This window comes from Cyclobacteriaceae bacterium (assembly GCA_025808415.1).
GTDB lineage: Bacteria > Bacteroidota > Bacteroidia > Cytophagales > Cyclobacteriaceae > UBA2336.
This window is the reverse complement of sequence record CP075525.1, coordinates 3,226,386-3,341,728: the sequence shown is the minus strand read 5'-3', so window position 1 is coordinate 3,341,728 and position 115,343 is coordinate 3,226,386. Positions and strand designations below refer to the sequence as shown.

Annotated in this window: 97 protein-coding genes and 3 tRNA genes (1 of these 100 only partly in view); 68 read left to right on the top strand and 32 right to left on the bottom strand. The window is 44.0% G+C overall.

Annotated elements, in window-relative coordinates; translation table 11 throughout:
• Positions 1–66 precede the first annotated feature (66 nt).
• From KIT51_14810 to KIT51_14775, 8 genes are all read left to right on the top strand, one after another.
• Positions 67–741: an ABC transporter ATP-binding protein gene (locus tag KIT51_14810; protein UYN86124.1), complete on the top strand. Its 675-nt coding sequence runs from the start codon at positions 67–69 to the stop codon at positions 739–741.
• 22 nt (positions 742–763) lie between these two features.
• Positions 764–2,086 (top strand): TolC family protein, encoded by a 1,323-nt coding sequence (locus tag KIT51_14805; GenBank protein ID UYN86123.1) that lies wholly within the window; start codon positions 764–766, stop codon positions 2,084–2,086.
• Between the two features lie 354 nt (positions 2,087–2,440).
• Positions 2,441–4,240 carry a 30S ribosomal protein S1 gene (gene rpsA, locus KIT51_14800; GenBank protein UYN88602.1) on the top strand — a complete coding sequence of 600 codons (1,800 nt, stop codon included), beginning with the start codon at positions 2,441–2,443 and terminating at the stop codon, positions 4,238–4,240.
• 44 nt (positions 4,241–4,284) lie between these two features.
• Positions 4,285–4,355, top strand: a tRNA-Cys gene (locus KIT51_14795).
• 76 nt (positions 4,356–4,431) lie between these two features.
• A complete protein-coding gene (locus KIT51_14790; protein UYN86122.1) occupies positions 4,432–4,629 on the top strand; it encodes a hypothetical protein in 198 nt (65 codons plus the stop codon).
• A 117-nt stretch (positions 4,630–4,746) separates the two neighbouring features.
• A complete protein-coding gene (locus KIT51_14785; GenBank protein ID UYN86121.1) occupies positions 4,747–5,235 on the top strand; it encodes a damage-inducible protein DinB in 489 nt (162 codons plus the stop codon).
• A 116-nt stretch (positions 5,236–5,351) separates the two neighbouring features.
• Positions 5,352–5,762: a hypothetical protein gene (locus KIT51_14780; GenBank protein UYN86120.1), complete on the top strand. Its 411-nt coding sequence runs from the start codon at positions 5,352–5,354 to the stop codon at positions 5,760–5,762.
• Positions 5,763–5,772: 10 nt separating this feature from the next.
• Entirely contained in the window at positions 5,773–6,060 is a 288-nt protein-coding gene (locus tag KIT51_14775; GenBank protein ID UYN86119.1) for a DUF1330 domain-containing protein, read from the top strand.
• Between the two features lie 2 nt (positions 6,061–6,062).
• Here KIT51_14775 and KIT51_14770 read toward each other — a convergent pair whose 3' ends face one another.
• Positions 6,063–6,569, bottom strand: a complete 507-nt coding sequence (locus KIT51_14770; protein ID UYN86118.1) for a TIGR00725 family protein — start codon at positions 6,567–6,569, stop codon at positions 6,063–6,065.
• Positions 6,570–6,619: 50 nt separating this feature from the next.
• The gene (locus tag KIT51_14765; protein ID UYN86117.1) at positions 6,620–7,012 is read right to left on the bottom strand and encodes a DUF2007 domain-containing protein; all 393 of its coding nucleotides are present in this window, start codon (positions 7,010–7,012) and stop codon (positions 6,620–6,622) included.
• Between the two features lie 35 nt (positions 7,013–7,047).
• Between KIT51_14765 and KIT51_14760 the strand changes: the two genes are divergently transcribed.
• The 8 genes from KIT51_14760 (at position 7,048) to KIT51_14725 (ending at position 14,313) form a co-directional block, all read left to right on the top strand.
• On the top strand, positions 7,048–9,879 hold the full coding sequence (locus KIT51_14760; GenBank protein ID UYN86116.1) for a VWA domain-containing protein: 2,832 nt from the start codon (positions 7,048–7,050) through the stop codon (positions 9,877–9,879).
• 130 nt (positions 9,880–10,009) lie between these two features.
• Complete coding sequence (locus tag KIT51_14755) at positions 10,010–10,522, top strand: RNA polymerase sigma factor (protein ID UYN86115.1); 513 nt, start codon at positions 10,010–10,012, stop codon at positions 10,520–10,522.
• Entirely contained in the window at positions 10,512–11,027 is a 516-nt protein-coding gene (locus KIT51_14750; protein UYN86114.1) for a hypothetical protein, read from the top strand. The genes KIT51_14755 and KIT51_14750 overlap by 11 nt, the downstream gene beginning before the upstream one ends.
• Before the next feature lie 21 nt (positions 11,028–11,048).
• Complete coding sequence (locus KIT51_14745; protein ID UYN86113.1) at positions 11,049–11,588, top strand: DUF4252 domain-containing protein; 540 nt, start codon at positions 11,049–11,051, stop codon at positions 11,586–11,588.
• 76 nt (positions 11,589–11,664) lie between these two features.
• Positions 11,665–12,210 (top strand): DUF4252 domain-containing protein, encoded by a 546-nt coding sequence (locus KIT51_14740; protein ID UYN86112.1) that lies wholly within the window; start codon positions 11,665–11,667, stop codon positions 12,208–12,210.
• 30 nt (positions 12,211–12,240) lie between these two features.
• Positions 12,241–13,134, top strand: coding sequence for an ABC transporter ATP-binding protein (locus KIT51_14735; GenBank protein ID UYN86111.1), 894 nt, complete (start codon positions 12,241–12,243; stop codon positions 13,132–13,134).
• An 11-nt stretch (positions 13,135–13,145) separates the two neighbouring features.
• Positions 13,146–13,949: an ABC transporter permease subunit gene (locus tag KIT51_14730; protein UYN86110.1), complete on the top strand. Its 804-nt coding sequence runs from the start codon at positions 13,146–13,148 to the stop codon at positions 13,947–13,949.
• A gap of 106 nt (positions 13,950–14,055) precedes the next feature.
• Positions 14,056–14,313 carry a SemiSWEET family sugar transporter gene (locus tag KIT51_14725; protein UYN86109.1) on the top strand — a complete coding sequence of 86 codons (258 nt, stop codon included), beginning with the start codon at positions 14,056–14,058 and terminating at the stop codon, positions 14,311–14,313.
• Here the strand turns inward: KIT51_14725 and KIT51_14720 are convergent.
• From KIT51_14720 to KIT51_14695, 6 genes are all read right to left on the bottom strand, one after another.
• Entirely contained in the window at positions 14,310–14,963 is a 654-nt protein-coding gene (locus tag KIT51_14720; protein UYN86108.1) for a cation transporter, read from the bottom strand. The two genes, KIT51_14725 and KIT51_14720, sit on opposite strands and share 4 nt — an antisense overlap.
• A gap of 30 nt (positions 14,964–14,993) precedes the next feature.
• Positions 14,994–16,250 carry a beta-lactamase family protein gene (locus KIT51_14715; GenBank protein UYN86107.1) on the bottom strand — a complete coding sequence of 419 codons (1,257 nt, stop codon included), beginning with the start codon at positions 16,248–16,250 and terminating at the stop codon, positions 14,994–14,996.
• A gap of 14 nt (positions 16,251–16,264) precedes the next feature.
• Entirely contained in the window at positions 16,265–16,837 is a 573-nt protein-coding gene (locus tag KIT51_14710) for a helix-turn-helix domain-containing protein (protein UYN86106.1), read from the bottom strand.
• A 2-nt stretch (positions 16,838–16,839) separates the two neighbouring features.
• Entirely contained in the window at positions 16,840–17,745 is a 906-nt protein-coding gene (locus KIT51_14705) for an aminotransferase class IV (protein ID UYN86105.1), read from the bottom strand.
• 84 nt (positions 17,746–17,829) lie between these two features.
• Positions 17,830–18,543, bottom strand: a complete 714-nt coding sequence (locus tag KIT51_14700; GenBank protein ID UYN86104.1) for a sulfotransferase family protein — start codon at positions 18,541–18,543, stop codon at positions 17,830–17,832.
• Between the two features lie 161 nt (positions 18,544–18,704).
• Entirely contained in the window at positions 18,705–19,070 is a 366-nt protein-coding gene (locus KIT51_14695; protein UYN86103.1) for a hypothetical protein, read from the bottom strand.
• A 204-nt stretch (positions 19,071–19,274) separates the two neighbouring features.
• Here KIT51_14695 and KIT51_14690 point away from each other — a divergent pair, with 204 nt between their 5' ends.
• Positions 19,275–19,613 (top strand): single-stranded DNA-binding protein, encoded by a 339-nt coding sequence (locus KIT51_14690; GenBank protein UYN86102.1) that lies wholly within the window; start codon positions 19,275–19,277, stop codon positions 19,611–19,613.
• Between the two features lie 225 nt (positions 19,614–19,838).
• On the opposite strand, the gene KIT51_14685 is transcribed toward KIT51_14690, so the two are convergent.
• Positions 19,839–20,378 carry a biopolymer transporter ExbD gene (locus KIT51_14685; protein UYN86101.1) on the bottom strand — a complete coding sequence of 180 codons (540 nt, stop codon included), beginning with the start codon at positions 20,376–20,378 and terminating at the stop codon, positions 19,839–19,841.
• Positions 20,379–20,498: 120 nt separating this feature from the next.
• On the opposite strand from KIT51_14685, the gene KIT51_14680 reads away from it, so the two are divergent.
• The 5 genes from KIT51_14680 to KIT51_14660 are packed head-to-tail and all read left to right on the top strand — an operon-like array spanning position 20,499 to position 25,881.
• Positions 20,499–22,502: a BatA domain-containing protein gene (locus KIT51_14680; GenBank protein ID UYN86100.1), complete on the top strand. Its 2,004-nt coding sequence runs from the start codon at positions 20,499–20,501 to the stop codon at positions 22,500–22,502.
• A 6-nt stretch (positions 22,503–22,508) separates the two neighbouring features.
• Entirely contained in the window at positions 22,509–23,774 is a 1,266-nt protein-coding gene (pyrC, locus tag KIT51_14675) for a dihydroorotase (GenBank protein ID UYN86099.1), read from the top strand.
• Entirely contained in the window at positions 23,771–24,307 is a 537-nt protein-coding gene (locus KIT51_14670; GenBank protein ID UYN86098.1) for a DUF4199 domain-containing protein, read from the top strand. The genes pyrC and KIT51_14670 overlap by 4 nt, the downstream gene beginning before the upstream one ends.
• Positions 24,308–24,309: 2 nt before the next feature.
• Positions 24,310–24,867 carry a DUF4199 domain-containing protein gene (locus KIT51_14665; GenBank protein UYN86097.1) on the top strand — a complete coding sequence of 186 codons (558 nt, stop codon included), beginning with the start codon at positions 24,310–24,312 and terminating at the stop codon, positions 24,865–24,867.
• Positions 24,868–25,881 (top strand): glycosyltransferase family 2 protein, encoded by a 1,014-nt coding sequence (locus tag KIT51_14660; protein UYN86096.1) that lies wholly within the window; start codon positions 24,868–24,870, stop codon positions 25,879–25,881.
• Between the two features lie 9 nt (positions 25,882–25,890).
• Here the strand turns inward: KIT51_14660 and KIT51_14655 are convergent, their stop codons facing one another.
• Positions 25,891–26,415, bottom strand: a complete 525-nt coding sequence (locus KIT51_14655) for a DUF4833 domain-containing protein (protein UYN86095.1) — start codon at positions 26,413–26,415, stop codon at positions 25,891–25,893.
• A gap of 283 nt (positions 26,416–26,698) precedes the next feature.
• Here KIT51_14655 and KIT51_14650 point away from each other — a divergent pair, with 283 nt between their 5' ends.
• The 11 genes from KIT51_14650 (at position 26,699) to KIT51_14600 (ending at position 39,410) form a co-directional block, all read left to right on the top strand.
• A complete protein-coding gene (locus tag KIT51_14650) occupies positions 26,699–27,097 on the top strand; it encodes a VOC family protein (GenBank protein ID UYN86094.1) in 399 nt (132 codons plus the stop codon).
• Between the two features lie 7 nt (positions 27,098–27,104).
• On the top strand, positions 27,105–27,911 hold the full coding sequence (locus KIT51_14645) for an alpha/beta fold hydrolase (protein ID UYN86093.1): 807 nt from the start codon (positions 27,105–27,107) through the stop codon (positions 27,909–27,911).
• A gap of 63 nt (positions 27,912–27,974) precedes the next feature.
• Positions 27,975–28,778, top strand: a complete 804-nt coding sequence (locus tag KIT51_14640) for an alpha/beta fold hydrolase (GenBank protein ID UYN86092.1) — start codon at positions 27,975–27,977, stop codon at positions 28,776–28,778.
• Positions 28,779–28,785: 7 nt separating this feature from the next.
• Positions 28,786–30,588 (top strand): long-chain fatty acid--CoA ligase, encoded by a 1,803-nt coding sequence (locus KIT51_14635; GenBank protein ID UYN86091.1) that lies wholly within the window; start codon positions 28,786–28,788, stop codon positions 30,586–30,588.
• 111 nt (positions 30,589–30,699) lie between these two features.
• Entirely contained in the window at positions 30,700–31,176 is a 477-nt protein-coding gene (locus tag KIT51_14630; protein ID UYN86090.1) for a hypothetical protein, read from the top strand.
• The gene (locus tag KIT51_14625) at positions 31,173–31,418 is read left to right on the top strand and encodes a hypothetical protein (GenBank protein UYN86089.1); all 246 of its coding nucleotides are present in this window, start codon (positions 31,173–31,175) and stop codon (positions 31,416–31,418) included. Before KIT51_14630 ends, KIT51_14625 begins: the two co-directional genes overlap by 4 nt.
• A 7-nt stretch (positions 31,419–31,425) precedes the next feature.
• Entirely contained in the window at positions 31,426–31,575 is a 150-nt protein-coding gene (locus tag KIT51_14620) for a hypothetical protein (GenBank protein ID UYN86088.1), read from the top strand.
• 68 nt (positions 31,576–31,643) lie between these two features.
• A complete protein-coding gene (locus KIT51_14615; GenBank protein UYN86087.1) occupies positions 31,644–32,312 on the top strand; it encodes a response regulator transcription factor in 669 nt (222 codons plus the stop codon).
• On the top strand, positions 32,309–33,685 hold the full coding sequence (locus KIT51_14610; protein ID UYN86086.1) for a HAMP domain-containing histidine kinase: 1,377 nt from the start codon (positions 32,309–32,311) through the stop codon (positions 33,683–33,685). Before KIT51_14615 ends, KIT51_14610 begins: the two co-directional genes overlap by 4 nt.
• A gap of 214 nt (positions 33,686–33,899) precedes the next feature.
• Positions 33,900–38,225 (top strand): CusA/CzcA family heavy metal efflux RND transporter, encoded by a 4,326-nt coding sequence (locus KIT51_14605; GenBank protein ID UYN86085.1) that lies wholly within the window; start codon positions 33,900–33,902, stop codon positions 38,223–38,225.
• 3 nt (positions 38,226–38,228) lie between these two features.
• Complete coding sequence (locus KIT51_14600; GenBank protein UYN86084.1) at positions 38,229–39,410, top strand: efflux RND transporter periplasmic adaptor subunit; 1,182 nt, start codon at positions 38,229–38,231, stop codon at positions 39,408–39,410.
• 128 nt (positions 39,411–39,538) lie between these two features.
• Here the strand turns inward: KIT51_14600 and KIT51_14595 are convergent, their stop codons facing one another.
• The 3 genes from KIT51_14595 to KIT51_14585 are packed head-to-tail and all read right to left on the bottom strand — an operon-like array spanning position 39,539 to position 44,568.
• A complete protein-coding gene (locus KIT51_14595) occupies positions 39,539–40,438 on the bottom strand; it encodes a WYL domain-containing protein (GenBank protein UYN86083.1) in 900 nt (299 codons plus the stop codon).
• 9 nt (positions 40,439–40,447) lie between these two features.
• A complete protein-coding gene (locus KIT51_14590) occupies positions 40,448–42,379 on the bottom strand; it encodes a tetratricopeptide repeat-containing sensor histidine kinase (GenBank protein ID UYN86082.1) in 1,932 nt (643 codons plus the stop codon).
• The gene (locus tag KIT51_14585) at positions 42,379–44,568 is read right to left on the bottom strand and encodes a patatin-like phospholipase family protein (protein ID UYN88601.1); all 2,190 of its coding nucleotides are present in this window, start codon (positions 44,566–44,568) and stop codon (positions 42,379–42,381) included. The genes KIT51_14590 and KIT51_14585 overlap by 1 nt, the downstream gene beginning before the upstream one ends.
• Before the next feature lie 195 nt (positions 44,569–44,763).
• Between KIT51_14585 and KIT51_14580 the strand changes: the two genes are divergently transcribed.
• The 3 genes from KIT51_14580 to KIT51_14570 all read left to right on the top strand — a co-directional run bounded on the left by KIT51_14580 (position 44,764) and on the right by KIT51_14570 (position 51,499).
• Positions 44,764–48,027, top strand: a complete 3,264-nt coding sequence (locus tag KIT51_14580; GenBank protein ID UYN86081.1) for a UvrD-helicase domain-containing protein — start codon at positions 44,764–44,766, stop codon at positions 48,025–48,027.
• Positions 48,028–48,036: 9 nt separating this feature from the next.
• Positions 48,037–50,850, top strand: a complete 2,814-nt coding sequence (locus KIT51_14575) for a PD-(D/E)XK nuclease family protein (GenBank protein ID UYN86080.1) — start codon at positions 48,037–48,039, stop codon at positions 50,848–50,850.
• Between the two features lie 67 nt (positions 50,851–50,917).
• Positions 50,918–51,499: a hypothetical protein gene (locus tag KIT51_14570; protein UYN86079.1), complete on the top strand. Its 582-nt coding sequence runs from the start codon at positions 50,918–50,920 to the stop codon at positions 51,497–51,499.
• A 56-nt stretch (positions 51,500–51,555) separates the two neighbouring features.
• On the opposite strand, the gene KIT51_14565 is transcribed toward KIT51_14570, so the two are convergent.
• The 5 genes from KIT51_14565 to KIT51_14545 form a co-directional block, all read right to left on the bottom strand.
• The gene (locus KIT51_14565; GenBank protein ID UYN86078.1) at positions 51,556–52,089 is read right to left on the bottom strand and encodes a hypothetical protein; all 534 of its coding nucleotides are present in this window, start codon (positions 52,087–52,089) and stop codon (positions 51,556–51,558) included.
• 172 nt (positions 52,090–52,261) lie between these two features.
• Positions 52,262–52,588 (bottom strand): rhodanese-like domain-containing protein, encoded by a 327-nt coding sequence (locus KIT51_14560; protein ID UYN86077.1) that lies wholly within the window; start codon positions 52,586–52,588, stop codon positions 52,262–52,264.
• Between the two features lie 119 nt (positions 52,589–52,707).
• Complete coding sequence (locus tag KIT51_14555) at positions 52,708–53,286, bottom strand: DUF3365 domain-containing protein (protein UYN86076.1); 579 nt, start codon at positions 53,284–53,286, stop codon at positions 52,708–52,710.
• Positions 53,283–53,489: a hypothetical protein gene (locus tag KIT51_14550; protein ID UYN86075.1), complete on the bottom strand. Its 207-nt coding sequence runs from the start codon at positions 53,487–53,489 to the stop codon at positions 53,283–53,285. Before KIT51_14550 ends, KIT51_14555 begins: the two co-directional genes overlap by 4 nt.
• The gene (locus tag KIT51_14545) at positions 53,461–53,679 is read right to left on the bottom strand and encodes a hypothetical protein (protein UYN86074.1); all 219 of its coding nucleotides are present in this window, start codon (positions 53,677–53,679) and stop codon (positions 53,461–53,463) included. Before KIT51_14545 ends, KIT51_14550 begins: the two co-directional genes overlap by 29 nt.
• Before the next feature lie 296 nt (positions 53,680–53,975).
• Here KIT51_14545 and KIT51_14540 point away from each other — a divergent pair, with 296 nt between their 5' ends.
• From KIT51_14540 to KIT51_14525, 4 genes are read left to right on the top strand one after another with little or no spacing between them, the layout of a single operon-like run.
• The gene (locus tag KIT51_14540; protein UYN86073.1) at positions 53,976–55,667 is read left to right on the top strand and encodes an HYR domain-containing protein; all 1,692 of its coding nucleotides are present in this window, start codon (positions 53,976–53,978) and stop codon (positions 55,665–55,667) included.
• Between the two features lie 44 nt (positions 55,668–55,711).
• Positions 55,712–56,596: a type IX secretion system membrane protein PorP/SprF gene (locus KIT51_14535; GenBank protein UYN86072.1), complete on the top strand. Its 885-nt coding sequence runs from the start codon at positions 55,712–55,714 to the stop codon at positions 56,594–56,596.
• Positions 56,593–58,212 carry a tetratricopeptide repeat protein gene (locus KIT51_14530; protein ID UYN86071.1) on the top strand — a complete coding sequence of 540 codons (1,620 nt, stop codon included), beginning with the start codon at positions 56,593–56,595 and terminating at the stop codon, positions 58,210–58,212. The genes KIT51_14535 and KIT51_14530 overlap by 4 nt, the downstream gene beginning before the upstream one ends.
• Before the next feature lie 36 nt (positions 58,213–58,248).
• Positions 58,249–60,252, top strand: coding sequence for a hypothetical protein (locus tag KIT51_14525; protein ID UYN86070.1), 2,004 nt, complete (start codon positions 58,249–58,251; stop codon positions 60,250–60,252).
• Between the two features lie 39 nt (positions 60,253–60,291).
• On the opposite strand, the gene KIT51_14520 is transcribed toward KIT51_14525, so the two are convergent.
• From KIT51_14520 to KIT51_14510, 3 genes are all read right to left on the bottom strand, one after another.
• Positions 60,292–61,764, bottom strand: a complete 1,473-nt coding sequence (locus KIT51_14520) for a carboxypeptidase (GenBank protein UYN86069.1) — start codon at positions 61,762–61,764, stop codon at positions 60,292–60,294.
• Between the two features lie 153 nt (positions 61,765–61,917).
• Positions 61,918–62,460, bottom strand: a complete 543-nt coding sequence (locus KIT51_14515) for a YceI family protein (GenBank protein UYN86068.1) — start codon at positions 62,458–62,460, stop codon at positions 61,918–61,920.
• 124 nt (positions 62,461–62,584) lie between these two features.
• Complete coding sequence (locus tag KIT51_14510; GenBank protein UYN86067.1) at positions 62,585–63,166, bottom strand: Crp/Fnr family transcriptional regulator; 582 nt, start codon at positions 63,164–63,166, stop codon at positions 62,585–62,587.
• Between the two features lie 47 nt (positions 63,167–63,213).
• Between KIT51_14510 and KIT51_14505 the strand changes: the two genes are divergently transcribed.
• The 3 genes from KIT51_14505 to KIT51_14495 all read left to right on the top strand — a co-directional run bounded on the left by KIT51_14505 (position 63,214) and on the right by KIT51_14495 (position 65,781).
• Positions 63,214–63,699: a YkgJ family cysteine cluster protein gene (locus KIT51_14505; protein ID UYN86066.1), complete on the top strand. Its 486-nt coding sequence runs from the start codon at positions 63,214–63,216 to the stop codon at positions 63,697–63,699.
• Positions 63,700–63,787: 88 nt separating this feature from the next.
• Entirely contained in the window at positions 63,788–64,918 is a 1,131-nt protein-coding gene (locus KIT51_14500) for a P1 family peptidase (protein UYN86065.1), read from the top strand.
• Positions 64,918–65,781: an aminotransferase class IV family protein gene (locus tag KIT51_14495; GenBank protein ID UYN86064.1), complete on the top strand. Its 864-nt coding sequence runs from the start codon at positions 64,918–64,920 to the stop codon at positions 65,779–65,781. The genes KIT51_14500 and KIT51_14495 overlap by 1 nt, the downstream gene beginning before the upstream one ends.
• Here KIT51_14495 and KIT51_14490 read toward each other — a convergent pair.
• The 4 genes from KIT51_14490 to dnaE all read right to left on the bottom strand — a co-directional run bounded on the left by KIT51_14490 (position 65,778) and on the right by dnaE (position 73,558).
• Positions 65,778–67,166 carry a T9SS type A sorting domain-containing protein gene (locus tag KIT51_14490; GenBank protein ID UYN86063.1) on the bottom strand — a complete coding sequence of 463 codons (1,389 nt, stop codon included), beginning with the start codon at positions 67,164–67,166 and terminating at the stop codon, positions 65,778–65,780. The genes KIT51_14495 and KIT51_14490 overlap by 4 nt on opposite strands.
• Positions 67,167–67,231: 65 nt before the next feature.
• Entirely contained in the window at positions 67,232–68,770 is a 1,539-nt protein-coding gene (locus KIT51_14485) for a hypothetical protein (protein UYN86062.1), read from the bottom strand.
• A gap of 140 nt (positions 68,771–68,910) precedes the next feature.
• Positions 68,911–69,231, bottom strand: a complete 321-nt coding sequence (gene trxA / locus KIT51_14480) for a thioredoxin (protein ID UYN86061.1) — start codon at positions 69,229–69,231, stop codon at positions 68,911–68,913.
• A 22-nt stretch (positions 69,232–69,253) separates the two neighbouring features.
• The gene (dnaE, locus tag KIT51_14475) at positions 69,254–73,558 is read right to left on the bottom strand and encodes a DNA polymerase III subunit alpha (protein UYN86060.1); all 4,305 of its coding nucleotides are present in this window, start codon (positions 73,556–73,558) and stop codon (positions 69,254–69,256) included.
• Positions 73,559–73,983: 425 nt separating this feature from the next.
• Between dnaE and KIT51_14470 the strand changes: the two genes are divergently transcribed.
• From KIT51_14470 to KIT51_14460, 3 genes are read left to right on the top strand one after another with little or no spacing between them, the layout of a single operon-like run.
• Entirely contained in the window at positions 73,984–74,664 is a 681-nt protein-coding gene (locus KIT51_14470; GenBank protein ID UYN86059.1) for a succinate dehydrogenase cytochrome b subunit, read from the top strand.
• A gap of 19 nt (positions 74,665–74,683) precedes the next feature.
• Positions 74,684–76,606 carry a fumarate reductase/succinate dehydrogenase flavoprotein subunit gene (locus KIT51_14465; protein UYN86058.1) on the top strand — a complete coding sequence of 641 codons (1,923 nt, stop codon included), beginning with the start codon at positions 74,684–74,686 and terminating at the stop codon, positions 76,604–76,606.
• Positions 76,607–76,610: 4 nt separating this feature from the next.
• Positions 76,611–77,378, top strand: a complete 768-nt coding sequence (locus KIT51_14460; GenBank protein UYN86057.1) for a succinate dehydrogenase/fumarate reductase iron-sulfur subunit — start codon at positions 76,611–76,613, stop codon at positions 77,376–77,378.
• A gap of 54 nt (positions 77,379–77,432) precedes the next feature.
• Here the strand turns inward: KIT51_14460 and KIT51_14455 are convergent, their stop codons facing one another.
• Positions 77,433–77,936, bottom strand: coding sequence for a hypothetical protein (locus KIT51_14455; GenBank protein UYN86056.1), 504 nt, complete (start codon positions 77,934–77,936; stop codon positions 77,433–77,435).
• A gap of 136 nt (positions 77,937–78,072) precedes the next feature.
• Between KIT51_14455 and KIT51_14450 the strand changes: the two genes are divergently transcribed.
• The 4 genes from KIT51_14450 to KIT51_14435 all read left to right on the top strand — a co-directional run bounded on the left by KIT51_14450 (position 78,073) and on the right by KIT51_14435 (position 81,439).
• On the top strand, positions 78,073–79,434 hold the full coding sequence (locus KIT51_14450; GenBank protein UYN86055.1) for an LPP20 family lipoprotein: 1,362 nt from the start codon (positions 78,073–78,075) through the stop codon (positions 79,432–79,434).
• A gap of 67 nt (positions 79,435–79,501) precedes the next feature.
• A complete protein-coding gene (locus tag KIT51_14445) occupies positions 79,502–80,068 on the top strand; it encodes an LPP20 family lipoprotein (GenBank protein UYN86054.1) in 567 nt (188 codons plus the stop codon).
• 56 nt (positions 80,069–80,124) lie between these two features.
• Complete coding sequence (locus tag KIT51_14440; protein UYN86053.1) at positions 80,125–80,529, top strand: DUF3052 family protein; 405 nt, start codon at positions 80,125–80,127, stop codon at positions 80,527–80,529.
• An 85-nt stretch (positions 80,530–80,614) separates the two neighbouring features.
• A complete protein-coding gene (locus tag KIT51_14435) occupies positions 80,615–81,439 on the top strand; it encodes a universal stress protein (protein ID UYN86052.1) in 825 nt (274 codons plus the stop codon).
• Between the two features lie 90 nt (positions 81,440–81,529).
• Here KIT51_14435 and asnS read toward each other — a convergent pair whose 3' ends face one another.
• Entirely contained in the window at positions 81,530–82,984 is a 1,455-nt protein-coding gene (gene asnS / locus KIT51_14430) for an asparagine--tRNA ligase (protein UYN86051.1), read from the bottom strand.
• A gap of 165 nt (positions 82,985–83,149) precedes the next feature.
• Between asnS and rpoN the strand changes: the two genes are divergently transcribed.
• The 3 genes from rpoN to KIT51_14415 are packed head-to-tail and all read left to right on the top strand — an operon-like array spanning position 83,150 to position 86,029.
• Entirely contained in the window at positions 83,150–84,604 is a 1,455-nt protein-coding gene (gene rpoN / locus KIT51_14425) for an RNA polymerase factor sigma-54 (protein UYN86050.1), read from the top strand.
• A gap of 2 nt (positions 84,605–84,606) precedes the next feature.
• Positions 84,607–85,227, top strand: a complete 621-nt coding sequence (locus KIT51_14420; GenBank protein ID UYN86049.1) for a hypothetical protein — start codon at positions 84,607–84,609, stop codon at positions 85,225–85,227.
• A gap of 10 nt (positions 85,228–85,237) precedes the next feature.
• Positions 85,238–86,029, top strand: coding sequence for an enoyl-CoA hydratase/isomerase family protein (locus KIT51_14415; GenBank protein ID UYN86048.1), 792 nt, complete (start codon positions 85,238–85,240; stop codon positions 86,027–86,029).
• 3 nt (positions 86,030–86,032) lie between these two features.
• Here KIT51_14415 and KIT51_14410 read toward each other — a convergent pair whose 3' ends face one another.
• Positions 86,033–86,755, bottom strand: coding sequence for a hypothetical protein (locus tag KIT51_14410; protein UYN86047.1), 723 nt, complete (start codon positions 86,753–86,755; stop codon positions 86,033–86,035).
• A gap of 118 nt (positions 86,756–86,873) precedes the next feature.
• Here KIT51_14410 and KIT51_14405 point away from each other — a divergent pair.
• Positions 86,874–86,947 (top strand) — tRNA-Arg (locus KIT51_14405).
• A gap of 109 nt (positions 86,948–87,056) precedes the next feature.
• Here KIT51_14405 and KIT51_14400 read toward each other — a convergent pair.
• Positions 87,057–87,130 (bottom strand) — tRNA-Asn (locus KIT51_14400).
• Positions 87,131–87,284: 154 nt separating this feature from the next.
• On the opposite strand from KIT51_14400, the gene KIT51_14395 reads away from it, so the two are divergent.
• The 8 genes from KIT51_14395 (at position 87,285) to KIT51_14360 (ending at position 101,643) form a co-directional block, all read left to right on the top strand.
• Entirely contained in the window at positions 87,285–89,198 is a 1,914-nt protein-coding gene (locus tag KIT51_14395; protein ID UYN86046.1) for a transposase, read from the top strand.
• 276 nt (positions 89,199–89,474) lie between these two features.
• Positions 89,475–92,453, top strand: coding sequence for a TonB-dependent receptor (locus KIT51_14390; protein ID UYN86045.1), 2,979 nt, complete (start codon positions 89,475–89,477; stop codon positions 92,451–92,453).
• A 10-nt stretch (positions 92,454–92,463) separates the two neighbouring features.
• A complete protein-coding gene (locus KIT51_14385; GenBank protein ID UYN86044.1) occupies positions 92,464–93,951 on the top strand; it encodes a RagB/SusD family nutrient uptake outer membrane protein in 1,488 nt (495 codons plus the stop codon).
• Between the two features lie 41 nt (positions 93,952–93,992).
• Positions 93,993–95,240 (top strand): Ig-like domain-containing protein, encoded by a 1,248-nt coding sequence (locus tag KIT51_14380; protein UYN86043.1) that lies wholly within the window; start codon positions 93,993–93,995, stop codon positions 95,238–95,240.
• 155 nt (positions 95,241–95,395) lie between these two features.
• Entirely contained in the window at positions 95,396–97,294 is a 1,899-nt protein-coding gene (locus KIT51_14375) for an Ig-like domain-containing protein (GenBank protein UYN86042.1), read from the top strand.
• Positions 97,295–97,339: 45 nt separating this feature from the next.
• Positions 97,340–98,668 (top strand): beta-glucosidase, encoded by a 1,329-nt coding sequence (locus KIT51_14370; GenBank protein ID UYN86041.1) that lies wholly within the window; start codon positions 97,340–97,342, stop codon positions 98,666–98,668.
• 11 nt (positions 98,669–98,679) lie between these two features.
• A complete protein-coding gene (bglX, locus tag KIT51_14365; protein UYN86040.1) occupies positions 98,680–100,965 on the top strand; it encodes a beta-glucosidase BglX in 2,286 nt (761 codons plus the stop codon).
• Positions 100,966–100,968: 3 nt separating this feature from the next.
• Complete coding sequence (locus KIT51_14360) at positions 100,969–101,643, top strand: hypothetical protein (GenBank protein UYN86039.1); 675 nt, start codon at positions 100,969–100,971, stop codon at positions 101,641–101,643.
• A gap of 68 nt (positions 101,644–101,711) precedes the next feature.
• Here KIT51_14360 and KIT51_14355 read toward each other — a convergent pair whose 3' ends face one another.
• Complete coding sequence (locus KIT51_14355) at positions 101,712–103,394, bottom strand: sodium/sugar symporter (GenBank protein ID UYN86038.1); 1,683 nt, start codon at positions 103,392–103,394, stop codon at positions 101,712–101,714.
• 289 nt (positions 103,395–103,683) lie between these two features.
• Here KIT51_14355 and KIT51_14350 point away from each other — a divergent pair, with 289 nt between their 5' ends.
• Together KIT51_14350 and KIT51_14345 are read left to right on the top strand one after the other, a co-directional pair.
• Positions 103,684–104,124 carry an Hsp20/alpha crystallin family protein gene (locus KIT51_14350; GenBank protein UYN86037.1) on the top strand — a complete coding sequence of 147 codons (441 nt, stop codon included), beginning with the start codon at positions 103,684–103,686 and terminating at the stop codon, positions 104,122–104,124.
• A gap of 167 nt (positions 104,125–104,291) precedes the next feature.
• Positions 104,292–105,728 carry a trypsin-like peptidase domain-containing protein gene (locus KIT51_14345; GenBank protein ID UYN86036.1) on the top strand — a complete coding sequence of 479 codons (1,437 nt, stop codon included), beginning with the start codon at positions 104,292–104,294 and terminating at the stop codon, positions 105,726–105,728.
• A 7-nt stretch (positions 105,729–105,735) separates the two neighbouring features.
• Here KIT51_14345 and KIT51_14340 read toward each other — a convergent pair whose 3' ends face one another.
• Positions 105,736–108,027 carry a helix-turn-helix domain-containing protein gene (locus KIT51_14340; GenBank protein UYN86035.1) on the bottom strand — a complete coding sequence of 764 codons (2,292 nt, stop codon included), beginning with the start codon at positions 108,025–108,027 and terminating at the stop codon, positions 105,736–105,738.
• A 123-nt stretch (positions 108,028–108,150) separates the two neighbouring features.
• On the opposite strand from KIT51_14340, the gene KIT51_14335 reads away from it, so the two are divergent.
• Both KIT51_14335 and KIT51_14330 read left to right on the top strand, forming a co-directional pair.
• A complete protein-coding gene (locus KIT51_14335; protein ID UYN86034.1) occupies positions 108,151–109,692 on the top strand; it encodes an aldehyde dehydrogenase family protein in 1,542 nt (513 codons plus the stop codon).
• Positions 109,693–109,764: 72 nt separating this feature from the next.
• Positions 109,765–110,172: a response regulator gene (locus KIT51_14330; GenBank protein UYN86033.1), complete on the top strand. Its 408-nt coding sequence runs from the start codon at positions 109,765–109,767 to the stop codon at positions 110,170–110,172.
• A 1-nt stretch (position 110,173) separates the two neighbouring features.
• On the opposite strand, the gene KIT51_14325 is transcribed toward KIT51_14330, so the two are convergent.
• Complete coding sequence (locus KIT51_14325) at positions 110,174–111,619, bottom strand: hypothetical protein (GenBank protein ID UYN86032.1); 1,446 nt, start codon at positions 111,617–111,619, stop codon at positions 110,174–110,176.
• Between the two features lie 140 nt (positions 111,620–111,759).
• Here KIT51_14325 and KIT51_14320 point away from each other — a divergent pair, with 140 nt between their 5' ends.
• Positions 111,760–114,369 (top strand): WG repeat-containing protein, encoded by a 2,610-nt coding sequence (locus tag KIT51_14320; GenBank protein UYN86031.1) that lies wholly within the window; start codon positions 111,760–111,762, stop codon positions 114,367–114,369.
• Positions 114,370–114,439: 70 nt separating this feature from the next.
• Positions 114,440–115,343, top strand: partial view of an alkaline phosphatase family protein gene (locus tag KIT51_14315; protein ID UYN86030.1) — the 5' portion only. Its footprint extends 743 nt past the window's final position; the window shows 904 of its 1,647 coding nt (coding positions 1–904); the start codon lies at positions 114,440–114,442; the stop codon falls past the right edge of the window.

The following is a 115,343-nucleotide window of genomic DNA, read 5'->3' as shown; positions in this document are numbered from 1 at the left end:
TGCGTCTAAGGCTTAAAACTGCCCTTGGCACCATAATTGGCCATTGGGCGCTAACCATCCTGATACATGATAAAACTACGCGACATCGACAAGTTTATTGACTCCCGATTCCAACGCATGTTCATTCTGAAAGGCGTTAACCTGGATGTTGAACAGGGGGAATTTTTGACCATTATGGGACCCAGCGGGGCGGGTAAATCTACTTTAATGAACATTATCGGTATGCTTGATGAGCCTTCTTCCGGTGAATATTACTTCTTCGATCAGCCCGTTCATAAACTAAAAGAAAAGCAGAAGTCGGAGATGCATAAAAACCATATCGGGTTCATCTTTCAGGCCTATCATCTTATTGATGAACTAACGGTGTATGAAAATATTGAAACGCCTTTGCTCTATAAGGGCGTTAACAGCAGCCAACGTAAAAGCATGGTAGCCGAAATGCTTGACCGCTTTAACATGGTGGCAAAAAAAGATTTATTCCCCGAGCAGCTTTCAGGCGGCCAGCAACAATTGGTGGGTATTGCCCGCGCCATTGTTGGCCAACCTAAAATGCTGTTGGCCGATGAACCAACGGGTAACCTTCATTCCGACCAGGGCAAACAGATTATGGACATTTTTCAAAAGTTAAATGAAGAAGGCATGACCATCATCCAGGTAACGCATTCAGAAGAGAATGCCAAACGGAGTAAACGTATTGTAAACGTGGTGGATGGGGCCGTGGTATCAGACAAGAAGAATTAGGATTGAAATAATGGATAAACACATGAAGTTTTTATTACTAACAGCATTTGCATTAACGACAAGCGCAGCTTTCGCACAACAAACATTAACCTACCAGGAAGCTGTAACCATAGCCTTGAAAAAAAATGTTGACTTTAAAGTTCAGCAAAACGAGGTAGAACGTGCCCAGGTGCAGCGCACACAATCGGTAATGGATATGGCGCCCTCGCTTCGTTTCTCAGCCGACTTTTTTGATAGGCGAGGAAGGCAGCAAATCCAAAACCCGGAAACAAACCAGGTTGAATTTTTGGATGTGGTTTCTGAAAATATAGATGCACGGATTAGCGCCAACCTACCCTTGTTTAATGGCCTTAATCGCATCCAAACATTCAGGGCTGCGCAAAGCAACGTAAATGCACAGGAATATGCCCAGGAGCGAACCCGCCAGACTACCATTTTCAACGTGGCACAGCAGTACCTGCAGGTGTTGTTGAGTGAAGAACTATATCGAATCGCGCAAGACAACCATCGAAACCAAACGGAAAACCTCAAACGCATTAAGGAACAGGTAGCATTAGGGGTACTTGCCGGTGTTGATGAGTATAATCAACTGGCTGAAGTAAAACGCCTGGAGTCGCTGATGATACGCGCCTGGAGTAACTATGAAAGTGATAAACTTATTCTTGCACAAACCCTGCAGCTTGAGCCCGGCCTGGATTTTACCCTGGTCAATCCGGGTATGGATATCGGATCAATTTTAAATCTCTCGGTCGATCTGGACGAACTTTATCAAACGGCCATGGCCAGCCGTCCGGACTATAATCAGCAGAAAGAAATTGTGCTACAGCGTACCCGCGCTTTAAGTGCTTTGAGGGGAACGTACACGCCCTCCATATCTGCATTTTACACGTACGGTTCATTTTATAATTCACGCATACCGTTTACACTTAATGATCAGTTGCGTACCGTTAATCCTTACCATTTTTACGGGTTTTCGTTAAATGTGCCCATTCTAAACGGCTTTTCAACCCGTTCCCGGGTTCAATCCGCTAAAATCGACCGGAACAACAGTATGATGCAGGAAAGCAACCTCAAAACGGTAATTTACAGGGATGTGAAAACTGCTTACCAGAATTTTGAGGCTGCCAAAGCCCAATACCTGGCCGCACAGGTGCAACACGAAGCCGCCAATGAAGCCTATAACCTGGAAAAAGAACGCTACGAGCTTGGACTAACGGCTTTTGTTGAGTTTAGCAATGCAAGCAATGCCCTTATTCAGGCCCAGGCGGCCAAAGCCCAGGCCGAATACACCCTGATGTTCCAGGAAACCATACTGAACTACCAGATCGGCCAGCTTAAAACTTGATGGGGCCAAATAGGCCGAAATCATATAATTTTTTACCTTTGCAGCCCTGCTAAGTAAGCAGGGCTTTTTCGTTGAAAATCAGCGAAGAAGCAATGTAAAACAAAGGTTGCAGATGGCTTGCCCGGCCGTTGCAATGTAAACAGGGCAAACACCATACTTATGGCAAAGGAAAAAGCAAAACTGGCTGCTGACGAGAAAGAAGAAATCAAGGCGGTTAAGAAGAAAGTTGTTGAAGACAACACCCCGGTGGAAATTGATGAAATAGACCCACTGGCAGAAGTAAAAGCGCTTGAAAAGGAAGAAATCGAATCAGAAGCTATCCCGGTGGTGGAACTTCGCAAAGCTGTTAAGGCTATGGCCGTTCCGGGCGAGTTCGATTGGGATGCCTACCAAACCAAAGGCTTTGGCGAAGGCTATTCGTTAAGCGAGCGCGATCAAATGGAAAAACTTTATGCGGGCACCGTAACAACGGTTGACAGCGGAGAAGTTGTGATGGGAACCGTAGTGGGAATAAACGACCGCGATGTAATCCTGAACATCGGTTTCAAGTCGGATGGCCTGGTGCCGTTGGCTGAATTCAAAGACATGCCCAATTTAAAAATTGGCGACCAGGTTGAAATCTTCATTGAAGAGCGTGAAAACCTGATGGGTCAGTTAATCCTCAGCCGCAGAAAAGCAAAACTTGTGAAAGGTTGGGAGCGCATTCAAAAAGCATTGGATGATGATGCTGTGATTGAAGGCTTTGTTAAGCGCAGGACCAAGGGCGGTCTTATTGTAGATGTTTACGGTATTGAGGCTTTCTTGCCCGGTTCGCAAATTGATGTTAAGCCAATCCGCGATTTCGATATTTATGTGAACAAGTCGATGGAGGTGAAAGTTGTAAAAATCAACTACACTAACGACAACGTGGTGGTATCACACAAGGTACTTATCGAGAAAGACCTTGAAGAACAAAAGGTAGCCATCCTCAGCAACCTGGAAAAAGGCCAGGTGTTGGAAGGTACCATCAAGAACATGACCAACTTCGGTGTATTCATCGATTTGGGTGGTGTTGATGGATTGTTGCACATCACCGATATATCATGGGGCAGGATTAACCACCCTGAAGAAGTATTGAAGCTTGACCAGGTAGTTAAAGTGGTAGTACTTGAGTTTGATGGTGAGAAGAAACGCATCAGCCTGGGTATGAAACAACTTACCGAGCATCCATGGGCATCGTTGCCGGCCGACATTAACGTTGGCTCGAAGGTGAAAGGCAAGATCGTAAACGTAGCTGATTACGGAGCCTTCCTTGAATTGCAACCCGGTGTTGAAGGTCTTATCCACGTAAGTGAGATGAGTTGGTCGCAGCATTTGCGCAACCCGCAGGATTTCATGAAGGTTGGCGATGAGATTGAAGCCGTAGTGTTGACGATCGACCGCGAAGAACGCAAGATGTCATTGGGCATTAAACAACTTACCGAAGACCCATGGACACGCCAGGATGTGCTTACAAAGTATGCCATCGGTACCCGTCATGAAGGAATTGTGCGTAACCTCACTAACTTCGGTTTATTTATTGAACTGGAAGAAGGCATTGATGGATTAGTGCACGTATCGGATTTAAGCTGGACCAAGAAGATTAAGCACCCCTCGGAGTTTGTGAAGGTTGGTGATAAATTGCAGGTAGTGGTGTTGGAGCTTGATGCCGCAAACCGCAGGCTGGCCCTGAGCCATAAACACCTGGAAGAAAATCCTTGGGATACCTTTGAAACCGTATTTACGGTAGGTTCTGTACATAAGTGCACCGTTATTAGCAAAAACGATAAAGGTGCTGTGTTGGAATTGCCTTATGGTATTGAAGGTTTCTGCTCAACTAAAAACCTGATAAAAGAAGATGAAAGCAAGATTGAAGTAGGCGAGTCACTTGACTTCAAAGTGCTGGAGTTTTCGAAAGAGGACCGCAGAATAAACTTATCGCATAGGGCTACCTTCTCCAACGAAGAAGAGAAACCTGCTGCCAAGAAGAAAGCTACTCCGGCCTCAAAGGGCAAAACCATTGATAAGATCAACCAGGAAGTTGAAAAGTCAACCTTGGGCGACCTGGAAGCATTAAGTGCATTGAAAGATAAAATGAATGCACCCAGGGTTGGTGGTGAATCTAAAGCAGAATAAGTAATATTGGGCATTAGTCACGCAACGTGACTAATGCCTTCATTGGTCTCGTGGCCGAGTGGCTAGGCTGAGCTCTGCAAAAGCTCCTACAGCGGTTCGAATCCGCTCGAGACCTCAAACCCTTTCCGGTAATCGGGAAGGGTTTTGTATTTATAACCATCAGGTTGACTATCTTTCCTTAATCTTACGCCATGACCGAACGCGAACTGATAAAGCTGGAAGCTACCATCCGAAACAAGATGGAGGAGGTAAAAAAACAACGCCTAAGCCTGAAAGACTCAGGCCTTGGCGGATTGATGAACACCCTGAAGAAAGTGGATGAGGCATTATATGAGAAGATAATGCCGGAATACAAAGCGATGGTGAAGGAGTTTAATATTTTTAAGTAGTGGCTAATCCATATAGCTCTCTTGTAAAGTTAGAATAAAATTATCGATTGTTTCTGCTGACACAGGGTTGTCATACGGGTAGTTGAGATTTGGTTTATAAACCAAACATAACTATCCATGGAACCGACAATCAAACAACACACACCGGTAATTACAGCGGCCCAATTGCTCGAACACTGGCAAGGGCACCGCAGCCTTACGCGCAGGGTAATTGAGGCTTTTCCTGAAAAGGAATTATTCACTTATTCCATTGGCGGTATGCGAACCTGTGCCGCATTGGTAGAGGAACTGCTGGCCATTGCGGTGCCAGGGTTGCGTCAAATTGCAGAGGGCACAACAGAAGAATTAAAAGAACATTTAACCCATAATAACAGTAAAGTGAAATTGCTGGAATTTTGGGATGAGGCCACCCCCGAGATAAACCGTTTATGGAGTGAAATTCCACTTTACAAATTTCAACAAAACATACTTACGTTCGGTCAGTACGAAGGAACAGTATGGTCCTCTATCTTTTATTTTATCGATAATGAGATCCACCACCGTGCACAGGCATATGTGTACTTGCGAAGCTTAGGCATCGAGCCTCCTCACTTTTGGGAGCGATAGACCTGGATCCAAAAAGCCCGGCTTAACTATAACCGGTTAGGCTGGGCCGAACCTTACTTTAAGGCTGCGGGGGATGCCTTTTGCTTGTTTGTGCTTTCATGGTAAACAGTATTTTTGTGCTTACTTTTTTCATGGAGCGCATCAGGACATTACTAATACAGGGGAAGGAAATTGTTGCCATTGATTATTCAAACCTGAAGGAAGCAGACATGATTGCCCTGGCAATTGATGCCAAGAAATACTTAATGAAAACGGAAGGCCCCAAGTTTATTATCAACTCGTACAGCAAAACATTTATTACCCCGGCTTATGTAAGGCACATGGAGAAGGATTATGATGAAGTAAAAAATTATATTAACAGGAATGCCCTTGTTGGGCTAAACACACCGAAAATGATGATCCTGAAAGGTTTCAATCTTTTGTTGGGTACGGACTTTCGGACGTTTGCAACGGAGCGCGAAGCAATTGAATATTTGATTGGTGCGCCTGTTGTTGAAGAATTAAAACCAATTTTTGTTTCAACCTAACCCCAAGCCTATGCCCGCATATATTATCGTTGATGTGGATATAACAGATCCGGTTCGCTACGAGGATTACAAGAAATTAACCCCTGGCCTTGTGGGTGCCTATGGAGGCAAATTTATTGTTCGTGGAGGTGCGACAGAGACCCTTGAAGGTGAATGGCAGCCAGGCCGTGTGGTAGTTATTGAATTTCCCAGTGTGGAAAAAGCCAGGGCTTTTTATATTTCCGATGCGTATACAGCCGCCAGGAAAATTCGTATGGAGGCATCAACCGGTAAGATGATTTTAGTTGAGGGTATTTAGCCTCAGCTAATCTGGTTCAAGTCAACGTAGTCCTTTATAAGCCTGATGGCCTCTTGTATAGCATTGACTGAAACCACGCGATAGGTTCCAATTTTTTTGAAAAACATGGTTGACAGTTCGTCCTGCGCCAGCAATATTACTTTTTTGTTGGCACGCAACGCCAATGAAACCTCCGAGGCAGTCCCGGCCGCCATGCCCAACACAACCAGCACATGGCTGCTTAATACATTAATGTTGTTGCGGGCACTGCCCATACCGGTTACAATTTTTATTTGGGCATAACGCGAAGCACCGGTAGTTGATTCTCCGGGCAATATGCCTATGGTAAGTCCTTTGTTGTCGGCTGCACCTTTTAATACGGCATTCATCACACCAAATTCACGCCCACCCGTAAGTACTGCCCACCCTTGTTTGGCAATGGCGGCACCTAAATCGTAGGCTAATTCATTTTCCTCGGGCGTTGCGTTTTCACCCGGCCCTAATACGCCAATAATAACTTTCGAAAACATGGAGGAAAGATACGCGAGTAAAATAGGATAACAAGCGTTAGGGTTGGTACCTAAAATTCATGCTCACAGTCAAGGCAATGCCCCACTTTTTTGGGTGGGAAAAGAACTACCAGAAGTGTGAGTAACAGAGAAGTTATGCGCCAGGATAATTTCTTGGAATAACCATATTCGATGCGCGTGGATTGACAACGTGGGCATCGGGTTGTCTCTTCATCGGCCAACATCACCGTTTCAGCCAGTACCTGCCTCACCTGTTCTTCATCTTTCTGAAAAATATGTAAGCGCACGCTAAACCTTGGGTTTTGGATGGGGTATAAGCTGGCCAGGTTTTCTTCTGTTAAAAAACAGGGAATACCGTAAGCATCCAGTTTTGTTTTTGCCAGACTGGCCTCCAAACTGTTTTCAAAACTGCCAAACACAATAATATTATCGCGGTCACTCATCGTTCAGTTAATATACTGAATTATCCAATCCGAACATGGGGAAGATTTTTTACCTTCATTATATGAAAGCCGGAAGTTTATTGCCTGTTGTTCTTTTTATGGCCTTGGGGGCTGTTGCGCAATCCCTTAGCGAGGCGCAACAAAAAGCAATCAATAATTACATTACCATGGTTAACCAATTGTCCAATGAATTGGCAGGCCTAGGGCCATCGCTAGCTGCTTCGTATCGGTCCATGCTGGAATTCCGAAACAAGCCTCGCCCGGTATCGCCATACAGTTGCCGGATGGACGAAAAGAAATATTACTTTGAAGAAGCACAACGCACAGCCTTAGCTTTGGGGGCTGCCGGGGCAAACTTTAAAGCAAAAGCAGAAGCGGCACGATTGGCCTGGCTTAAGGTTGATGAAACCTGTAAAGCCATTGAGGTTTATTTCAGGTTAAAAGATTACGAATCCGACAACTTTAAACGTTTTGAAGAATTAGTTGGGCTTATTGATGCGCAGGTGCAAGAATACGCGCACCGGGTGGGTGAGTTACAACTCGAAACCGAAAAGCTTTATGCCCGGTTACAACCGCACAATGCCGCTAATCCGTATCACAAAGCCAGCAAACTCATGCGCGACCAATTGGTGTTTGAACATGAATTGTTGGATGCACTTATTTTCAATGTAAACGAACAGGTGCATACAGGTTGGCCCGTAGAAAAAGCACAAAAACACATACTGGATGATTCCCGTAGGGTTGACGAATTGAAAAAAGGTGTTACGGGTATTCAATACCCCGCATCCTCTATGTACACATCATTCGTGGAGGGGATAGAATCCCTTCAAAGTACGAAACGTAACGGTGTTGATGGATACACTTATGAAAAGCAACAGTCGGATGAGCATAGCAATGGGTTATACAAAAACCTCATCAATTACTATAACCATGTAGGTGTATCGTTCTATGAAAACTTTGTAAAACAATCTGTTTCCGCAGGCTTTCGTGGTATATACTACCTGAATTTTGTTCCGGTGTTCAGTGTGCGCTCTACCGTAAAGGAAATCAACCTGGAGGTAAAACCATTTGTCGATAGGCAAACACCTCCATTTACTGTAACGCCTGTATCCACGGCTGTTCCTCCCGCGGTATTCAATGCACTTTCAAATTACATACAGTTTATAAACGAAGGCATGGCACAGGTTAACCATATGATGAACCCCATGCACAGTTTAAACAGTTCGGCATCATATGGTAAAATGCGGTTAAGGGCAACCGGTAAAATGAACCTTGAATATTACTATAAAAATTTTGAGGTGCCGGTTACACACTTTCAACGCACGATTGATCAGGGAAAAACTTTACCGGTAGCTTATCAGAAACCCTTGAACGACCAGGTGGAGGTATTACATGCCATCCTGACTGAACTGAACCAGTGGAATACTGTGTTGCTCGCAAATTCGGCATCGAAACAATTAACCAAAGACAGTATGGATTATGTGTACGGTGTAATTGAACGATTCGTGGTTCTCGCCAATGCATTTGATGAAAAAAAAGAGCGACTTTACCAGGATGTAAGACGCATAATGGAGTCTTATAAACCCGCAAGCCCCAAAAGTTCGTGGCAGGTTTCGGGTAACGCAATGTTGGCCTTGTTGGATGAAAATCATAAGGAATTGTACAAGGCTAAAAGATTTTTGTTGGGTGATTCTTTACAGAAGGCTTACACGGAGGATATTGAGCGTATGTCGCGCGAATTGATTGTTAATGAATACACAAACCTGGAGGGCATTCAAAAGTACGGCAGATCGAACGGTAACTGTCCGTACACCCCTTATGAAGATTTTGCTGAGTACGCTAAACGCTTTGCGGAGTCGTTGAAAAAACTTAAACCGTCAAAAACTTCATCGTCCTATTATCGTCATCCGTACAATGAATTGATTTACCAGTATAACCAGGTACTGATAAGGGATTACAACAAATTTGCCGAATTATCGAAAGTACCCTTATTGAAAGCAGTGATGCAGGTTGAGTTATTTGAAATGATACCCCATCGTAAAGCTGAGCCCAGGCCTGAGGCTTTGCAACCATCCCCTGTTGTAAAAGAACCTGCTACCACACCATTACCAGTATCAAAAGAAGAAAGCAAGGGCAATCAAAAGGATAAAAGAACCGCTGCCGACAAAAAGGCACCAACAAAAGTTGGCGGTAGTGTTGTGCGCGATACGGTGCGCATTACAGATATTATACGCATAGAAACTGTTCGGCAAGATACTGTTTATGTATCGCGGGTAGATACCGTATATGTAGGCATGCCCGGGGAAAACATCATGTCGATGGAAGGTTATGCTACCAACAACATTGTATTGCTGTTGGATATTTCAGGCTCAATGAACAGCCCCGATAAATTACCGTTATTAAAAAAATCGGTCTTGTTGCTGATGAAGATGATGCGACCGGAAGACCAGGTTTCCATTGTTACCTATTCCGGAAAAGCCAAAGTTGAATTGCCGCCCACATCGTTTAAGGATGAAATTAAGATTACACAAGTTATTGAGCGGTTAAAATCAGATGGAAAAACAGACGGGATTGCCGGCATAAAACTAGCTTATCAGGTGGCCGATAAGAACTACATCCGGGGTGGCAACAACCGAATTATTTTAGCCACCGATGGTGAGTTTCCCATCGGCAACCCCACGTACGAAATGGTGAAGAAATTTGCCGGTGAAGATATTTTTATAACGGTTTTTAATTTTGGCAAGGGTTCTTCGGCTAAAAACCTGCAACAATTGGCAGCCTTTGGAAAGGGTAATTACGAGCACATTACCCGTGAGAATGTTGATTTGAAATTGATCAAAGAGGTGAAGGCAAAGCGTAGTAAATAATGAATATTTTCATGTTAAAGCTAGTGCTGCTTGTGTGTTTTCCTGGCTTACAAAAGGCCTTTCCAGAAAATATTTCAGCTAACTTGTAACATCCGGTTAACCCCATCGTCTGGTTATTGGATTTTGATTGATGAATCTGGAAACTTTTCAAAACCGTGTTCTTCCTGCAAAAAACAAGCTTTTTCGGTTTGCCCTGCGCATGCTGGGCAGCGAAGATGAAGCCAAGGATGTAATACAGGAGGTATTTATACGTGTTTGGAACAACCGGGAGCAAATGGATCAGATCCAGAACATGGAAGCCTGGTGCATGCGGATAACCAAAAACCTTTCGCTGGACAGGCTCCGGTCGATACAACGAAAAGGTACCTATCCGATGGAAGAAGGATTTGATGTGAAGCACACCGATGCAACACCGGATGTTAAAACTGAAATGGGTGAAAGTATGCTGAATGTAAATCAATTAATTGCTGCCCTGCCTGAAAAGCAACGGCAGGTTATTCACCTCCGCGATGTGGAAGGGTACACGTACAATGAGATCTGCGAAATTCTTGAATTGGATATGAACCAGGTAAAAGTGAGTTTATTCAGGGCACGAAACGCGGTAAAAGAAAAATTGATGAAAATCAATGCTTATGGACTCTAAGAAACTGGAAGAACTGTTACAAAAGTATTGGGACTGCGAGTCATCGTTGGAGGAGGAGGAACAGTTACGCACATATTTCTGTGGCAATGATGTTCCGGATCAATGGCGTGAAACTGCCATACTCTTTCGCTACTTCGATGAACAAAAGGGTAAATCGGTTGATCCACAATTTGAAAATGTTGTGGTAAGCCAGATTAAATCAACGAAACGCGCAGAAAGCGGAAAGCTGGTTAAGCTGTTCTCTAACACGATGCGCATTGCAGCCGGTGTGGCTGTTTTACTGGCGGCTGTTTATTTTGTCCGGCAGGAACTTCGTAGCGACAGTACGGTAGCCGTTGAAGACACCTATGACGACCCGCAAAAAGCATTTGAAGAAACAAAACGCGCGTTGCTAATGCTGTCAAAAGGTTTTGGCCAAGCTGAACAACAGGCTAAGAAAATAAATGTTTTTAATGAGGCACAAGAAAAAGTACAAACCTCAACTACTTCAGATAACGAATTATAATTGAATCAAGAATTTATAACTATGAAAAAAATAATCACACTTTTAGCTTTAATCGTTTTGGGTACGGGAGTGTATGCACAGAGCGAAGTCGTTACAAAATTTTTCAATAAATATGCATCCGATGACTCGTTTACCACACAGGTAACAATATCCGGAAAAATGTTCAGCTTATTTACGAATATGGAAGTGGATAAGCCTGAGGATAAGGAGGTGCTTGAGGCGATCAGCAAAATAAAGGGCCTGCGTATTATCGGAAAGGAAAACACCAGCGATGCCAGGAATCTGTATAAAGAAGCATCATCAGTAATCCTGCAAAATAAATTTGAAGAACTCATGTCGGTACGCGATAAGGATACGGATATGAAGTTCTACATAATTGAAAAGGGCCCCGGCAAAATCAGTGAATTGATCATGGTTTCGGGCAGTCAGAAGGATTTTATGATTATGACGTTGTTTGGCGAAATCGATCTAAAACAAGTTTCGCGCATCGGACAAAAAATGAACGTAAGTGGCCTCGATAAACTTGAGAAGATTGACGAGAAGGGTAAAAAGAAGAACTGATCCTAACCCCCATAAATTAAAGCAATCACTGAACCTGGTGGTTGCTTTTTTCGTATTTGTGAATAACCCATCAACCATGAAACATTCTATCCTTTCTTTATTATTCACTCTTGCTTCCATTACGCTTAGCGCTCAGAGCAAGACTACCGAGAATCTTCAGCAACGCTATAGTGGTTCTTTCTCACTTTATTTTTATCAGAATACTTTAAGAATGCTTAACCAAAGTGAAAGTAAAGAATTTGATGAGCTTATTAAAGATATTGAAAAGATGAAGTTCCTGATGATCGATAAGGAGAATCGATTTACGACCAAAGATTACAACAAACTTAAGTCAGACTATATTGCCGAAGCTTTTGAAGAGGGCATGACTACACGCTATCAGGGAAGAAATTTTGATATACTCTTAAAAGAAAAGGCCGGAAAAACAAAGGGTATGGTGGTGCTGGTTAACGATTCAACCAGTTTGTATGTACTTGACCTGGTGGGCAGCATTGCGTTAGATAAAGTAACAACCCTTTATAAAACACTGGACGAGAGTACAGATGTGGGCAAAAAAATTAAAAACTTTGCCGACCGTAATGCAAAGCGTAAAGAGGGCGACAAAGAAGGTGATGATCATTAATGTATTCACGAATCTTTAAATCGTAAAGCATTGGAAACTGTTCTCTCCATTCAAGATCTCTCCAAGCATTTTGGCAGAATAAAGGCTGTAAACAACCTGAAACTTGAAGTACAAAAAGGTCAGGTGTTTGGTATGCTTGGCCCCAACGGCAGTGGTAAAACCACTACCTTAGGTATGCTCATGGGGGTTACAAACCCAACTTCCGGAAAGTTTTTGTGGTTTGGTGAAGAGCCAACCCCTCAGTTGCGCAGAAAAATCGGGGCAGTATTGGAGCACCCCATTTTTTATCCTTACCTCAGCGGACAAAAGAACCTTGAACTCAATGCCATGATCAAGCAGTGCCCGGTGGAAAATATTCCGAGGGTGCTGGAACTGGTTGAACTTACTGAACGCAAGGACGATAAATACAAAACCTATTCATTGGGTATGAAGCAGCGGCTTGCCATTGCCTCGGCCTTGCTCAATGATCCTACGGTTCTCATTTTGGATGAGCCTACCAACGGACTTGATCCTATGGGTATTGCCGAGATCAGGGACATCATCAGAAAGATTGCAGCGAATGGCAAAACCATTATTCTGGCCAGTCACCTGCTGGATGAAGTGCAAAAGGTTTGTACACATTTTGCCATCCTTAAGCGTGGCAACATGGTATACACCGGTCCTGTAGATGATGTTGGAAAGGGTTCAGAAACGGTAGAGGTAAATGCGGAAGTAGAAAACCTGAATGAGATATTGTTGACATTCCCAGGCACATCCTCTGTTAATCGCGAAAATGGTGTTTACCAGGTAACCATGCGCGAGGGCCATCATGGAAAAGAGTTAAACAGGTTTTTGTTTGAAAAAGGTATAATGGCCAACCACCTGGTTACAAAGAAGAAAAGCCTGGAGAAGCAATTTCTGGAAATACTTGCTGAGGCACATTAAGCTGGATACATATGCTACAACTGCTTAGAATAGATTTAAAAAAACTTACCAGTTACCGTACCTTTTGGATTATTTGTGGATTGTATTTCTTTACGCTCCTCACCACAACGGCCAGTGGCATGGAGTTTTTGAAATGGCTTGCCCGCACGGTTGAAGGGTTTGGCCAATCCATTAACATTAAGCGCATTCCTCTTTATCATTTCCCGGATGTGTGGCAAAACCTGGCCTGGAGCAGCGGTTTGCTGAAGATCATGATTGCCATTATGGTGATGATCTCTATCACAAATGAATATTCTTACCGTACCATCCGCCAGAATATTATTGACGGCTTAAGTCGTAAAGAATTTCTTTTATCCAAGATATACACGAATTTTTTGTTAAGTGCATTAAGTATGGTATTGGTGTTTCTTGTGGCACTCGTCACCGGACTTATTTACTCCAGTCACCTGAATATGGACTACATGTTTCAAGGAGTGGAATTTTACCCGGCATACTTCCTTGAAGTTTTTGCTTTTTTATCGTTTGCCTTAATGCTGGGCATTTTTGTTCAACGATCTGGCCTGAGTATTATCTTATTGTTGAATTCTTACCTGATTGAACTTATTATTAAAGAGAATATTGATGACTATGTTCCGTGGTTGATCAAATTCTTTCCGTTGGAATCAATTATGAATTTAGTGCCCATGCCTTTCGCACGGTATGCGTTTCAGCAGATTCAGGATTATGTTAGCCTGCAGTCTGTAGCTATAGCACTGGTGTGGGCTTTTTTGTTCAACTATTTTAGTTATCTGCGGCTAAAGAAAGCAGATTTGTAATATTCCCCCTGCAATCGTTTTCATTGACTGTACGGTGGAAAATCCTACATGGGGGCAACGTTAAGTGCTATTCCCCGTTACTTTGTGGTATTAAATAAATCGCAATATGAATACCATTCAGCTTTTGGGATTAGTGGCGGGTTCCTGTACTACAGCTGCCTTTATTCCGCAGGTTGTTAAAACCTGGAAAAGCAGGTCGGCTAAGGATTTATCGCTTGGGATGTTTTCTATTTTTTGTACCGGTGTTTTGTTATGGTTAGCCTACGGGTTACTCATTATGGACATACCTGTAATTATTGCAAACATGGTAACCTTAGTGTTGGCGTCTTTCCTGCTCGTGCTTAAACTCCGTTGGAAGCACTAGTCATGATCGCACGCGCAGTACTTATCGCTGCTTGCCTTTTCAAAGCATTCCTTTCCTTCTTTGTACGAGAACCACGCCAGGCCAAGTGTGCCGGCTGCATCAATGTAGGGCAGGTTGGTGAGTTCGTACAGTCCGCTTGAGACCAACAAGATAATGGACATGTATACACACACCAGCGTGCAATTGGCATCGGCCAGGATGGCTTCGCTGTGCAGGGCATTTCCAACTTTGCGTTTACCATAAATAAGCGCAAGCATTACTAAAATGCTTATGCCTGAAATGATCACGCCCCAAAAGGTTGTTTCCGGTTTTTGTCCGGTATAGATTACGATGCTTGCCCCGATGATTAGGCCGGCAACCAGCAGGTAAAACGCGGTACCGGTTATGCGCAAAGCTGTGCGTTCAAAACCATCACGGCTTGCGGTTGGATTATGGCGAATGCGAAGAATCATGTGCATGATACCTATTCCTGAAATAAGTTCAATAAAACTATCTACCCCAAATCCGAATAAGGTTAAGGTTTCATCCTCATAGCCAAACCAGGTGGCGATAATGCCTTCAACAAGATTATAGAGGATGGTAAATACCGCTAATAGCAGTGCTGTTGTGTAGAGTTTATTTTCTTTCTGAGTTACGGCTGTGATATCCATAGGCAACGTGCAGGCACAAAAGTAGCACCATCAATCATTTATTGATTGATAGGTCAGCACTTTAAATTTACCTCCAATACTCCACTGGGAAGAGTTATACATATTGGTATAGATAATGCCAATGAGTTGTTCTTTCGGGTCGGCCCAGTAGTGGGTATTAAATGCCCCGCCCCAACTGAATGAGCCTATGGACACAATGGATTGATAATCATTACTTTCTGTCTCTAAACCAAAAGCCAACCCAAAGGGATTGGCATCGGGCACGTACAGTTGATTGGTGAGTATAAGTTCAACGGTTTTCCGACTCAGGATTCGTACACCATTGTACTGCCCTTTGTTGAGAAACATTTGAAGAAACTTCGCGTAATCCTCAACGGTTGAGGATAACCCGGCTCCCCCTGAAAAATATTTTCCGTTGCTTTTCGGATAATCGGGGTTAACGTTATCATAAACAGGCGCTACCTGACGTGCAAGCTTACCGCTCTGATCGGAATACAAGGTAACAAGCCGATCGTGTTTGTCTTTTGGTAAATAGAACCAGGTATCTTTCATGCCCAACGGATCGAATACCCGTTTCTTTAAAAACTGATCGAACGGCATACCCGACCATAGTTCAACCAGGTAGCCGATCACATCAATATTTAAACCGTAGGTCCATCGCTCACCGGGCTTATGTTTTAAAGGCAATCTTGCCAGTATTTTAATTTTATCACCAAGCACATCACCATCGTTACCAATGCCGCTGGGCACACCAGCTTTTGCATAAATTGCTTTGAACTCGTTACTGCCGATGGCGGCATAATCAATACCTGAAGTATGAGTGAGCAGATGTCGTATTGTAATTTCTTTACCAGCGGGTTCGGTTGTGTAGCTGCTGTCGGCAGCATTAAAAGATTTTAGTACTGTAGGGTTTTTGAATTCCGGGATATAACGTGAAACAGGATCATCCAGTTGAAACTTTCCTTCTTCCCACAAGATCATTGCCGCTAAACTGGCAATAGCCTTGCTTTGTGAAGCGATACGGAAGATGTTGTCTTTCTGCATTGGTTTTCTGGAATCGATGTCACTATAGCCATACGCCTGGTGATAAACAATTTTTCCGTTGCGGGCAATCAACACCACTGCTCCGGGAATGGATTTTGATTCAATTAGTTCGTTTATCATTTGATCGATACGCTTTAAGCGTTCGGGCGAAATACCATTTGATTCAGGTTTTGAAGGTGTTAAAACCTGTGCATGGACAGCAAAGAGGATAAACGAGAATAGAATAGTGAGATTTTTTTTCATTGTGAATACGAAGGTCAGATTTTTACATGGGCCCAGTTTACCCCCGATTTAATCCTGTAAAGTTGCATTTCTGAAATGCCAAATTGTTTTGCAATAATTTTCATGCGGGTTTTACCTTCAGCCAATTTGCGCTTAATAAGCTTCACACGATCGGTGGTTAGCTTTTGCCCGCGGCCACTGTACTCGGCTTTTGATTTAATGTAGTTCGGGTCCTTAACCATGTGGGCATGCATGTCATCTTTGGTTACCCACTTTAAATTCCGGTAGTAATTGTTTTCCTTCTTATGGTCCAGGTGAATGACAAACCGGTGTGCTGCACTTGGTTTGTCACAAAAATGCTGGGCAACCAACCGATGGACCAGGAAGCCTTTGCTGGCCCCATCTTTACGCAGTTGGATGCCCGGGTAATTTTTGATGTAGCTGTATTTCAAAAAATAACCATTGTCGTAAGTGCCCCAAAAGGAAACAACACGACCGAAGTTGGAGATAGCATACCGCTGTCCATCGCCACCTTTAAAGCCCCGAAGGGTTTCCCATTTTTCGGTGGAGTGGAATTTTAGTTTTTCAATTTTGCGACCTGTGCTCATAATCAAAAAGGTAGTTTTTCAGAATATTTTGGAATTAGTGTTTGAAAGCCCTGCTGTAGCGTTTGCAGTATTTTTTTTCCTGATCGGTTAACTATTTTCCTTCCATCAATTTCATGTACAGGCGTAAGTTCGCCCATCGTGCCGGTGGCAAATACTTCATCGGCTGTGTAAAACTCGGTGAGGGAAAGGTTACGCTCCTCAACCGTAATGCCTGAGGTGTGGCATAGTTCTAAAACTAATCCACGGGTTATGCCGTGCAGGCAGGCATCGGCAAACGGAGTATACACCTGCCCGGCTTTTACCATGAATAAATTGGTATCGTTCAACTCGGCAACAAAGCCGTTATGGTCGAGCATGATGGCCGCATCGGCACCGGCAACATTGGCCTGTATTTTAGCGAGTATATTATTCAGCAGGTTGTTGTGATGGATTTTTGAATCCAGGAATTGTGGATTGTTCCTTCGCTGTGAAGAGGTGATAACCCGAATGCCCTGGTCGTTATTATAGACTAACGGTTTCCATTCGGCCAGTACAATCAGGCAACAGCCTTTGGTATTTAGCCGCGGATCCATACCAGACGTTACCTTTTCTCCACGGGTAAGCGTTAACCGGATGTGGGCTTCATCGCGCATGCCGTTGGCTTGCAGGGTTTCAAAAATTGCTTTTTTTATTTCATTACGGGATGGAACGTTGGCAAACGCAAGCGTATGTGCCGAAGCTTCCAACCGATCGAGGTGTTTGTCGAGACAAAAAATACCTCCATTATAAACCCGTAAACCTTCCCATACTGCGTCACCACCTTGTACCGAACTATCAAACACCGAAACTTTAGCCTCTTCGCGCGGCAGTAATTTGCCACCTACATGAATTTTAATATTGGCATTTTTAGGGTTATACGATTGAAGCATACTCCTTTAAAAAAATGTGACAGAAAAAATTAAAGAGATCTAACGGTTATTGTCTTTGGGGGAGAAAGACAGAAATAACGTAAATCAGGGTCTCAGGGCAAAAGGTAGTAATTTTTCGTAATACTTTTTTGCCTCCAAGTATAAAGTTGTCAAATGTTCTGGTAATGGTCGTTCGCTGGTCGGTTGCTTTTCAAAACCGGTTGATTTATGAACATTGGCATACCAATAGGGTGCCCATACACCATCGTAAGGTTTAGGGCCTGCCGCCCACGTTAACATGGAACGCTCAAAGGGGATTTTAAGGTTGTGACAAAGATTGGTTAATACGGCTTCGGGGTTTTCAAGCAAGAGTCCTGAATCCAGCACCAGCGGATTTTGCCCCAAAGCCTTGAGTCTTTCAAAGAGGTTGTACTGGTATTCAATGCCTATATCGCGCATGACCGGCAGATCAATAACCTGTGCATAACTGGCAATAATTTGTTTTGGGTTGCGAATCAGAAAAATGTTTTCACAGTGTTCAAACGGAAAACTTTCCAATACTTCAAGGTGATGCGCCATGTTTTTTATGAAAAAGACTGGTTTGTTATGTACCCCGAAAAGGTCTTTCAATACATCTTCTTCGTTATGAGGTTGCTCTTTTAACACTTCTTCCCGCCCTGGGTGAACGATACCCGTTTTGATAAAATACACAGCATAAAAAGGCTCATCCACAACTTCTGTGTCGGTGCGATGGGCAAAAGAGTACATCAATGCAGTTGAAATGTTGCGTGGGCTGGAAATAATATTAAGTGTTTTCAATGGGCTAACTTTTTAAGTTTTAGGTAGCATTATTTTTTTATCAAGGGCTTCCTGATCGCTGCTGGCCGTTTTGACAACAAAGGCCAGGATGACCAGGAGCATGCCCAGTACTGTGGCATCGTTGGTAATGAAGGGTTGGTTCATCAGATCAGCATTTTGAGTTATAATTCTTTCTTCACCACCAACAGGAAGTAATTCTTATCCATTTCAAGATAGCCTTGTTCGTAACAGTAATAATAAAGGGCACCTTCCTTAGTTTTATACTGGCTGGTAAAGTAGCCAAAATCAAATCCTTTTTCATTAAGTTTTTCACGGCTTACCCGTGTTTTGCCGGTAGGGTTAAGTGCCATTAGTATGCGTCTGTTTTTGCGTAAAATGTTGTTCACGTTGCGCACATAATTGGTCTCATCGCTATTGAGTTTATTGTTATAACTGATGCGGCACTGGTCGGAACAGAATTTTTTATCCGCCCGGCCTTTAATTTTTTCGCCACACTCCAAACAAACCTTTTCCTCTGTTTTAGCCATAATTTGAGTGTTTTTCCATTTTTCTTGATCCGTTTATAAACGTTTACAAACGAATATAACCGAAAGTAAGCGATTATCATACGAGTTCGGTTTTTTTCTCCCCACACCTTTGCATCGTCAATCGACATTAACCGGTTGGTAGTCATGCTGAGCCTATCGAAGCGTGATATAGATGTGTATGTTAAACCAATAAATAATACAGTTATGAAAAGTTTGAGAAACAGCGTGCAGTTGATCGGTCGTTTAGGCAAAGACCCCGAAGTGAAAGAGTTTGGCGACAAGAAGAAGGCTACCTTCTCCATCGCTACTTCCGATTCGTACAAGAATGCAAAGGGTGAGAAAGTAGAAGATACCCAATGGCACAATGTAGTGATTTGGGGAAACCTGGCCGGTATTGCTGAAAAGTACCTGAAAAAAGGACAGGAAGTTTGCATTGAAGGCAGGTTGGTGCACCGTGATTACGAAACCGATAAGGGTGAGAAGCGCTACATTACCGAGATTAATGTGAATGAGCTATTAATGCTTGGTGGTAAGCAAGAGTAATGGGTTGGTTATGTTGACAGTGGAAGCCCGGTTCAGAAATGGCCGGGCTTTTTGTCATTGCGGGCTTGACCCGCGATCTCTTTAATAGCAAAAATCGTTTTTGACAAGTTTGATCCTAAGATTTGATTTGATAAAATTCTGTAATTGCGGCTATTGTTCTGCGGCCGCGATGACAATCGCTATCGTCATCCTATAACAACTAACGCGAGATTGAGTCGGCTTGATTTACAACTCGGCAATCGAAATATTCATCGGTATTCCTTTCCTTCCTTTTTCATACAGTACCCGGTCGGCATGGCGGCCCAGGTCAAGCTTTCTGAATGCTTCAGCTGAGATTCCAGCCTGTTCAGCATAAAGTTCATAATACGCAGCCTGGATTTCATCCAGCGCATAGATGTATGCACGATGGGTAGTTCCCCGGTCGGCCTTCAGTGACACTACCGCTTTTTCAGGATTATCAGAACGGGTTACATCTCGCCCGTTATTTAACACAAAGATTTTAATCTCTTCGCGCAGCCCATCCAATTCCGTTCTCACTTCTCCATTTACCAGAAACCGGTTGGCAGCGTTTACCTGTACGGTAAATAAATTTCGCTTGTGTACAGGTGCTGCCAGAACATTATTGGGTTGTGGCAAAACAAGGGCTAATCCTATATGGTTGGTGATCTGGGTAGTCATCAGAAAAAAAGTCAGCATCAAAAAGGCAATGTCGGCCATGGAACCCGTTTGGAGTTCGGGCCGCGTATGGGTGTAAGGATGGCTCATATAATTTATTTATCATAGAAGCAAAAGCCATTCATTAAGTCACCTTTCCGTATGTCAAATTTTAACATTGCCGATTCATTAAATTCGTATTTCATGATACGTAAATCGTAATTTGCAGCAATGAGTTTTGTCTATCCTGCTTTTCTGTGGGCATTAACCGCCCTTTCTATTCCGGTTATCATCCATCTCTTTAACTTCAGGAAGACTCAAAAAATTTATTTCTCCAGTACGCGCTTTTTACGGCAGGTGCAGGAAGCCACTTCGGCCAAGCGCAAACTCAAGCACTATCTTATTTTGGCCTCCAGGCTATTGTTCCTGTTGTTTCTGATTTTAGCTTTTGCCCAACCCTTTATACCGGCTACCGAACAGGTTGGCGCAAGGCAGAACATTATTATATACCTGGATAATTCATTAAGCATGTCGGTTCCGGTAGGCGAAAAAACCAGGGCACTGGATGATGGCATTGCCATGGCCAACCAGATTGTTGACATATTTCCTCAGGAAACCCGGTTTCAATTACTTACCAATGATTTTGCTCCGTTTTCCAACACGTATAAAACCAAAGCTGAGGCAGTTGACTTGCTTGCGCAGATTCGCTTATCGCCAGTAACCAGAACGTTTAAGGAAGTAAAGGATCGAATTGATAATACCAAGCGAACCCTAACCCAGGATGAAATTTTTTGGATATCAGATTTTCAGCAGTCCACCACCGGAACAATTTCATCATCTATGCTCGATAGTGCCCAGCGGTTGCACCTCATTCCGTTAACCTTTGAACCACTCGCAAATATATTTGTCGACACAGCCTACCTGGAGAATCCTTTTGTTGTCGGGGGCGAAAAAAATACGCTGACGGTTAAACTTCGAAACGATGGAACAAAGGCAATTGATCAGCTTTTGGTAAAACTTACCGTGAACGGCATTCAAACTGGAACCAGTTCGGTAAGTATTGCTGCACAAGGCAGCGTGTCAACTTCATTTGATATTGTTTCATCCCATCGTGGTAACAGCAAAGCCGTTATAAGTTTTAACGACTACCCGGTTAGTTTCGACAACGAATTTTACCTGGCCTTTAATTTTTCTGAAAAAGTTAAGATCGTTGAAATTAAAGGTACCTCAGGAAAATCGGCTGTTGAAAAAGTATACGGCAATACCGAAGTGTTTGCGTTTCGTTCATTTGATGTAAGAAATATCAACTATGCAGCCCTGCAGGAGACTGATCTGGTAGTACTGAACAGCCTGGACGTTGTGGATGTGGCCTTGATGGCTTCGCTCCGTAATTATATTTCGGGTGGCGGTGCCTTATTGGTTATACCTTCTGCAAGCCCCGATGTAGTTTCCTATAAAAACCTGTTGTCCATTCCTGTATTAACATCCGTTAATGAACTGCAACCTTCTGAACTTGAAAATCCGGATTTTACTAACCCCTTTTTCGAAAATGTTTTTGAGGAGCGCTCTAACCGGTTGGTATTGCCCAAAGCCAGACGGGTAATGGATTGGGGTAATGATCGATTGGCTGTGTTGAGGTTTAAGAACGAAAAACCTTTCCTGTCGCAGTTTAACCAGGGCGGGAAAATATTTTTGCTGGCCTCTCCGTTACAACCTGAATTTTCTGACCTGAGTAATAACTTTTTGTTTCTACCGGTCATGTATCGCATCGCCACATCAGCCAAAAGGGCCGACTGGAAACCTTATTATAGTTTGAGCGAAACGCTGATTACGTTACGGGTAGACAGCTTACCGGGCGAACAACAACTTCGGTTGGCGGGCCAGCAGGAAATCATACCGTTTCAACGAAAACTGGCAGACCGGGTAATGCTGGAACTGCCACGGTTTTCCATGCAAACCGGTTTCTATCATGCGGTGGCAGGCCGTGATACCGTTGGGCTACTTGCATTTAACCTGAACAGCGGTGAATCATTACTCAAACAATGGAAGGGTGAAGAAGTAAGGCAGCAATTGGGCGGCACAGAAAACATCACGGTTTTTGAATCTGCTTCAGCCGATACTTTCAGTAACGAAATAAAAGCAAGATATTTGGGGAAACCATTATGGAAGTATGCCTTGGTTGTGGCGCTTTTCTTCCTGTTGGTAGAGATTCTACTGATCCGCTTTCTAAAATAAGGGTTAATGAAAATACTTATCCAGGCTGCCAAAATCCTCGATCCGAACTCCCCCTTTCATAAAAAAGTCAAAAACATACTCCTCAATAATGGCCGCATCATTGAAATCGGGGAAAAAAACTACCAGGCCGATAAGGTAATTAAGGCCGAAGGCATGTTGCTTTCGCCCGGTTGGTTCGACCTGGGAACATTCGTTGGCGACCCGGGCCTGGAACATAAGGAAGATCTGGAGTCGGTTTCCAAAGCGGCTGCGGCAGGAGGATTTACCGAAATTGCCGTGCTGCCTAACACCTCGCCCTGCATCCAAACCAAAAATGATGTAAAGTACCTGACTAAAAATAACGATAGCCGGTTAGTACAAATCCATGCCTTGGCCTCGGTTACCCGCGACAATAAAGGTGAAGAATTAACGGAGATGATCGACCTGCACGAGGCCGGTGCTGTTGCCTTTACCGATGGCCTTAAAACAATCTGGCATACCGATATTTTTCTCAAGTCGCTTCAATACCTGCAAAAGTTTAAAGGCGTACTCATTGATCATCCGGAGGATATCTGGCTGAACATGTTCGGGCAAATGCATGAGGGTATTCAGAGTACGATGTTGGGACTAAAAGGAATGCCAAGGATTGCTGAGGAAGTAGCGGTTCATCGCAACCTGGATTTGCTCCACTATGCCGAAGGAAGATTACACATGTCCCGACTTTCATCAGTCCGGTCGATAAACCTGATCCGCAGCGCGAAAAAGAAATTACCCGTTACGTGCGACATTGCAGCGTATCAACCCTTACTGGATGATAGTATGCTGGCCGGCTTTGATACCAATTATAAAGTAAATCCCCCCTTGCGGGAGAAGCGCGACAACGATGCGTTGATTAAGGGATTGAATGATGGTACCATTGATGTGATTTGTTCAGGCCATGTGCCGCACGATGAAGAAAGCAAAAACCTGGAGTTTGATCATGCCGACCCGGGCATTATTAACCTGCAGACGTTTGCCGCTAATTTAACAGCACTCTCCAAACATGTAGATTGGCCTACGCTACTTGAAAAAGTAACATTGGCGCCACGGAAAGTTCTTGATTTGGAATCACCAGTGATTGATGCAGAAGCAAAAGCCAATCTGACCTTGCTTGATCCTACCCGTACCTGGGTGTATGACGAAAAATCAAATATGAGCAAAGCCAAAAATTCACCGTGGCTGGGGCAAACCCTAACCGGCAAAGCGGTGGCTGTTTTTAATAACACGAAGCACTGGATCGATAACTCGATATGAAGAAACCATCACCGCTTTTAACCATCGGTTTACGTTATGGTGCCCTTGCAGCCGTACTTTCCATTGGCTTGAATATTATGATGTACTACCTGGGCAGGCACCCGGTAATGATTTCACCCTTCCTCGATTTCAGGGTATTTCTGTATGGCGTGTTCATTTTTTTCAGCCTGAAAGAATACAGGGATTTTCAAAATGCCGGAGTGTTACATTTTTTTCAAGGTATGCTGGGCAGTTTTGTGGTGGTGGCTACCGCTGCGGTTTTAGGGTCGCTACTTTATCGCATTTTCGGGGCCTTCGAGCCAAACTTTGTTTCTGACTATGTTCAGTTAGCCGCTGACTACATCCGTTCTTTTCCGGAGGAGGATTTAGCAAGGATTGGAGGAAAAGAAGAAGTTGAGCGTAATTTAGCTGGACTTCCTTCTACTAATATGGCGCAACTCGCATTCTTGTATTTGGCACAAAGCTTTGGGATCGGGTTGTTTATAAGCATAATTCTATCCGTTATTTTAAGAAAACAACCCAAACCCGAGTAATTATGGAAAATGAAGTGCAAAGTCAGCAATTAAACTGGTTAAAAGATGCAGCCAAGAATGGACTGATTCTTGGCTCAATACATATTGTTATAATGCTTTTATTGTATGCTGTAATGCCAAGCAAACTAACCGGTTTCTCCTATTTGTTATGTATACTGGTTTTGAATTTTGGCTTTTGTATCTATTACGGCATTCAATGGCGCAATCATATAGGCGGATTTTTGGACTATGGAGGAGCCTTTAAGTACGCATTTGTATTGCTGTTTGTGAACGGAGTTATCGGATTAATTTTTTCAGGTTTATTTTTAGTGATTGATCCTTCCTATCCTGAGGTAATGGCGGAATCACAATTAAATACTTCCATCTATTGGGCTGAGAAATTTGGTGCACCAGAAGATGCAATTGATCAAATGAAGGAACAATTCGATCCGGAATCGATAACCAAACGATATACATTTACTGGTCTACTAACGGGTCTTGGAATAGGGGTAATCCTATATGCAATTGGTGCTTTAATAATGGCTATCTTTATACGCAAGAACCAGCCGGAAATGATCTAAATGAATAGCACTGATATATCCGTAGTTATTCCCGTATTCAACGAAGAAGAATCGCTTCAGGAATTAAGTGATTGGATTAGCCGTGTGATGAAAGCGCACGGCTATTCTTTTGAAGTGTTGTTTGTGGATGATGGCAGTACAGACAACTCCTGGAAAAAAATCCAGTCCATAAGCACATCCAATCCCAACTTTAAAGGTATAAAGTTCAATCGCAATTATGGTAAGTCAGCAGCCTTGCAAACCGCTTTCAGGGCTGCGCAAGGCGAAGTGGTTATTACTATGGATGCCGACCTTCAGGATAGTCCGGATGAGATACCTGAACTGTATGCTATGATCAAACAACAGGGGTATCACCTGGTATCGGGCTGGAAGAAAAAACGCAACGACCCGTTCACCAAAACAGTACCGTCAAAATTTTTCAATTTCGTTACCCGAAAAATTTCCGGCATAAAAATCCACGACTTTAACTGCGGCCTGAAGGCGTATGATAAAGCCGTGGTGAAAAATATTTCTGTTTATGGCGAAATGCACCGCTATATACCGCTTATTGCCAAGTGGGCAGGCTTTACAAAAATCGGAGAGAAGGTAGTTGAACACCGTGAGCGCAAATATGGCTATTCCAAGTTTGGGTTTGAGCGTTTTGTGCGTGGCTTCCTTGATTTGTTAACAATAACATTCGTGGGTCGCTTTGCCATGCGGCCTATGCATTTCTTCGGCACCCTGGGCACACTATCCTTCCTTGCAGGTTTCCTTTTTACGGTTAAGATTTTATGGGATAAAATCGACTCCGTTTATTTTTCGCAAATCCCGCTGAAGCGTGACGTAACCCAGCAACCCATTTTCTTTTTGGCCTTGGTAGCGTTGGTTATTGGTGTGCAGCTTTTTGTTACGGGTTTTTTGGCTGAACTAATTACACGACAGTCACTTTCCAAAAAGAATTACCTCGTTATTGATAAAGTAGGTATTGATGAATTGCCCGAGGGATCAAAAATGAAGTTGGCGGCAAATGCGTGAGCGCCACACTCAAACTTTCATCTTTTCGTAAGTGGCTTTTTTGGTGCGCACATCCTCACCGAAAAATTCCACATAGTCAACTTTGGGCCACCATCCATCTTCGGAAACCTGCACAAAAATTTTCTTTAGCCGTGAGGCTTTGCCACTGATATCCATAATGGCTGTGGCCTGTCCGTTTTGATCTAACAATACTTCGGCTTGTCGCGTTTTGGAAGCCACAAAGTGCATGGTGTATTTTCCCGGGCCGGCCGGTATGCATTTTATCCCATAGGCAAAATTCCGTTCCAACATGTTAAGGTCGCGCTTTTGCCCTTTTTCGGCATAGCGTAACCAGTATACGGATACTGGATTTTTAGGGTCGATGGTTTTATCGCCCAACAGGTTTACCTCATACAGTACCGTGTTGCTGTTTACGCTCCGGTGAATGTAGAAGAGGCTTTTATGCGTTAGAGGCGGAACGGGAAACTCGTGATCGAACGCAGGGGAGGTTGGCAAGATCAACAAAACCAATGGCAATAATGTGAATAACCTCATAAGAAATACTAATGAAAGCTTTTTTGAGAAGAGTTCAAACCGAAGAACGGAAAGGTTTACAAATTGTTTCTATCTCTTTTAAAGTACGGCTGATATAATTAGACAGCCGTTTTATTGCTGGGATTTATTTCAGTGTACTCAGACAGCGCCTTGGCCAATCTTTGGACTGGCATGGGCAAGCGCGGATTGGGCACAGCGCTGGATGAGTGCACGGGGCCATGCGGCCCTGGAGCATAATTGTTTAAGTATGTTTGTGGGTTATTAGTTTAAAATATATTTGGAGATGAAACAAACCCTGGCCCATATTGCACTGGTGGTGGATGATTATGATCACGCTATTGAATTCTACACCCGAAAGCTCAATTTCCGGTTGTTGGAAGACACCACGCTGAGCGAAACAAAGCGTTGGGTACGGATAGCGCCACCGGGTTCGGATGGATGCTGCTTGTTGCTGGCTAAGGCTGCCAATGACGAGCAACGTAGCCGCATCGGTAATCAAACCGGTGGGCGGGTATTTTTATTTTTACACACCGATGATTTTCAGCGGGATTTTGAGAATTTGAAAAGGCATAACATTGCCATTGTTCGGGGCCCGGTAGTGGAAAACTATGGAACAGTTGCGGTATTTGCCGACTTATATGGGAATCTTTGGGATTTGATTCAGCCAACGCCTAGCATGTAGACCAACTGTGAAAAAGCTTTCTTCCATTTTGAAAATTGCCCTGTTGTTGACGTTGGTTTATCTGCTTGTCGCTTTTGGATTTTATTTTTTCCAGGAACGTTTTGTTTTTCAGGCTGAGAAATTGCCGGATGATTATGTTTTTCAATTTGAAGACGCATTTGAAGAATATTTTATTCCCGTTCGCGAATCCGCTGCCCTTAATGCGTTGTTGTTTAAAACAAACCAACCGGCTAAAGGGTTCATCCTTTATTTTCACGGTAATGCCGATAACCTGCAGCGGTGGGGAAAGTATGCGGGCGACCTTACACGCTTTGGATATGATGTTTTAATGGTGGATTATCGGGGCTATGGCAAAAGCAGTGGCGAACCTTCAGAAAATGTGCTTTATCAAGATGCTCAAACTGTACTTGAATGGAGCCGGCAGAACGTTCAATACAACCGGTTGATTCTTTACGGGCGCTCATTGGGCGCAGCGGTGGCATCAAAACTGGCCACTACCAACGAAGCCGATTACCTTATCCTGGAAACCCCGTTCGATGAAATTAACAGTGTTGCGCATCCGGCTTTTAAACCTGTAACCCAGTTGCTTTCTAAAAGAATGATCCTGTCAAATAAGGATCATTTGCAACACGTGAACTGTGGCGTACTGATTATACATGGTACAGATGATTGGGTTGTACCGTTGGAGTCGGCTATAAAACTTAAAGCCTTTCTAAAGCCCGGTGATGAATTTGTAATTATCGAAGGAGGAGGGCATAAGAACCTGAACGAGTTTGCTGAGTACCACAGGGCTATAGCAACTGTGCTTGATTAATTTAATTGGCCACATCACCACTAAAGCACAAAATTGATTGATAATTGGTAACTTAGACCAACTATGGTCACAATCCTTACTGTACTGATTGTTATTTATCTCGGCATCTGCATTTCATTTTACTTTTTTCAGCATTACGGATTTTTTCGGCCTGAAATTCTATCCTCGGCATTTCAATATAAATATCCTTTTCCGTTTGAGGAACTGGATTTTGATATGGAAGATGGCGGACGGATTAACGCGATCTATTTTAAGGTGCCGAATTCCCGTGGTGTCGTGTACTACTTAAAAGGAAATTCAAAAAGCCTTAAAGGTTGGGGAAAATTTGCTAAGGATTTTTTAAGTAACGGTTACGACTTTTTTATGATGGACTACCGCGGGTTTGGGAAAAGCCGAGGTAAGCGAAGCCAAACGCGTGTGTTTAACGATGCCCAGTACATGTATAAATGGTTAAGTGAATCCTATCCGGAAAACAAGATTGTTTTGTATGGCCGTTCGTGGGGCAGCGGTGTGGCGGCCCGCATTGCTTCGTGGAATAAACCGGCCATGCTTATACTTGATTCACCCTATTTTAGCTTTTACTACAACGTAAACCGGTACTTATTTTTTATTCCCTTGCGGTGGTTGTTGAAATACGACATCCGCACCGATCAGTACCTCAAAACAGTGACTTGCCCAGTACACATTATTCATGGTACGCACGACAGGCTGATATCATATTCGCAAAGTATTAAATTGAAAAATCTCTATCCGGATAAGATTACGTTGCACAGTATTGAGGGTGCGCGTCATAATAACCTGCCGGAGTATCCTGAATTTTTTGATAAGCTCTACCATATCCTGTATGTAAAACCTGTGTCAACCTGATGGGTGCATGACAATAATTACGAAAAGAACATCCAGTAATTTTCAACGGGTATTTGATATTGTATTGTATCAACAACAAAAATACCCGAATGCGAATGCACTGAATTATTATACCGGTGCAACGTGGCATGGCTATTCCATCCACGAGGTTCAAAAAAAATCAGAAGCCATCGCATGTTGGTTCATTGAACAAGGTCACCAGCCCGGTGATAAAATTATTTTTGTTCCGGTAACAGGCAGTGCCGATTGGATAATACTGGACTTGGCCTGCCAGCAAGCCGGATTGATAGTGGTACCCGTTCATCCTACCGCCCATGCACCAGAAATTGAAGCGATCGTTCGTGAAACCGAGGCCCGTATGTGCATTACGGCTGATGCAACTTTATATGTTAAATTTCAGGAGGTAATCAAAAATTCCGGGAGTCAGGTGAGCTTTCATCATCTTCAGCCTGGTGAAAAGGGATTTTTTAAACCGATCACCTTAGCAAAAGGTGCGGATGAAGAATTGATAAAACTAAATTCTATCCGAAACACCATTACAGAAAATGATGTGCTTACAATTATGTACACCTCTGGGAGTTCCGGTGTACCTAAAGGTGTTATGCTTACGCATCATAATGTGGTGAGTAGTATCAAGTCTATTTTAACACTCCTGCCGCTTGAACCAAAACATCGGGTATTGAGCTTCCTTCCGTTTAGCCATATTTTTGAACGTGTGGCAACATATGCCTATATGGCATTTGGAGTTGCTATCTACTTCAGTCAGCATAAGGATACGTTTGCACATGATTTCAGAACTGTCCGACCACATTTCTGTACAAGCGTTCCGCGCGTTCTTGAAAAAATGTATGACTTTATGCTGGAGCAAACGTTGCAGCGCAATTGGCTGAAGCGAACAGTAATTCGTTGGGCCATGGAGACCGGCAAGTTGTACAGGCCAGGAACCTTAAAACCTATGTTGTTAATCAAGCTTGCCATCGCCCGCAGTTTGGTGCTTAGCCAATGGCGAAAAAAATTGGGCGGAAAAATTCGCTACATGGTAGTGGGGGCAGCTTCTTTACGGCCTGAAATCGGCAGGTTGTTCTCGGCAGCAGGAATTTTTGTGGCGGAAGGTTACGGCATGACGGAGACAGCACCATTTATTTCAGTCAACCGTTTTGAGCCCGGGTTAAACCGGTTTGGTACGGTGGGTATGGCCATACCCGGTGTGGAAATAAAAATTGATAACCCCAATGAGGAGGGAGAAGGAGAAATTTTAGTGAAGGGCAATAATGTGATGAAAGGATATTTTAAACGACCTGAGCTGAATACAGAAGTATTTACTCCGGAGGGTTGGTTTCGTACAGGCGATGTTGGTAAAATAGTGTATGAACGATTTCTTAAAATAACCGACCGGAAGAAAGATATTTTCAAGACTTCGGCTGGAAAATACATTGCCCCGCTGCCGTTGCAAAATCATTTCATGCAATCTTCGTTTATACAACGTTGCCTGATCATAGGGTTTCAACGACCGTATGTAACGGCATTGATTGTGCCCAACTTTGAATGGCTGGAGAAGTGGTGCGTGCAAGAGGGCATACACTGGACGGCCCCGGAGTTTATGGTTTACAATATCAAAGTCCGTGAAAAGTTTAAACAGGAGATTGCCTTGTTCAATGAAGAACTTCCCAATTTTGAACGGGTAAAGGATTTTGTGCTCTGCCACCAGGATTGGAGTGTTGAAACCGGTGAGCTTACTACAACATTAAAACCTGTGCGGCATTTACTCATGGATCATTACCAGAAGGAAATAGACAGGATGTACGAATAGGTTCTTTCCCCCGAAAAGTAGCTCACCTGATCGTTATCATCTTTTAAATTGAGTATAGTCATGGAATCAGGCTTAGCTACCCTGTAGTTTAACAACATGATGCCTGGGGCTATGCGCACACTGATAGTTTATATGACCCATCATGGTACCACGGAAAAAGTGGTTGAAAAACTGACTGAGTTATTGGGTAGGTCAACCACAGACGTTGTGAACCTGGAGCATGATTCCATTCCGGATTTAGCGTACTACAATACCCTTATACTTGGCGGATCAATTCATATCGGGCAAATTCAATTGGGTATAAAGCAATTTTGCAGGGATTATAAAGAGGGACTTCTGGGAAAGAAACTCGGCTTGTTTATTTGCTATATGAATAAAGAGCAGGGAAAGCAGGAATTTGAAAATGCTTTCCCTAAGGAGTTACGTGAACATGCACATGCTTCGGGCCTATTTGGTGGTGAGTTTCTTTTTGATAAAATGAATTTTGTTGAGCGGTTTATTGTGCGCATGGTCGCGAATGAAAGAAGATCAAGATCAGCGATTAATTATCCGGCTATTGCAAAATTTGCAGCTTCCTTTGTTGTATGATAAAGACCACGCGTATATTAATTATTTCACTCTTGTTGTTCAATGGCATATCGGCTTGCTTTGGCGGCTATAGGTTAATCAGCAAGCCCGATGGTTCAGGATTGGATATGCCTGTTTCATTTCTTGAGCACACCCCTTTTTCAAATTACCTGATTCCGGGTATTGTTCTTTTTGTTGCGAATGGATTGCTTAGCCTGGTAGTAGCATTTTTTGTAATAACCAAAGCGGTGCATTTACGTTAAACTGACCATGCTGCAGGGATTTGTTTTAACCGGTTGGATTATGGTGCAGATGATCATGCTGCAAACCGTAAACTATCTGCACATTATTTTAGGATCTGTTGGTGTATTACTTATTGTATCGGGATTGCTCCTTTCCCGAAGGAATATAATTACCTGATATTTTTTTAAGCGAATCTTAAGGAAGCATAAAGCTTTTTCTAAGTCGGTAATGCTTAGTTTTGTAAAATGCGTGTCCTTGTAATTGAAGATGAAAGCGGCATCACCAGTTTCCTTAAGCAGGGGCTGGAGGAAGAGGGGTATGAAGTTGATGTTGCCGTTGACGGTCAAACCGGACTCCAGCAAGCACTTTCTACTAACTATGATCTGCTATTGGTTGACTGGATGCTCCCGCAACTTACCGGTATTGAACTATGTAAAGCTTACCGCAAAGAGAATAAAGAAACGCCCATTATTTTTCTTACTGCCCGCGATACAGTTCAAGATGCTGTTTTTGGTTTACAGGCTGGAGCAAATGACTACATACGGAAACCTTTTCATTTCGAAGAATTGCTGGAGCGCATTAAAGTTCAGTTACGGCCTATAACAGAACATAAGGGTGTGTTTACACTTGGGCCGTTTTCATTGAATACAGAAACCCATCAGGTTTTTAAACACGCAGAAGAAATACTACTTACACAAAAAGAGTTTCAGTTGTTGGAATACCTGATACGCCATAAGGGAAAAGTTTGCCGGAGAAACAAAATCATGGATACCATTTGGGGGCTGGATGCCACCAGTGATAGCGGTGTGATTGACGTATTTATAAATGCGTTGCGAAAAAAATTGAAGATCCAGAAAGATGAAGAATATATTCAAACCATTCGCGGGGTAGGCTATATTGCCCGGGAGTCATGACGGTATCATTCAAAAACCGGATTGCGTTTTCGTACCTGGCGGCCACCGCTTTGCTGGTTGCCCTGGTGTTTGTTACCATATTTATGGTCATCCGGAATTTAGTGTACAGCGACCTGGAGAGTATATTATCCTACGAGGCGGTTAAGCACCAAAAGGAGATTATGATTGAAAGCGGAAGAATCCGCTTTATTAACCGGGCGGAAATGGAAGAACGTGAACACCGCGAAGTGGAAGTGAACCCGGTGTTTATTCAACTGGTGGATGCCCAGGGCATTGTACGCGACAAATCGCCCAACCTAAAAGAGAACTCGCTTGCGGTTCAACCCGATTTCAATAAACCGGTAGATTTGGATTACCTGCTTAACGGTAAGCGCATCCGGCAACGCCAGATTCCCGTTACCGATCAGGGTAAAACGGTGGGGTATATTGTTACCGCAATCTCATCTGAAAATGCCGAACAGCTATTGGGTACGTTGCAACGGTTGCTACTCGGTTTGTACCCTGTGGTGTTACTTGTATTATTTGGTACCACACGCTGGCTTGCGGGCCGAAGCATTGTGCCCGTCAAAACTATATTAGAAACAACCAACCGCATAACCGAGAGTAACCTGAATGAACGGATTTCCTTACCGGCACAAAAAGATGAATTATTTCATTTGACTAATTCAATTAACCAGTTGCTGGAAAGAATTGAAGCCGCCCTGGAGCGGGAAAAACAATTCACGGCCGATGCCTCGCATGAGTTGCGAACGCCACTGGCTGTTTTAAGGGGTACCTTGGAGGTGTTGATCCGCAAGCCACGAACCGCTGAGGAGTACATGCAGAAAGTGGAAGTAAGTATTCGTGAAATTGACCGCATGCACCATATTGTAGAACAATTGCTGTTGCTCGCCCGGTTTGATCATCCTTCTAAATCCCCTGCGTTGGTTGAGATTAATATTGACACCTTTATTGCAGATTTGATCCACCGCCAGCAGCATGCATGGTCATCGGTCGGGGTTGTGATTAAAACCGAGTGCCCTCCCGAACTTAAGGTTCAATCAGACCCCTATCTGTTGGATATTATTCTGGAAAACCTGATATCAAACGCAGTGAAGTATTCATCCCAAGGAAAAGAAGTAATCGTTCGTGCAACAACTGTTCCGGTGGTACAAATTTCAGTGAGCGATCAGGGTGTGGGTATTGATCGTAAGGATCACGAAAAAATCTTTCAACCATTTTACCGATCTGATGCACTTCTTCATAAGTCAATAAAAGGCATTGGCCTTGGATTATCCCTTGTGCAAAAAGCATGTGCCCAATTGGCTATCAAACTTACAGTAGAAAGTGAACTTAATAAAGGCTCAACGTTTACCCTTCATTTTCCGGAATAACCTAATACTTAAACGATATAGACACTGCAAAGAAAACGCGAATACTTTGCGTCATTGCGCCTTTGCGATAAGATAAATTTTGGCGCTACACGAGGCATACAAAAATTATTGACTTTAATCAAACACATCAGTATAGTTTCCTAAGCAAATCTTAAGAAAACGTTAAGGGCACTTTAAGGGGTGCAGTCCTACCTTCACGCAACAAATTTTTTGTGTGGAAAAGATCATAGCCTTCAGCATCCGGAATAAACTCATCATCTTTTTGTTTACGGCCATTATGATGGGTTTTGGTGTGTACTCCTTGTTCAATATCCCCATCGGTGCAGTGCCGGATATAACCAACAACCAGGTTCAGGTAATTACGGTCTCGCGTAACCTCGCCACCGAGGAAATCGAGCAGTTCATCACCTATCCTATCGAACTGGAAATGGCGAACCTTCCGGGTGTGCATGAAATCCGTTCGATCTCAAAATTTGGCCTCTCTGTTGTTACCATTGTGTTTGATGATGACATCGGCACGTTTCTCCCGCGACAGCTGATAGCAGAAAAGATAAAATCTGCAGAGGAGAAAATACCCGCTGGTTTTGGTAGCCCGATGATGGGGCCCATTTCAACCGGGTTGGGTGAAATTTATCAATACACGCTTGATGTGAAACCCGAGCATGCAAACAAGTATACCCTTACCGATTTAAGAACGATGCAGGATTGGGTTGTAAAGCGTCAGCTCTCCGGAATCTCCGGTGTGGTAGAAATCAATACGTGGGGTGGTTTTTTAAAGGAATATGAAGTGGCGGTAAACCCAGAACGTTTGCGCGCTATGAATCTATCAGTAGCTGAAGTTTATAAAGCCCTGCAAACCAATAACAGTGCGGCCGGTGGCGGGTACATTGAGAAGACGAATGAAAGTTACTTTATACGGGGTGAGGGTTTGGTTGGTTCACTCAATGATGTGGAAAGAATTGTAGTGGATGTTCGGAATGGTATACCAGTTTTGGTTAAAGATATTGCCACAGTGGGCTTTGGCCATGCCGTTCGCTTTGGTTCCATTACCGGAAATGGAGAAGGTGAAAAGGTATTGGGGCAGATTATGATGTTGAAGGATGCCAACTCAGGAAAAGTAATAGAAGAAGTTAAAAAGCGTGTCGCAGTCATCCAAAAAACATTACCCGAAGGAGTATTTATAAACCCCATTGTTGACCGCAGTGAATTGATTGGCCGGACTACATTTACTGTAGCTGAAAACTTAATTCTCGGCTGCTTAATCGTTGTGTTTGTTGTGGTGTTGTTGTTGGGAAATTTCCGTTCGGGTTTAGTGGTGGCATCGGTTATCCCGCTTTCGTTGCTGTTCGCGCTCAGCCTGATGTACCTGTTTGGTGTAGATGCCAACCTGATGAGCCTTGGGGCTATTGACTTTGGGATTATCATAGACGGAGCTGTAATCATTGTAGAGTTTATAGCTTTTCAGATCACAGCACAACAAGCTACTATGCAGCAACTTTCCGGGGGCGAGTTGCAAAACTTTAAAGATAAAGTTACTGTTGGAGGTACAACCAAAATGATGCAGTCGGCTTTGTTTGGGCAATTAATAATTTTAATTGTTTTCATACCTATTTTGTCGCTATCGGGTGTGGAAGGAAAGATGTTTAAGCCGATGGCACTTACCTTTTCATTTGCTTTGGTGGGCGCTATCATTCTCTGCTTTACCTACGTTCCTGTGGTGTCAGCGCTTTTTTTAAAACCCGCACCTGAAAACAAAAGAAATATTTCCAGGCGTTTGATGGATTGGATCGAGCGCATGCACGAGCCTACTATGGTGTGGGCACTTCATCATCGAAAAATTGTGCTCGGAAGTGCGGCAATTCTCCTGTTAAGTGCCGTGCTGTTATTCAGCCGTATGGGTGGTGAGTTTGTGCCCACCCTTGATGAAGGGGATTTTGTAATACAGCCCGTACTAAAAACCGGAACAACCTTAAGCAAAACCATCGAAACGATTACCGAGATAGAAAAAATCCTTCTTCAGTTTCCTGAAGTGGACCAGGTGGTAAGCCGTATTGGTGCGGCTGAAATTCCTACCGATCCGATGTCGATGGAAGAGAGTGATGTGATCATCAAGCTTAAACCGCGAAAGGAATGGGTAACGGCATCGGATAAAGATGAATTGGCTGATAAGTTTAAAGAGGCCCTCAGCATTTTACCGGGTATTGAATATGAATTTACGCAGCCTATTGAGATGCGCTTTAATGAGTTGATCACGGGTGTTCGCGCTGACCTTGCCGTGAAAATATTCGGTGAAGACATGGATATACTCAGTAAGAAAGCTTTTGAAATTGAAAAACTAATTCGCCCGGTGGAGGGTGCAGCGGATATTATCGTAGAGAAAGTAACAGGGTTACCGCAGATGAGTGTGGTTTACGACAGGTCGAAAATTGCACGGTATGGATTAAATATAACTGAGCTTAATACGCTAGTTTCCGCAGGCTTTGCCGGGTTAGCAGCTGGAAGTGTTTTTGAGGGTGAAAAACGGTTTGACCTTGTTATCCGGTTTGAGAAACAATCACGATCCGACATTGAAAACCTCCGCAACATGTATGTAGCGCTACCTACCGGGGGACAGATTCCCTTGCGCGAACTCGCAGAAATAAGTTATTCGAAAGGGCCAGCGAAGATTTCGCGTGATAATACCAGGCGAAGAATTGTTATCGGTATTAATGTGCGTGGTCGCGACCTCGAGTCGGTAGTGAAAGATGTGCAAACACGTATTGAAGCCAATGTAAAACTACCCGCGGGCTATTCTATTACCTATGGCGGACAGTTTGAGAATCTCAGAAGCGCCAAACAGCGCTTACTGGTAGCCGTACCGGTTGCCCTGGTGTTAATATTCTTTCTGTTATACTTCGCTTTTAACTCTGTACGCGATGCTTTAATGATTTACAGCGCCATACCCCTTGCTGCAGTAGGGGGTGTAGTATTCTTATGGATCCGCGATATGCCTTTTAGTATTTCGGCCGGAGTAGGTTTTATTGCGCTTTTCGGTATCGCGGTGTTAAATGGTATTGTATTGATTGAACATTTTAAAGAACTCAAAGCTGATGGTTTACACGATATGAAAGCCCGCATAATAAAAGGAACAAAAGAAAGATTGCGCCCTGTACTACTTACCGCATCGGCTGCTGCGTTGGGTTTTTTACCCATGGCGGTGTCTACCAATGCTGGTGCAGAAGTTCAGCGTCCCCTGGCCACGGTGGTTATTGGCGGTTTGGTTTCGGCAACGGTGCTTACCCTGGTGGTGTTGCCGGTTTTGTATTCCATTTTCGATACCGATAGAAGTGTAAAGAAGCAAGTGCCATCCGCCTTTGTGTTGATACTATTTATTCTCATTTCACCCTTTATAAGTTCTGCACAACAACCCAGGACGGTTACGTTGAAAGAAGCTATTGATTTGGCCGTGAAGAATAATGCCGGGTTAAAGTCTTCTTATTATTCCGTGGAGCAAACCCGCTCATTGGCCAAAACATCGTTTGATGCCCCTCGACCGGTGGTTTACTTCAGTCGTGATGAAAACAACCTGCCCCCGGTAGGTGATGCGCTGAATGTTTGGGGGATTCAGCAAAATTTCAGGTTTCCAACGGTTTATGTGAAGCAACGACAAGCGTTTGATGGTGCAACACGTATGCAGGAGCAACAATATGCTATGGATAGTCGCAAACTGGCGCAGGAAGTATCCAAATCCTATATCACCATTCTTTACTGGCAAAACCTGGTTAAGCGCTATTTGTTCCTGGACAGTATCTACACAGATTTTTCGCGTGCCGCTGAAAAAAGGTTTGCCGTTGGCGAAACAAATTACCTGGAAAAATTAACGGCAGAAACAAAAAAGCGGGAAGCCCAGCTTCAGGTAAAACAAACCCAGGCATCTATTCAGGCAGCGTATGCAGAATTAGCCCGATGGCTCCAGGTGAATGAGGAGATCAGGGTGGTGAATAGTGAGCTGTTAAAAATCGAGTTGGAGCCAATTAATCTTAGCGCGCATCCGGGTATGTTATATTTTGAGCAATCGAAACAAACAGCAACGCTGACGAATCAATTGGAGAAGAGTAAATGGTTACCCGATATACACGTAGCTTATTTCCAGGGAAGGAATCAGGCCGAAGATAATAAGTTATATCCCGGTGTACAGGTTGGCCTGGCCATGCCTTTATGGTTTGGTGTGCAACGGGCAAGTGTAAATGCTTCACAAATGCAGGTAGAAAGGGTGAGTCAACAAGCTGAAGATTTCCGGTTTGCCCTTACTTCACGCCATGCTCAATTACAACGCGAGTTGGATAAATACCGCGAGGCACTGGATTTTTATGACACAACCGGAAGAAGATTGGTGGAGGAGACAATTAACACTGCCCAGCGATCATTTTTTAGTGGAGAGTTGAATTTTTTACAATATGTACAGGCCATGGATCAGGCAGTTGTTATTGAGATGAATTACCTGTTAAGCCTTTACCATTATAACATTACAGTAATTGAATTAAACTATTTGATGTATTGAGTTATGCATAGGAATAAAGCAAATGATAGCAAGGACTTTTGGTTGTCAAATCAAACAGGAGTAGTGTTTGCCATAGTAATCGGTTTACTATCGGCTTGTGGTGGTTCAAGCCCTTCTGATACGATCGATATTACCGAAAATCCCCACCTTAATTCCATTACGCTTACCCGCGAACAATTTGAAACCTCAGGCATGAAACTGGGTGCATTAGAGCAAAAAAGCTTTGCCCGAAAAATAAAAGCTAATGGTTTTATTGATGTGCCGCCCGAGCGTAAAGCATCCGTAAGTGTGAAATTAGGTGGCTTCGTAAAAGGCTTTACCATTCTGCCGGGTGAAAAGATAGCACAGGGTGCGGTTTTGTTTACGATGGAGAACCCGGACTTTATTCAATTGCAGCAAGATTACCTGGAAGCCAGGGCGCAACTCAGTTATCTTAAATCAGATTACGAACGCCAAAAAAGCCTTGCTGATGATAACATTGCATCCCAGAAGAATTTTCTCAAGGCTGAGTCTGACTATAAGGTTATGCAGGCTAAATACAGCGGGCTTAAGGAGCGGTTGAAGCTATTGAATATCAACACTGCCCAATTGGAAGAGGGTATTATCGAATCAACAGTTAAGGTATTTGCGCCTATTGGCGGATATATTTCAAAGGTGAATATTACGCGAGGTGCATTTGTTAGCCCCGATGATGTGGCCGTGGAAATTGTAAATACTGAACACATGCATGTTGAACTGCAAGTTTTTGAAAAGGACATTGTGGATATACGGAAAGGACAACCCATAACTTTCATTTTACGTGGAGCAACCACCAAGCCCTACAAAGGTGAAGTTTACCTGGTAGGACAAACCATCGAAAGCGATACACGCACCGTTAATATTCACGGCCATATTGAAGACGAGGATCAATTGACTAATGTTCTGCCCGGCATGTATGTAGAGGCATCCATTGATGTGGCCACTGACTTGCGAACGGTGTTGCCGAGCGAGGCTGTAGTATCACAAGATGATAAATATTTTGTGCTGGTAAGTGTTGGAAAAAATAAAGATGATTTTGCATTTAAAAAGCAGCAAGTTACCATTGGTGAGTTTAATAATGAGTGGACGGAAATCATCAATTTTGCTGATTTTAAAGCCGATGATGTTTTCCTGGTAAAAGGAGCATTCAACTTAATTGTTGAATAGTTGGCATTACACCAATCTCCTCGGTCTGTGTACCACAGACCGCAAGTGTAACTATGATTTGGTTCGTGAGGACACGAACCGCTGAGAATGGAGTTTTAGAAACGGAGGCAAATACACACACATTGGTATTACACCAACTTCTGCTGCTTAATTCTTTCTTTGATGTAGGCCTTAAACTCTGGCGGACCAAGAACAGAAATTTCATCCGCCAGGCCCATCACAAATCGCCCTACGCCTTTAAAGTGTAAAACCGGGCCATTGAAGATATAGCTTTTAATTTCATCACCTTCTTCCTTTTCAAGATAGGGTTGGGATAACGGGAATTCTTCACGCATCAATACAAAGGCTCGCAAACTTAACCGTAACGATACCCAGATTTCTTTTCGGCCACTAATGCCAAAAATATCGGTGGATGATTTTTTGTGAAGTTTGGAAAACTTGTAAGGTTTGTCCAGGATAACGACTTCACCAATCCGTTCAAGTTTGAAATATTTGCATTGCTTATCTTTTGTATCCAGTGCCAACACCGACTGAAACCCTTCACCAAACTGGAAAGGCTCAACTAACCTGTCGGTTATTTCCTGGCTGTTGGCCGAATGGTAATTTTTGAGCACCACCTGACTTTTTTGATTCACCGCATCGGAAAGTGTGCGAAACATTTTCGCTACACGAAGTTTCAAAAATTGTTCGGGCACATCTTTAGCTTCCGAATGAAAGGCCAGCTTTTTTAGCAAGGTTCCGCGCAACGGATGCCCGCTGGCCCCGCTTTGGATGAGTTGTCGTAAAATACTCACCTCTTCAAGGGTAAAACGATCCTCCGGGCTTTCACCTTCTTCGCGGTGAACAAAATACCGCCCATGAAAATCCTGGTCGATGATGAAACCAATTTCTTCCAGCAATTTAAAGTAACGGTAAATTGTCCGGCTGGTGGTATCCAATTGCTGTGCCAATTGATCAATGGTCCGTCCTCCTCCTTTTAACAGCCCGATGAGTTGAAAAACGCGTAAAATTTTGGCCTGAGGAATCATGTATAGATATTATTTTATAGGAATACGAATTTCAAAAGTGCTCCCTTCATCAACCGTGCTGTGAACGTCAATCGATCCATCAAGGGCTTCGACCTGTGTCTTAACTAAAAATAAGCCCATTCCTTTTCCTTCCACGTGATGATGGAAGCGTTGATACAATGAGAATACTTTGTTTTTTAATTGTTTCAGGTCAATACCAATGCCGTTATCGCTTACGGTAATCATCAATGTATTATCCTGTATAAAGGTTTTGATCGCAATAACCGGTTTTCTTTGAGGGTGCCTGTATTTAATGGCGTTGCTCAACAGGTTATAAAAGATGCTTTCGATGTAGGCAGGTATGGCATAACCTGTCTTGGCTTCAAACGATTCGTAAATGGTAGTATTTGATTCGGCAATTTTGTCTTTTAAAATCCCTTTTACCTTTTCGAATGAATTTTCAAGGTTAATGTTTTCGTAAGCGTGGTGGATACCTTTCTTAACATCCAGTATGGCATTAAGATCGTGGATTATGGTGTCAAGTTCAAGGGCAGAAGCCTGTAGTTTTTTGAGTATCTCCTGGTCGCGCGGCAGGCTGAAGTATTCGGAGTTTCCGGCTATGTTGCCCAGGCCCAATATGCGGGCAACTGGCGCACGTAAATTATGTGCTGTGATATAACCAAACTGTTCTAACTGAACATTTTGCTTAATTAATTCGGTATTGGCTTGCAATAACTCTTTTGTCCGGTCCTTAACCTGCCCTTCCAAATCATCGTTGTAGCTCCGCAACAGTGCATTGGTTCGTTTTCGCTGCAGGCTGTTTCGGTAAACAAGAAAAATGGCGGTGAAGACAAAAAGGAATAATACAATTAATACAGTAGCAAAAGTATACTGCTGTTTTAAACGGGCATCTTTCAGTTCGGCATCTTTTTTCAACAGTTCATTTTCTTGCTGTATGCGTTCGGTTTCATAATTTATCTTCAGGTTTTCAATGTATTGCATGCGGTCTTCACTGAAAATGCTGTCTTTATAAATGTTGTACAGTTTATAATACGTTAAGGCCTTGCCAAATTCGCCCTTGTCCTCATAAATCTCTGATAAGATGCCGTACGCCTCACGGGCCTTATCGCGGTACAGGTTTTTTGTAGACAGTTCAATGCTTTGCAGGGCAAAGTTTATGGCCTTATCGTATTCTTTTTTGCGTTGATAAACCCGGGCAAGCCCGCTTAGCGTAAAGGTTTTTCCCAGCGGGCTTTTGCGCGTCTCTTCAAGGCTGGAAGAAAGATCATAAAAATGAATGGCCTCATCGTATTTTCCTTGTTCAATATAAACCTCGGCCAGGTTATTATAAATGTAGCTAAGCCCGTATCCGGGCTGCGGGTAATCCAGTTCGCGTTGCATGGCCGCCTTGATATAGTAAATTGCACTATCATAGTTACCCGATTTACCGTATCCTCTTCCTATGTAGTTTAATATGTTCGCCAGGGTAGGGGCATTTATTTTTTCACCGATAACCCGGGCTTGTTTTAAATACTGCTGACTTTCAGCAAAGTTGCCCATGGCCGAGTGGATATTGCCCAGTGTAGTAAAAGCGTCTAACAGTTCTGCAGTGTCGCGAAGTTGTTCAGCAATAGGCAAAAACTGCAAGGTGTACTCTATGGCAACATTGTAGTTTCCCAACCTGCGATGAATCCTTCGCAGTATCTTATAGGCGTTTTGGATGCCTGGTTTATCATTTTGTTCCTGTGCCAGTTCCAATGCTTCTTGTCCGTAATCGAGCGACTTCCGGATGTCAAGATTGTAATACAGTTCTGCCAGCGCATTAAGGGCGTTCATGCGCGTAACGGTATTTTTACTTTTGGTCAGCGCCTGTAACTCGGTTATCTTTTGCTCAGCATCGCCCTGGCTGTAAGCACAAACCGACAGTAGTAAAAAGAATACCGGTGCTGCAAAGCGATCCATTATTCAAGTAATTTTTTCAGCTTTTGAAGCTCGGCCTGGTTGGCCGGTGAATTGATATTTTCAACAATGCCATACTTTTCGCGTGCGGTAAGGCGCCAACTTAAAGAGGCGCGCGCATTGTTCTGCCTCAGGCTGTCCATTTGGCTTAGGATGGGTGCATAAGACTCAACCTGGTATTGCAGGTCAATGCGTTCAATCGGTTTGTTGAACCAGGTTTTGGCAAAGCCAAGATAGGTGTCGTTGCCAATGTCCTGGAAATTTTCAAAATTGTTATACACCGTGCTGATAGGTTGTGTCATAGCATCCAGTATGGTTTGGCTTCTCCGCTCGGCTATTTGTCCCAGCTTGGGTGAATCACGAATGGAAAGCACGATAATGCCTGAAGTATTTTCAGCTATCCATTCCTTGAAGGCAAATAAAAACCGCACAGCATCGGAAATCCCAAAATTATCGGAAATGCCCGCGTCCATAATTTGTATAGCAGGTTCGGTTGGCAAGGTGGTGTTTGGTGTTATGTAGGGAAAGGTGGCACTCATGCGCAAGGCGGAGAGGAAGCGCAGGTTTTGGGCTCCCTGGTCTTTAAAAAGTAATTGGTAATCAACTCCACCAAGTTTAGAAAGTTCATAATCCGGAAAACCTATTATTACTGAGTTTAAATAGGATACCCGGTGTGCAGCGATGTACAATTTGCGGCCATCATTTATGATGGTTGGTGATAATACAACCATGGGTACCAACGCTTCATGCTCGGCATCATGGTAGGCAATTACCGGTTTGTCCATCAGTCCTTCGGTTATAACGTCAAGTTGTTCTTCGAATGTATAGCCGCGGTCACGTTGGTAGTAGTTGCCGGCATATTCGAACTTAGAGAACCCAACAAATAAATCGTTGGCGAGCAGGCTGAATATAAGCGGATTTAGGTTGTCGGTGGAAAGGCTGGTGCGATGCTTTTCGGCATACGGGTTTACCGGCTCGCCCAGCTTGGCCCTTAATTTTAATTCGCGGAAGAAACTGGCGCCAATGAGCCCGCCCGAAGCGCCTGAAATCATAATGCTCTTCTCGGTAAGCTTTCCGTTGGTAAGGCTGTCAGCAACCTGTAAGGCGTTAAGTGTCCACAAAGCAGCACGCTTACCGCCACCGCTGGCGCACAAAAAAACCATTTTAGGTTTTTCATCTTCCGGAAATTTTTTTCGCCAGTTCTCCAGCATTTTTAAGGTTTCCAGGCGATCCGTCTCCAGGGTTACACTGTCGTGCAATATCCTTATGCTTTCGTTTGAATAGCGTGCAGGTTGTTTTTGATAATCGAGGCCAAAGGCTTCGTAGCGTTTGGAAAAGAAATCTTTGCCCGCCAGGAAGTTCAGTATCAGAAATACCACAATAGCCATAGTGGTTGACCATCCGCCAAACCAATAACTGAATGCCCCGGAGATCATTACGAAAATGGTGAGGAATATGGTGGCGCTCGCTGCGGCCGGGAGTTGAAAGGTTGGATAATCCTTAAACAACCCAAGTACTAAAACAAGTCCAACGATAAACAACTGGATAATTACCAGGTTAAGATGGTTTTGGTCAAACACCTGGATGACGGTGTTACGATCGTAAAATCCGCTGTCGTCTACTTTCTTAATCCGGAAATCATAATCCAAATAATAATCAACCCGTACCTGTCGCTTTCGGGCAATGTCAAGCTTTTTCATGGCACTGGCACGTGTTACCTGCATGTTCTGTTTTATTTTTTCATCAATGCGGCACACCACATACCGGAAAATATCTTTGTTGGTAAGCCAGAAGTAGATGAAGAAGATCAGCGTCATCAGAAAAAAGCCACAAAGCAATCCGGTAAGGTTCCAGAATAGTTGTGTTCCGGAAGTGTACTGGTTATCGAGCTGAAAGCTGAGGATATAAAATATATAGAGGCTTAAAAAGAGCATCGGTACAATACTGTTGTTCAGCGCAAACTTGGTGAAAGGGCGCGACAAGGTGCCGACAAAGGAAAATCGATGCCCATCGGCTATGTAGCCTGTAATATGGAAAGCTACCGTAAAAGCAGCCAGCGAAATACCAAGAAGGAAAAAACTGGTGAAGTTTACCGTATTCAGGTATTCGGGGTCAAGAAACAGGTAGGGTATGCCCAGGTACTGCCCAAAGTTTCCGGTTATCATGGCAAACAGGATGATCCAACACAGCATCAGTACATGGTTGCGCCTGAAGTTGTTAAACAACAACTGCAACGGGAAGGAGTACCAGAGTGCAACCAGAAAAAGATAAAACCTGCGCATAGAACAACCGGGGGCTTTTCCTGACAAGTTAAAAAATGAAAGGGAGACATAAACTGTCATTTCATTTTTCTTTCTTGCAGGCATTCGTTTACTTCAGCGCCTGCATTGGAAAAGCCATTAATCATATACCGAAGTTCAGCCGGAAGCGGCAAAACCCGCACCTTGGCCAAGGAATACCTGAAACTGGCCCTTCGGCACCGCTCGGGGCACTTCCGTCACATCTTGGCGGTAACCTTTACCAACAAGGCTACCCAGGAAATGAAGGAACGGATTGTTCACTACCTGAATGATTTTATTGATGGCCGGGAAAATTCCCTTGAACCCGAGCTTAAACACGAGTTGAACCTGAGCGATGGTGAATTTAAAGAACATTGCAACGGATTGCGTTCGCAAATCCTGCATCAATATTCACAGTTTTCCATCAGTACCATCGATGCATTTTTCCAGAAAGTTATCCGTTCGTTTACGCGTGAAGCAGGACTTTCAGGCGATTACCGCCTTGAGGTTGACAATGAGGCCGTGTTAACGGAAGTGGTGAACAACCTGATTGATGCTATGGGTGAAGATAAGGACCTGAAACGGTGGGTAGTGGATTTCGCCACCAAAAACCTGGAGAGCGACAAACCCTGGGATATGCGCACGGGACTGGTTGATTTTTCGAAGGAGATTTTAAAAGAAGACTTTAAGCGGATTGAAAAGGATTTTAATAAGAAGACAAGCGACAGAATGTTTTTGAAAGACTTGTTGGCGGAGTTGGGTATATCAACAGGTTCATTTATAAATCATATACGGACTTTGGCAAAACAAGGATTGGATCTCATTGAACAACATCAACTTGAACCGAATGATTTTAAGTATCAGGGTGGTGCTGGATATAAGTTCTTCAATAACCTTACTGATCTGTCTAAAGTTAGTGACTTTAAAGAACCGGGTGTTCAGGTGTCAGAGAATTTACAAGACATCAATAATTGGCCGGCCCCAAAAACAAGTCGGAAAAATGATGTGCTTAAACTGGCATCTTCACAGTTGTTGCCCTTAATGAGGGAAATTCTTGACTATCGGGAAAAATATTATAGACAGGCACTATCGGCTGAAGTAGTGCTGCAAAACTTTTACGCCTATGGCCTGATGGCCGACATCTCCAAAAAACTTCAGGAGTATAAAGCCGAGAACAATATGATGTTGCTGGCTGATGCGCCACAGTTTTTACAAGAACTTATTGGCGACAGTGATGCGCCTTTTATTTATGAAAAGACCGGATCATTTTATAAGAATTACCTCATCGATGAATTTCAGGACACTTCCAATTTGCAGTGGCGTAACTTCATCCCGCTCATTAACGAAAGTTTAAGCAGCAGCAACCGAAACGTAATTGTAGGCGATGTAAAACAGGCCATTTATCGTTGGCGTGGGGGCGACCTTACGTTACTCCAACAAAAACTTGAACAGCAGATGGGTAAAGAACGCGTGGCACATGTTAACCTTTCTGATAATTACCGCAGTGCGGCAAATATTATTTCCTTCAACAACAACTTATTTAAAACGGCCTCCACATTTATAGCGGAGCAAACCGGGGCACGGCTGGCGGAAGAAGCGTTCAGTGATGTAAGCCAAAATATAAAAAGGGAAAGCAAAGGCTTTGTTGATATACAATTTCTTGAGGAAGATAAAGACCAGGAACAGAAATGGAAAGCGTTGGCAAAAAACCAACTGGTAAAAACCCTGGAAGTTTGGCAGCAGGCCGGAGTGAAGATGAAGGACATCGCCATTTTGGTACGCACCAACAGTGAGGGACAGGAGGTGGTAGCCCATTTACTAAATTGTAGAAGCTCGACCCAGGCAAATCCAACCCTCAATTACAATGTAATCTCCAATGAATCGTTGCGCATTGATGGTGCAGCTTCCGTAAACCTTATACTTGCTGCCATGCGCTACCTGAACAACAATCTTGACGTGGTAGCCCGTGCCGAGCTGGCTTACGAGTTTGCCCGCATCCACCAGTCAGGCATGGCACTGGCGGATGTTTTTTCGGTGGCCGATAAGGTAACGTTTGAAAGTTTTCTGCCCAACGAGTTTACAAATCGAAAAACGGAACTTAGAAAGCTTCCGCTTTTTGAGATGACCGAGATGCTGATCCGCATATTCGGGCTGTCCGATCAGGCGTTGGAACTGGCCTATCTGCAAGCCTTTCAGGACATTGTGTTGAATTTTTATACCCGTGAGCGCAACGATTTGCAGGCTTTTTTGGAATGGTGGGAGCAGAACAAAGATTCGGACAAGACATCCGTAAAAACTTCAGGATCCATCGATGCTGCTGAAATCCTGACAATCCATAAATCTAAAGGGCTTCAGTTTAAATATGTTATCATCCCGTTTTGTTCGTGGAAGCTGGATCATCCGGGCTTAACATCCCCCAACATGTGGGTACAGGCAGATGCACCCATGTTTAAAAATGCCGGGTATTTATCGGTTAAATACGGAAGTAAACTGGAAGAAACTGTTTTCGAACCCTACTATCACCACGAACGATCACAGATTTTCCTGGACAATGTTAACATTTTATATGTGGCGTTTACCCGTGCAGAATTGGGATTAAAGATTTTGGCTCCATTTAAAAAACTGATCAATAACAAAAACGAATTGAGTGTGCCGGATGTAAGTGCTTTACTTCAATATTGCATCACCACAAACGAATCGCTTGCCAAACTATGGGATAAGCCGGCATTATGTTGGCAAGCCGGGGTGCTTGAATTGCCACCGACCCGTAATGACACCCAACCTGAAGCGATTAAGCCAATTGCCTTGAAAAGATATGATGTTTCACGTTGGCGCGATAAGCTGGTTATCCGGCAAGCCGGCAGAAGATATTTTGATTCAGATAAAGAAGATAAGGTAAAGTATGGCATTCATGTGCATACTGTGCTGTCCTTCATCCGCACAAAAAATGATGTTCAGGCTGCACTTCAACGGGCCATACACGAAGGTTTGCTCACCACTTCAGAGGTTGACCAGGTTAGATCAGATTTGAAGCATTTGTTAAGTGTTCCTATGATTTCATCATGGTTTGAAGAGGGTTGGGAAGTTCACACGGAAGTTCCGGTAATTTTACCGGGCGGAGAAGAGAGCCGGTTTGATCGGTTGTTGATAAACGATAGTAAAGCTGTTGTTATTGATTTCAAAACCGGTGTTTCAGCAAAAGCCGATCAACACCAGGTGCTGGCCTATATGGATATTTTACGGAACATGAATTTTACGGAAGTGGAAGGCTATGTGTTGTATGTGCGTACCGGAGAGGTAGTGGAAGTGAGGGCAGGGAAGGTGAGGACAGTGAAGAAAAAAGATGATAGCCAGTTGGAGTTAGGCTTATAACTGAACGGTATGACGACACCCTTTCTTCTGGAAATTGCGCAAAAAGTAATCGATAAACATCCCCGCCTGGAGGAAGTAACCCTTGTTTTCCCAAACCGCAGGGCCATAGTGTTTTTCAGAAAGCACCTTGGTACCATGTTGCGCAAGCCTGCATTTGGGCCAACCATGTTAACCATTGAAGAGTACATTAAAGGTTTTTCAACTGTGCAGGTGCCGGATAAACTGGAACTCGTTTACCGGTTGTATAAGGCTTATGTGGCTACCGTAAACAGTAAGGAAGCATTTGACCGCTTCTATTATTGGGGGGAAATGCTGCTGCGGGATTTTGAAGAAATTGACAAGTACCTCGTAAATGCCGAGATGCTGTTTCGTGACCTCAGCCACCAGAAAGAACTTGATGCCACGTTTGATTACCTGACCGATGAACAAAAGAAATTCCTCCTTGATTTCTGGGGAAACTTTGATGCGCATAAAACCGAGAACAGGAAAAAATTCCTGGAAGTATGGAAGCACCTTTTTGATGTGTACACAAACTTTCGTTTGCAGTTGACAAGCGAAGGGTTGGCGTATGAAGGCATGGTACACCGTGAGGTTGCTGAGAGCGTTTTAAAGGGCGAAACGATCCGAAAGGGAAGTGAAATCTTTGTCGGTTTTAATGCCCTCACAAAAGCAGAGGAGGTAATCCTTGCGCATGCTGTAGCAGGTGGCGCAACCGTTTATTGGGATGTAGATGAGTATTACCTGAACAGTGCCGCACAGGAAGCAGGTGATTTTTTTCACGAATACCAACAACACACGGTATTAGGCAAAACTTTCGAGGCCCAGCCTCCTGCCAATTTTCGTGCAGCAAAAAATATAAAATTGTATGGTGCCGCACAGCCTGTTGGTCAGGTAAAAATAATGGGCCAGGTGTTGGCAGAGAATATGGTGGTTGGCGAAAAACCTGAAGAGACCTTGGTTGTGTTGCCGGATGAAAAGTTGTTGTTACCTGTGTTGCACAGCGTTTCTGATAGTGTTGAAAAACTAAACGTTACCATGGGGTTTTCACTCAGCGCTACACCTGTATTTAATTTTGTCGAGTTGCTGATCGAATTGCAGATCAGCCGTAAGGAAGATTACTTTCATCACCGTCCGGTTTTGTCATTACTGAACCATCCCTATACAGTAGCTGAAAATCTGAAAGTGGTTCAAAGCAAACAAAAAGCGATGCTCAAGCATAATTGGGTATCGGTGCCTAAAAATTTTCTGGCCAGTGAAACTGCCCTTCACCAGGCCATGTTTACTGCCGCTGAGACAACGCGTATTACACCTTACCTGAAAGATTGCCTGCAAGTGTTAGGTGCACTGGACACGCTATACACTTTTGATAAAGAACACATTTTTCAAATGGTTAAATGCCTTAATCGAATGGAAGAGGTTTTAGGGGATCAATATTCTGATTGGCGTTCGTTTCTCCGGTTTTTCCGGCAGTATGTTCGCTCGGTGCGCATTCCTTTCAGTGGCGAACCTCTGCAGGGGCTACAGGTTATGGGTATGCTTGAAACCCGTAACCTTGATTTTAAAAACGTCTATATACTCTCTTTAAATGAGGGATCGTTGCCATCGGACGGAAACAAGGGTTCGTACATACCTTACAACATCCGCAGGGCTTATCGTTTGCCTACGTTACAACATCAGGATGCCATGTATGCGTACTTGTTTTATCGTATCATTCAGCGTGCTGAAAATATTTTTCTTTTTTACAATACCGAAACCGACATTCTGGGCCAGGGCGAAATGAGTCGTTACCTGCAGCAACTGATGTATGAAAGCGGTAAGAAATTTGAAAACCATGCCTTGCACAATGCCATTGGTGTAAACGAAGTCAAACCCATTGCCATTCAAAAAGATAATGGGGTTCTTGAGAATTTGGCTAAGTTGAATGAACAAAATATACATCGTCAGTTCAATGGTTTGTCACCTTCTGCATTAAATACCTACATCGAATGCCGCCTTAGGTTCTATTTTCGGCATGTAGCAAAAATTAAAGAACCTGATGAGATTGAAGAAGACATGGATGCACGGGTATTGGGGAATTTTGTACACAATGTTATGGAAGCGTTCTATACTAAAATTGTGAAACAGAAAGGCTCAACTGTAATTGATGCACAGGATCTGGAGAAAAATAAAAGTCTTATTCAAGGCCTGCTTGATCAGGAGGTGATTGAAACGTACAGCCTTGATCCCAATCAACCCGTGATGTACGAAGGTCAACTGATTTTGGTGAGTGAAGTGGTAAAAAACTTTATTGGAAAAATACTGGAGCATGATAAAAAGCATGCTCCGTTTATAGTGGAAGGTGTGGAACAGACCATGGAGTATACTTTTTCTATTAACGCACCAGTAGGTAAGGTATTGCTGGGCGGTAAGATTGACCGTATTGACCGGAAGGAAAATTTGCTACGCATTGTTGACTACAAAACCGGTAGGGATAAGCTGGAGTTTAAATCCATAGAGTCCTTGTTCGCAAGAGAGGGTGATCGGAATAAAGCAGCCTTTCAAACCTTATTGTACGCATGGTTATACACCAAAACTAACCGTACAACTGGTCTCCGCGTTGTGACTGGATTATTAAATGGTAAAAATCTGTTTGACGATGATATGGAGTTTGGATTGACCATGGACAGACAGCGCTTGAGCGATGTGCATAGTGTATTGCCAGCGTTTGAAGCCGGGTTAAAAGAATTACTGGAAGAACTCTTCAATCCTGAAACTGTATTCGACCAGACACAGAAAGTTGATAATTGCAAGTACTGCCCTTACAAACGCATTTGTTACCGGTAAAACCTTTTGCACGATTGCAGACGTTGCCGTAAATTCCAAACTACATTGTTGATAAACGAGTAAAATCATGATAAGAAAAATACTGTTAATCCTGGTTTTTTTTATTGCATTTTCTGACACAGTTGCACAAACGCAGCGTCAATCATTAAAAGAAAACGAGGTTCCTGATGCGGTAAAGCAAGCCTTTAATGATGCTTTGGGCTACCCGGTGGAGGAATGGGTAAGATTTTCCGTTAACGAAACGCCCCGTTATGTGGCCGTATTTCAGCAGTTGGATCCATCCAGCGGAAAAGTGCTTCAGAACCGTTACCGTTACAATAGCAATGGAAAGCTCACCTCTTTTTCGCAATACCATGGTGATGGAAACGGGGTAAATGATTTTCCCGGCATTTACCTGGGCGAAAGCTATAGTGGTGCCTTTAAAGCAAGAATCAACAAGTTATTAAAAGACAACACCCTAATTAGCCTTGAAGCATTTTATTTTATCCCCGGCAATCCAGCACAGGATAAGGAAGGTATTTATACCCACCGGTTTGTGTTCAAGGACAAAAAAGGAAAGCGGTTTTTAGTATATTTCAACCGCGAAGGTACCGAAGTGGATATTACCCGGTATCCGGTAAGACAGGCCGAGGCAGAGGAGATGGATTAGTGATGGTTGAGGCTTACTATCATTGACAGCGATCTTGACAAAGTTTTGCTGCTGTATCAATTTATGTGTTCAATTAACTTGCTTATTGCTAATAGCATGGTACTAAAAAGTAAGAAATAGGATATAATTATCCATGTCTTAAAATGTGCTGCAATAAGTCCAATGCTTAATAGAATTTCCTTTTCATCATGAGTCAGTGAGTCTGCAATTTCTATTTGCCCCTTTCTCATAGATGTTAATGTTGCAACTTTATAATGAACGACTGATTTTCCTTTAAGGTCAATGCATCTAAGGTTTTTCCCTAATAAATTTGAAGTTACCTTAAATGTTTTTCCAGAGTCAAGTTTTACATAAGTATGACCTAAAGGATTGCTTATAATATCGCCAACATAACTCCCATTTTTGGTGATTAGGATTTTCTTACCCCAAAATCCAATTTTCTTAAATTGAAATTGTTTTTTGCCAGTTGAAAAATTGGCACCAAATCCCACTCCGCCAAAAAATTTTAATTTGCCATAGACATTTCCATTGGCTTCCAACTCCCATACTAAACCACTTAAATCAGCGTTTTTCCACGTGATTGTCTCCATTTCTTAGAAATTAAATTTTTGATCTCAGGTTTTGATAAAAAATGCTTCACCTAATATCTGAATATGCAAAATTACATGAATTTTCCATATTCAAGGTATTTATATCCAGATAAAAAAAGCAAAAAGCCGCCCCGTTTCCGGTAGCGGCTTTTCGCAAACCAAACCCCACACGTTACCTGGGCCAGTCGCTTACGCCACCGGCCAGGTTGTGTACTTTAAATCCCTGTTTGGCCATCATGTTGCAGGCCTGGCCACTGCGGTTACCACTGCGGCAAAACAGAAAATATTCCTTGTTCTTGTCGAGGGTTGAAATTTGCTGTGAAAAATTCGCTGACATGATATCGATATTACGGGCACCGGGAATGCTCCCTGAGCGGAATTCGCCCGGAGTGCGCACATCAATCAACACCGCACCTGGTGTAGCTTTGTACTTTGCCTTAAACTCCGCACCGCGCAGCTCTTCATAGTTTTTGGTTCCTAATCCAAATAATCCAAACATATATTTATTCTCAATTTATTGTTTCAATGGTTCTTGGGTCAAACATGGTACAAAGATCAGAAGGCTGTATTTTTTTATCGGTGACTTTTGTCACGTAAGCCAAAAACAAGTATACTTTTTTAGCGTGGATTAGCCGGGAAGATGATGTGCCAGATGCCCCGCAGATCACCTTCGGCATAACCCGTGGCTTTATCTGCCGGGTAGTTGGTTTGAATGGCATGCAGCGTTTCGGGCTTAATGTGTACGTTGGGCAAACCGTGGCAATTCAGGCACATGGCCTGCATACTAATAGGTTTTACATAGTGTACTTCCCCGGGTGTATAAATCAGTTGTGTGCGTGGGCCTTCCGTTTGAAATGTTTCAAGCACAGCTAGCTCCAGGCTGTCCGGTTGATTTGACGGGTTTCGGTACTGCATCGAAACACGTTTAATACGAACACCATCAATAGCATATGTTTCGGTAAGCGTATAAGCCTTTTCGTTACAGAATTGAATGGCATAAGCAAAACCCTGTTCGCCAATGGCAGCGAGCAAAGAATTGCGAAGTGTATCAAAGGTCGCAGCAACAAGTTGGTCGCCTTTTTTAAGGTAAACAGAATCCGCTTGCATACCTGAGGTCCCTTTTTCTTGTTGGGTTTGATGGCATGACAGCAAGGTGAAGAAAAAAAACAATACACTATAAACTAAAGCAAGTCTCACTTTTTGGCTTTTGGTTTCTTTGTTTTCGTCAGTTTCTTTTCGATGGCATTGATTTTCTTTTCCAGTTCCAGCAGTTTATTAATGATAATAATATGCGTGTGGCGCGCATCAATACCCACTACGCTTTCTTTGCTTTGAATGTAATTACCAATGGCTTCGTAGGCAGGATCTTTTTTACTGATCAGGTGTTTTTCGGGTTTCATGGGATTGCTTTTTGGTATCAAACGAATTTAACAAAAGCCCACCCATCAATCCTCCATATAACGTGCTGTTAACCGGTGAAGAGGTAATGACACAACTTCCACTGGTGCAGCCGATGTAGTACCAATAGAGAAATCCGGCTGTGGCCCCTAGTACGATTCCAACGGACCATTTCAGGATTATTGTTTTCATAGGAGGGATAATATTTAATTAATCTTCAAATTTATAGATGTTCACGTTAACCTATGGTGATTTTGGTTACATAAGCCTTTTTTACACAAATCTGCCCAAAATGAACAAACGGGCACGTATTGTTATGCTGATATTCCTTTTCTTTTATCGTGAAATTTGTGAACTTTCACGCTAAATGTTTTTCTAAGGAAATGCATTTCCCTTAACCTTGGCGCCTCTCACTTATTTTTTCCGCTGGGTTAAGGTGAAATGATAGATTTTTTAAACGTATTAATGTTTACCTATCCTATACGGTAATGAAAGTCTGGGTCAACTATGTGCTGGTTTTCCTTTTTATGCTGGTGCATGCCTACACCTATAGCCAAAGTTGCGATTGCCCCCCGGTGGCCAGTTGCGGGGCATGTGTTGGCGGACTTAAAAGCTTAACGCTTCGGTACACCGGTGCTACGGGTGCTACCATACGCGTTACCGATGGCGGTGGGGAAATTTTCAACGACTTTGTATTGGCAGGCCAGACGTTCTCTTTTGCGGGCACAATTCCTAACGAAAAGTTTGTAGGTACAACCATCTCAATTTTTATCAACGGTTTTTTACACACAACCATTCAATCGGCTTGCTCTGGAGGAACCTTCGTGAATAGTGTTTATGGTTTGTTTATGGTTACAGGAGGAACCAGTGTAAATGGGGGCGCATTGTGTTGTGCACCCGGTACCACGGATTTGATTCCTCCAGTAATCACCAATTGTCCTGCTAACATAACGCTGCCCCTTATTTCAGGTTGTTCCCGATCCGTTACCTGGACACCCCCCTCTGTATCTGACAATTGTGCAGTAGCCAGCTTTACCGGCACGTTGCCCGGGAACATCACCGTATTTCCGGGTAGCACGTTCACGTTAGGAACCAGCACGGTAACCTACACGGCATTAGATATCTACAATAATTCAGCTACCTGTGTTTTTACAGTAACGATTACCGATAATATTCCACCCGTAATTAACGGAACGTTGAATAACATTTCAGTTTCGGCCGGAGCAAACTGCAAAGCCGTAGTAGGCTGGACGCCCCCAACGGCTACTGATAATTGCAGTGTGTCAAGTCTAGTGAGTACACATAATCCTGGTCAGGAATTCGATGTGGGCTCAACAGTAGTTACTTACACGGCCAGGGATGGTTCAAATAATATTACCACCCGACAGTTTACTGTTGTTGTGGAAGATGTAACCCCTCCTGTAATTACAAACTGTCCGTCATCCATAACCGTACCAGCTGGCGCTAACTGTTCAGCTATTGTAAACTGGACACCACCCACTGCTTCCGACAATTGTGGGGTAACAAGTTTTACCAGCAACCGAAACCCGGGTACCGAATTTCAGATTGGAACAACCCCGGTTACCTACACCGCCCGCGATGCCCGCGGTAATGAAACTGTTTGCCAGTTTAATGTTGTGGTTACATACAATCAGCCCCCGCAAGTAGCAGGCTGCCCGCAGGACATAACGGTCACCGCTGGAATAGACGGACAAGCTATAGTAACCTGGGATGAGCCTGTGTTTACTATTGCTTGTGGTACCCTTAACGTTGAACGATCGCATGAGCCGGGGAGTAGTTTTGGAGTTGGTACAACTGAAGTCCTGTATACTGCTTCAGATGGATTGGGCAATTCAGCGCAATGTTCCTTTACGGTTACTGTAGAGCCGGGCTCTTTTGAAATAGAGATCCCCAAAATAATTACCCCAAATGGCGATGGTGCCAACGATACATGGGTGATTAAGAATATTCAGTATTCATCCTCCAATTCAGTAACAGTGTTCGACCGGTGGGGAAGTGTGGTTTACCAGGCTACAGGTTATAATAATGAATCTGTTGTATGGGGTGGACAAAACAAGAGCAATACTTTGGTTCCTACCGGAACATACTTCTATATTATTGAGGTGATAAGCGGCAACAAAAAGTTACGTTGGGATGGTTTTATTGAATTGGTGCAATGAACAGTTTAGCTAAAATATCAACCTTAATCAGTATCATTTTTTGCATGCTGTTTTTTGCTCCATCGGTGATCCATGCCCAGCAAAATCCGCATTTTACACAGTACATGTTTAGCGGGTTAGTCATCAATCCGGCTTATGCCGGTGTTGATGAAGCACTTAGTGCTATGGTAATTGACAGACGACAATGGACCGGCCTTGAGGGTGCCCCCAAAACACAAACGTTATCGGTGCACACGCTTACCGCGAAACGAAAAGTTGGGTTGGGCTTATTGGTGGTGAATGATAAAATCGGTATTCACCGGAACCTTACAATACACGGAAGTTATGCTTACCACCTTAAAGTTGCCAGTCATTCATTTTTGTCTTTTGGTCTTCAGGCTGGTGCATTTAATATGCGCTCCGACTATGGCTCAATTCAAAACGGAACACCTGATCCGAAGTTGAATAACGCCACCATAAACGAACTTTTTTTTGAAGTAGGGGCGGGGTTGTATTTCCGGAGCAAAAGGTTTCATTGGGGAATATCTGCCCCGGAGTTGCTTCCAAAAACGACACCGTTGAACGAAACAGAATCCATTCAACTTAGAAACGTAAATTTGTTTTCTTTTTTAAAGTACAGGTTTACCCTAAGCCCGGCCTGGGAATTTGAGCCGGCACTTTTGATTAAATATGCCAACGATTTGCCGCTTTCCGCAGATGGTGCAATAACGTTTCTTTACAAAGACATACTTACTGCCGGTGTTTCCTACCGATGGGATGCTTCACTGGGTTATTTGATGAAGCTGCGCATTACACCACAATTGCAATTCGGGTACGCTTATGATTTTCCGATGGGCTCACTTAATCAACTCAGTAATGGTTCGCACGAGTTGATGGTGCAATACCTTTTCCGGTACGAACGGTCGGGCATAAAATCCCCACGGCTATGAAAGTAAAAAGGGTAGTATTTGTTCTGGGATGGTGCCTGACAGTAAAATTATCCATCCCTTTTTCTGCCTCCGCACAGCAATCAATAGTTCATTTATTTACATCCGACCGTGCCTTGGCCAATAAACATTTAGAAAAGGGTGAGATTGTTCCTGCTTTGAGATTGTACGAACGTTCCAAAAGAGGCGGCAATACTTACCTGATGATGGGACGTTGCTATTTTATGCTAAAAGAATACCAACAGTGTATCGATGCTTATGCACGGGCTTATTCACGCGGAGACCAGATCGAACGCCAGGATTATCTTAATCTGGCTGAAGCGCAGCTTTCTCTGAAGAATTATGAGCAAGCTGAATTAAATTATCAAAAGATAATAGATGCTGAGCCGACTAATGAGTGGATCCAAAAAAAGCTGTGGCGTATTTCCAACTTGCACTACCTGTATGAAGATTCGATTCACTTTGCCACACGTCTTTTATCCGTCAATACCTCAGCCGCTGAGTGGAATGCTGTCTCGTTTGATGGCGGGATTGTTTTTCTGTCAAATCGTACCACGAATAAACCCGTAAAAAATATTGATGCCTCAACCCAGCAGGATTTTTTCAGGTTATATCAAGCTATGGAAAAGCCCGATACTTTACTGGAAGGATGGGGCCGGCTTTACAGCAACCCAAAGTTGTATACCAACGCTTTTCCGGTTAATGGAAACATGGGGTCTTTTTCTTTATATGATAACCGCAAGAAGATGGTTTACACGGCATCACAGGCAGCGAAAAACGCACAAGGTATAAGAATGCTGGGTCTTTATTTTGCTGAGTTGCGCGAGGGTAAATGGCAACCGGCCGGTGTATTTCCGTTTAATGAAAATTCATTTTCACTCATTGATCCATTTATAGATGACACAGGCAAAATACTTTATTTTGCTTCCGATAAACCCGGAGGGTTGGGTGGCATGGATCTATACCGATCGGAATATGTAAATGGTAAATGGACAACACCTGTAAACCTGGGCGGGTCCATTAACACGGCCATGAATGAAGTTTCGCCTTACGTGCATAACGGCATGTTTTATTTTTCGTCCACTGGCCACGCAGGTTTTGGCGGGTTGGATATATATAAAACGGTACTTTCAGATTCTTTTTCTGACGAACCTGTAAATCTCGGTCACCCGCTTAACTCACCCTACGATGATTTTGCATTTTCCTTCTCTGATCCATCAGGGCTACGCGGGTTTATGAGTTCAAACCGCAGGGCTGGCGGATTGGACGATGACATCTATGAGTTTGACATGGACATGCAAACTTATCCTTACGCGGTGGCGGGCATATTAAAGCAAATGGATCATTCGTGGAGCGACTCGTCCAGCATGCGTGTTATGAAAAATGCACGCATCCGTTTGGTGGATACCGTTCGCAAAGCCATTGTTCAGGAAATCACTTCCGACCAGCAAGGTAAGTTTTCGCTCATTATTCCATATTTCAGTAAGTATGGCATTTATGTGGTTGATGAGGACGGTGTAGAAAATATGGCTGTATTTGAAATCCCCCGCCTGAGAAAAGAAACGGCACTTCATGAAGTTGTGATAATTAAGGATATCTTTCAATCGCTTAAGAACTGATTTTGCTCAATTAAACTGCGTGTTAATTAAAATCTGATGCATCCTGTGCGCATCGTTAGTACAATTTCTATTACACCACTACTAATATTATTGTGGTGCATGGTAGCCATTACAGTTAGCCAGGCGCAGAAACAACGCGTACAGGTAAAAACTTTCGATCAGCAATTGAAGCCTTACAAAAACCTGGAATTAATCATAAACAATTCAATAAAAACAAATACTGGCGAGCGTGGTTATAATTTTGTTGAAATGAACGAATCGGATTTTCCGATCCGTTCGGTTGAAGTTATCAACGAGGGGTTAGAGCCGGCCTCGTGGAATTTCAGCAAGGGAATATTGGAAATTACCGTACGAAAGAAAAATTACAGGTTGGTGCAGGTGCTGGTCGTTACCGACCAACGGCAGCCGTTAGCTAAAATGGAAGTAACCTACACGGGTGTGCGAAGGTTAAAAGTAACAACCAGTACGGAAGGCAGGCTTGAACTTCCTCTCGATCCGGACGAGCAAATAAGTTCAGCAGATCAATTTATCATTCCAGGTTATAGGCCGATGAACCTGCAACTAACAGGCAACGCATATACCTTGATTACCGGAAGAGTTGTGCAGGAAGAGATCAAACCGGTTGTACCTTCACCTGAAACTGGCAGACAATCCTATCAGCAGGCATTGAACCAGTTGGATACGGCAAGAAGTTTAAGTTCTTTTTACCAGGTTATCCGCGGCATACCAATGGACAATTTGCGCGATGAGGACAGGCGAATTGTTGACGGTCGGTTTAACACACTGCTCCGTGCCATGCAGGAATCGGTACGTGCTGAGCGTCCAGCCCGGATTACCATTAGTGATAGCTCTGCAGTAGCGGAAGACTTGCGTTTGTTGATTGAACAAGCCACCCGTGAAAGCCAGGCGTTGGAAAACCAACGTGCTGAATTCGAATTTCAAATTGGTGCGCTCAACCGGAAATTTTCATCCGGTTTAGACAACCTCGACCCGGAATCGCGTGAAAAATTACTGCGTGAAATTGCATTGCTCGAAAAAATAATCCAGGAAAACAATACACGGTTTGTTGCCAATCAGGATGAGTTTAAAAGGATCCTTGACGAACTCAAAGAAAAATATTTCGACATCAGCACGTTGGAGACCCGTTTAACAGAAAGCGAATCACTCCGTTTGCAAGAGCAACGTGAATTCCGTCAGCGTATTCTTATAGCCTTGGGGGTTGTTGCATTATTTAGTGTACTTATCGTTTTATTGATTCGGCTTAGTGCCCGGCTGCGCAGCCAAAAGAAGAAGTTAACCGTGGCAAACAACGAAATACGGATGATCAATGCCAACCTCGAAAACATTGTGTCGCAACGCACCAGGTTGTTACGTGAAGCCAATGCCGAATTGGACACCTTTCTCTACAAGGCATCGCATGATTTACGTACACCCGTGGCCTCCATTTACGGATTATGCAGTTTGGCGAACCATATTCCCACGGAAGAGCTGTTGGGAAAAATTTTGGATTCAAACGCCCGTATGGACCGGTTGTTGGCCAGTTTAAACGTAATCAGTGAAATCAATCAACCCAGCGATTACGGAGATGTTAACCTGCGCGAAACAACTGAACGTATCCTGAAGAAATTCACGGCTGATATTAAACGTAATAATGTTCAGGTTCTTTTTTCCTGCCCCGTTGGGATTACACTTACAACCTACCCGCATTTGCTGGAGGTGGTAATAGCCAACCTGGTTGACAATGCGATTTTCTTTGGATCGCTTAGCGAATTACGGGAGCACCGGCTGGTGGTTAGCATAGCGGAGGTAGATCAGCGGATTGAAATCACGGTGGAAGACAATGGAATTGGCATTGACGATAACATCCGACCCAATATCTTCAATATGTTTTTCAAAGGAACGGAACAATCCCGTGGCAATGGCCTGGGGCTATATATATTGAGCAGATGCCTGCGGCCCATGAAGGGCAACGTGTCGGTGGATTCACAGCCCGGAGCCTATAGCCGCTTTACGGTGCAATTACCACGGGAATTAAAATAATAGATGTCCTGGACAGCTTGCGTACAGGACATCTGCCAATCAATATTTCGCGGGTTGCCCTCTCTTCGGGGTTGATTTCAAAATAAAATCACGGATGTGTTCATTGGAAGTGGCCAGGTCTTCTTCACGCAGGTACATCATGTGCCCGCTGCGGTAACCTTCAAACCTAAAACGGTCCCTGAATTTTCCGCTGGGGTCCAATTGCCACATGGTATACTTCGCTTCAAAGTAAGTAGTGGCACCATCGAAGTAGCCGCATTGAAACATTACGTTTAAGTAAGGGTTTTGCGCCATGGCTTGTCGAAGGTTTACACCGGTATTGTCATTGTTGCGGTCCCACGGGTTTACGGGACCAAACATGTTGTACTTTACATCGGTTTTGTATTTCAATACTTCTCGTAAATAGTAATTGATGGCCGGGGTGAAAGAGTGCAACCATGATGTTAATTCTGAGTTATAGTCTGGGCGATCGCCTGCGTCTTTGCGATCGATGCCGAGGTAACGTGAATCCAAACGACCCACCGTATAGCCTTTATCACGGAGCAATTCTTTCCAGAAGTAAGCAGTAGGAACATCCAGGTTATGTTGCAGGATTACCTTGTCGGAAATACCGGAGTAGTAGGCCATTTTTGCGGCAACTTGTTTACGTTTCGCATCCTCTAAAAATCCACCTCGTGCAATGGCCGGTATAACTTCATTAATGGTGTATTCTTCTACTTCGGGTAACAAGTCAGTTAAATCCCTGCGCTGCAATTCCTGGGGCAGTGCTTTTTGGTACCAGGCTGCAGCTGTGAAATAAGGAAGTCGATTGGCAGCTTCAACCTGATCGCCCCGGTTAATGCCAAGTCCTGTAGGGGAAACAAGGATTACACCATTCAAGTACATCCACTGTGCGTTTTGCAATTCTAATGCAAGACCTGATACGCGTGTTGTTCCATAACTTTCACCAATTAAATATTTGGGTGATTGCCAGCGATTTCTTCTCGACACAAACGTAGTCATCCATTCAGCCAGGTATTTGATGTCGGCATTTACACCAAAAAATTCTTCCCGCTTGGCATCCTTGTCCAGAATCCTTGAGTATCCTGTGTTTACCGGATCGATGTAAACGATGTCGGCTACATCAAGAATACTATGCGGGTTTTCCTTTACCCCATAGGGTTGTACCGGGTAGCCCTCCTTGTCAATTTCTAGGATGCGGGGCCCTGTATAAGCAATGTGCATCCACACCGATGCAGAACCGGGGCCGCCATTGTAAGAAAAAATCAGCGGGCGGGAGGCTTTGTCTTTAATATCGCTGCGCTCATAATAGGTGTAAAAAAGAGAGGCAATGGGTTTACCCTCGGCATTCCAAACCGGTTGGGTTCCGGCAGTAGCTGTGTAAGGGATTACTTTACCCTTTACGGTAACGGTGCTGTTTGTCGTTACGGCCGATTCGCCCTCCAATATCCGTTGGGAAAAGGTTGAGCCGGTAAGCAGTATCAGCAAAAATAGGATGTATAGGTTTTTCATATGTGTTGGATTTCGTTCTACCCCGAAAGTAGAGGTTATATTGAAAACCGGGATAAGGAATTCTTTAAACGGCCAATAACCTGAGCCTTTCAAGCAAAAAGCCCCATCCCGCTGGCGAGATGAGGCTTTTATCCTAAACTAACTTCTGGGGTTTTAAACTTTTGCGAGTTCAGCGTTAATGTGGATTTTCACTTCTTCGCTCACCACCATTCCACCGGCTTCCGTCAACGCGTTCCAGTTTAAGCCAAAATCCTTACGGTTTATCTTGCCGTTAATCTCAAAACCTGCTTTGGTGTTGCCCCAAGGGTCAACCATAGTACCGCCAAAATCAACATCTAATACAATGGCTTTGGTTGTGCCGCGTATGGTCAGCGCGCCATCCAGTTTGTAATCGTTACCAGATACTTTTTTCAATGTTCCGGTAAAATCAAGTGTAGGGTATTGCTCGGCAGCAAAGAAATCGGGCGATTTCAAGTGAGCATCGCGATCTGCATTATTGGTATCAATACTGGTTGTGTCCAGGTTAAAATTTACAGATGCACCATCAAAATCTTCCGTTTCACTTTCAACGCTTCCGCTGAATTTTTTGAAGAATCCTGTTACGGTGGCAATTACCAGGTGCTTTACTTTAAATTGTATTTCCGTGTGGGTTGTGTCTAAATTCCACTTTGTTGCTACAGCTGTTTCGGTTGACATAGTTTTATTATTTTAGTTAAAATTTATTTTCTAAATGATAACACAAAGGTATGCCCACCGATTCGCCTCAAGGGTTGAACCAGGTTAAGATCGAAACCGTATCGGCTTGAACTAGATTAAGAAATCACTTTTCCATCCGCTTTCTACGGATTTTACTGAGGAACTCAGGTGTGATACCCAGATAAGAAGCGATGTATTTAAGTGGAACGAACTGTTCCAATTGCGGATATTTTTGTTGAAAGTAATCATAGCGCTGCTCGGCCGTAAACGAAAAAGCCTGAACAATACGGTGCTGGTGCGTGACCAATGAGTTTTGGAACATAATCCTGAAAAAGCGTTCAAACACAGGGTATCGCTCCACCAATTCTTCCAACCGGATTTTTGGGAGAAGCAGAACCTCACTGTCGGCCAGGGCGCGGGTTGAATAAATAGAAGGCTGCTGATGGGTTAGGCTGTGCAGATCGGCTGTCCACCACCCTGAAGTAGAAAACTGGATAACATGGTCGTGGCCAGCAGGATCAGTGAAATATGTCATCAGGCAACCGGTATTTACATGGATGAAATTGGTGGTTATTTCCCCTGCCTGTTCAATAAACTCACCTTGCTTCAGGTTTACCGGTATGAGCAACGAAATAAAGAACTGCTCTTCCTCTTTCGAAAGTGTAACGTGTCGGGAAATGTGTGAAATGATGCCGCGCGTATCCATGGGGCTAAGATAGGATAAATCAGAATTACGATATTTGAACTTTCCTTATGGATTTAACTGTATTCAGCGCTAAAGCCCAACGTTTTTCTCAGGAGAATAGGAGACTCCTTACCGGACTAAAGAAAAAAGATCCGCGAAAAGTGGACGAGGTATTTCACCAGCTTCATGATGAGGTATTTGAAGAAATAGATTGCTTGACGTGCGCTAACTGCTGCAAAACCACCAGCCCTATTTTTTACCAAAATGATATTGAGCGCATGGCAAAAGCGCTACGCATGAAGCCGGGTGATTTTATTGAAAAGTATTTACGAATCGATGAGGACAAGGATTATGTGTTAAAATCATCGCCTTGCCCTTTTTTAGATGGAGAGAATTACTGCAAGGTATACGATGACAGGCCAAAAGCCTGCCGAGAATATCCACACACCAATCGTAAAAAGATGGTACAAATCATGGACTTAACGTACAAAAATACATTGGTTTGTCCCGCAGTATTGGAAATGGTTGAGCGGTTAAAAATGGTTAAACTTTAGGATAAATTACGAGTGAAGATTGGTAATCGAAGATTTTTGATTTATGAAAATGCTTGTTAACTCAAAAAGTTATGGATATCATAAACGTATGTGCATAAAAATCATAATCCCGTTTTTTTTGCTAATTGCTTCTCCGGTATGGAGTCAGCAGCGTGCCCGCGACCTGGGCATAAAAATCGGGGTGATGCAAACCGGCAAGCTGAATTCTATTACCGATGTTCAGGGTGTGAAGGTCGGGCAGGTTACATTGATTGAAGGATCTTCCATACGCACCGGTGTTACCGCTATACTCCCACATGAGGGTAATCTTTTCCAGGATAAAGTGCCTGCAGGAATATTTGTGGGTAATGGTTTCGGTAAACTGGCTGGAAGTACGCAAGTAAAGGAACTGGGGAACATTGAATCGCCCATTGTGCTCACCAATACGTTGAGTGTTGCTACAGCCATGGATGCAGTGGTTGAATACACGCTAGGTTTGCCCGGAAACGAAAAGGTGCAATCGGTAAATGCTGTTGTAGGCGAAACCAACGATGGTTACTTAAATGATGTTCGTGGCAGACATGTAAAAAAGGAGCATGTTCTTGATGCTCTCCAAAATGCGAAAGGCGGAGTGGTTACAGAAGGAAGTGCAGGCGCGGGAACAGGTACCGTGTGTTTTGGATTTAAAGGCGGCATTGGTACAGCCTCGCGTGTTTTGCCCAAAGCTTCGGGTGGTTACACGGTTGGTGTTTTGGTGCAAACCAATTTTGGTGGAGTGTTACAAATTGATGGCGCCCCGGTAGGTGAAGCGTTGAAAAAATATTACCTGAGCGGCCAGCTAAAAGATGATGTGGATGGATCGTGTATGATAGTGGTTGCTACCGATGCTCCGTTGAATGCACGTAACCTGGAACGGTTGGCGCAACGGGCTATGTTGGGTCTGGCCAAAACCGGTGGCATTGCTTCCAATGGCAGTGGCGATTATGTAATTGCTTTTTCTACAGATGAACGCGTCAGGATTAAGCATGAAAAAGCATCGCTTACCGATGAAGCAATAGTTGTAAGAAATGATGCGATGTCACCCTTATTCATGGCCGTTATAGAAGCTACTGAGGAGGCGATCATAAACTCCCTGCTTACTGCCAAAACAATGACCGGTAAAGACGGAAATAAAATTGAGGCGCTTCCGCATGATGAAGTAATTAAAATTCTTAAGAAGCATAACCTGATTGAAAAGTGATGTATACGTTTTTAAATGAATCTTTTGTTCCTGATGATAAGGCCTTCCTTCATGTGAGTGATCTTTCCATTCAACGAGGGTATGGCATCTTCGATTTTTTTCGGGTGATGGATAATTACCCGCTTTTTATTGAAGATTACCTGGAGCGGTTGTACGTATCAGCAAAGGAAATGCACCTGAAAGTACCTTACGCACCCGAGCAGCTCAAAGCACTAATATTTGAGTTGATTCAAAAGAACAATATTCCGATGTCGGGAATAAAAGTTATCCTCACGGGTGGTTACTCACCCGATGGCTATCAATTGGCGGATAAGGCAAACCTGATTATGGTGCAAAAGCCGATGAACTTTCCTGCCCCAGGTTTTCCAACGGAAGGCATTAAAATCATCACACACGAATACCTTCGCGATAAACCACACGTAAAAACCATAAACTATGTGGTGGGCATCTGGATACAGAATAAGGTACTGGAGAAAAAGGCAGCGGATGTCTTGTACCACTATAAAGGCCAGGTATCAGAATTTCCACGATGCAACTTCTTTATGGTAAGAAAAGACAACACGGTTGTTACGCCCGGTGAAAATATTCTGGAAGGTGTAACACGAAAGCATGTGCTGCGGTTAGCGGCTAAGAAATACAAGGTGGAAATCGGAAGCGTTACACTGGATGATATTGTACAGGCGAAAGAGGCTTTCCTGACCAGTACTTCAAAACGCATCGTGCCGATCACACAAATGGATGAGGCCACTATTGGTGATGGCAAGCCCGGTAAGGTTACCCACGATTTGTATAATGACCTAATAGCGCTCGAAGTCAAAGAACAAAAAAAACCAGGTAAATTTCGGCAACCTATTAATGCTTAGTTCACAATTAGCTTCAATGTCTTAACGGTGTCGTTATAGTGAATTTTAATGAAGTAAATACCTTGGGGTAATGAAGATTTTAGCTCGGCTGAAAAATCAACAACAGATGCTGATTGAATGACTTGCGACTCCAGGGTAACCCCATGTTGATTGAAAATGTCGAAACTGTGTAACTGAAAAGGTTTACTATTCAAAGAGAAGTTAAGCACCTTACCTTTGTTTGGATTAGGGTAAACTGTCAGTACTACGGAGGGGTCTTCATCTGTTTTTACATGAACAATTTTTGAATAAGTAATGGTACCATCAAAGTCGGTTTGCTTTAAACGATAATAAGTCTTGCCATAATAAGGCGCACGGTCAATTTCGAAGTAATTATTTCTTTCGTTTGTTGTTCCTGCCCCGGGTATGATTGCCAGTTCTTCAAAATGTTCGCCATTAGAAGATCGTTCTAATGTAAAATGGTCGTTGTTCAACTCCGTTGCTGTTGCCCATGAAGTAACAACAACAGGCCTTTCATATTCTGCTTTGAAGTAGAGAAGTTCAACCGGCAATGGAGTGGATATGTTATTAATCGATCCGATAGTAAAAAAATCATTATGCTGGAAGTTTACACCGGTAACGGTAAATATCGAACCGGCCAATGTTCCGGTTAGGGGTGTAACATCATTATCGGCAAAGCCATCGCCATCCCGATCAATCAGCAACCGTAAATCAGCTTCTTGTTTTGGTCCGGGTACATTGGCCAGGTCAATACCAATGGTAACAGTTCCTACTTCACCTGTTTCGGCTATTTTCCAAACCCGGCTAAGTCTTACTTTTACAAGTGCACCGTCAACATCAATTGAATTGGGTGCAGTAAGGCTGCCATTATTACTTCCCCACATCAGGAATTCAAGGTTATCCAGGTTGCTTGGATTTTGTATACGAACCATGGAGTTTGGATTGGCACTTTGGGAATTGGTTTGCAGCAACCGTGAAACATTATCGCGTCCTATACCTGCTATGTTGTTAACATATCCGCTATGGGTGCTGGTTGCCGGGTACACCGTTGTTCCATTAGAGGCCGTATAATTGGTAAGTGTGGTTTGGTTTAACGTTATCCCATATTTAATTGCCAGGTATGAGTCAATTCGGTTTCGTTCCCCGGTTGTTAGTGACCTCGTGTAAAAAATAAATTCAGCAATATCGCCATCAAGTCCGTTCGCTCCGCCTTCGCGTGCGCCAAGCCGTAGGGTTGGAAATGTTAAGCCGCCACCAGCCTCGGCCTGTATGTCTTCCAATTGTCCGTTATAGGCTATTCCAAACCTAACCGCATAATCGCGGAAGTAGTCAATGATCTGGGGCGTAGTAGTTGAAAAATCACTGGTTGTTACGGGACCCCCCAATGGGGGATTTGAATCAACCCGCTGCTGAAAGCCAACCTTGTTGTTGGATAATATTTTTAACGATACTACCGGTATTGTTGCGGATTGCCATTGGCAATATTAGTGAAAAAAGTCGGGCGGCTCCCGGCAGTAGCTTGTGTGGCATTGGCACCTGTTATACCGCCACGGGTATTCCATTGTTGCACAGTTTGACCGTTGGTAGCCAATGTGGTTCCTGCATTTACGTAAACATCTTCATCGGCTCGTAGCCAGATAGTAGTTCCGGCCACCCCACCGGGCCCGGGAACAGGTGCCGATGCAAGTGAAAAATATTGATTGGTATTGATACTTGCCCCTGTAAACGTAACTACATTTCCACTAATGGTTCTTCCGGTGGTGTGGACCGATGCATCACTAAAGTTTCCATCGTTATCAACTAATAATGCAAACTGATTCGGGTCGGTCATGTCAACACCTAACCCGGTTAGGTCAAACGAGATACTAAATGTGCCAACTTCACCGGTTTCCGCAACGCGCCACACACGTGTTAACCGGTTGGTATATGGTGCCGGAACATTGTTGGAGTTCCAAATGGTTGGGGCATTATGACCCCACATCAGAAAATCCCCATCGTCAAGTGAAGACGGGTTGAATATCCTAACCATGCTTAAGGGATTTTGACTTTGCGATGAAGTTTGGTTGAGGGCAGAGCCATCATCGCGCGCAATACCGGCAATATCAAAATCATAATCGTCATGTGTTGTGGCAGCCGGGTAAACAACTGTGCCTGCCGAGCTCACATAATTTCTGGCAACGGTTTGATTGAGGGTAATGCCGTATTTTATGGCCAGGTATGATTCAACTTTTTGACGATCGGCAGTTGAAAGATTTGTATTGTATACTACCATTTCAGCGAAATCTCCATTCAATCCTCCGTTGTTATTGGTTGCATGTCGGCCAATGCGAATAATAGGGCCTGTGATACTGGTATTATCACCACCGGCAGTAACGTCCAAACGGCCATCGATGTAGATGCCGAAGCTCACGTTTACTTCCCTGAAATAATCGATAATCGTAAACCGATTGGTGGGCGCTGAGGTAATTGAGACCGGCCCCCCGAGATTCGCACCTCCGTCTGTCCTTTTTTGATAGAAATACTTATCGGTATTCACAATCTTGAAGGAGGTGAGATTGTTGGTTGCGGATGGCCTGTCTATAATAAAAGTACCGTTACCATCGTCTGTACCTCCGGCTACATACGAGTTTTGTCGAAAGACAAGAAACATATAAAAACTTTGAGTCGCACCAATTCCGGGGGCTGCCAAGCCATCCAGAAATTGATTGCTGGCAAATCTTAATACTGGATTACTATTGATGACATTTGTTCGGTATTCCGGCTTGTTTGCGTTTGTTGTTTGCCGTGCATGGTTGGCAATGGCGCTTTGGTCGTTCCACTGCTGGACCAGTTGCCCTTCTGCAGCAGGTGTTGTTCCGTTGTCGGTAAAGGTGCCGGCATTTGCCTTCATCCACCACCTAAGGTTGGTAGAAACACCTCCTGGAGATTGACCAAACAGGTGCGAAAAATGGAATGTACACGTAAAAAGAATGATTAAAGCCTTTTTCATGATTAACCAGTTCGGGTAAAGATAAAAATTAACAACGAATTATCGGTTGGTTTATAAAGCAGTATGGAATTACCGTAAATAAAAAAAGCCACTGCATTATGCACACAGCGGCTTCTTGTATTTTAAAATTTATTAAGTGCTTAAACCTGGGCAGCTAATTTTTGAGCGAGCACCGATTTAGGTACCGCTCCAATTTGTTTGTCAACAATCTGGCCGCCTTTAAACACCAATAAGGTAGGAATAGAACGAATACCGAATTTTGCAGCGGTTTGCGGATTTTCGTCAACGTTGATTTTAGCCACTACGGCCTTGCCTTCATATTCTCCTGCCAGTTCTTCAACCACGGGACCAATCATTTTACAAGGCCCGCACCATTCAGCCCAAAAGTCTACCAAAACGGGTTTATCGGATTTAATGGTTTGATCAAAAGTTGAGTCGGTTAGTTCAATAGTTTTGCCCATGTTATCGTATTAAAAGTTATTGTTATTGATTAATTAGTTCTGCTGAATCCAACACAAAGGTAGAAGAAATTGTTCCATCTTCATCCAGTACCTCAAGCTTATCTTCATCTGCCCGGTCATTCAACCAGCGCACCTGGGCGTTGGATGTAATCACGCCAATCTCTGCATGTTTCTTAAATTCCTGAACCAGGGCATTGGTTACGCTTATCCGGTACGCCCGGGCCAGTAATTCAACCTGAAGGGCTTCGTAATCATCTTTTATGAAAAGTTGTAAGGCTGCCTGCCCCGGGTTTTTCTTACAAAATTCTTCTATTTTATCCACCACTTCGGTGGTTATGGCGTGCAGGGGTAACCGCAAAGCAAGCCCTTGCAAACGTTTTTGAACCAGTTCATTTAAAAGCTCAATACTCCTGATCCTGAACTCAACATCCATTCTTCCCCAGGTATTCCGTTGGATCATGCCCTCAATAAACAGGAACCAGCCCTGCATCATAAAGTTTTTGTATTTCAGGTAATCCTCGCCAAAGAGCGTGAACGTAAAGTTTCCGCTGTAGTCTTCGATGGTAAATTTCCCAAACGGCCTGCCGGTTTTGGTGGTGCGGTGTTCAACCGTGGTTACAATGCCACAGATTTTTGTTTCCCGCCCGATTAATGGATCCAGGTCGATGAGTTGGTTGCACAGTGTATTGCAGAAGGCGTCCATTTCAAACCGGAAATTGTCCAATGGGTGGCCTGAAATGTAAATACCAACCACTTCTTTTTCCAGGTTCAGTTTTTCGATTTCGCTGAACGGCTCAACGGGTTCAATTTTGGGCTTTGGCATGGCCGTTCCAGTTGTTCCACCAAACAAACTTACCTGTGAGCTTTGCTCATCCAGTTGTGTTTTGGCAGCATACTTGGCGGCCTTTTCAATTAAACTGGCATCGCCATCTTTGGCGTACACATATTGTCTTCGATGAATGCCCTCAAAACAATCGAATGCCCCGGATAATGCCAGGCATTCAAAGGTTTTTTTGTTTACCGATCGTTGGTTAACGCGTTTGGCAAAGTCAAAAATATCTTCAAAAGGTCCATGCGCATTGCGCTCGTGAATTATTGCTTCAACAGCGGCATCACCTGCACCTTTAATGGCGCCAAGTCCAAAACGGATTTCTCCGTTTTTATTTACTTCAAAGTAAACTCCTGATTCATTTACATGCGGGCCCAGCACGGGTATGCCCAGGTTGCGGCATTCTTCAATAAAGAAGGTAACCTTATCAAGGTTGCTTTGCGAATGCGTTAACACTGCTGACATATATTCAGCAGGATAGTTGGCTTTCAGGTAAGCTGTATGATAGGCTACTAACGAGTAGCATGTTGAGTGTGATTTGTTGAAGGCATACTGGGCAAAGGCCTCCCAGTCTACCCAAATTTTTTCGCAGATTTCCTGCGCATGCCCATTGGCTTTACAGCCTTCGATAAACTTATCCTTCATTTTATCGAGAACGCTCTTTTGCTTTTTACCCATGGCCTTTCGCAACACGTCTGCATCGCCTTTGCTGAAGTTGGCCAGCTTTTGTGAAAGCAACATTACTTGCTCCTGGTATACCGTAATGCCATACGTTTCGGCAAGAAATTCTTCCATTTCCGGCAAATCGTATTTTATTGGTTCGCGACCGTGCTTGCGGTTGATGAATGCCGGAATGTATTCCATCGGGCCTGGCCGGTAAAGGGCGTTCATGGCAATCAGGTCCTCAAACTTATCGGGTTTTAATTGGCGCAAATATTTTTGCATACCCGGACTTTCAAATTGAAATGTTCCGGAGGTTTCACCACGCTGAAAAAGCTGATAGGTTTTTTCATCATCCAGCGGTACGGCATCAATATCTATTTCTATTCTTCTACTCTTTTTGATATTCTTTAAAGCCGTGTTAATAATAGATAATGTGGTTAACCCTAAAAAGTCCATTTTTAAAAGCCCGGCACTCTCCACCACACTGTTGTCAAATTGCGTTACCAGCATGCTGGAATCTTTTGCCGTAGCTACAGGAACAAATTTGGTGAGGGCATCGGGCGTAATGATAACCCCGCAGGCATGGGTGCCAGTGTTGCGCACGGAGCCTTCCAACACAATGGCTTGTTTTAAAACATCGGCTTTCAGGTCAGTGCCATTTTTAAAATCAGCCAACTCTTTCACTTCCTTAAAAGCAGCATCGAGTGTAGTGCCCGGTCGTTCCGGTACCATCTTGGCGAGGTAGTTGGCATCGGCCAGGGAGAGTTGCATGACACGCGCACAATCACGTATAGATGACTTGGCAGCCATGGTTCCATAGGTGATAATCTGGGCAACCTGGTCTTTTCCGTATTTATCAATAACATAATTCAGCACCTTGTCGCGCCCCTCATCATCAAAGTCGATATCAATATCGGGCAATGAAACCCGGTCGGGGTTAAGAAAACGCTCAAACAGTAAATCGTATTTAATAGGGTCAACGTTGGTAATGCCAATACAATAAGCAACAGCCGAGCCGGCTGCCGAACCGCGCCCCGGCCCAACCGAAACACCCATGTCGCGTGCTTTGGAAGTGAAATCCTGCACGATTAGAAAATATCCCGGATATCCGGTTTTACGAATGGTTTCCAGTTCAAAGTCTAATCGTTCCTGTAATAAAGGTGTTATTTCACCGTACTTCTTTTTAGCACCTTCGTAGGTCAGGTGTTTCAAGTAATCATCTTCCGATGCAAAGCCTTTTGGGATTTCAAACTTTGGCAGCGCTACCTGTCGTTCGAGGGAATACGCTTCAATCTTATTAATAATTTCCTGAATGGTTTCGATGGCTTCGGGCAAATCGCGGAAAATGGATTTCATTTCCTCCTGCGACTTGAGGTAGAACTCGTTGTTTGGCAGGCCATACCGGTAACCACGCCCTTCACCTATTGGAGTGGACTTGAATTCACCTTCTTTTATGCACAACAAAACATCATGCGCATTCGATTCCTCCTTGTCGATGTAATAGGTTTCATTGGCTGCAAAATATTTCACCTTATATTTTTGTGCAAAACCGAGCAACACGTCATTCACATGATCTTCTTCGGCCAGGCCGTGTCGGTTTAGTTCGATGTAGAAGTCATCACCGAACTGTTTATGCCACCATACAAACGCTTCCTCAGCCTGGCGTTCACCTACGTGCAAAATCAAGTGTGGTATTTCACTGGAAAGGTTTCCGGTAGTGGCAATCAGGTCGTGTTTATATTGGGCAACAAGTTCTTTATCGATTCGCGGATAGATGCCGTATAAACCTTCAGTAAACCCCAGCGAACTAAGTATGGCCAGGTTTTGATAGCCGCTTTTATTTTTTGCAAGCAATACTTGCGTATAGCGTTTATCCGGATTGTCTTTCGTGAATTTTAATTTCTTTCGTTCATCTGCCAGGTAAAACTCACAGCCAACAATGGGTTTTATTTCATGCGTCAGAGCTTCACGAACAAATTTGAATGCACCATACAGGTTGCCGAAATCGGTGAGGGCTAGGGCAGGCATGTTCAGCGATTTGGCCTTGGTGACGAGCGCTTTTATTTCAGGGGTAGCCTGGAGCACGGAGTATTGCGAGTGTACATGCAAATGACAAAACGGACTGTCAATGGTATCGGCATCGTTATCGTCCAGTGAGTAGCCTGCATCTTTTTTTCGTTTGCGTTTTACAAAGTTGGCTTCATCCAACCGGGGTTCTTCATAAATAATTTCTGAAAGGGGGGTAGCGTCAAAAGGTTTCAGTACTTTTTTCTGCAGCAGGCCAAAGTAACAGCGTGCTGTGGCGGCAACATCGTACGATGCATCGTGCGCATCACCAAAATCTTTTCCGAATAGTTTTTTGTGAAGTTCAACTAATCGGGGCATTTTTAACCGCCCGCCTATGCCTCCGGGTAGCTGACAGAATTCAATGGATGATAACCCGGTGTCAACTTTAGTTAGGCTAAGAAATTTTTCAGGTACAATGTTTTTGCGGATCAGTTCCGCGCCAATGATGTTGATGTCGAATTCGATGTTATGACCAACTAAAACCGAAGTTTGCCCAAGATCATTTAAGAATTTGCCCAGCACGGTTTTCAGGTCGTGCCCTTCTTCCTGTGCGCGTTGGGTTGAAATGCCGTGGATTTGCTCGGCCTTGTAAGGAATGTTAAAACCTTCCGGTTTTATAACGAAGTTGTTTTGAGCAAGGAGTTTACCTGCGTGGTCGTGCAGTTGCCAGGCCAACTGTACAAGCCTTGGCCAGTTATCAAGGTCGGTTATGGGTGCAGTCTTATTATGCGGAACCCCGGTGGTTTCCGTGTCAAAAATCAGGTACATCAGGTTGTTTTCGTGGTGGTTGAAAACTGTAAAAGTAATGGCTTTGGCAGATTAAATCTATTCCCATTAATGAACAAATGTTTTAAAATGGGAAAAAAATCTCAATAATGAACTATAATAAAATATTTAAAATCCTGATAATCAATTTTTTATCTTTTTGGGCTTGCTTTTGGCACTGTGTGACCAAACAAATCAAACAAGATCCCAATGAAACGCATATTCAACAAGGTGGCTGATTTCCTGAGGCGTGAATGGTTTTTGCTGGTGATGATCGTCATCATTACATTAATCGTGCTCGTATTTGAATGGATGCGTTAAACAAAATTCATTTCAGTATTTAGAATCCCTTTAAACTAAATCCTTCTTTGGTTCATAAGCGTTGCAGGAGTATTTTTATGCGTTGAGCATAAACTACTGAAGTTCCTATGACATGGTTTACAAAATTCCTATCCAGTACGTTGGGCAGGAAACTACTGATGGCCCTTACAGGCCTTTTTCTGATTTTATTTTTAGCGGTCCATTTGGCCGGCAACCTGCAATTGTTGAAGGATGACGGGGGCAAGGCATTCAACATCTATGCAGAGTTCATGAGCACCAACGGCCTCATTCAATTTATTTCAAAGGGTAATTTTTTCTTCATCTTGCTTCATGTTTTTGTTGCCCTTTTTCTAACCATAAAAAACCGGAATGCACGTGGTAGTGAGCGCTACGCTGTAACCAGTAGCAAATCATCTATATGGGCATCGCGCAATATGGGTATATTAGGCACCTTGGTTCTCATTTTTATTGTGGTGCATTTAAAAGATTTTTGGGCGCAAATGCATTTTGGCTCCGTGCCGGTAGTCGACTACGATGGTAAGCAGGTTCGCGACCTGGCCTCCTTGGTTGATTATTGGTTTTCAAAATCGTGGTATGTGGGTGTGTATGTGTTTTGTATGGGAGCACTTGCCTTTCACTTATGGCACGGGTTCGAAAGTGCTTTTCAAACCCTCGGGCTAAACCATCTTAAATACAACGCTGTTATAAGTTTCGTTGGAAGAGCATTTGCGATTATCGTTCCTGTGCTTTTCGCGTTGATTCCGATAGCTATGTTTTTTGATTTTTAATTCAATTGCTTAAACAGATATGACATTAGATTCTAAAATTCCCGAAGGTCCACTCGCGGAAAAATGGACGAAGCATAAATTTAACCTCAAGCTCGTTAACCCCGCCAACAAGCGTAAGTACGATGTTATTGTGGTGGGTACCGGCCTGGCAGGTGCCTCCGCTGCAGCATCGCTGGCGGAATTAGGCTATAACGTAAAAGCATTTTGCTTTCAGGATAGCCCGCGCAGGGCACACAGTATTGCAGCACAGGGCGGTATCAATGCAGCAAAAAATTATCAGAATGATGGCGATAGCATCTACCGCCTCTTCTACGATACCATTAAAGGTGGGGATTACCGTGCGCGTGAGGGCAATGTCTATAGATTAGCGGAGGTAAGCGTAAACATAATCGATCAATGTGTAGCGCAGGGTGTTCCCTTTGCCCGCGAATACGGTGGTTTATTGGCTAACCGTTCGTTTGGTGGTGCGCAGGTATCGCGTACATTTTATGCCCGTGGCCAAACCGGGCAGCAACTGTTATTGGGTGCTTACTCTGCCATGAACCGTCAGATTGCCAACGGCAAAGTAAAAATGTATAGCCGTACCGAAATGCTGGACGTGGTTTTAGTGGATGGCAAAGCAAGGGGCATTATCACACGTGATTTATTAACGGGAAAAATTGAGGCACATAGCGCTCATGCCGTACTGTTATGTACGGGTGGCTATGGTAATGTGTTTTATTTATCCACCAACGCAAAAGGATCAAACGTAACAGCCGCATGGAGGGCCCATAAAAAAGGTGCTTTGTTTGGTAATCCGTGCTACACGCAAATACACCCTACCTGTATACCCGTTTCAGGTGATCACCAGTCGAAACTTACGCTCATGTCAGAATCGTTACGTAACGATGGCCGTGTATGGGTGCCTAAGGTGGCGCGGCCAGGTCTTAAGGCTGCTGATGCAGTTAATATCCCCGAATCGGAGCGTGATTATTTCCTGGAAAGAAGATACCCTTCATTTGGAAACCTGGTACCACGCGATGTGGCCTCTCGCAATGCCAAAATGGTTTGCGATGAAGGTAGGGGCGTGGGTGCAACGGGGCTTGCCGTTTTCCTTGACTTCTCCGATGCCATCAAACGTGATGGAAAAAAAACGATCGAGGCGAAGTATGGAAACCTGTTTGATATGTACCAACAGATTACCGGTGATAATCCATACGAGGCACCCATGATGATCTTCCCCGCTGTGCACTATACGATGGGCGGGCTTTGGGTTGATTATAACCTTATGACGAATGTGCCCGGCTTATATGCGTTGGGTGAGGCCAACTTTTCCGATCATGGGGCCAATCGCCTGGGCGCAAGTGCCTTGATGCAGGGATTAGCTGACGGGTATTTTGTAATACCGTATACCATTGGCGATTATTTAGCCGGCATGCCTTATGAAAAAGTAAGTACCGACAGGCCGGAGTTCCAGGAGGCCATTAAACAAACCAGCGATCGCATCAATAAGCTTCTTTCCATTAAGGGAAAGAAAACCGTTGACGAATTCCACCGCGAGTTGGGCTTAACCATGTGGGAGTATTGCGGTATGTCACGCAACGAACAAGGCTTAAAAACAGCGAAGAAAAAAATACAGGAAATAAAGGCGGAGTTCTGGACCAATGTGAATGTATTAGGCGGAGGCAACGAACTTAACATGGAACTTGAAAAGGCCAATCGCGTAGCTGATTTTATTGAATTGGGTGAATTGATGGTAGATGACGCCCTTAACCGCTCTGAGTCGTGTGGTGGGCACTTTCGCGAAGAATCGGCCACAGAAGATGGTGAAGCAAGACGCAAAGACGATGAATTCGCTTATGTGGCAGCTTGGGAATACAAAGGCGATAACCAGCCGGAAGTTCTTCACAAGGAACCTTTGATTTTTGAAAATGTAAAACTTACTCAACGTAGCTATAAGTAATAATATGAAGGTTACATTAAAGATCTGGAGACAAAAAGGACCAAATGATAAGGGAGGTTTCAAAACCTACCAGCATGATCATGCATCACCCGACATGTCATTTCTGGAGATGTTGGATGTGTTAAACACCGACCTGATCAAAAAAGGAGAGGAACCTGTTCATTTTGATCATGATTGCCGCGAAGGCATTTGCGGTATGTGCTCATTGTACATTAATGGTCATCCGCACGGGCCGCTTCAAACCACAACGTGCCAATTGCATATGCGCAGTTTCAAAGATGGTGAGACTATTACCATTGAACCATGGCGGGCAAAGGCCTTTCCGGTTATAAAAGACCTGGTCGTTGATCGCAGTGCATTTGACAGGATCCAACAGGCTGGAGGTTATGTTTCGGTAAATACCGGAGGGGTGCCTGATGCCAATGAAATCCCTATTCCAAAGAAAATTGCCGATGAAGCTTTCGATGCAGCAACCTGTATTGGTTGTGGCGCATGTGTTGCAGCGTGCAAAAATGCTTCAGCCATGCTCTTTGTTAGTGCTAAAGTTTCGCAGTTTGCTTTATTGCCACAAGGCAAGCCTGAACGCAAAGAGCGCGTGGAGCGTATGGTTGCCCAAATGGATGCCGAAGGTTTTGGTGCCTGTACCAATACAAAGGCTTGTGAAGCGGAGTGCCCGAAAGGTATAAGCGTGACCAACATTGCCCGGATGAACCGCGAGTATTATGCCTCTATGGTGAGTTCGTATGAATGGCAGGTAGGCGGAGGTGAATAAAAAAATGCCCTGAGGAAATCAGGGCATTTTTATTTATCACGATTGAATTTTTTTCTATTCACTTTTGCAAACACTAATGTCCATCCGGCTTCCATCGCCTTGTAAAGCTGCAGCACCAATATTCCCTCCCGCTAAAATAATGTCGCGGTCAGGGCCTGATTCAGCAAGGTGGATTTTAATACAAGCATTTAGGTTGATTAAATCTGTATACGAAATGGATTCTTCGCTGGCAAGTTTGGCCAAGCGGGTTTCACTTTTTCCGGATTTCCCTAAAACCGGGTTAAGCAGGGCTGCTACATCGGCATCGGCCGCACTAATATCGCCAAGGTGAACATGAACCGGTAGAAGAACATTCCCCTCGGTTCCATCTAAGCTGACGACAACAGTTGTGGTACCATCTTTCCGTTCTTTAAAAGTTACCAACCCACTGATCGGATAAACTGACCCTGGCTGAAGGGTGTAGGTTATCTCATTGCCGGTAAATTCAGATAATGCGGGTTGGTTCTCCTGACAGGCTACCAGTACTATCCCTAAAACAATCGCCACGAACGTTCTCATAATCCTTATTATTTTCACACTAAATTAAAAATCCGCGACCAACTTTTATAATCATTTTGGCTTAGATTTGCTCAGAGCCTCAAAATTTGGCACAGAAGTAGCATAATTGTAACGTGTTAAATCAACGAAAAATTTCGTGAGCCGCATTATAACATTGTTTTTTTTGATTCTTTTTTCCTGTAGCCCCAAGGTACAGCCGGTTGACCCTAAACCTGCGTGGCTTACCGGACAACTTAACGAGCCTCGTTACTATACTGGTGTGGGGCAAAGTTTTAAAGACGGTACAAACAATTATGTGCAAGCGGCAAAAAAGAGCGCTTTAGACGACCTTGTTTCGCAGATAAAGGTAACCGTGTCCAGCACCTCGATACTTAGCACACTGGAAGAAAACCGCAAGGATTTCCAAGAACGTTATGAACAAATCATACAAACATCGGCTGCCGATGAAATTGAAGAATTTGAGCAGGTTGGGGCTTATGAAGATGAACGGAATTATTGGGTGTATTTGCGATTGTCGAAAGAGCGCTACCGCCAGATAAAAGAAGAACAAAAGCGCAATGCCGTAACGCTGGCAACCGATTTTTTCACCAAGGCCCGTAAGGCCGAACAGGAGGGTACCAGGTTGCAGGCCATCAGTTTCTATTTTCAGGCATTTCGCAGCGTTGAAAAATATTTAGGCGAACCAATACCGGTAAAAATAGATGACCGCGAAGTTCTTTTGACAAACGAGCTCTATGCCTCAATAAAATCCATGTTGAGTAAAGTACAGGTACAGGTTGAACCGACTGAAATGTCCATAAACAGGCGGATGAATGTTAATGGACAGTCTGTTACCGCTCAGGCTTTTTTTACCGATACCAGGCTACCCGCAATTAATTTTCCGTTGAGGGCGGCTTTTGAAAAGGGACAGGGCGATGTTTTTCCAGACTACATTACCGATGAACAAGGTCGCGCAAAAATCCTGTTAAATAAAATTACTTCGCGCGAATTGGAACAAACGGTGGGCGTAAAGCTCAACATCGATGCACTTAGCGGCTCCAGTGGTTCGTTGGTTTACAATTTGATTGCCTCAACACTTAAGGCACCGGGCTCTCAGGTAATCCTTAAAGTTCAACGCCCGGTAGTTTACCTGGAGGCTACTGAAAAATCGTTGGGCATTGGTAAAAACTCGACACAGATTGCCAACCGGTTAAAAAATTTGCTTACCAATGCAGGGTTTGAATTTACCAACAATCGGCAACGCGCTGACCTGTTGATGGAAGTGAATGCAGACTCTGAGAAGGGTTCTGTTTCCGGCAGCATCTATATAACATTTTTAACGGGTGTAATCCGTGTTACGGAAGCGCGTGAAGGTCGCGTAATCTATGCCACAACACTGGATCGTATAAAAGGATACGGCCTGGATTATGATCGCTCGAGCCAGGATGCTTACAATAAAGCCATAGAAACACTTGAAAAAGAGCACATGGCTGAACTATTGAACAATGTTTTACAATAATTAACAGCCTTTGCCTAAATTGGTCTCATAATTGTATAAGTAAACTCCAGAACCAAAATTGATCCATATGAAAAAGTTATCGTATTCATCGCTCTTCCTGTTTGCACTGGCTGGTGCCGTAATGATAGGTTGTAAGGGAAAAGAAAAATTGCCGAAAGGCGAAGTGGAAGTAAATATTCCATGTTCAGGCTCTGATTATTTTACCAACAACAAATTCTTCAGGGCAAATTCGTTGGGTGAAAGCATGGACTTAGTGGCTTCTAAAAAGAAGGCCATGGACAATGCCCGTGCTGAATTGGCAGCCAGCATCCAATCAACCGTGAAAACGGTAACCGACAATTATCTGATTTCCCGAGAGTTTAATAACAAAGAAGAACTCGAGGAACGCTTTGAGCAGTTGAACCGTACCATCGTTAACCAAACCTTGTCGGGTATTAAAACCATCTGCGAAAAGCAAGTGAAGACTGACAAAGGGAATTTCAAAACGTATGTGGCAATTGAACTTTCAGCCAGCGACATTGTATCCAAATACCACGAAAGCCTTTCAAAAGAAGAACGCCTGAAAATCGATTACGATTACGAAAAGTTTAAGCAAACTTTTGAAAAGGAAATGGAAAAAATGGGCAACCGCTAACACGACCCTCCCAATAAAACTCCAACCCTGACGGTAACCGTCAGGGTTTTTTAATTATGGCCGGCTATTCAGGAACGCCCCTAAATAAAAAGCTGGGTATAAAATCCGGCTTCAGGATTTATATTTTAAACCCTTTGAACGATTATTTTGACCTGATAAGCCCTTTACCTGACCATCTTACGGTTATGGAAAAGTTAAAGGGAGAAGTGGATATGGTTCATCTTTTTACGGATAGAAGGGTGGATTTTGAAAAGGCATTCCTGCATGCAAAAAGGTACCTTGGCAAAAACGGCATGTTGTGGGTTTCATGGCCAAAGAAAACTTCAAAACTGCCAACCGATCTTAACGAAAACATAATACGGGATTTTGGGCTAAAGAATGGTTTAGTGGATGTAAAGGTATGCGCAGTAAACGATACCTGGTCCGGGCTTAAATTTGTTTTTCGGCTTACCGACCGCTGATATAAATCAGCACACAAACTGACCTACCGTGTTAGGTGGATTCAGCCTTTTTCTGCAAATTGGATGTACCAAAATACATGAAGCAATGCTAAACATTTTAGTTCCAACGGATTTCTCAGACTTATCGAAGGTGGCCATCCGGTATGCTTTGGATATGGCCAAAAAAATGAACGGAAAAGTAACCCTGTTGCATGTTATTGATGTTGCCCAGCATGCTGCCAGTATGCGTTTGCGACTGAGTTCATTAATTGATGAACTGGTAAAAATAGCACACGAAGATTTTGATGCTTTGCTGGTAGAGGTAAACAAAATGAATAAGGGAGGTAAACCTGTTAAACATGCCATTGAACAAGGTGCTTCATTTGTTGATACCGTAGCAAAATTTGCCAGGAAGAATAAATCGAACCTGATTATTATGGGCACACACGGTGCCTCTGGCTTGAAGAAAGTTGTGATGGGAAGCAACACAGCTTCCATGCTTGAAGCCAGCAGTATCCCGGTCCTGGCAATCCCGGCAGAAGCCAAATTCAAAAAACTGAAATCGGTGGTGTATGCTTCTGACCTGTTGAATACACAAAAGGAGTTGAAAACACTGATCGGTGTTGTAGGTAGCGAAAAACCGGTTATTCATGTCGTGCATGTGGCCGAGGACAGGACAGCAGCACTGGCGGCTGAAGAAAAGATCGATAAGGCCGTTGCCAAAGTTGGCTATAAAAATGTGCTTGTTCGAGTGCTCGTGAATAAAAAGGCAGTTCCCTCACTAAGCGATTACGTAACAAAAATCAAAATTGATATGCTTACCATGTTTCCGCACAAGCATACCTTTTTCGAAAAGCTTGTGAAACCCAGCGTTACCAAGCAACTAAGCTTTTTAAACAATGCTCCGCTGCTGGCCTTCAAAAGTAAGTAGTTAGTTTTTTACTTTGTGGTCAACGCGACCAAAGGCCACTATGACCTTTACAAGTGCTGCGTGGTGATAACCAGGTAATTTTCTCAAGAATCAGAACTCTGCATTGCCCGGGAAACGAGGGAAAGGAATTACATCCCTGATGTTTGTCATGCCGGTAACAAATTGAATGAGACGCTCAAAGCCCAATCCAAAACCGCTATGGGGTGCTGAACCAAATTTGCGTAAATCAAGATACCACCAGAGTTCTTTTTCAGGCAGCCCTAACTCCTGTATACGCATTACCAGTTTGTCATAGCGTTCTTCACGTTGCGACCCACCAATAATTTCACCAATGCCAGGAAACAACACATCCATGGCGGCTACGGTTTTTCTTTGTCCGCCTGGCTGGATGGCCTCATCATTTTGGCGCATGTAAAAGGCTTTGATGGCAGCCGGGTAGTTGTAAAGAATAACCGGCTTTTTAAAATGTTTTTCTACCAGGTAGCGCTCATGTTCTGATTGCAAATCAACGCCCCAATTTTCAATCAGGTATTGAAACTTCTTTTTCTTGTTGGGGTTCGAATTTTTTAATATTTCAAAGGCCTCGGTGTAGGTAAGTTTTTGAAATTCATTTTCCGCAACAAATTTTAAACGCTCAATCAAACCAAGTTCGCTGCGTTGATCTTGCGGCTTTACAAGCTCTTCTTCCTTTGCACGTTTGTCCAAAAACTCAAGGTCTTCGGCACAGTTATCCAAAGCATATTGGCATAGGTATTTCAGAAAGGCCTCGGCCAAGGCCATGTTATCGTTGATATCGTAAAAGGCCATCTCGGGTTCAATCATCCAAAATTCCGCCAGGTGACGGGTAGTGTTGGAATTTTCTGCCCGGAAAGTTGGCCCGAAGGTATAGGTTTCCGATAAACCCATGGCATAGGTTTCAACCTCAAGCTGCCCGGAAACAGTGAGGTTGGTTTCGCGACCAAAAAAATCTTCTTTAAAATTTACGTGGCCATTTTCATCCTTGGGGGGATTGTTAAGGTCGAGGGTAGTAACACGGAACATGGCCCCCGCACCTTCTGCATCCGATCCGGTTATAATGGGTGTGTGTATATAAAAGAAACCACGGTCGTTAAAGAACTTATGTACGGCAAAAGCCATGGCGTGCCTTACGCGCATTACCGCACTAAAGGTATTGGTGCGGGACCGTAAATGGGCAATTTCCCGTAAAAACTCCAACGAATGCTTTTTGGGTTGAAGGGGATATTTTTCAGCATCGCAATCGCCTAAAATTTCAAGTTCTGTTACTTTCAGTTCAACCGCCTGGCCTTTGGCAGGTGAGGCTACAAGTTCGCCAGTAACCGAAATGCAGGCTCCGGTTGTTATCCGTTTAAGTGTAGCCTCTGCCAGCGAGTTTAGGGCAACAACGGCTTGTAGGTTTTGGATGGAAGAGCCATCATTGAGCGAGATAAATTGGTTATTCCGAAATGTGCGTACCCACCCCATAGCCTTTACCAATTGCCCGGAGGGCGAAGTGGTAAGCAGTTCTTTTATTTTGGTTCGATTCATAAGCTGTACTAACGAGGCGCAAAAAACGGCAATTTGTGAGTTTATTCAAAAGATTGGCTTAATCACTTTGCTAAGGGCAAAGCTGATTGCCCTAAATTTTATGGTATAAACCGTTTGTATAAATTTGCCCTATATGAAAGAACTTGTGAAATCGGGATACGCGCAATGCAAAAACTAGGGTTAAACCAATCGTTACAACAAAAGCTTTCCCCGCAGCAGATACAATTTATCAAGCTTCTGCAGGTACCTACAGCCGAGTTGGAAAGCCGCATTGAAGAGGAGCTTGAAATTAACCCTGCCCTTGAAGAGGGAGCCGATGAACCACAGGCTGACGAGAAACAGGATGAGGAAGAGTACCAGGAGACCTCGGGCGGAGAGGATGAAATCGATATTAAAGACTACCTGCGCGATGACGAGTACAGCAGCTATAAGACACAAAGCGATGGCGGTGGTGACGATGATGACGACCGCGAAATGCCCATACCCATGGGCACCAGTTTACATGAACAATTAATGACCCAACTGGGCTACCTGGGTTTAAACGAGCACCAGGAAGCTATCGGTAAGCAATTGGTAGGCAGCATTGAAGCCGATGGTTACATCAGGCGCGACCTGGAAGCTATTGTTAACGACCTTGCCTTTGCGCAAGGGATTGAAACTACCCTGGAGGAAGTTGAAAGCATACTGAAGAAAATCCAGACTTTTGACCCGCCCGGCATTGCCGCACGTAACCTTCAGGAATGCTTGCTGCTTCAACTCGACCGGATGGATAACGGACACGATATTGACGTGGCCGTGGCCAAGAAAATTATATCGGATTGCTTTGATGAGTTTACAAAGAAGCATTATCAAAAAATTCAAAAGAAACTGGGCACAGAAGACGAAGAGTTTGTACGCGATGCCGTTGAACTGATCATCAGATTAAACCCAAAACCTGGAAGTGGAAGCTCATCGGGTATGGTTAAAAACCAGGTCATCATCCCCGATTTTATTTTAACCAACAACAATGGCAAGCTGGAATTGGCGCTGAATTCGCGCAATGCCCCCGAGCTGCGCATTAGCCGGTCGTATACAGAAATGTTTAAAGCTTACGATAAGGGCGACAAGAAAGATAAAAAGCTTAAAGAAGCGGTAACCTTTGTGAAGCAAAAGCTGGATGCAGCCAAGTGGTTTATTGATGCCATCAAGCAACGGCAACAAACCCTTCTAAAAACCATGAAAGCTATTGTTGATTTTCAATATGATTTCTTTCAGGAAGGAGATGAGACAAAACTCCGCCCGATGATTTTGAAAGACATTGCGCAGATGATTAATATGGATATCTCCACGGTTTCACGGGTTGCCAGCAGCAAATCTGTTCAAACCGATTTTGGGATATATCAACTCAAGTATTTCTTTTCGGAAGGCATTTCCACGGATTCGGGAGAAGAGGTGAGTAGTCGCGAGGTTAAACAGATCATTAAGGAAATAATTGACAGTGAGGATAAATCAAAGCCTTTTTCGGACGATAAACTCGAAACCATACTAAATGAAAAGGGATATAACATTGCGCGCAGAACGGTGGCCAAATACCGCGAGCAGTTAAATATACCCGTGGCCCGTTTACGAAAAGAATTGTAAGGGTGGATACAACAGCACGAATTATTTCTATTATTTTCCATCCGCTGCTTATGCCTACCTACCTGTTTGCATTGCTGGCTGCTGTTTCACCTGCGTTGTTATACCCGTTTGTCCAGTCAATCGATGCCTTTCTGACGCTGCTTTTTTTAATGACTTTTTTATTGCCCGCTGTTAATGTTGGGTTGTTTCGGTTATTGGGTGTGGTAAAAGACGTGTCCATGGTTAACCGAAAGGAGCGGATCAGGCCTTTTGCCATGATTGCCTTGCTGTATGCCGTTTTTACCTATTTATTGTCCAGCAAATTTAAAATCAGCCTGGGTGATAATGTCTTTAACCTGATCATCATTATTGATGGGTTGGTGATATTTTCCCTGCTCATTACGTTTTTTTATAAAGCAAGCATACACAGCGTAGGGGTGTGGGGGGTTATCGGCATACTGCTTCCACTGAACAAGGTTATTGACGATAATGCTATATTTAGTGCAACACTGGTAGCATTGGTTGTTGCAGGGGTAGTCATGTCGGCCCGTTTGCAATTAAATGCGCACACACCGCGCGAGGTATTGGTGGGGTCGGTAGTGGGTTTTTCTATTGGTTTTTTTGGGATGATAATCCTGTTCTGAAATAAAACAAATGCACATGAGTACGTTTCAATTTTTAAAATTCAATGTAAACGAAGGCGTTGCCTGCATTACCTTAAATCGCCCGGAAGTTTATAACGCGCTAAACGATGAAATAACGTTCGAACTGCAAGACGCCTTGAAACTTGTAGCCAGGGACAACCAGGTGCGTGTTGTTGTGCTTACCGGTGAAGGCAAGGCCTTTTGTTCAGGCCAGGATCTCAAGGCGGCTTCGGGCAGCCAAAAGCGCTCGTTTCTTCAATCACTCCATAAGCGATATAACCCTATCATTAGCGCCATGCGTGAGCTTCCTAAACCTATTGTAGGGCGGGTTAACGGTGTAGCTGCTGGTGCAGGGTGCTCGTTGGCGTTGGCTTGCGATGTGATTGTGGCTGCCGAAGAAGCAACTTTTATAGAGGTTTTTATAAATATCGGGCTGGTGCCCGATTCAGGCTCGTCCTTTTTCTTGCCGCGTATGGTTGGTTCGGTTAAAGCTTTTGAAATGTGCAGTATGGGTTCGCGGGTTAGTGCCACGGAAGCCCAATCAATCGGGCTGATCAATAAAGTTGTTCCTGCTGCGCAGCTTGATGATGCGGTGAAATTTTACACGGATTATTTTGCCAAAGCACCAACCAAATCAATTGGCATCATCAAAAAAATGCTAAACCGCTCAACGCATTCAACGCTTGATGAAATGCTTGATTACGAAGCTTACTGCCAGGAGATTGCCGGCACCTCAACTGATTACCGGGAGGGTGTTACTGCCTTTCTTGAAAAGAGAAAACCAGCTTTTACCGGAAAGTAGTTTTTAAAAACCTGCCAGCGAAAGCCCAACCGTAAAGTTTGTAATCTCGGTTTGGTCAGGGCCTTTTCCATCTTTAAATAGCGGTGTTAGGCTGTAGTAGCCAAACAGGTTAAAATTACCAGCCCCTACTCGCAAAGTGGCACCGTATCGGAATGGATTCAAATTGAAATCTTGTTTGCTTTTAAGTTTTTTCACTTCCCCGTTCTCACTGTATTTCAATTTAGTAAACGAATCGAACAAGGCACCGGCTTTAAAACCTAAGGCAACTTTAAAACTCCGGGCCGGGTCGTTTGGGTTTGTACTGAAACGAACTTCTACCAATGCATCGAGGTAGTTGGTAATGAGTTGCGACTTTTTAGTCCCTAATGGGCCTTGTATCATCCGCAACGTATCAAACGGGCTGCTTGGGCCCGCAATGTACCCAAGTGTTTTTTCGTTGTTGAATTTATAACGCTCCAGTCCGAAACCACCACCGGGATGTACACTGAATTTAGATTGCCCGATGCGTTTGTCGAGCATATAATATAGGTTAAGGGTACGCGATCCCCAGACACCGGTGTTGAAACCTACCTTGTTATCGGTTGGGAAATTCAGCCCAAAATCTATAAGAAAGGTGCCGGGTATATCAGGCCTGCCTTTTCGCACGTTGGTTTCGTTGGTTGATTGGCCAACAGCCGACTGCACCAGTGCGGCAACAAAAACAACAAGGGCTATCTTTTTAAACATCGCGATTTCGTTGGGTTTAAATAAAGCGTCAAAAATAGGCTTTTTGGTTGGTGGGGCAAAAAAGTGTTTTTTGCCGGTTAGATTTATTAATTACATTTGCAATCCAATTTTGGAACCTGCACTCGTAGCTCAACTGAATAGAGCATCTGACTACGGATCAGAAGGTTCGGGGTTTGAATCCCTGCGAGTGCACGACCCGATCCCGGTTATCAAACGATGGCCGGGATTTTTTATTTTTCGGCTAAAGGGTTAGGGTGATTTACCAGCTGCAAAAAAAATCCCGCATATGCGGGATTTTTAGCTCCTCCTCTTGGACTTGAACCAAGGACCCTCTGATTAACAGTCAGATGCTCTAACCAGCTGAGCTAAGGAGGAATCGTTTAACTTACCAATTTTGGGAGTGCAATATTAAGGCTCTGGGGGGATAAAATCCAAACGCAAGCCATATTTTATTCCATCCGACCCTTCAGGCGTTATGCATTGTGTGGATAGATTTTCTTCCGTAGCTTCCAAACCGGTAGCAGGGACTATGAACGTGAGATCAATACTTTTTTTGGGCTTGCTGGCAGGATGGTTTTCGGTAGGGGCACAAGCTCCCTTTGAAATTGATGATGCTGTAGAGGAACGCAATTTCATGCCTTATGAACTTACCTATTTTGTCGACCCGGCTGACAGGCTAACGTTTATTGAGATTTCATCGGTTGAATTTTCCAACCGGTTTAAAGCGCACACCAACTACCAGAATGTGGATTTTAAAACCAATGCAGCATACTGGATAAGGCTTCCTATCCGCCACACCACCACATCCCAAAAAATTTGGCTCCTGGAATTTTATGATCAGACGATCGATCATATTGAGGCGTACATCCCCCAAAATGATGGTGCCTACCGGATTGTAAATATGGGCGACCAGCATCCGTTCTCGAACAGACTTTTCCTTCACAAGAATTTCGAGATTCAACTGGATATGCAACGCGATACCGTGATGGTGTACTATTTTAAAGTGCGTTCGCATGAGTTTGCCGATATACGCATTGCGCTTCGGTCGGTTAACCGCTTTGTGTACTATGCCCTAAACGAATACTTTTTGTTCGGAACCTTCTATGGGATGATCCTCATCATAACCTTGTACAACTTTCTTGTTTACCTCGCTATCCGTGAGATTAAAAACATCTTTTATATCTGTTACATATTAAGTGTAGCGGGTTATGCCATGAGTATGGATGGTATCGGGTTTCAATACCTGTGGCCTAACCACCCCGATTGGAATAATTATGCTGTTGGGGTTTTCCTGTATTCGCTCATTGCCTGGGCACTGATTTTTACCCGAAAATTTTTAAGCACAAAAGCCAATGCCCCACAGCTTGATAAAGCCTTGTTTTGGATGCTCATTGTTCGCACACTCGTATTTGTTGTTGAACTGCTTTTCTTTCCACAGTTTTTAACGTACCGAAATCCTGATATCATTCCGCTTTCGCTGATTTTTTACACAGCCATTACCGTTTGGCGCGGTGGTTACAAGCCCGCCCGTTTTTTTGTAATTGCTTATGGAATATTGTTTACGGGTTTCTTTTTGCGCATGATGGTGTACTTCAATGTGCTTCCATTCACCACCGTCTCACATTACAGTCTTCATTTTGCCTTTGTGCTTGAGATGCTGTTCCTGACGTTTGCATTGGGCGACCGCATCCGGATATTAAAAGATATGCGCGACCGTGCACTGCGTAGGATTATACACCAGCACGAACTGAATATGCAATTGAAAGATAAGGTTAACCGCGAGTTGGAAGAAAAGGTACATGAGCGTACCCTGGAGCTTGACCAAAAGAACAGGGAGTTGGAAGATTCGAATAGAACGTTGGTTCAACAGGCCGATAAACTGAATAAGATCAACTCCATGCTTGACCTGGATAACTGGAAATTGAAGGGTAAAATAAAGGAAGTTTTGAATGAACGCTTGCAAGAAAAGACCATGGATTATGCGCAGTTCAAAACATTATACCCGGATAATCTTTCCTGTTACCGCTTTCTGGAAAACCTGAAATGGGAGAACGGATTTTCGTGTAAAAAATGTGGCAATGAGAAATTCTTTAATGGTGCTGCCAAATTTGCCCGAAGATGTTCGCGTTGTGGGTACAATGAATCCATAACCGCCTTTACCATATTCCAAGGGCTAAAGTTTCCGATTGAAAAGGCATTTTACATAGCTTACTTAACCGTAAACGGAAAGAGGGGGAGTACGCTGGAAGCCCTGGCACAGAAGCTTGATTTGGGTACTAATACCGTTTGGGCATTCAAAACCAAGGTTAAAACACGCATAACTGACCTTGAAAAAAAGCACAAAAAGCCTATGCTATCGCGATGGGAAGAGGTTATCCTCGAAATCCCGGCTTCGCACCAACTTGAGCCTAAAACCTTGCAAACCATTGAAAAATTTTCCTGAAAGCAATCGTTTTCGAAGTATTGCTTTTATTAGGTAATTGCAACTGCCAATGTTGCGCAAATTGGGTTTTTTAGCCTCATTATCAATGTTTTTTTTGTGGGAAATCGACCTATGGATTAAGCCATAAACCACCATTCAAAATGGTTGATTTAACGAAAAAATATTTCAAGTTTATTTGTCTTTGTCAAACTTTCTATTGCGTTCAGGGCGAATGACAGCCAGTTGATTTGGTACAGTGGTTCTTATTCGGTCCCCGAAATCTAATACAACCTGTTTATGATCAGACTTTTACTACTATCGGTTTTCCTGCTTTTTGTGGCCGCTGAAGGGTGGTCGCAAACGCGGGTAGTTCGGGGCCGGGTAACCGGTTCAGATGATGGAATGCCACTTCCGGGCGTAAATGTAATCGTTCAGGGTACGGCCAAAGGCACGGCTACAGATGCTAACGGTTCCTACTCCATTGATGTTGATGCGGCTGAGAATACCTTGGTCTTCACTTTTGTAGGTTACCGCACTCAGTCGGTTCAACTATTGGGAAGGGAAACGGTCAATGTTGTGCTGGAACCTGAGGCTACCTCATTGGATGAGGTTGTTGTGGTGGGGTATGGAACCGTGCGTAAGTCTGATTTAACAGGCTCAGTTTCTTCGGTGCGGGGCAGCCAGTTAACCACTGTACCGGCTATTAACCCTATTCAATCATTACAGGGCAAAGTGGCTGGGGTTCAAATTGCCAATACTTCGGGCGCACCTGGCGCGGGCTCATTTGTGCGCATCAGGGGCATAGGAACTTTCAATGACTCTTCACCAATATTCGTTGTTGATGGTGTTATCCTTCAGAACATCGACTTTCTTAATGCTGCCGATATTGAATCTATGGAAGTACTAAAGGATGCATCCGCAACGGCAATTTATGGTGCGCGAGGAGCAAACGGAGTAATCATTGTAACTACTAAACGGGGCAGTACATCGGCTGCCTATCCTATAATTAATGTATCAGCGGAGTACAGCATTCAAGACTTACCGCAAAAGATTGATTTATTGAATGGTCGCGAGTACGCCATTGTGCGCAACAAAATAAACCCAGGCACTTACAATAACATTGATGCTGTGCCCAACACCGATTGGCAGGATTTAATTTTTCAAACAGCGCCCATCCAAAACTACCAGGTGTCGGTTGCCGGGGGGTCTGAAAAATTCCAATACTTCACCTCATTAAGTTACTTCAATCAGGAAGGCATAATCCCCAAATCGAATTTTGAACGTGTTACCCTTCGCTTCAACAACATTGCCCACATTTCCAAAACTGTTCGTATGGGCAGCAACCTGTCTTTTACACCGTATAATCAACAGAACACTGCGGGCAATGCGGTTTTTGTTGCGTACCGCGCCTGGCCAACCATTACTCCTTTTCAAACGGACGGATCTTATTCGCCTGTGCCGGGTGTTGGTAATGTTTTGGCCGATATTGAGTACACAAACTCGTTTAATAAAGGTTTGCGAAGCGTTAATAACCTGTATGCCGAGGTAGATTTTTTAAAGGGATTTACATTCCGTTCAAGTTTTGGTGTTGATCTTGAATACAACAAGTCCAGAAGTTACACACCGATATTCTTTGTAAACCCGCAACAACAAAACGCTACTGATGATTTGGGTAAAGGCTATAACGACCGTGTGGATTGGTTATGGGAAAACACCTTGAGCTATCAACGCGAAATTAAAAAACACCGCGTAAATGCAGTGGCCGGTTACACCTTGCAGGAATCTTCTTCTGAATCAGTTTTTCTGGGGGCCGAAAATTTGTTACGCCCCGGTGAGGATTTCTGGTATGTGAACATATTCCCAAACCTGGTGAGCAACAACTTTGCAAGCAATGGCGTTAACCCCAATTTTAATTTTTCCATGTTATCGTATTTGTTCAGGGTTAACTACACGTACGATAACCGTTATTTATTAACGGCTACGTTCCGCAGGGACGGTTCATCCAAGTTTACAAAAGCCAACCAGTATGGAAACTTCCCTTCTTTTGGTGTGGGCTGGAATGCGATCAACGAACAATTCATGCAAGGAACAAAATTGCTATCCAACCTGAAGTTCAGGGCGAGTTGGGGAATCATCGGTAATGAAAAAATCAATTACGAACGACAATATTCCCTCGTTTTAAACGGCATAAATGCGTTGTTCGGCCCTGATGTGATTTACCCGGGTGCCACCTATGGTGTGGCCGGTAACCCCAATTTGAAATGGGAAACTACCCACCAATTGGATATTGGAGCTGAGCTTGGATTCTTTGAAGATAAGTTGACGGCTGAGATTGATTATTACCACCGTACTACGAAAGATATTCTCATTGACCTGGCCGTTCCGGGCTATTATGGAAATGGCGATGGTGCGGTTATTACATTTAACGCAGGTGAGGTTTTAAACAGGGGCATTGAATTGAATTTGAATTGGAGCAGTGAACTGGGCCCTCTGAAATACAGCGTGGGCTTGGTAGGCACAACCATTCATAACGAAACCAAAAAAATAAGTGGAACGGGCGGTAGCGATGAACAACTTATCGGACTATTTGGTGGCAGGCAAGTAACCCAAACCATACCGGGTAGGCCTATTGGTGCGTTTTACGGTTATCGCGTAATTGGTGTTTTCCAAAATGCCGCTGAACTCAATGCTTATCCGCACTTATCGAGTACGGGTGTTGGTGATTTAAAATTTGAGGATGTAAATGGAGATGGTTTCCTCACCCCGGCCGATCGTACATACCTCGGTTCTCCTATCCCTAAGTACCTGTTGGGTTTGAATATTAACCTTGCTTATAAAAACTTCGACCTTGCCCTGGACATACAGGCACAGGGCGGCAATAAAATTTTTAACGGAAAGGAAATTGTACGGCCCGACCCGTACAATTTTGAACGCAGGTATTTTAGTTTCTGGGATGGCGAAGGCACCAGCAATACAGAACCCCGGCCATCCAATGGAGGTGTTAATTACGAACCTTCTTCGCGCTATCTCTATGATGGATCGTTCCTTCGTATGCGCAACATTTCAGTAGGCTATACGTTGCCACAAGCCCTGGTGAGCAGGGTGGGCATGAAAACGGCACGTGCTTATGTGCGGTCAACAAACCTGTTTACGCTCAGCAAATTTACCGGGTACACACCTGAAATTGTCAGTGGTAACCCCGTATTGAATGGTATTGATGGAGGAACCTATCCTATTCCGCGCATTTTCTCTGTTGGTTTAAACTTGACTTTTTAACACGATGATTATGAAGAGCAGAAAGTTACTATTCGTATGTCTGGTGTTGGCCTTGGTTCCTATGTCGTGTGAAGACTTTTTAGAAAAGCCACCGCAAGGCAACTTAACGCAAACAAATTTTCCAACTACAGCGCAGGATGCCCTGTTGGCCACCAACGCAGTATATAATACAATCCGTGAATCGAATTTCAATTCGGGCTTGTTTCCAATCCTGGACATCATGTCGGATGATACCAACAAAGGAAGCAATCCCGATGATGCTTCGGCAACGATCGGCCCATTTGACCGATTTGAACACATTAAAACCGAAGGGGCCATACTTCGGTGGTGGAATACTTTGTACAAAGCCGTAAGGCGTGCCAACGTAGTTATTGAAAAAGTTCCGCTAATAACCATGAACGAAACACTCCGTAACCGCTATGTGGCGGAAGCCAGGTTTTTGCGTGCATTTTTTTACTTCGACCTCGTGCGTGCGTGGGGCGGGGTTCCAAAACTTGTAACCGTTGATCCTGTTGTTTTGCCACGAAGCAGCGTTGATGAAATTTATGAGTTGATTATTGACGACCTGTTGTTTGCCGTGAGCAACCTTCCGGAAAAATCGGAGTACACCAGTGTTTCAGATTTAGGAAGGGCAACAAAAGGTGCGGCAAAATCATTACTGGCCAAGGTGTATTTGTTTCGCGGAAATTTTCCAGCAGCGGCAACTTATGCACTCGAAGTAATCAACTCAGGCGAGTATAATCTTGAACCTGATTTTGAAGATGCCAACAGTGTTTCAGGTGAGCACGGCATTGAATCAGTTTTTGAAGTGGCCGCGTTTGGTGCCGAGGGTTTGGCAAACGGTGGCAACCAGTATGGTAATGTTCAAGGCGTTAGGGGAAATCCGAATCGTGGTTGGGGGTTTAACAGGCCTACAAAAAATTTACGCGATGACTTTGAACCGGGCGATCCGCGCCTGCAGGCCACCGTGATTTTTTTAGGCGAAGTGTTGGATGGTGTTACCATTTTAGGAGATGCTGCTACACCCGATGTATCGGTTGATTCACACGGACAGGAAGAAATTGAATGCTACAATCAGAAAGTATGGACACCGGGGGTAACCGTGCCGCCATCGTTTGGCCATAACCGCAGGTTTATCCGGTTTGCTGATGTACTGCTTATTGCGGCTGAAGCTTTAAACGAAAATAACAATGCTGCCCAGGCGTTAATACACCTGAACCGGGTGCGTCAACGGGCTCGTCATGGTAACCCGGCATTGCTGCCGGATGTAACCGAGACCAACAAAGATTTGCTCCGGAATATCATCCTGCATGAGCGCAGGGTAGAGCTTGCACTGGAAGGTCATCGCTTCTGGGATTTGGTGCGCACCAACAAAGCTGCAACTGTGCTGGGCCCATTGGGTTTTGTTGCCGGAAAGCATGAATTGTTGCCCATACCGCAAACCGAAATTGACTTAACACAAAATGCTTTGACCCAAAATCCCGGATGGGAAAATTAATAAATCAAATAAACGTTTAACCTAAATTAAATTTCACAACTATGAAAAAAGTAAAATGGATGATGAGTGTGCTGGCGGTAGCCGCAGTGCTTGCCACCACCATGGTGGGATGTAACGATGATGAGCCACCAGCGCTGGCGTTGGTTAGCCTTACTGCAAACGGAATTGACTTAAATGCAGCAACCAGTGCTACAGGCATACCAGTAGGGGCCAATATTGTAGCAACATTTAATGTTGCCGTTGATGCGGCTACGGCAAACTCAGCAATTTCATTGGTGCGCCAGTTTGATAGCCAGAATTTCCCGGCAGCTATTTCCGTAAATGGTGCCGAAGTTACCATTAACCCAAATACTGATTTCAGCACGGGCACATTGTTCATCCTCACGTTTGGTGCAGGGTTAAAGAGTGCAGAGGGTAAAACACTGACTGCAGCCATTGAGCGTAACTTTACTTCCGAAGGTACCTTTGCCGTGCCGGGTGCAGTAGCACACTGGACTTTTGAAGACAATGCCGTTGATATTATTGGAAATCGTGCGCCAACAGCCACTGGTACTGTGGCTATTACGTATGTAGCCGGTCGTAAAGCGGATGCCGGTAAGGCTGCAAGTTTTAATGGAACAACGAGTATTATTGAATATGCCAATGGTGACCAATTGATGAATAACGGTAGTTGGACGATGAGCTTATGGGTAAAGCCAAATTCTTCGTTAGAGAAGGGTCAGTTTGTTTTAGGATTAGGCGCCTTTTACGGGTTCCAATTTGAAATTTTTGGAAGCTACAATGGCTTTAAACTAGCGGCCTCTTATGCACACACAAACCCGGCTGGTGCAGGTAAGTTCGGTGAAGATTTGTGGGCAGACGGTGAAGGGAATTTAGGATGGCAAGGCTGGGTATTCTCAAAAGATTTCCGACCAGCCGGTATGAACACGGTTATTAAGGACCAGTGGGCGCATTATGTGTTTGTGTACAATGCAACAACGCGCCAGGGAATTATTTACCTGAACGGAGAACGGATTAAAGAACAAGACTTTGATCTATGGCCAGACGGTACAAACCCAAGGTTTGCAACAGGGCTTAGTTACAGGGGTGAAGCACCAGATGTCGTAAATGAATTAGCGCTTGGTTTTATACATAGCCGTGCGGGTACCATGTGGGACGCAGAACCTTGGGGTGGTTATGATTTTCCAGGAGCCAACCACTTCCACGGCCTCATGGATGACTTGATCATTTATCATAAAGCCCTTACGCAAGCTGAAATAACTGCAATGTATAATTCAGGAAAGCCATAATCGTTTAGGTTTGTAAATAGATTGAGGGTTCCTGGAAACGGGAACCTTCATCATTTAAAAAATGTAACGTGATCAGGTATATAAGTTTTTTGATTCTTTCTATTTTATCCGGGTTAATCTCATGTTCGTCAAGCGAGGATCCCCCAAAGCCCTCTATGCAGTTAAACCAACTGCGCATAGGAGGTTTTACACTCAGTACAACCAATCCAGGTAATAATGTCAACGCTCCGTTTGATCAACCCGTCAACGCTACATTTTCAACAGGGTTGGACCAGCCATCCGTGCAAAGCAGCATTCAGCTTAAGCAAAAGAACGGAACACCCGTTTCCTTAACGTTTGCTTTTCTTGACAGCGACCGAACATTTTCAGCAACCCCTTCATCACCATTATTATTCAATACCGAGTATGACTTGGTAATTTCAAATACGTTGAAAGGTGCACAAGAAGAAACCTTTCCAGGGGTAACCGTTTCGTTTACTACGGCAGCAGGCACATTAACCATAACCTCGCTCAAGTTTAACGATGTAGAGTCCCTGGCGAAATCGCCCATCATTAATATCAGTCGCACGGCATCGGTGTCGCTGAGGTTTTCCAATCCGATTGATCCATCCAAGGCAAATGCTTCCTATTTGCGGGTACTGGGCCCCGGCAGTTTGATAGCGGTAAACTATTCCTTATCGGATAACAACAGGGTTGTTACAATGACCGCCAGTGAACCGTTGGCGCATCTGAGCCGCCATCAAATTTGGGTATCGCATGAAATGACGGGAGCCGGTGGTGAAGTCTTTTCTCAGTTCTTAAAATACTTCTACACCGAAGTTGATCCCACCCCAAAATTTCCGGTGATCAGCGATGAAGCTTTACTCACCCTGGTGCAGCAACAAACCTTTAAATACTTCTGGGATTTTGCACACCCGGCCAGTGGTATGGCACGTGAGCGCAATACCTCCGGTAACCTGGTAACTACCGGTGGATCAGGCTTTGGTATTATGAGCATAATCGTGGGCATTGAACGCGGATTTATTTCACGAGCCGAAGGAATGGAGCGAATGAATAAAATCCTGACCTTTCTGGAAACGGCCGATCGCTTTCATGGCGTATGGCCACACTGGCTGGATGGTAATACCGGTAAAGTAATTCCGTTCAGCACCAATGATAACGGGGCCGATCTGGTGGAGACTGCATTTCTGGTTCAAGGCCTCATTGCGTTCCGGCAATACCTCGATGGAGCAGTACCCACAGAAAATAGCCTCATTAACCGCATCAATGCCTTGTGGCATGCGGTAGAATGGGACTGGTATAGGCGAGGTAACCAAAACACACTTTACTGGCACTGGTCACCTGACAAGGGTTGGGCCATGAACCTGCAGATTAAAGGTTGGAACGAAGCGTTGATTATTTATTTGCTCGCGGCCTCGTCACCCACGCATAGTGTCCCAAAAATTGTTTATGACAATGGTTGGGCCAGTAATGGTGGAATGAAAAATGGAAATACTTATGAGGGTATTGTTTTGCCTTTAGGACCACCTTCCGGAGGTCCATTATTTTTTGCTCATTATTCGTTTCTGGGTCTTGACCCGCATGGGTTAAGTGACGCTTACTGCAGTGATTACTTTCTTCAAAACAGAAATCATTCGTTAATTAACCAGGCTTACTGCATTCGAAATCCGAAAAACTTTGTGGGCTACAGCGATGAAAACTGGGGGCTTACCGCCAGTGATAACCACACAGGCTATTCAGCTCATTCTCCTACTAACGATTTGGGTGTGATCACTCCAACAGCAGCACTTTCATCATTTCCCTACACACCAGAAGAGTCGATGAAAGCCCTTAAATTTTTCTACTATACGCTTGGCGACAGGCTATGGGGGACATATGGATTTTACGATGCCTTTAATGTTACAGCCGGTTGGACAGCCAACTCATATCTGGCCATCGATCAAGGACCGATAATCGTAATGATTGAAAACCACCGCACCGGGTTGCTGTGGGATTTATTTATGTCGGCACCGGAAGTTCAAAGCGGAATGGTAACACTTGGCCTTACGAATTAAAAGGATGATATGCATCGGCTAACTTATCTGCTAACTATAAACGATATGATAAAACCTGTATACTATTTTTTGTTGATTGTACTCTTGGCAGGCTGCTCTGGTTCTAAAAAGCAAACAGCAGAATCGTTTGTCATAACAGATGATTCACTCCTCACCCGAGTGCAATTCCAAACTTTTCAATATTTCTGGGATAATGCCGAGCCTACCTCGGGCCTCGCACCTGAACGTACGCACATGGATGGCGTGTATCCGCAAAACGATAAGCATGTAGTAACTACCGGTGGTTCAGGTTTTGGTTTAATGGCCATTCTTGTTGGCATTGAACGCGGATTTATTACCCGTCAGCAAGGCTTTGAGCGATTCAATCACATTGTTCATTACCTCGATACGGCCGACCGCTTTCATGGGGCATGGCCGCATTGGCTTAATGGTGAAACCGGAAAAGTAAAACCTTTTAGTCCCAAAGATGATGGAGGAGATTTGGTGGAGTCGGCATTTTTGGTTCAGGGACTTCTTACCGTTCGCGAATATTTTAAAAATGGCAATGAAGAAGAAAAAGCTCTCGCTGCAAAAATTGATAAACTGTGGCGCGAAGTGGAATGGAACTGGTACACCAACGGAAAAGATGTGTTGTACTGGCATTGGTCGCCAAAGCATAACTGGGAAATGAATTTCCCGGTAGGGGGTTACAATGAATGTTTGATCATGTACGTGCTGGCAGCGGCATCACCTACCTATCCCATTAAACCTGAGGTATACCATAAGGGTTGGGCACGCAGCGGTGCTATTAAAACCGATCGTACGTTTTATGATTTGGAAACTGTGCTTGATCATTACGAGCACAGCGATGATCCGGTGGGCCCGTTATTTTGGGCACACTATTCCTACCTCGGTCTTGATCCTCGCAACCTGAAAGATCGGTATGGCAATTATTGGAAGCTCAATAAAAACCATGCGCTTATTCATTACCGGTACTGTGTTGATAACCCGAAAGGTTTTGAAGGCTATGGCGAAAATTGCTGGGGGCTAACGTCAAGCTATTCCATGAAGGGCTATGCCGGCCACCAGCCTGCGGAAGACCTGGGTGTAATTTCTCCTACCGCTGCGCTTTCATCTTTTCCATATACACCCGAAGAAAGCATGCGGTTTTTAAAATTTATGTATAGTCCCGAACGCGATAGCCTCATAGGTGCTTACGGGCCCTACGATGCATTTAGCTTTTCAGCGAAATGGTATTTGCCGCATTACCTGGCCATCGACCAGGGCCCCATACCGGTTATGATCGAAAACTATCGTACCGGTTTGCTCTGGAAATTATTTATGGGCGCTCCCGAAGTTCAACAAGGATTAAAAAATCTTGGATTTACGTATTAAAAATTTGATATATGATTACCCGCTATGCCACGTTTGTGGGTTTGCTATGGATAGCAGCCTCTTGTAGTACATCTCCACGGAAAAGCGCGTCTTCCGTTGATCATAAAATTGATTCACTCATGAACCTTATGACGCTGGAGGAAAAGCTCGGGCAGCTTAATCTTCCTTCGGCCGGGCAATTCATCACCGGTCAGGCTGAAAATTCTGATATCGCCAAAAAAATTGAAAAGGGAATGGTGGGCGGATTGTTCAACATCAAATCGGTTAAGTCAATAAAAGAGATGCAACAAATTGCCGTGGAGAAGAGCCGTTTAGGAATCCCGCTATTATTTGGTATGGATGTGATCCATGGATACGAATCGGTTTTCCCGATACCGCTGGGCTTGAGTTGCAGTTGGGACATGGCACTTATTGAAAAAACAGCACGTGTTGCCGCACAGGAAGCCAGTGCGGACGGCATCAACTGGACATTCTCGCCTATGGTCGACTTATCGCGCGATGCACGGTGGGGCAGGATATCGGAGGGAAGCGGAGAAGATGTGTATTTAGGAAGTGAAATTGCAAAAGCTATGGTGCGCGGCTACCAGGGCGATGACCTTTCGGCCAATAACACCATTATGGCGTGTGTAAAACATTATGCGTTGTATGGTGCAGCCGAAGCAGGCCGCGATTACAATCCGACCGACATGAGCCGGCACCGTATGTACAACGAATACCTGATGCCTTACAAAGCAGCGGTGGATGCAGGGGTGGGCAGTGTGATGGCTTCCTTTAATGATGTGGAAGGCATTCCGGCAACAGCTAACAAGTGGCTACTTACCGATGTACTTCGGAAGGAGTGGGGCTTTACGGGTTTTGTTGTTTCCGATTATACCGGTGTAAGTGAAATGATCGATCATGGGTTTGGTGATTTAAAAACAGTTTCAGCAAGGGCCTTGGCCGCGGGACTGGATATGGACATGGTGAGTGAAGGATTGCTCACCACGTTAGCACAAGCATTAAAGGAAGGAAAAGTTACGCAATCACAAATTGATGCTGCTTGCCGCAGGATACTGGAAGCAAAATTCAAACTCGGGCTTTTTGATGATCCTTATAAATACTGCAGTGAAGATCGCGCAAGCAAAGAAATATTTACCCGTGAAAACCGGGCTTTTGCCCGCAGTGTGGCTGCGCAAAGTTTTGTGCTGCTAAAAAACAAAAACAATGTGTTGCCACTGCAAAAGAAAGGGACCATTGCCCTGGTTGGGCCGTTGGCCGATGCCGCTACCAACATGACAGGCACGTGGAGTGTGGCAGCCAGATTCTCAGAATCTATTACCGTTTTGGAAGGGCTTAAAAAAGCGGTTGGCAATAATGCCAAAGTGCTGTATGCCAAAGGCTCAAACCTGCACGAAGATGCCGCCATAGAAGAACGCGCCACGATGTTTGGTAAATCCTTGAATCGCGATGCGCGGTCGGACGAAGCCATGCGCGAAGAAGCTGTGCGCATTGCCCGATCGGCTGATGTTATTATAGCGGCAGTAGGCGAGGGTGCCGAAATGAGCGGTGAAGCCGCCAGCCGTGTAAACATTGACATCCCGCAAACCCAGCGCGATTTGCTGAAAGCATTGGTGCAAACAGGCAAGCCGGTGGTGCTGGTGTTATTTACCGGGCGACCACTAACCTTAACATGGGAGAATGAAAATGTACCAGCTATCCTCAACGTGTGGTTTGGCGGAAGCGAGGCTGGTGATGCCATTGCCGATGTGGTGTTTGGCGATGTCAACCCTTCTGGAAAATTAACAACAACCTTTCCGCAACACGTGGGTCAGTTGCCCCTGTATTACGCGCATAAGAACACAGGTCGTCCGCTGGCGGAAGGACAATGGTTTCAGAAATTCCGCTCCAACTATCTGGATGTTTCCAACGATCCGGTTTATCCGTTCGGATACGGATTAAGCTATACTACCTTTGCCTACGATAAACTTTCACTGGATAAAACTGAAGCAACAGCAGGCGGATCCGTTACTGTTTCGGTAACGATTACCAACACGGGCACGCGTGCAGGTGCTGAAGTAGCGCAGCTTTATGTTCGCGACCTGGTAGGTTCGGTAACACGGCCGGTCAAAGAACTGAAAGGATTTCAGAAAGTGATGCTCCAACCGGGCGAATCGAAAACCATAACGTTTACCTTAACTGAAAACGACCTTTCGTTCTATCGCGGTGATTTAACCTTTGGTGCAGAGCCAGGCAAGTTTCAGGTTTTTATAGGCGGTAATTCGCGCGATGTGCTGCAGGCTGAATTTGAACTGAGATAGTTGATGAAGCTTTTCAGGAAATTTATAGTATGTACTGCATTCGTAAGTGTGGCAGGCATTCCGTCTGCACAAGCCCAGCAGCCACCTTTTCCGTTTTGGAATGATGTTCAACACCTGATCTTAGCGGACGTTACAAATCCCAAGCCTCGTAACCAGGTGTTGTTTGTCGGCAGTTCTTCTTTTACGTTTTGGAAAGCCGTGCATGAAGCCTTTCCGGAGCGAACCATTGTGAATGTTGGTTTTAGTGGTTCCACGTTGCTGGATCAAATCCGTTATATCGATTATGTCATAAGTCCGTACAAGCCAAAGCAAATTGTAATTTATTGTGGCGAAAATGACCTTGCCTACGACCAAACGGTTACTGCCCATGAAGTGCTTAACCGTTTTGTAAAACTGGTAACGCTTATTCGTGAGCGTTTTCCCGAGGTGCACATTTCCTATGTTTCCATGAAGCCGAGCCCCAGCCGCGAAAACCTGATGCCCCTATACCGAGAAGGGAATAAACTTATCAGCGCGTACCTGAAAACAGTGCAGCGAGCTTCATACATTGATGTTTTTGATGCCATGCTCGACCCGGGCGGAAAACCCCGAAAGGAATTGTTTACCGAAGACATGCTGCACATGAACGATGCGGGGTATGCTATCTGGAAGGAACTGATCAGGCCACACCTGAAGTAATTACAACCTTCGGTTTGTGTGTTTCACATAAACCATCCATCAAATGCGTTATGGTAATTTATATTCTACTACCAGAATACAGCGTACAACACGGCACAAAGAATAATTACAATCGTGGCACCGATATTAAAAGCGGGCTCGGTTTTAAAGAGTGCTCGATTAACGTCAATACCTTTTGGATCCGGCCCTTTGGATTCATAGTAACTGATTCCAAGAATAATGGCCAACGAAAGGATGGCCGTGATAAACATCTGGTCGAGGAATGGAATGTTAACGAACATAGCTGCATCCGACCAGCCCTTTGGTCCTACTTTAAAGTAAAGCGCAATGGGTATTGAACTGATGATTCCCCAAATCGCTCCATTATTTGTGGCACGTTTAAAAAACAATCCGGCAAGGAAAACAGCCAGTATACCTGGGCTTACAACCCCGGTATATTCCTGTATGAATTGAAACGCCTGACCTAAATTTCCCAGCAGGGGTGCAATGAGCATGGCAACGACCAACGCAACAGCAGCGGTTAGCCTTCCGGTTGCAACGGTTTGCTTGTCGGTAGCTGTTTTGTTGATGTACGGCCTGTAAATATCCATTGTAAAAATAGTGGCGGTAGAGTTGAGCATGGAGGCCAGCGAAGAAACAATAGCAGCTGCAAGTGCAGCAAGCACTAAACCTTTTAACCCCACGGGTATAAAACTACGGATCAGCCAGGGCCAGGCATTATCGTTAGCAATACTGCCCGAGCTGGTTATAAAACTTGGGTCAAGTGTTTCTTTGGTCAGGTCGCCATTTGCATCTGCATTAAGCACGAAGGCGATGATGCCCGGTATGACAACAATCAATGGCAAAAGCATTTTAAGGAATGCCGCAAACACAATTCCTTTTTGTGCTTCGGACAAACTTTTGGCGGCCAGTGTTCGCTGTATGATGTACTGGTTAAACCCCCAATAGTAAACATTGGCTACCCACATACCCCCCAACAGCACGGCCAGGCCGGGCAAATCCCACCAGGCATCTTTTCCGTTCGGGTCTATGATTTCGCCTTTATTTAATATCATCGAAAATTTTTCGGGCACCACATTCAGGATGTGCACGAAGCCATCAATAACACTACCCGTTGGGGATACCTGTTCAAGGGCCAGGTAGGTAGTCATTAACCCGCCAAAAATCAATAACACAACTTGTACAACATCCGTCCACGCTACGGCTGAAAGGCCCCCATACAAGGAGTATGCTGCTGCAAATAATCCCAGCCCGATGATGCAGTACATCATAATGGAACCATCACCATTGCCTACAATGGTATCAAGCGCCCGTGAGCCGAGGTAGAGCACCGAGGTGAGGTTTACAAATACAAAAAGACCAATCCAGAAAATGGCCAGTATTGTTTTAAGGTTTGTGCTGAAACGCTTTTCGATGAAGCCGGGAATGGTATAGATGCCTTTATTGATGAAGATGGGAAGGAAAAATTTTCCTACAATAAGTAATGTAATGGCAGCCATCCATTCATAAGAGGCGATGGCCAGCCCGATTGCAAAACCGGAACCAGACATGCCAATAAATTGCTCGGCCGAGATGTTGGCAGCTATAAGCGATGCGCCAATGGCCCACCAGGGCAATGATTTACTGGCCAGAAAATAATCTTCAGCATTTTTTTGATGTCCCTTTTTGTCGCGTGAAACATAAAGCCCAATGCCCAGGATGAGGGCACAGTAGGCGATGAAGATAGCGATATCCCAAAACGATAAACTCATAGGTTGATACAGGTTGAATAATTGGAAAAGATAGGTATTTAATCTGTTTTTAAAGGGCCTTAAACGCTCCAAATTCACAGCTAAAATGTGGGTTTATCTTCGGTGTGGATAGCTGCTTTCACCGAAATTTTTTCACCCTAATTACGTAAAACAGGACAAATTGACTTAAAAATTAATCTTAAAATGAACAGAATCGGCCATTATGGCTCACTTTAAGCCCCGGCATACTTTTTCAGCTAAGGCGTTTACAAGAGTTAATTGATTGTAAAACCTTTAAAACAATAACACTATGAGCCTTATCAGATACAACTCCGCGCTGAACGATTTCGTACCGACTTCCTTCAGCAATTTGATCGATCGTTTTTTTAACGAATCCGTAGCCCGTTCCGGTGGTTCTTCGTACTCGTTTGTTCCCCGGGTTGACATTGTTGAGAACGAAAAAGCCTATGAAATCCATGTGGCTGTTCCGGGAATGAAAAAAGAAGATTTCAATATCGACCTGAAGGACAATTACCTTACCATCAGCGGTGAGCGCAAGTTTAAAGAAGAGAAAAAAGACACGAACTTCTATTCCATCGAAACACAGTATGGAACATTCAGCCGTTCGTTTTCGCTACCTGAAAATGTAGATGCTTCAAAAATCAGTGCATCGTACGTGAACGGCATACTGGAAGTGAATGTGCCTAAAGATGAGAAAAAGGCACTGAAGACAACCATTAAAGTAAATTAACCGAAAGCAACAGTGCGTTAGGTTTAGGTGGGTAGCCCCGCCCTGGTAACAGGTGCGGGGCTTTTTTTATTACCCGAAATTGTCCGTTTATCTAAAATCCTTGTGGCGGTTATCCAACGCGAAAGAAAATCCGTTAACTTTCTTTATCGAAACAAAAGCCTGTTGATATGAAGCGTGTGATAATTTTTACCCTTGTTATAGTGATGGTGGCAATTACCGGTGGAATTGTGGGGTCACTATACACCGTTCGTTACCTCGATTCGCATGTTGTGCCCTATGCTTCCATTGATGACCGGCAACAGGTAATACTTGCGCATCATGATCGTGACTCCGTTTATCGCATACCCATAGGTGCAGATTTCCTGACAGCCTCCAAAAAAGCAGTTAGTGGCGTGGTGCACATCCGCACAGCTTACGGATCGGGCAGGTTTAGTCTTAATCCGCTTGAGCTTTATTACAAGGCGCCTGCTCGTCCATCAGGCTCTGGTGTAATTATTTCCGATGACGGCTACATTGTTACCAACAATCATGTTATTGAAGATGCTACTAACATTGAGGTGGTGATGGACAACAACCAGCGTTATTACGCAAAAATTATTGGCACCGATCCAAGCACCGACCTGGCCTTGCTTAAAATAAAAGCCCGTAACTTGCCTTTCATTAAATATGGAAATTCAGATGCTGTTCAACCGGGTGAATGGGTGCTGGCCATCGGTAACCCGTTCGATCTTAACTCAACCGTTACAGCCGGTATAATAAGTGCCAAAGCCCGCAACATTGGCATTCTACGCGATCGGAACAACCTTCAGGTTGAAGCTTTTATACAAACAGATGCTGCGGTAAATCCCGGCAACAGTGGTGGCGCGTTGGTTAACCTGAGAGGAGAGTTGGTGGGCATTAACACAGCCATTGCAACAGCCACGGGAAGTTATTCGGGTTATTCGTTTGCCATACCGGTTAGCCTGGTGAAAAAAGTGATGGACGATTTGCTGGAGTTTGGCCAGGTGCAGCGGGGATTACTGGGCATACAAATTTCGGATGTAGATGCCAACGTTGCCGACAGGCTATCGCTGGCGTTAAACCGGGGCGTGTTGGTAAATCGTGTTAACCGCGGAAGCGCAGCAGAAGAATCGGGCCTTTTGCAAGGCGATGTGATAACCGCCATTGATGCGCGCGAAGTCAATTCAGTTTCGGAATTGCAGGAATGGGTGGCCCGTAACAGGCCCGGTAAAGAAATAAGCGTAACGTTTGTTCGCGGAGGTGAAAAACGTGAAGTAAAAACACGCTTAAAGAACAACGAGGGTAAGGAGGATTTGTCTGAACCTGAAATAAAAACGGAATGGAACGGGGCGCGGTTTGAAGAAGTTGGTTATACCGAACTTATGCGGTTAAAACTCGATGGCGGTGTGCTGGTAAAAAGCATTAAAGAGGGTAAATGGAAAGATGCCGGCATTAAAGAAGGCTTTGTTATAGCCTACATTGATAAGGTGCCGGTGGATAACCTACAGGATTTAAACCGCATGTTGAATTATAAAAGAGGCGGTGTTTTGGTTGAAGGCTTTTATCCCTCCGGTGAAAAGGGTACTTATGGATTAGAATGGTAGCCAACCATTATAGATCTTCTGTTTTACGAATAGCTTTTTTTCCTGCATGGGCCATGGTAGCCCTTAGCTCACCATAGCTGAACTTGCCCATTAACTTTTCGTATAATTCCTTTGAGCTGAATGGATCAGGCAAGTCTTCTATTGCTTTCATAATTTCTTCAATCCTGTCCTCAGGCATAAATCGGGTAATTTGAATTCGCCCGGTCTCAACTGCTTTTGCCAAATGTGATTCAATCGTGCCAATGGCAAGGCCACGTTCGTGGGCAATTTGTGGCAGGGTGAGGCCGGCATTGAAATATTCCAGTGTTATATCGTAAGTGCTCCGGTCATCTTTTTTGACACGGGTAGATTTTTTCTTCCTGGGTTTGGCAACTGCGGGCGGTATTTTTTTGTCAACCTCGCGGAGCATTTCATTTCTGATGGCCGCACGTTTTTCGGCCAAAGCCGATAACCCCTCAGGATCTTTCCCTTCAAGTATGGCCTGTGTCAGCAGGGCTGCCTTATCCACTTCTTCTATTTTTTTTGAAAGCGATTGATCCAGGTCGTTTAAACTGCTCAGGTAGGTCTTTACCCGCTTACGCTGTTTCGTTTCAGCGATATGGTGCAGCAGGTCGTTAAGGTTTTTATAGAGTAAGTTTTTGTAATAGGTACTCCCTTTCCGGATCCGTTCAAGTAGCGTAATACGATCGTTTTGTTGCAACAAGTTGTCGAGCTGTCGTTTGAATTTGCCTGTAGTTTCTTTTTCAGCTTCCAATGATTGCTCCAGTTGTGTTAACAACGGTTTTACTGAAAGCGCGTTGGATGGGTCATCGGCTTGTCCTTTTTTCAGAAAGCGTATTTCTTTTACCAGGGTTTCAAAGTCAAACGTTTTGGTAAGCATTTCGAAAGCAAAGTCTTGCTGCCGGGCCTTTAATTCAGGCAATAATTTTTGCGGGTTGTTGTGTTGTTCTGAAAAGGCAACAATAGTTGGGTTTGTTCCAATAACCCGTGGATTAATTTTTGTGCGGAGCACCAGCCCGTTTAACGAGCGTAACCGCGAAAGCGCCACATAAACTTGTCCATCGGCAAAAGCCTGGTCAACATCAATAATCGCTTTATCAAACGTAAGCCCCTGGCTTTTGTGAACGGTTATGGCCCACGCAAGTTTAATCGGATACTGCACAAATGTGCCCACCACTTCGTCATCAAGTTCACGGGTGTTGGCATTAATGGTGTATTTTTTATTCTCCCAGGTTTCTTTTTTCAACGTATAGGTTTCGTGTGTCTCGGCCATGCTTACTGTTATCTGGTCATCGGAAAGTGATTTTACAGTAGCGAGTTTTCCATTCACATAAGCATTGCCTTCTGTATCATTTTTAATGAACATGATCTGCGCGCCTTCTTTTAATTCAAGTTGAGGTAATACGGGGTACATACTTTCAGGAAAGTCGCCTTCAAGGGTTGCGGTATAATAGTGTGAAGGTGCTTTTAGTTCAAGCAAAGCTTTCCGGTTCAATTCATCAGCTTTATAATTATGGGTGGTGAGTGTTATAATCTCCTTAATATTTTTTATGGCTTCTTCGGGTTGAAAGTGCCGGTTTAGTTCTTCAATATCCGATTCGGATATAACGTTATGGCGCAGGTTGTTCAGGATGTGGATAAAAGAATTATCCTGCTGCCTGAAAATTTTATCTAACTCAATATAAACAAACGGAGCGTGGTGAAGTGCCCGGGCTTCATAAAACCATGGCGAGGCATAGTACCTGCCAAGCACGTGTGCCTCTTCACCTTTTACTACCGGAGGCAATTGGTACAGATCACCGATAAACAATACCTGCACACCGCCAAAAGCCTGGTAAAAATTTCCCCGCGCTGCCTTTAAGCGGTAGTCTATGGCATCCAGTACATCTGCACGCAGCATGCTCACTTCATCGATCACCAGTAAATCGATAGAACGCAGTACTTGTTTACGTTCACTGTTCAGAGGGTGTTTGCGGCCCAGCATGTCAGTTGAGAAATAACTTCCGGTATTCTCAAAATCTGGTGGCAGGTAACGTTCGGGTAAAAAGGTGCCTCTCGGTAACAAAAATTGCGAATGTATGGTAACCCCACCGGCATTGAGGGCGGCAATGCCTGTAGGGGCAACCACCACAAATGATTTATGGGTGCTTTGGGCAAGATTTTTCAGGAAGGTGGTTTTGCCGGTGCCCGCTTTGCCGGTAAGAAAAATATGGCTGCTGGTGGTGTTGATAAATTTTATGGCCGCATCAATCCGGTCGGTAGTGGTTTGTCTTTCGGTTGGTCCGTGTGCGTACATCATGGCACAAAGTAAGCATATCAGCCAGTACTTAAATACCTGAAGTAATTCTTGTTGGGAAATACGTTTATAACACTACTTTCCATCTGCTAAATGCGTTAGTTTTGCGCTTTACTTTTATTGATTATGAAAGCTTCGCCCATACAAAAAACACTTTCCACACTTGGATTAAAATCCACCAACCCTGGCGTATCCACCGGTAAGAAATGGATCAAAACCAAGGGCACCCATATTAAATCATATTCACCGGTTGATGGTGCTTTGATCGGTTCGGTACAGGCAGCGGATGAAAAATCATTTCAGGATGTGGTGGCCGTTTCAAAAGAAGCCTTTAAGGAATGGCGCAAATGGCCTGCCCCTAAACGCGGTGAGGTAGTAAGGCAGATTGGCGAAGCGCTTCGAAAGTTTAAAGAGCCACTCGGTAAATTGGTTTCGTATGAGATGGGAAAATCTTACCAGGAGGGTTTAGGCGAAGTGCAGGAAATGATTGACATCTGTGATTTTGCAGTGGGGTTGTCGCGCCAACTCCACGGCCTAACCATGCATTCGGAAAGGCCAAACCACCGGATGTATGAGCAATACCACCCCTTGGGTATTGTAGGCATTATTTCATCCTTCAATTTCCCTGTAGCGGTGTGGTCGTGGAATACCATGTTAGCCTGGGTATGTGGCGATACCTGCATCTGGAAGCCTTCGGAAAAAACACCTTTGTGCAGTGTTGCCTGTCAACTGATTATTGCAAAGGTGTTTGAAGCGAATAGTGTACCCGAAGGTGTTTCGTGCCTGGTTAATGGTGATGCGTCCATTGGCAAATTGATGGCGCAGTGCGAAGCTATACCGTTGGTATCGGCTACCGGCTCAACCCGCATGGGTAGGGCAGTAGGAAAAATGGTGGTAGAGCGTTTTGGACGACCGCTGTTGGAATTGGGTGGTAACAATGCCATTATTATTACCGAAAACGCTAACCTTGATATGGCTATACGAGGTGCTTTATTTGGTGCAGTAGGTACGGCAGGCCAGCGATGCACCACCACACGTAGGTTAATTATACACGAAAAGGTTTATAACGATGTTAAGAACCGGTTGAAGAAAGCTTACGCCCAACTGGCCATTGGCAACCCGCTTGATTCAAAAAACCATGTGGGCCCGCTTATCGATCAGCAAGCCGTTGCCCTTTACCTCAACGCCTTAAGCGAAATAAAAAAGCAAGGCGGAAAGTTTGTGGTTGAGGGTGGTGTATTGAAAGGTAAGGGCTATCAGTCGGGTTGCTATGTAAAACCTGCCATTGCTGAGGTAAAGAATAATTTCCCTATCGTTCAACAAGAAACTTTTGCACCTATACTGTACCTGATCCGCTACAAAACGTTGGACGAAGCTATTGAAATTCAAAATGATGTGAAGCAAGGGCTGTCTTCAGCCATAATGACTACCGATTTGCGCCAAATGGAACAATTCCTTTCACATGCCGGATCGGACTGTGGTATTGCCAATGTTAATATTGGCACCTCAGGGGCTGAGATAGGAGGAGCTTTTGGTGGCGAAAAGGAATCCGGTGGCGGACGCGAATCCGGTTCGGATGCCTGGAAGATTTACATGCGCAGGCAAACCAATACCATCAATTTTGGAGACTCCTTACCACTGGCACAAGGCATTAAATTCGACCTGTAATTTGGTAACCTATCGCTTGTATTTCGACTGTAATCGTTTATTTTTATAAGCACTTATATACCCCATACTGCTATGCCCGACAAAAAATTCAGGACTGTAATGCTTATTGATGACAACGAGATTGACAACCTCATTAATCAGAAGATGATCGAGTCGGCTTCTATTACCGAAAACATCTATACGCATACCGGGGCGAAAAGTGCTATTGAATTTTTACGCAATATGGAACGCCTGGATGTTGCCGATAAGGTTTTACCGGATGTGATTTTCCTGGATATAGATATGCCGTTAATGGATGGCTTTCAATTTTTAGAAGAATTTGAAAAGCTGAGCAATGTGGCAAAAAAGAAATGCAAAATTGTAATGCTCACCTCATCCATAAACCCCCAGGATTTTAGCCGTTCAAAAAAGTATGAGAATGTTAAGCTTTATTTGAACAAGCCATTATCCCACGAGAATATCTTAAAACTCGAAGTTTAGTTTAATACTCTGTTAGGTTCACTACCAGTTTCTCGTCCAGCTTTACCAACATGGTAGGGGCAAAGTAGTTTGTTTTTAAACCACTCATTTTGGGAATTACCGCGTTGATCTTTTTTGCTTTCTCCTTTTTGGCTTCGCTTACGGCAATCTTTAAAATCTTTATAAAGAGTTGAATGTTTTCACAGGCATCTTTTCCCAAGAGGCGTATCTGCCGCTGTATACTGTTGGCAAGCTGGTTAAATAATTCGTAGTCATGCAACAGTACATATTGAAGGGCCAGCAACGATTTAATCTCCAGTTGGGTAATCGGGAATCTTTTTAAACTTACTTCATTCAGTAAGCCATTGATAAGTTTGGCGGCCTCATCGTATTTTCCAACATAGTAAGCACTAAGGGCTTTGTAGGTTATATAAATTACATGACGTGGAACATCCAGTAAATCAACCTCATAGTCCATAAACAGGCTATCGTTTTCCCCGTACAGTTCGGCTTCTGTGCCCAACCGTAAGTGCCGTTCAATTTTGGAGATGAGAAACTGCGCAGGAAATGTATAAGTAGCGTAATTGGTAAGCAGGTTACCGGCTGCATCGTTTACTTCTTCAAAGTATTTTTCGGCTTGCCGGTAAACTTTGTAGTGATTGTAGTACTCCAGCTTTAAAAATTCAAATACAAGGTTAAGGTGGTAGTATATGGAATCAAGGTTATAACTGTCAAAAATCTTTTGAACCTTGTCAAAGGTGTCTTCAATGGATTCAGTATCCTGTTGCAGGTTTTCATCGGGCTCTACAAACAAGCGGTGAAAAACATGCATGGCACTGCGGTACACATAAAGCCGGTGCGACTCGTAAAGGTTGGCCACGTTCGACATTTCTTTGATCAGCAAGGATAAACCGAGTTTTTCGACCTCATCACCGGTTAATAGGTAGCTTCCGTACTTTTTGAAATAATCGGCTAGTAGTTCCTCGGCTTTGTCAAGCGCCAGCATATAGGCAACATGGCGGTTGTAGAGTTGTGAGTACTGGAAATAGTCAGGTGAATTAACCTGGAGTTTCTTTAGCGATTTATAAATAATGGTAAGCTCGTTGGCCAGGTCATAATCGATAAGTTCCTTCTCCAGCTTCTTTAAAGTAGCGATGGCGATGGTGCGCTTTTTGGTGAAAACAATTTCGTTAATGTTGGCGACTTTCCGCAGTACATCCGTTCGCGGGCTTTCCAATTGCTGCATCAGGTATTCCTCAATTTTCAGGTTGAGGCGCGAACGCAGGGTGTAATAGGCATTGGCATTAACCTCCAGTTCGGTCATTATTTTGGTATCGGAAAGTGATCGCTCACGCAGGGCTTTGAGCAGGTAGGCGGATTTTTCTGCATTGCTCTCAATCAACGAGTCGTAGATGGCTTTGAAGTCTTTCTCCGAAAGTTGCTTGATGATGTTCTTGAGTTTGGCCATGAACAGGGTTTTTACAAAGTTAAAATTTACAAATTTATTCCAAGCCAACAACAATTTATTTACCCGGGTTTAGGGGCATGGTCATATATTGCATGGCATTGTTTTGGTAAGAAAGAGGGTTCGCATTAAAGTTTGTAGTTTTGAAGCTTCATTTAACCGTGCAGGGATTGAACATTCGGGTAATTATCAACGGTATTTTTCTGCTCTCATTTTCGGCAACACTTGCTCAAACTACGGCCGAGCGATTGGCGCTGAACAACCTCCAAAAAGGCAAGTGGGAAAAGTCTAAAATGCAATTGACAAAGGCCATACGCAAGGACACGATGAACGCCACGGCACACTACGTTTTGTCCACTTACTTTTTTGTGCCCGAAAACCCGGCCTTTCAAATCGATTCGGCCTATGCCAATGCAGTAAAGGCCTTACACCTTTACCAGCTTTCAAACCAAAAGCAACGCGACCGGATGAGACGTTTTCCGCTTGACAGCGCCTTGTTGGTAGCCAGGCGCGAACAAATTGATAGTGCCGCTTTTGAACGGGCCAAGCGAATAAACACCGAGCAAGCTTATATTGATTTTATTCAACGCTTTACCACGGCCAACCAGTTAGGCCGTGCCCGTGAACTACGCGATGAAGTGGCCTATATCGATGCCCTGAAGGAAAATACCTACTCCAGTTTTTTATCGTACCTGACGCGGTATCCTCATGCCTCGCGTGTGCCGGAAGCCAGCGAACGGTATGAAAAATTGTTGTTTGAGGCCAAAACAAAGGACCGGAAGCTGGTCAGCTACGAGTCGTTTATTGACGAGTACCCCAATTCACCTTACCGTGCAGAGGCCGAGCTTCAGGTGTTAGAATTGTCCACCGCGGGCGGCAGCCCAGCAGCATTCTTAAACTTTTTAAAGCGCTACCCGGTCAGTAAACACATGGCTAAAGCCCGTAATATTCTCTATTACTTATTGGTTGACAATGACCAGCCGCTACCACCAACTGTAGTGAATGACTCCATACGGCACGTGCGCAACCTGGAACAGGATTACCTGGTGCCTTTTTTAAAGGACGGGAAATTTGGTTTTATGAACAGTACCGGCAAGGAGGTGATTAAACCAATTGCCGATGAATTAGAGAAAGAATACCGATGCGGAAATATCACGGAGGAGTTATTGGTTGTTGCCGATAAAATCATAGGTCGAAACGGGGCCGTTATTTTTTCCGGGGAAGTAGATGAGGCGGATGACCTGGGTAATGGCTACCTGTTGGTATCGGTAGGAAAATGTTCAAGTGTGATCCATAAATCCGGCTTTGTGTTGGATGCCTGTGTGCAGGATGCCCGGGTTATTGCCGATGCCTTTGTGGCTTTGAAGAAAAATAACCGATGGTCGATGGTAACGCTGCTGGGACGCAGTGTACCCCTTGGCGATTTTGACGACATTGATAGCTTTGATGATGTGGTTGTGCTAAAACAAGCCAGCAAGATCAGGCTGTCCAAAAAAGAAAGTATAGCTAAAGCAGTCGACCAAGGAGCACCGGTTTACACGCGTAACTTTGATGAAGTGAAACGCTGGGACGGTAACATGCTTTGGGTGAGGGCTGGTGATACCCAGGGATTGCTGGACATGCACCTGCGTGAACGGATACCTTTTGGTAAAAAAGAAATAAAACCAACATTTTTCGGTGCAGTATCAGTTTTGGCAGAAGGACAAAAATTGTGGAGCTCACAAACCGGGGAATCCGAAATTTTTAGCCGAACACAAATCCAAAAACCGTGGGTGTTGGTGCAACAGGCAGGCCGTTGGAAAATGGCCGATCAGCACCTTAAAGTATTTGCCAAAACCAGTTATGATAGTGTGTATTTCATTGGTGCGTTTTGTATGGCGCTTTCGGGCGATACCTTGCATGCTTACGTAGCCCCCGATCGGTTTGTATCGCTTAACCGCTTTGCCCGTGTGCAATTTTTACCCGGAAAGGACTCTGTTTACTATTTGTTGTTGGATGAAGGGGATAAGAAAACAGTGTTCAATAGCCGTGGTGAACGTTTGTTTACCGCGAACTATGATCGCCTTGAGGTTGCCGGAGAAAATATGTTCCTGGCTATCCGAAAAGAAAAACGCGGACTGATCAATCTTCAGGGCAAACCCCTTGTTCAACCTGAGTACGATGCCATGGGAACAGTTGAGCAGGGTAGTGTTCCGGTATTAAAAGACCGCAAGTTTGGTTTTCTTGATGTAATCGGAAAAAAGGAAATTAAACCGCAGTATGAGAAAAACCTTATCCGTTACAATGCCCGGCTATTAATTGCCCACAAAGGTGGTTTGGCGGGCCTTATCGATTGGACCAACAAGCCGGTAACACCTTTTGAGTATGAGGAGATCCGCTACTGGAATGATTCATCCGCCTTGGTAAAACGTAATTTTCAATGGATGATTTATAATTTTATCGACAAACGTGTTGTTATCGGGAAAATTAAAAGCTTTCGATGGTTACGCGATACACCTGAGGAAAAATTATTGATCATATTCCAGGAAAATAACTACGGGGTAATCAGCAATAAAAATGGTACGGTGCTGCCCGCTACGTACAGTGATATTGTAAACCTGGGCTCTGTTTCCAAACCGCTATACTTCACCGAAAAACATGTGGAGGAAGCCTCCATTTATGTGGTGATTTATTACGACCATACAGGCAAACTTATTCGCAGACAGGTTTTTGAAGTGGACGATTACGAGCGTATTTACTGTTCACATAATTAATGAATCATTCATACTGAAATAATACTTTCGGCATTTTTGAAATGCTATATTCACCGCTTAAACTAAAGGCATGAGAACAATCATTTCTGTTTTTTTTACGATAATCTTTTTTCAGGCAACAGCACAATTACAATCCATTGACCGTCCGCGGCTGGTGGTAGGTATTACGGTGGACCAAATGCGTCAGGAATATATCTATCGGTATTATTCAACCTATGGCGATAACGGTTTTAAACGATTGATCAATGGGGGCTTCATGCTTGAAAATGGCCACTATAATTATATACCAACGTATACCGGGGCAGGCCATGCCTCTATTTATACCGGCACAACACCGGCCATTCACGGTGTAATCGGTAACGAGTGGTACGACAAAACAATGGAGAAAACAGTGTATTGTGTTTCGGACGACCGACAGAAAACGGTAGGCAGTACTTCCGAGAACAATGGAAAAATGTCGCCACACCGTATGCTCACCACCACCATTACTGACGAACTGAAATTGGCCACGCAAAAGCGATCGAAGGTTCTGGGTATTTCTGTTAAAGACAGGGGCGCCATTTTACCGGCTGGCCACATGGCCGATGCGGCTTATTGGTACGATGGTAAAACCGGCCGGTTTATTACCAGCACATTTTACATGGATAAACTTCCGCCCTGGCTTGAAAAATTTAACAGTCAGCAACTGGCCGACAAGTATCTTTCCGGCACCTGGAACACATTATTACCCCTGAATCAATATGATGCCAGTGGAGCCGATGTAAGCCCTTATGAAGGAAAACTTACCGGCAATAATTCAACTTTTCCTTACGACCTGGCTGCGCTCAGGAAAACCAACGGCAATTTTGAACTGCTCTCTCAAACCCCGTTCTCCAATGATTATTTGACCGAATTGGCAAAAGCAACTATTGATGGCGAGAAACTCGGGGCTGATCAATGGACTGATTTTTTAGCTGTATCCTATTCGGCACCTG

What these genes read in the sequence shown, in the direction of transcription:
- KIT51_14810 (UYN86124.1), top strand. Translation starts at nt 67, where the DNA reads ATGATAAAACTACGCGACATCGACAAGTTTATTGACTCCCGATTCCAA.
- KIT51_14805 (UYN86123.1), top strand. Translation starts at nt 764, where the DNA reads ATGAAGTTTTTATTACTAACAGCATTTGCATTAACGACAAGCGCAGCT.
- rpsA (UYN88602.1), top strand. Translation starts at nt 2,441, where the DNA reads ATGGCCGTTCCGGGCGAGTTCGATTGGGATGCCTACCAAACCAAAGGC.
- KIT51_14790 (UYN86122.1), top strand. Translation starts at nt 4,432, where the DNA reads ATGACCGAACGCGAACTGATAAAGCTGGAAGCTACCATCCGAAACAAG.
- KIT51_14785 (UYN86121.1), top strand. Translation starts at nt 4,747, where the DNA reads ATGGAACCGACAATCAAACAACACACACCGGTAATTACAGCGGCCCAA.
- KIT51_14775 (UYN86119.1), top strand. Translation starts at nt 5,773, where the DNA reads ATGCCCGCATATATTATCGTTGATGTGGATATAACAGATCCGGTTCGC.
- KIT51_14770 (UYN86118.1), bottom strand. Translation starts at nt 6,569, where the DNA reads ATGTTTTCGAAAGTTATTATTGGCGTATTAGGGCCGGGTGAAAACGCA.
- KIT51_14765 (UYN86117.1), bottom strand. Translation starts at nt 7,012, where the DNA reads ATGAGTGACCGCGATAATATTATTGTGTTTGGCAGTTTTGAAAACAGT.
- KIT51_14760 (UYN86116.1), top strand. Translation starts at nt 7,048, where the DNA reads ATGGGGAAGATTTTTTACCTTCATTATATGAAAGCCGGAAGTTTATTG.
- KIT51_14755 (UYN86115.1), top strand. Translation starts at nt 10,010, where the DNA reads ATGAATCTGGAAACTTTTCAAAACCGTGTTCTTCCTGCAAAAAACAAG.
- KIT51_14750 (UYN86114.1), top strand. Translation starts at nt 10,512, where the DNA reads ATGGACTCTAAGAAACTGGAAGAACTGTTACAAAAGTATTGGGACTGC.
- KIT51_14745 (UYN86113.1), top strand. Translation starts at nt 11,049, where the DNA reads ATGAAAAAAATAATCACACTTTTAGCTTTAATCGTTTTGGGTACGGGA.
- KIT51_14740 (UYN86112.1), top strand. Translation starts at nt 11,665, where the DNA reads ATGAAACATTCTATCCTTTCTTTATTATTCACTCTTGCTTCCATTACG.
- KIT51_14730 (UYN86110.1), top strand. Translation starts at nt 13,146, where the DNA reads ATGCTACAACTGCTTAGAATAGATTTAAAAAAACTTACCAGTTACCGT.
- KIT51_14725 (UYN86109.1), top strand. Translation starts at nt 14,056, where the DNA reads ATGAATACCATTCAGCTTTTGGGATTAGTGGCGGGTTCCTGTACTACA.
- KIT51_14720 (UYN86108.1), bottom strand. Translation starts at nt 14,963, where the DNA reads ATGGATATCACAGCCGTAACTCAGAAAGAAAATAAACTCTACACAACA.
- KIT51_14715 (UYN86107.1), bottom strand. Translation starts at nt 16,250, where the DNA reads ATGAAAAAAAATCTCACTATTCTATTCTCGTTTATCCTCTTTGCTGTC.
- KIT51_14710 (UYN86106.1), bottom strand. Translation starts at nt 16,837, where the DNA reads ATGAGCACAGGTCGCAAAATTGAAAAACTAAAATTCCACTCCACCGAA.
- KIT51_14705 (UYN86105.1), bottom strand. Translation starts at nt 17,745, where the DNA reads ATGCTTCAATCGTATAACCCTAAAAATGCCAATATTAAAATTCATGTA.
- KIT51_14695 (UYN86103.1), bottom strand. Translation starts at nt 19,070, where the DNA reads ATGGCTAAAACAGAGGAAAAGGTTTGTTTGGAGTGTGGCGAAAAAATT.
- KIT51_14690 (UYN86102.1), top strand. Translation starts at nt 19,275, where the DNA reads ATGAAAAGTTTGAGAAACAGCGTGCAGTTGATCGGTCGTTTAGGCAAA.
- KIT51_14685 (UYN86101.1), bottom strand. Translation starts at nt 20,378, where the DNA reads ATGAGCCATCCTTACACCCATACGCGGCCCGAACTCCAAACGGGTTCC.
- KIT51_14680 (UYN86100.1), top strand. Translation starts at nt 20,499, where the DNA reads ATGAGTTTTGTCTATCCTGCTTTTCTGTGGGCATTAACCGCCCTTTCT.
- pyrC (UYN86099.1), top strand. Translation starts at nt 22,509, where the DNA reads ATGAAAATACTTATCCAGGCTGCCAAAATCCTCGATCCGAACTCCCCC.
- KIT51_14670 (UYN86098.1), top strand. Translation starts at nt 23,771, where the DNA reads ATGAAGAAACCATCACCGCTTTTAACCATCGGTTTACGTTATGGTGCC.
- KIT51_14665 (UYN86097.1), top strand. Translation starts at nt 24,310, where the DNA reads ATGGAAAATGAAGTGCAAAGTCAGCAATTAAACTGGTTAAAAGATGCA.
- KIT51_14660 (UYN86096.1), top strand. Translation starts at nt 24,868, where the DNA reads ATGAATAGCACTGATATATCCGTAGTTATTCCCGTATTCAACGAAGAA.
- KIT51_14655 (UYN86095.1), bottom strand. Translation starts at nt 26,415, where the DNA reads ATGAGGTTATTCACATTATTGCCATTGGTTTTGTTGATCTTGCCAACC.
- KIT51_14650 (UYN86094.1), top strand. Translation starts at nt 26,699, where the DNA reads ATGAAACAAACCCTGGCCCATATTGCACTGGTGGTGGATGATTATGAT.
- KIT51_14640 (UYN86092.1), top strand. Translation starts at nt 27,975, where the DNA reads ATGGTCACAATCCTTACTGTACTGATTGTTATTTATCTCGGCATCTGC.
- KIT51_14635 (UYN86091.1), top strand. Translation starts at nt 28,786, where the DNA reads ATGACAATAATTACGAAAAGAACATCCAGTAATTTTCAACGGGTATTT.
- KIT51_14630 (UYN86090.1), top strand. Translation starts at nt 30,700, where the DNA reads ATGCGCACACTGATAGTTTATATGACCCATCATGGTACCACGGAAAAA.
- KIT51_14625 (UYN86089.1), top strand. Translation starts at nt 31,173, where the DNA reads ATGATAAAGACCACGCGTATATTAATTATTTCACTCTTGTTGTTCAAT.
- KIT51_14620 (UYN86088.1), top strand. Translation starts at nt 31,426, where the DNA reads ATGCTGCAGGGATTTGTTTTAACCGGTTGGATTATGGTGCAGATGATC.
- KIT51_14615 (UYN86087.1), top strand. Translation starts at nt 31,644, where the DNA reads ATGCGTGTCCTTGTAATTGAAGATGAAAGCGGCATCACCAGTTTCCTT.
- KIT51_14610 (UYN86086.1), top strand. Translation starts at nt 32,309, where the DNA reads ATGACGGTATCATTCAAAAACCGGATTGCGTTTTCGTACCTGGCGGCC.
- KIT51_14600 (UYN86084.1), top strand. Translation starts at nt 38,229, where the DNA reads ATGCATAGGAATAAAGCAAATGATAGCAAGGACTTTTGGTTGTCAAAT.
- KIT51_14595 (UYN86083.1), bottom strand. Translation starts at nt 40,438, where the DNA reads ATGATTCCTCAGGCCAAAATTTTACGCGTTTTTCAACTCATCGGGCTG.
- KIT51_14590 (UYN86082.1), bottom strand. Translation starts at nt 42,379, where the DNA reads ATGGATCGCTTTGCAGCACCGGTATTCTTTTTACTACTGTCGGTTTGT.
- KIT51_14585 (UYN88601.1), bottom strand. Translation starts at nt 44,568, where the DNA reads ATGCTGTGTTGGATCATCCTGTTTGCCATGATAACCGGAAACTTTGGG.
- KIT51_14575 (UYN86080.1), top strand. Translation starts at nt 48,037, where the DNA reads ATGACGACACCCTTTCTTCTGGAAATTGCGCAAAAAGTAATCGATAAA.
- KIT51_14570 (UYN86079.1), top strand. Translation starts at nt 50,918, where the DNA reads ATGATAAGAAAAATACTGTTAATCCTGGTTTTTTTTATTGCATTTTCT.
- KIT51_14565 (UYN86078.1), bottom strand. Translation starts at nt 52,089, where the DNA reads ATGGAGACAATCACGTGGAAAAACGCTGATTTAAGTGGTTTAGTATGG.
- KIT51_14560 (UYN86077.1), bottom strand. Translation starts at nt 52,588, where the DNA reads ATGTTTGGATTATTTGGATTAGGAACCAAAAACTATGAAGAGCTGCGC.
- KIT51_14550 (UYN86075.1), bottom strand. Translation starts at nt 53,489, where the DNA reads ATGAAACCCGAAAAACACCTGATCAGTAAAAAAGATCCTGCCTACGAA.
- KIT51_14545 (UYN86074.1), bottom strand. Translation starts at nt 53,679, where the DNA reads ATGAAAACAATAATCCTGAAATGGTCCGTTGGAATCGTACTAGGGGCC.
- KIT51_14540 (UYN86073.1), top strand. Translation starts at nt 53,976, where the DNA reads ATGAAAGTCTGGGTCAACTATGTGCTGGTTTTCCTTTTTATGCTGGTG.
- KIT51_14535 (UYN86072.1), top strand. Translation starts at nt 55,712, where the DNA reads ATGCTGTTTTTTGCTCCATCGGTGATCCATGCCCAGCAAAATCCGCAT.
- KIT51_14530 (UYN86071.1), top strand. Translation starts at nt 56,593, where the DNA reads ATGAAAGTAAAAAGGGTAGTATTTGTTCTGGGATGGTGCCTGACAGTA.
- KIT51_14525 (UYN86070.1), top strand. Translation starts at nt 58,249, where the DNA reads ATGCATCCTGTGCGCATCGTTAGTACAATTTCTATTACACCACTACTA.
- KIT51_14520 (UYN86069.1), bottom strand. Translation starts at nt 61,764, where the DNA reads ATGAAAAACCTATACATCCTATTTTTGCTGATACTGCTTACCGGCTCA.
- KIT51_14515 (UYN86068.1), bottom strand. Translation starts at nt 62,460, where the DNA reads ATGTCAACCGAAACAGCTGTAGCAACAAAGTGGAATTTAGACACAACC.
- KIT51_14510 (UYN86067.1), bottom strand. Translation starts at nt 63,166, where the DNA reads ATGGATACGCGCGGCATCATTTCACACATTTCCCGACACGTTACACTT.
- KIT51_14505 (UYN86066.1), top strand. Translation starts at nt 63,214, where the DNA reads ATGGATTTAACTGTATTCAGCGCTAAAGCCCAACGTTTTTCTCAGGAG.
- KIT51_14500 (UYN86065.1), top strand. Translation starts at nt 63,788, where the DNA reads ATGTGCATAAAAATCATAATCCCGTTTTTTTTGCTAATTGCTTCTCCG.
- KIT51_14495 (UYN86064.1), top strand. Translation starts at nt 64,918, where the DNA reads ATGTATACGTTTTTAAATGAATCTTTTGTTCCTGATGATAAGGCCTTC.
- KIT51_14485 (UYN86062.1), bottom strand. Translation starts at nt 68,770, where the DNA reads ATGAAAAAGGCTTTAATCATTCTTTTTACGTGTACATTCCATTTTTCG.
- trxA (UYN86061.1), bottom strand. Translation starts at nt 69,231, where the DNA reads ATGGGCAAAACTATTGAACTAACCGACTCAACTTTTGATCAAACCATT.
- dnaE (UYN86060.1), bottom strand. Translation starts at nt 73,558, where the DNA reads ATGTACCTGATTTTTGACACGGAAACCACCGGGGTTCCGCATAATAAG.
- KIT51_14470 (UYN86059.1), top strand. Translation starts at nt 73,984, where the DNA reads ATGACATGGTTTACAAAATTCCTATCCAGTACGTTGGGCAGGAAACTA.
- KIT51_14465 (UYN86058.1), top strand. Translation starts at nt 74,684, where the DNA reads ATGACATTAGATTCTAAAATTCCCGAAGGTCCACTCGCGGAAAAATGG.
- KIT51_14460 (UYN86057.1), top strand. Translation starts at nt 76,611, where the DNA reads ATGAAGGTTACATTAAAGATCTGGAGACAAAAAGGACCAAATGATAAG.
- KIT51_14455 (UYN86056.1), bottom strand. Translation starts at nt 77,936, where the DNA reads ATGAGAACGTTCGTGGCGATTGTTTTAGGGATAGTACTGGTAGCCTGT.
- KIT51_14445 (UYN86054.1), top strand. Translation starts at nt 79,502, where the DNA reads ATGAAAAAGTTATCGTATTCATCGCTCTTCCTGTTTGCACTGGCTGGT.
- KIT51_14440 (UYN86053.1), top strand. Translation starts at nt 80,125, where the DNA reads ATGGCCGGCTATTCAGGAACGCCCCTAAATAAAAAGCTGGGTATAAAA.
- KIT51_14435 (UYN86052.1), top strand. Translation starts at nt 80,615, where the DNA reads ATGCTAAACATTTTAGTTCCAACGGATTTCTCAGACTTATCGAAGGTG.
- asnS (UYN86051.1), bottom strand. Translation starts at nt 82,984, where the DNA reads ATGAATCGAACCAAAATAAAAGAACTGCTTACCACTTCGCCCTCCGGG.
- rpoN (UYN86050.1), top strand. Translation starts at nt 83,150, where the DNA reads ATGCAAAAACTAGGGTTAAACCAATCGTTACAACAAAAGCTTTCCCCG.
- KIT51_14415 (UYN86048.1), top strand. Translation starts at nt 85,238, where the DNA reads ATGCACATGAGTACGTTTCAATTTTTAAAATTCAATGTAAACGAAGGC.
- KIT51_14410 (UYN86047.1), bottom strand. Translation starts at nt 86,755, where the DNA reads ATGTTTAAAAAGATAGCCCTTGTTGTTTTTGTTGCCGCACTGGTGCAG.
- KIT51_14395 (UYN86046.1), top strand. Translation starts at nt 87,285, where the DNA reads ATGAACGTGAGATCAATACTTTTTTTGGGCTTGCTGGCAGGATGGTTT.
- KIT51_14390 (UYN86045.1), top strand. Translation starts at nt 89,475, where the DNA reads ATGATCAGACTTTTACTACTATCGGTTTTCCTGCTTTTTGTGGCCGCT.
- KIT51_14385 (UYN86044.1), top strand. Translation starts at nt 92,464, where the DNA reads ATGAAGAGCAGAAAGTTACTATTCGTATGTCTGGTGTTGGCCTTGGTT.
- KIT51_14380 (UYN86043.1), top strand. Translation starts at nt 93,993, where the DNA reads ATGAAAAAAGTAAAATGGATGATGAGTGTGCTGGCGGTAGCCGCAGTG.
- KIT51_14375 (UYN86042.1), top strand. Translation starts at nt 95,396, where the DNA reads ATGCAGTTAAACCAACTGCGCATAGGAGGTTTTACACTCAGTACAACC.
- KIT51_14370 (UYN86041.1), top strand. Translation starts at nt 97,340, where the DNA reads ATGATAAAACCTGTATACTATTTTTTGTTGATTGTACTCTTGGCAGGC.
- bglX (UYN86040.1), top strand. Translation starts at nt 98,680, where the DNA reads ATGATTACCCGCTATGCCACGTTTGTGGGTTTGCTATGGATAGCAGCC.
- KIT51_14360 (UYN86039.1), top strand. Translation starts at nt 100,969, where the DNA reads ATGAAGCTTTTCAGGAAATTTATAGTATGTACTGCATTCGTAAGTGTG.
- KIT51_14355 (UYN86038.1), bottom strand. Translation starts at nt 103,394, where the DNA reads ATGAGTTTATCGTTTTGGGATATCGCTATCTTCATCGCCTACTGTGCC.
- KIT51_14350 (UYN86037.1), top strand. Translation starts at nt 103,684, where the DNA reads ATGAGCCTTATCAGATACAACTCCGCGCTGAACGATTTCGTACCGACT.
- KIT51_14345 (UYN86036.1), top strand. Translation starts at nt 104,292, where the DNA reads ATGAAGCGTGTGATAATTTTTACCCTTGTTATAGTGATGGTGGCAATT.
- KIT51_14340 (UYN86035.1), bottom strand. Translation starts at nt 108,027, where the DNA reads ATGATGTACGCACACGGACCAACCGAAAGACAAACCACTACCGACCGG.
- KIT51_14335 (UYN86034.1), top strand. Translation starts at nt 108,151, where the DNA reads ATGAAAGCTTCGCCCATACAAAAAACACTTTCCACACTTGGATTAAAA.
- KIT51_14330 (UYN86033.1), top strand. Translation starts at nt 109,765, where the DNA reads ATGCCCGACAAAAAATTCAGGACTGTAATGCTTATTGATGACAACGAG.
- KIT51_14325 (UYN86032.1), bottom strand. Translation starts at nt 111,619, where the DNA reads ATGGCCAAACTCAAGAACATCATCAAGCAACTTTCGGAGAAAGACTTC.